Annotated in this window: 115 protein-coding genes and 1 pseudogene (2 of these 116 cut by a window edge); 89 read left to right on the forward strand and 27 right to left on the reverse strand. The window is 36.7% G+C overall.

Translation table 11 applies throughout. The features are described 5' to 3' along the window. From NSQ89_RS24325 to NSQ89_RS24365, 9 genes are all read left to right on the forward strand, one after another. A protein-coding gene (locus NSQ89_RS24325; RefSeq protein ID WP_047940831.1) for a PTS sugar transporter subunit IIB crosses the window boundary here: on the forward strand, positions 1-295 show its 3' portion. It extends 14 nt beyond the left edge of the window; the window shows 295 of its 309 coding nt (coding positions 15-309); its start codon lies off the left edge, out of view; it ends in the stop codon at positions 293-295. A 4-nt stretch (positions 296-299) separates the two neighbouring features. Continuing rightward, positions 300-1658, forward strand: a complete 1359-nt coding sequence (locus NSQ89_RS24330) for a PTS sugar transporter subunit IIC (RefSeq protein ID WP_047940830.1) — start codon at positions 300-302, stop codon at positions 1656-1658. Between the two features lie 19 nt (positions 1659-1677). Continuing rightward, complete coding sequence (locus NSQ89_RS24335; protein WP_341133401.1) at positions 1678-2022, forward strand: PTS lactose/cellobiose transporter subunit IIA; 345 nt, start codon at positions 1678-1680, stop codon at positions 2020-2022. Continuing rightward, positions 2019-3356 (forward strand): 6-phospho-beta-glucosidase, encoded by a 1338-nt coding sequence (locus tag NSQ89_RS24340; protein ID WP_341133402.1) that lies wholly within the window; start codon positions 2019-2021, stop codon positions 3354-3356. Before NSQ89_RS24335 ends, NSQ89_RS24340 begins: the two co-directional genes overlap by 4 nt. A 53-nt stretch (positions 3357-3409) precedes the next feature. Beyond that, positions 3410-4105 carry a chitin disaccharide deacetylase gene (chbG, locus tag NSQ89_RS24345; protein WP_047940827.1) on the forward strand — a complete coding sequence of 232 codons (696 nt, stop codon included), beginning with the start codon at positions 3410-3412 and terminating at the stop codon, positions 4103-4105. 253 nt (positions 4106-4358) lie between these two features. Then, entirely contained in the window at positions 4359-5600 is a 1242-nt protein-coding gene (locus tag NSQ89_RS24350; protein WP_095258254.1) for a PucR family transcriptional regulator, read from the forward strand. 162 nt (positions 5601-5762) lie between these two features. Beyond that, positions 5763-6899, forward strand: coding sequence for an alanine dehydrogenase (gene ald / locus NSQ89_RS24355; RefSeq protein WP_095258253.1), 1137 nt, complete (start codon positions 5763-5765; stop codon positions 6897-6899). Between the two features lie 283 nt (positions 6900-7182). Next, positions 7183-8124 (forward strand): ABC transporter ATP-binding protein, encoded by a 942-nt coding sequence (locus tag NSQ89_RS24360; RefSeq protein ID WP_047941032.1) that lies wholly within the window; start codon positions 7183-7185, stop codon positions 8122-8124. Further along, positions 8121-9107, forward strand: a complete 987-nt coding sequence (locus NSQ89_RS24365; protein ID WP_047940824.1) for an ABC transporter permease — start codon at positions 8121-8123, stop codon at positions 9105-9107. The genes NSQ89_RS24360 and NSQ89_RS24365 overlap by 4 nt, the downstream gene beginning before the upstream one ends. Positions 9108-9379: 272 nt before the next feature. Here NSQ89_RS24365 and NSQ89_RS24370 read toward each other — a convergent pair whose 3' ends face one another. Next, a complete protein-coding gene (locus tag NSQ89_RS24370) occupies positions 9380-9517 on the reverse strand; it encodes a hypothetical protein (protein ID WP_162837571.1) in 138 nt (45 codons plus the stop codon). A gap of 252 nt (positions 9518-9769) precedes the next feature. On the opposite strand from NSQ89_RS24370, the gene NSQ89_RS24375 reads away from it, so the two are divergent. The 5 genes from NSQ89_RS24375 (at position 9770) to NSQ89_RS24395 (ending at position 14264) form a co-directional block, all read left to right on the forward strand. Further along, positions 9770-10096 carry a MerR family transcriptional regulator gene (locus NSQ89_RS24375; protein WP_047940823.1) on the forward strand — a complete coding sequence of 109 codons (327 nt, stop codon included), beginning with the start codon at positions 9770-9772 and terminating at the stop codon, positions 10094-10096. 287 nt (positions 10097-10383) lie between these two features. Then, on the forward strand, positions 10384-11148 hold the full coding sequence (locus tag NSQ89_RS24380) for a threonine/serine exporter family protein (RefSeq protein ID WP_047940822.1): 765 nt from the start codon (positions 10384-10386) through the stop codon (positions 11146-11148). Positions 11149-11163: 15 nt separating this feature from the next. After that, on the forward strand, positions 11164-11622 hold the full coding sequence (locus NSQ89_RS24385; protein WP_047940821.1) for a threonine/serine exporter family protein: 459 nt from the start codon (positions 11164-11166) through the stop codon (positions 11620-11622). Between the two features lie 257 nt (positions 11623-11879). Then, a complete protein-coding gene (locus tag NSQ89_RS24390; RefSeq protein WP_047940820.1) occupies positions 11880-13211 on the forward strand; it encodes a 6-phospho-beta-glucosidase in 1332 nt (443 codons plus the stop codon). 150 nt (positions 13212-13361) lie between these two features. After that, on the forward strand, positions 13362-14264 hold the full coding sequence (locus tag NSQ89_RS24395; RefSeq protein WP_341133403.1) for an NAD(P)/FAD-dependent oxidoreductase: 903 nt from the start codon (positions 13362-13364) through the stop codon (positions 14262-14264). A gap of 55 nt (positions 14265-14319) precedes the next feature. Here NSQ89_RS24395 and NSQ89_RS24400 read toward each other — a convergent pair whose 3' ends face one another. After that, positions 14320-15042, reverse strand: coding sequence for a class I SAM-dependent methyltransferase (locus NSQ89_RS24400; RefSeq protein ID WP_061796924.1), 723 nt, complete (start codon positions 15040-15042; stop codon positions 14320-14322). A gap of 155 nt (positions 15043-15197) precedes the next feature. Between NSQ89_RS24400 and ybaK the strand changes: the two genes are divergently transcribed. Further along, entirely contained in the window at positions 15198-15674 is a 477-nt protein-coding gene (gene ybaK / locus NSQ89_RS24405; RefSeq protein ID WP_341133404.1) for a Cys-tRNA(Pro) deacylase, read from the forward strand. A 147-nt stretch (positions 15675-15821) separates the two neighbouring features. Here ybaK and cydC read toward each other — a convergent pair whose 3' ends face one another. The 4 genes from cydC to NSQ89_RS24425 are packed head-to-tail and all read right to left on the reverse strand — an operon-like array spanning position 15822 to position 21673. Beyond that, positions 15822-17543 carry a thiol reductant ABC exporter subunit CydC gene (cydC, locus tag NSQ89_RS24410; protein WP_144579665.1) on the reverse strand — a complete coding sequence of 574 codons (1722 nt, stop codon included), beginning with the start codon at positions 17541-17543 and terminating at the stop codon, positions 15822-15824. A 17-nt stretch (positions 17544-17560) separates the two neighbouring features. Then, complete coding sequence (cydD, locus tag NSQ89_RS24415) at positions 17561-19261, reverse strand: thiol reductant ABC exporter subunit CydD (RefSeq protein WP_341133405.1); 1701 nt, start codon at positions 19259-19261, stop codon at positions 17561-17563. After that, a complete protein-coding gene (gene cydB, locus NSQ89_RS24420) occupies positions 19261-20277 on the reverse strand; it encodes a cytochrome d ubiquinol oxidase subunit II (protein WP_095322000.1) in 1017 nt (338 codons plus the stop codon). The genes cydD and cydB overlap by 1 nt, the downstream gene beginning before the upstream one ends. Next, on the reverse strand, positions 20270-21673 hold the full coding sequence (locus NSQ89_RS24425; RefSeq protein WP_328282819.1) for a cytochrome ubiquinol oxidase subunit I: 1404 nt from the start codon (positions 21671-21673) through the stop codon (positions 20270-20272). The genes cydB and NSQ89_RS24425 overlap by 8 nt, the downstream gene beginning before the upstream one ends. Positions 21674-22309: 636 nt before the next feature. Here NSQ89_RS24425 and NSQ89_RS24430 point away from each other — a divergent pair. The 3 genes from NSQ89_RS24430 to NSQ89_RS24440 all read left to right on the forward strand — a co-directional run bounded on the left by NSQ89_RS24430 (position 22310) and on the right by NSQ89_RS24440 (position 25025). Further along, entirely contained in the window at positions 22310-23164 is an 855-nt protein-coding gene (locus NSQ89_RS24430) for a Cof-type HAD-IIB family hydrolase (RefSeq protein WP_061796917.1), read from the forward strand. 210 nt (positions 23165-23374) lie between these two features. Next, positions 23375-23824 carry an SRPBCC family protein gene (locus NSQ89_RS24435; RefSeq protein ID WP_047940808.1) on the forward strand — a complete coding sequence of 150 codons (450 nt, stop codon included), beginning with the start codon at positions 23375-23377 and terminating at the stop codon, positions 23822-23824. A gap of 250 nt (positions 23825-24074) precedes the next feature. Further along, positions 24075-25025, forward strand: a complete 951-nt coding sequence (locus tag NSQ89_RS24440; RefSeq protein ID WP_047940806.1) for an alpha/beta hydrolase — start codon at positions 24075-24077, stop codon at positions 25023-25025. A gap of 302 nt (positions 25026-25327) precedes the next feature. Here the strand turns inward: NSQ89_RS24440 and bshB2 are convergent, their stop codons facing one another. From bshB2 to pdxK, 3 genes are all read right to left on the reverse strand, one after another. Then, positions 25328-25993 (reverse strand): bacillithiol biosynthesis deacetylase BshB2, encoded by a 666-nt coding sequence (gene bshB2, locus NSQ89_RS24445; protein WP_047940805.1) that lies wholly within the window; start codon positions 25991-25993, stop codon positions 25328-25330. Positions 25994-26041: 48 nt separating this feature from the next. Further along, positions 26042-26389 carry a YojF family protein gene (locus NSQ89_RS24450; RefSeq protein WP_047940804.1) on the reverse strand — a complete coding sequence of 116 codons (348 nt, stop codon included), beginning with the start codon at positions 26387-26389 and terminating at the stop codon, positions 26042-26044. 107 nt (positions 26390-26496) lie between these two features. Next, a complete protein-coding gene (gene pdxK / locus NSQ89_RS24455; RefSeq protein ID WP_047940803.1) occupies positions 26497-27318 on the reverse strand; it encodes a pyridoxine/pyridoxal/pyridoxamine kinase in 822 nt (273 codons plus the stop codon). Positions 27319-27607: 289 nt separating this feature from the next. Between pdxK and NSQ89_RS24460 the strand changes: the two genes are divergently transcribed. The 3 genes from NSQ89_RS24460 to NSQ89_RS24470 are packed head-to-tail and all read left to right on the forward strand — an operon-like array spanning position 27608 to position 29339. Next, positions 27608-28069 (forward strand): molybdenum cofactor biosynthesis protein MoaE, encoded by a 462-nt coding sequence (locus NSQ89_RS24460; RefSeq protein WP_047940802.1) that lies wholly within the window; start codon positions 27608-27610, stop codon positions 28067-28069. Continuing rightward, entirely contained in the window at positions 28066-28299 is a 234-nt protein-coding gene (gene moaD / locus NSQ89_RS24465; protein WP_047940801.1) for a molybdopterin converting factor subunit 1, read from the forward strand. Before NSQ89_RS24460 ends, moaD begins: the two co-directional genes overlap by 4 nt. Before the next feature lie 17 nt (positions 28300-28316). Next, positions 28317-29339: a MoeB/ThiF family adenylyltransferase gene (locus NSQ89_RS24470; RefSeq protein ID WP_047940800.1), complete on the forward strand. Its 1023-nt coding sequence runs from the start codon at positions 28317-28319 to the stop codon at positions 29337-29339. Between the two features lie 34 nt (positions 29340-29373). Here the strand turns inward: NSQ89_RS24470 and NSQ89_RS24475 are convergent, their stop codons facing one another. Then, entirely contained in the window at positions 29374-29697 is a 324-nt protein-coding gene (locus NSQ89_RS24475) for a general stress protein (RefSeq protein WP_047940799.1), read from the reverse strand. 196 nt (positions 29698-29893) lie between these two features. Between NSQ89_RS24475 and NSQ89_RS24480 the strand changes: the two genes are divergently transcribed. From NSQ89_RS24480 to NSQ89_RS24500, 5 genes are all read left to right on the forward strand, one after another. Next, positions 29894-30643, forward strand: a complete 750-nt coding sequence (locus NSQ89_RS24480) for a DUF4230 domain-containing protein (protein ID WP_061796906.1) — start codon at positions 29894-29896, stop codon at positions 30641-30643. Between the two features lie 13 nt (positions 30644-30656). Further along, on the forward strand, positions 30657-31325 hold the full coding sequence (locus NSQ89_RS24485) for a uracil-DNA glycosylase (protein ID WP_047940797.1): 669 nt from the start codon (positions 30657-30659) through the stop codon (positions 31323-31325). A 107-nt stretch (positions 31326-31432) separates the two neighbouring features. Further along, the gene (locus tag NSQ89_RS24490) at positions 31433-31612 is read left to right on the forward strand and encodes a uracil-DNA glycosylase (protein WP_251687855.1); all 180 of its coding nucleotides are present in this window, start codon (positions 31433-31435) and stop codon (positions 31610-31612) included. Then, positions 31609-31899 (forward strand): YwdI family protein, encoded by a 291-nt coding sequence (locus NSQ89_RS24495; protein ID WP_341133406.1) that lies wholly within the window; start codon positions 31609-31611, stop codon positions 31897-31899. Before NSQ89_RS24490 ends, NSQ89_RS24495 begins: the two co-directional genes overlap by 4 nt. 107 nt (positions 31900-32006) lie before the next feature. After that, positions 32007-32378 carry a DUF423 domain-containing protein gene (locus NSQ89_RS24500; protein ID WP_095258231.1) on the forward strand — a complete coding sequence of 124 codons (372 nt, stop codon included), beginning with the start codon at positions 32007-32009 and terminating at the stop codon, positions 32376-32378. A gap of 150 nt (positions 32379-32528) precedes the next feature. Here NSQ89_RS24500 and gerQ read toward each other — a convergent pair whose 3' ends face one another. Together gerQ and hemQ are read right to left on the reverse strand one after the other, a co-directional pair. Beyond that, positions 32529-32990, reverse strand: coding sequence for a spore coat protein GerQ (gene gerQ, locus NSQ89_RS24505; protein ID WP_082138241.1), 462 nt, complete (start codon positions 32988-32990; stop codon positions 32529-32531). A 269-nt stretch (positions 32991-33259) separates the two neighbouring features. Further along, on the reverse strand, positions 33260-34012 hold the full coding sequence (gene hemQ / locus NSQ89_RS24510) for a hydrogen peroxide-dependent heme synthase (RefSeq protein WP_047940794.1): 753 nt from the start codon (positions 34010-34012) through the stop codon (positions 33260-33262). A 348-nt stretch (positions 34013-34360) separates the two neighbouring features. Here hemQ and pta point away from each other — a divergent pair, with 348 nt between their 5' ends. After that, positions 34361-35338 carry a phosphate acetyltransferase gene (pta, locus tag NSQ89_RS24515; protein ID WP_047940793.1) on the forward strand — a complete coding sequence of 326 codons (978 nt, stop codon included), beginning with the start codon at positions 34361-34363 and terminating at the stop codon, positions 35336-35338. Positions 35339-35686: 348 nt separating this feature from the next. Next, positions 35687-36532, forward strand: coding sequence for a lipoate--protein ligase family protein (locus NSQ89_RS24520; RefSeq protein ID WP_047940792.1), 846 nt, complete (start codon positions 35687-35689; stop codon positions 36530-36532). A 324-nt stretch (positions 36533-36856) separates the two neighbouring features. Here the strand turns inward: NSQ89_RS24520 and NSQ89_RS24525 are convergent, their stop codons facing one another. After that, a complete protein-coding gene (locus tag NSQ89_RS24525) occupies positions 36857-37678 on the reverse strand; it encodes an RsfA family transcriptional regulator (RefSeq protein ID WP_341133407.1) in 822 nt (273 codons plus the stop codon). Positions 37679-37883: 205 nt separating this feature from the next. Then, on the reverse strand, positions 37884-39218 hold the full coding sequence (locus tag NSQ89_RS24530) for an MFS transporter (protein ID WP_061796898.1): 1335 nt from the start codon (positions 39216-39218) through the stop codon (positions 37884-37886). Between the two features lie 278 nt (positions 39219-39496). On the opposite strand from NSQ89_RS24530, the gene NSQ89_RS24535 reads away from it, so the two are divergent. The 3 genes from NSQ89_RS24535 to NSQ89_RS24545 all read left to right on the forward strand — a co-directional run bounded on the left by NSQ89_RS24535 (position 39497) and on the right by NSQ89_RS24545 (position 41803). After that, positions 39497-39721 (forward strand): DUF1450 domain-containing protein, encoded by a 225-nt coding sequence (locus NSQ89_RS24535; protein WP_047940789.1) that lies wholly within the window; start codon positions 39497-39499, stop codon positions 39719-39721. Between the two features lie 232 nt (positions 39722-39953). Further along, positions 39954-41255, forward strand: a complete 1302-nt coding sequence (locus NSQ89_RS24540) for an HD domain-containing protein (RefSeq protein ID WP_047940788.1) — start codon at positions 39954-39956, stop codon at positions 41253-41255. Positions 41256-41296: 41 nt separating this feature from the next. Further along, positions 41297-41803, forward strand: a complete 507-nt coding sequence (locus NSQ89_RS24545; RefSeq protein ID WP_047940787.1) for a YwgA family protein — start codon at positions 41297-41299, stop codon at positions 41801-41803. Between the two features lie 58 nt (positions 41804-41861). Here the strand turns inward: NSQ89_RS24545 and NSQ89_RS24550 are convergent, their stop codons facing one another. After that, positions 41862-42047, reverse strand: a complete 186-nt coding sequence (locus tag NSQ89_RS24550; RefSeq protein ID WP_031540077.1) for a 2-hydroxymuconate tautomerase — start codon at positions 42045-42047, stop codon at positions 41862-41864. A 221-nt stretch (positions 42048-42268) separates the two neighbouring features. Here NSQ89_RS24550 and NSQ89_RS24555 point away from each other — a divergent pair, with 221 nt between their 5' ends. The 3 genes from NSQ89_RS24555 (at position 42269) to NSQ89_RS24565 (ending at position 45885) form a co-directional block, all read left to right on the forward strand. Next, complete coding sequence (locus NSQ89_RS24555; RefSeq protein ID WP_047940786.1) at positions 42269-42907, forward strand: site-2 protease family protein; 639 nt, start codon at positions 42269-42271, stop codon at positions 42905-42907. A gap of 104 nt (positions 42908-43011) precedes the next feature. Beyond that, positions 43012-43524 carry a YwhD family protein gene (locus NSQ89_RS24560; RefSeq protein WP_047940785.1) on the forward strand — a complete coding sequence of 171 codons (513 nt, stop codon included), beginning with the start codon at positions 43012-43014 and terminating at the stop codon, positions 43522-43524. Positions 43525-43956: 432 nt separating this feature from the next. Further along, positions 43957-45885, forward strand: a complete 1929-nt coding sequence (locus NSQ89_RS24565) for an endonuclease MutS2 (RefSeq protein WP_095258229.1) — start codon at positions 43957-43959, stop codon at positions 45883-45885. A 139-nt stretch (positions 45886-46024) separates the two neighbouring features. Here the strand turns inward: NSQ89_RS24565 and NSQ89_RS24570 are convergent, their stop codons facing one another. Beyond that, positions 46025-48088 carry a transglycosylase domain-containing protein gene (locus tag NSQ89_RS24570; RefSeq protein ID WP_047940783.1) on the reverse strand — a complete coding sequence of 688 codons (2064 nt, stop codon included), beginning with the start codon at positions 48086-48088 and terminating at the stop codon, positions 46025-46027. A 287-nt stretch (positions 48089-48375) separates the two neighbouring features. On the opposite strand from NSQ89_RS24570, the gene speE reads away from it, so the two are divergent. The 5 genes from speE to argS all read left to right on the forward strand — a co-directional run bounded on the left by speE (position 48376) and on the right by argS (position 53771). Beyond that, positions 48376-49227, forward strand: coding sequence for a spermidine synthase (gene speE, locus NSQ89_RS24575; RefSeq protein ID WP_095258227.1), 852 nt, complete (start codon positions 48376-48378; stop codon positions 49225-49227). A 35-nt stretch (positions 49228-49262) separates the two neighbouring features. Beyond that, positions 49263-50135: an agmatinase gene (gene speB / locus NSQ89_RS24580; RefSeq protein ID WP_047940781.1), complete on the forward strand. Its 873-nt coding sequence runs from the start codon at positions 49263-49265 to the stop codon at positions 50133-50135. Positions 50136-50401: 266 nt separating this feature from the next. After that, the gene (locus NSQ89_RS24585; RefSeq protein WP_336045047.1) at positions 50402-51502 is read left to right on the forward strand and encodes an SH3 domain-containing protein; all 1101 of its coding nucleotides are present in this window, start codon (positions 50402-50404) and stop codon (positions 51500-51502) included. A gap of 143 nt (positions 51503-51645) precedes the next feature. Then, the gene (locus tag NSQ89_RS24590; RefSeq protein WP_235850433.1) at positions 51646-52098 is read left to right on the forward strand and encodes a DUF1934 domain-containing protein; all 453 of its coding nucleotides are present in this window, start codon (positions 51646-51648) and stop codon (positions 52096-52098) included. Positions 52099-52100: 2 nt separating this feature from the next. Further along, the gene (gene argS, locus NSQ89_RS24595) at positions 52101-53771 is read left to right on the forward strand and encodes an arginine--tRNA ligase (RefSeq protein WP_341133408.1); all 1671 of its coding nucleotides are present in this window, start codon (positions 52101-52103) and stop codon (positions 53769-53771) included. A gap of 300 nt (positions 53772-54071) precedes the next feature. Here argS and NSQ89_RS24600 read toward each other — a convergent pair whose 3' ends face one another. The 6 genes from NSQ89_RS24600 to NSQ89_RS24625 are packed head-to-tail and all read right to left on the reverse strand — an operon-like array spanning position 54072 to position 58771. Next, complete coding sequence (locus NSQ89_RS24600) at positions 54072-55454, reverse strand: HAMP domain-containing histidine kinase (protein WP_047940777.1); 1383 nt, start codon at positions 55452-55454, stop codon at positions 54072-54074. Beyond that, entirely contained in the window at positions 55445-56107 is a 663-nt protein-coding gene (locus NSQ89_RS24605) for a response regulator transcription factor (RefSeq protein ID WP_047940776.1), read from the reverse strand. The genes NSQ89_RS24600 and NSQ89_RS24605 overlap by 10 nt, the downstream gene beginning before the upstream one ends. A 17-nt stretch (positions 56108-56124) precedes the next feature. Further along, a complete protein-coding gene (locus NSQ89_RS24610; protein WP_235850582.1) occupies positions 56125-56877 on the reverse strand; it encodes a lantibiotic immunity ABC transporter MutG family permease subunit in 753 nt (250 codons plus the stop codon). Positions 56878-56890: 13 nt separating this feature from the next. Continuing rightward, positions 56891-57646 carry a lantibiotic immunity ABC transporter MutE/EpiE family permease subunit gene (locus tag NSQ89_RS24615; RefSeq protein ID WP_047940774.1) on the reverse strand — a complete coding sequence of 252 codons (756 nt, stop codon included), beginning with the start codon at positions 57644-57646 and terminating at the stop codon, positions 56891-56893. Further along, positions 57643-58359 (reverse strand): lantibiotic protection ABC transporter ATP-binding protein, encoded by a 717-nt coding sequence (locus NSQ89_RS24620; RefSeq protein WP_047940773.1) that lies wholly within the window; start codon positions 58357-58359, stop codon positions 57643-57645. The genes NSQ89_RS24615 and NSQ89_RS24620 overlap by 4 nt, the downstream gene beginning before the upstream one ends. A 13-nt stretch (positions 58360-58372) precedes the next feature. Beyond that, positions 58373-58771, reverse strand: coding sequence for a NisI/SpaI family lantibiotic immunity lipoprotein (locus NSQ89_RS24625; RefSeq protein ID WP_341133409.1), 399 nt, complete (start codon positions 58769-58771; stop codon positions 58373-58375). A gap of 627 nt (positions 58772-59398) precedes the next feature. On the opposite strand from NSQ89_RS24625, the pseudogene NSQ89_RS24630 reads away from it, so the two are divergent. Next, positions 59399-59513 (forward strand): annotated as a pseudogene (locus tag NSQ89_RS24630) (transcriptional regulator); the annotation flags it as partial. 144 nt (positions 59514-59657) lie between these two features. Here NSQ89_RS24630 and NSQ89_RS24635 read toward each other — a convergent pair. Continuing rightward, a complete protein-coding gene (locus NSQ89_RS24635) occupies positions 59658-60815 on the reverse strand; it encodes an ABC transporter permease (RefSeq protein ID WP_047940770.1) in 1158 nt (385 codons plus the stop codon). Next, positions 60805-61557 (reverse strand): ATP-binding cassette domain-containing protein, encoded by a 753-nt coding sequence (locus NSQ89_RS24640; protein ID WP_047940769.1) that lies wholly within the window; start codon positions 61555-61557, stop codon positions 60805-60807. The genes NSQ89_RS24635 and NSQ89_RS24640 overlap by 11 nt, the downstream gene beginning before the upstream one ends. A gap of 234 nt (positions 61558-61791) precedes the next feature. Here NSQ89_RS24640 and NSQ89_RS24645 point away from each other — a divergent pair, with 234 nt between their 5' ends. Both NSQ89_RS24645 and NSQ89_RS24650 read left to right on the forward strand, forming a co-directional pair. Beyond that, entirely contained in the window at positions 61792-62490 is a 699-nt protein-coding gene (locus tag NSQ89_RS24645) for a LytR/AlgR family response regulator transcription factor (RefSeq protein WP_341133410.1), read from the forward strand. A 10-nt stretch (positions 62491-62500) separates the two neighbouring features. Beyond that, positions 62501-63505, forward strand: a complete 1005-nt coding sequence (locus tag NSQ89_RS24650) for a sensor histidine kinase (RefSeq protein WP_341133411.1) — start codon at positions 62501-62503, stop codon at positions 63503-63505. Positions 63506-63734: 229 nt separating this feature from the next. On the opposite strand, the gene cls is transcribed toward NSQ89_RS24650, so the two are convergent. Further along, positions 63735-64937 (reverse strand): cardiolipin synthase, encoded by a 1203-nt coding sequence (cls, locus tag NSQ89_RS24655; RefSeq protein WP_047940768.1) that lies wholly within the window; start codon positions 64935-64937, stop codon positions 63735-63737. A gap of 209 nt (positions 64938-65146) precedes the next feature. On the opposite strand from cls, the gene NSQ89_RS24660 reads away from it, so the two are divergent. The 3 genes from NSQ89_RS24660 (at position 65147) to NSQ89_RS24670 (ending at position 67978) form a co-directional block, all read left to right on the forward strand. Continuing rightward, entirely contained in the window at positions 65147-65344 is a 198-nt protein-coding gene (locus NSQ89_RS24660; protein ID WP_047940767.1) for a hypothetical protein, read from the forward strand. Between the two features lie 232 nt (positions 65345-65576). Next, on the forward strand, positions 65577-66131 hold the full coding sequence (gene rpoE, locus NSQ89_RS24665) for a DNA-directed RNA polymerase subunit delta (protein WP_341133412.1): 555 nt from the start codon (positions 65577-65579) through the stop codon (positions 66129-66131). 242 nt (positions 66132-66373) lie between these two features. Beyond that, positions 66374-67978, forward strand: coding sequence for a CTP synthase (locus NSQ89_RS24670; RefSeq protein WP_047940764.1), 1605 nt, complete (start codon positions 66374-66376; stop codon positions 67976-67978). Between the two features lie 97 nt (positions 67979-68075). Here NSQ89_RS24670 and NSQ89_RS24675 read toward each other — a convergent pair whose 3' ends face one another. Further along, complete coding sequence (locus NSQ89_RS24675) at positions 68076-68606, reverse strand: DUF2529 domain-containing protein (protein WP_047940763.1); 531 nt, start codon at positions 68604-68606, stop codon at positions 68076-68078. A gap of 194 nt (positions 68607-68800) precedes the next feature. On the opposite strand from NSQ89_RS24675, the gene NSQ89_RS24680 reads away from it, so the two are divergent. The 10 genes from NSQ89_RS24680 (at position 68801) to NSQ89_RS24725 (ending at position 78705) form a co-directional block, all read left to right on the forward strand. Then, positions 68801-69163, forward strand: coding sequence for a response regulator (locus tag NSQ89_RS24680; protein ID WP_047940762.1), 363 nt, complete (start codon positions 68801-68803; stop codon positions 69161-69163). Between the two features lie 414 nt (positions 69164-69577). Beyond that, on the forward strand, positions 69578-70435 hold the full coding sequence (locus tag NSQ89_RS24685) for a class II fructose-bisphosphate aldolase (RefSeq protein ID WP_047940761.1): 858 nt from the start codon (positions 69578-69580) through the stop codon (positions 70433-70435). 121 nt (positions 70436-70556) lie between these two features. Further along, positions 70557-70688, forward strand: a complete 132-nt coding sequence (locus NSQ89_RS24690) for a hypothetical protein (protein WP_268874793.1) — start codon at positions 70557-70559, stop codon at positions 70686-70688. 260 nt (positions 70689-70948) lie between these two features. Continuing rightward, positions 70949-72235 (forward strand): UDP-N-acetylglucosamine 1-carboxyvinyltransferase, encoded by a 1287-nt coding sequence (locus NSQ89_RS24695; RefSeq protein ID WP_047940760.1) that lies wholly within the window; start codon positions 70949-70951, stop codon positions 72233-72235. Between the two features lie 725 nt (positions 72236-72960). Further along, the gene (gene rho / locus NSQ89_RS24700) at positions 72961-74235 is read left to right on the forward strand and encodes a transcription termination factor Rho (RefSeq protein ID WP_016202506.1); all 1275 of its coding nucleotides are present in this window, start codon (positions 72961-72963) and stop codon (positions 74233-74235) included. A gap of 219 nt (positions 74236-74454) precedes the next feature. Beyond that, positions 74455-74655, forward strand: coding sequence for a 50S ribosomal protein L31 (rpmE, locus tag NSQ89_RS24705; protein ID WP_047940758.1), 201 nt, complete (start codon positions 74455-74457; stop codon positions 74653-74655). A 321-nt stretch (positions 74656-74976) separates the two neighbouring features. Further along, complete coding sequence (locus NSQ89_RS24710) at positions 74977-75594, forward strand: thymidine kinase (protein ID WP_047940757.1); 618 nt, start codon at positions 74977-74979, stop codon at positions 75592-75594. A gap of 249 nt (positions 75595-75843) precedes the next feature. After that, positions 75844-76230 (forward strand): MerR family transcriptional regulator, encoded by a 387-nt coding sequence (locus NSQ89_RS24715; protein ID WP_047940756.1) that lies wholly within the window; start codon positions 75844-75846, stop codon positions 76228-76230. 39 nt (positions 76231-76269) lie between these two features. After that, complete coding sequence (locus NSQ89_RS24720; RefSeq protein ID WP_047940755.1) at positions 76270-77583, forward strand: hemolysin family protein; 1314 nt, start codon at positions 76270-76272, stop codon at positions 77581-77583. Between the two features lie 60 nt (positions 77584-77643). After that, complete coding sequence (locus NSQ89_RS24725; protein ID WP_047940754.1) at positions 77644-78705, forward strand: hemolysin family protein; 1062 nt, start codon at positions 77644-77646, stop codon at positions 78703-78705. Positions 78706-78816: 111 nt separating this feature from the next. Here the strand turns inward: NSQ89_RS24725 and NSQ89_RS24730 are convergent, their stop codons facing one another. After that, on the reverse strand, positions 78817-79719 hold the full coding sequence (locus tag NSQ89_RS24730) for an STAS domain-containing protein (protein ID WP_082809998.1): 903 nt from the start codon (positions 79717-79719) through the stop codon (positions 78817-78819). A 219-nt stretch (positions 79720-79938) separates the two neighbouring features. On the opposite strand from NSQ89_RS24730, the gene prfA reads away from it, so the two are divergent. The 34 genes from prfA to spoIIID form a co-directional block, all read left to right on the forward strand. Beyond that, entirely contained in the window at positions 79939-81012 is a 1074-nt protein-coding gene (gene prfA, locus NSQ89_RS24735; RefSeq protein ID WP_047940752.1) for a peptide chain release factor 1, read from the forward strand. Beyond that, positions 81005-81868, forward strand: a complete 864-nt coding sequence (gene prmC / locus NSQ89_RS24740; RefSeq protein WP_095258219.1) for a peptide chain release factor N(5)-glutamine methyltransferase — start codon at positions 81005-81007, stop codon at positions 81866-81868. The genes prfA and prmC overlap by 8 nt, the downstream gene beginning before the upstream one ends. 263 nt (positions 81869-82131) lie before the next feature. After that, positions 82132-82845 (forward strand): stage II sporulation protein R, encoded by a 714-nt coding sequence (spoIIR, locus tag NSQ89_RS24745; protein ID WP_341133413.1) that lies wholly within the window; start codon positions 82132-82134, stop codon positions 82843-82845. 212 nt (positions 82846-83057) lie between these two features. Continuing rightward, entirely contained in the window at positions 83058-83987 is a 930-nt protein-coding gene (locus NSQ89_RS24750) for a metal ABC transporter solute-binding protein, Zn/Mn family (protein ID WP_328282830.1), read from the forward strand. 2 nt (positions 83988-83989) lie between these two features. Beyond that, positions 83990-84724, forward strand: a complete 735-nt coding sequence (locus NSQ89_RS24755) for a metal ABC transporter ATP-binding protein (RefSeq protein WP_061796876.1) — start codon at positions 83990-83992, stop codon at positions 84722-84724. Continuing rightward, complete coding sequence (locus NSQ89_RS24760) at positions 84724-85632, forward strand: metal ABC transporter permease (protein ID WP_095258216.1); 909 nt, start codon at positions 84724-84726, stop codon at positions 85630-85632. The genes NSQ89_RS24755 and NSQ89_RS24760 overlap by 1 nt, the downstream gene beginning before the upstream one ends. Further along, positions 85632-86525: a metal ABC transporter permease gene (locus tag NSQ89_RS24765; RefSeq protein ID WP_341133414.1), complete on the forward strand. Its 894-nt coding sequence runs from the start codon at positions 85632-85634 to the stop codon at positions 86523-86525. The genes NSQ89_RS24760 and NSQ89_RS24765 overlap by 1 nt, the downstream gene beginning before the upstream one ends. Positions 86526-86834: 309 nt before the next feature. Then, positions 86835-87749, forward strand: coding sequence for a proline dehydrogenase family protein (locus NSQ89_RS24770; protein WP_061796870.1), 915 nt, complete (start codon positions 86835-86837; stop codon positions 87747-87749). A gap of 86 nt (positions 87750-87835) precedes the next feature. Next, the gene (gene pruA, locus NSQ89_RS24775) at positions 87836-89410 is read left to right on the forward strand and encodes an L-glutamate gamma-semialdehyde dehydrogenase (protein WP_144544780.1); all 1575 of its coding nucleotides are present in this window, start codon (positions 87836-87838) and stop codon (positions 89408-89410) included. A 270-nt stretch (positions 89411-89680) separates the two neighbouring features. Then, on the forward strand, positions 89681-91354 hold the full coding sequence (locus NSQ89_RS24780; protein WP_144544782.1) for a sigma 54-interacting transcriptional regulator: 1674 nt from the start codon (positions 89681-89683) through the stop codon (positions 91352-91354). A gap of 72 nt (positions 91355-91426) precedes the next feature. Beyond that, on the forward strand, positions 91427-91882 hold the full coding sequence (locus NSQ89_RS24785) for a hypothetical protein (protein ID WP_061800835.1): 456 nt from the start codon (positions 91427-91429) through the stop codon (positions 91880-91882). A 173-nt stretch (positions 91883-92055) separates the two neighbouring features. Continuing rightward, positions 92056-93096, forward strand: a complete 1041-nt coding sequence (locus NSQ89_RS24790) for an L-threonylcarbamoyladenylate synthase (RefSeq protein ID WP_061800834.1) — start codon at positions 92056-92058, stop codon at positions 93094-93096. 103 nt (positions 93097-93199) lie between these two features. Beyond that, positions 93200-93754 carry a manganese efflux pump MntP gene (locus NSQ89_RS24795; RefSeq protein WP_047940740.1) on the forward strand — a complete coding sequence of 185 codons (555 nt, stop codon included), beginning with the start codon at positions 93200-93202 and terminating at the stop codon, positions 93752-93754. A gap of 240 nt (positions 93755-93994) precedes the next feature. Further along, the gene (locus tag NSQ89_RS24800; RefSeq protein WP_061800833.1) at positions 93995-94447 is read left to right on the forward strand and encodes a low molecular weight protein arginine phosphatase; all 453 of its coding nucleotides are present in this window, start codon (positions 93995-93997) and stop codon (positions 94445-94447) included. 30 nt (positions 94448-94477) lie between these two features. Then, positions 94478-95779 carry a methyl-accepting chemotaxis protein gene (locus NSQ89_RS24805; RefSeq protein ID WP_047940738.1) on the forward strand — a complete coding sequence of 434 codons (1302 nt, stop codon included), beginning with the start codon at positions 94478-94480 and terminating at the stop codon, positions 95777-95779. 84 nt (positions 95780-95863) lie between these two features. Further along, positions 95864-96436 carry a TIGR01440 family protein gene (locus tag NSQ89_RS24810; protein ID WP_061800832.1) on the forward strand — a complete coding sequence of 191 codons (573 nt, stop codon included), beginning with the start codon at positions 95864-95866 and terminating at the stop codon, positions 96434-96436. A gap of 461 nt (positions 96437-96897) precedes the next feature. Beyond that, positions 96898-98139, forward strand: a complete 1242-nt coding sequence (glyA, locus tag NSQ89_RS24815) for a serine hydroxymethyltransferase (RefSeq protein ID WP_061800831.1) — start codon at positions 96898-96900, stop codon at positions 98137-98139. 230 nt (positions 98140-98369) lie between these two features. Then, on the forward strand, positions 98370-98999 hold the full coding sequence (gene upp / locus NSQ89_RS24820; RefSeq protein WP_047940735.1) for a uracil phosphoribosyltransferase: 630 nt from the start codon (positions 98370-98372) through the stop codon (positions 98997-98999). Between the two features lie 310 nt (positions 99000-99309). Next, positions 99310-101517 carry a S8 family serine peptidase gene (locus NSQ89_RS24825; protein WP_341133415.1) on the forward strand — a complete coding sequence of 736 codons (2208 nt, stop codon included), beginning with the start codon at positions 99310-99312 and terminating at the stop codon, positions 101515-101517. A 319-nt stretch (positions 101518-101836) separates the two neighbouring features. Next, positions 101837-102232 (forward strand): ATP synthase subunit I, encoded by a 396-nt coding sequence (locus tag NSQ89_RS24830; protein ID WP_047940733.1) that lies wholly within the window; start codon positions 101837-101839, stop codon positions 102230-102232. A gap of 2 nt (positions 102233-102234) precedes the next feature. Further along, complete coding sequence (gene atpB, locus NSQ89_RS24835; protein ID WP_047940732.1) at positions 102235-102948, forward strand: F0F1 ATP synthase subunit A; 714 nt, start codon at positions 102235-102237, stop codon at positions 102946-102948. A gap of 66 nt (positions 102949-103014) precedes the next feature. After that, on the forward strand, positions 103015-103221 hold the full coding sequence (atpE, locus tag NSQ89_RS24840; protein WP_016204791.1) for a F0F1 ATP synthase subunit C: 207 nt from the start codon (positions 103015-103017) through the stop codon (positions 103219-103221). 232 nt (positions 103222-103453) lie between these two features. Next, positions 103454-103972, forward strand: coding sequence for a F0F1 ATP synthase subunit B (gene atpF, locus NSQ89_RS24845; RefSeq protein WP_047940731.1), 519 nt, complete (start codon positions 103454-103456; stop codon positions 103970-103972). Then, positions 103969-104505 carry a F0F1 ATP synthase subunit delta gene (locus tag NSQ89_RS24850; protein ID WP_047940730.1) on the forward strand — a complete coding sequence of 179 codons (537 nt, stop codon included), beginning with the start codon at positions 103969-103971 and terminating at the stop codon, positions 104503-104505. Before atpF ends, NSQ89_RS24850 begins: the two co-directional genes overlap by 4 nt. Positions 104506-104531: 26 nt before the next feature. Beyond that, a complete protein-coding gene (atpA, locus tag NSQ89_RS24855) occupies positions 104532-106040 on the forward strand; it encodes a F0F1 ATP synthase subunit alpha (protein WP_061800830.1) in 1509 nt (502 codons plus the stop codon). 33 nt (positions 106041-106073) lie between these two features. Beyond that, positions 106074-106934, forward strand: a complete 861-nt coding sequence (atpG, locus tag NSQ89_RS24860; protein WP_047940728.1) for an ATP synthase F1 subunit gamma — start codon at positions 106074-106076, stop codon at positions 106932-106934. 72 nt (positions 106935-107006) lie between these two features. Next, positions 107007-108422, forward strand: coding sequence for a F0F1 ATP synthase subunit beta (gene atpD / locus NSQ89_RS24865; RefSeq protein ID WP_047940727.1), 1416 nt, complete (start codon positions 107007-107009; stop codon positions 108420-108422). Between the two features lie 20 nt (positions 108423-108442). Then, positions 108443-108850 carry a F0F1 ATP synthase subunit epsilon gene (locus NSQ89_RS24870; protein ID WP_047940726.1) on the forward strand — a complete coding sequence of 136 codons (408 nt, stop codon included), beginning with the start codon at positions 108443-108445 and terminating at the stop codon, positions 108848-108850. A gap of 295 nt (positions 108851-109145) precedes the next feature. After that, a complete protein-coding gene (locus NSQ89_RS24875) occupies positions 109146-109382 on the forward strand; it encodes a DUF1146 family protein (protein WP_047945077.1) in 237 nt (78 codons plus the stop codon). Positions 109383-109584: 202 nt separating this feature from the next. Then, on the forward strand, positions 109585-110334 hold the full coding sequence (locus NSQ89_RS24880; RefSeq protein ID WP_047945078.1) for a YwmB family TATA-box binding protein: 750 nt from the start codon (positions 109585-109587) through the stop codon (positions 110332-110334). A gap of 33 nt (positions 110335-110367) precedes the next feature. Then, on the forward strand, positions 110368-111675 hold the full coding sequence (gene murA, locus NSQ89_RS24885; RefSeq protein WP_047945079.1) for a UDP-N-acetylglucosamine 1-carboxyvinyltransferase: 1308 nt from the start codon (positions 110368-110370) through the stop codon (positions 111673-111675). 355 nt (positions 111676-112030) lie between these two features. Next, positions 112031-113044 (forward strand): stage II sporulation protein D, encoded by a 1014-nt coding sequence (spoIID, locus tag NSQ89_RS24890; RefSeq protein ID WP_047945080.1) that lies wholly within the window; start codon positions 112031-112033, stop codon positions 113042-113044. Positions 113045-113508: 464 nt separating this feature from the next. Continuing rightward, a complete protein-coding gene (locus NSQ89_RS24895) occupies positions 113509-114354 on the forward strand; it encodes a M23 family metallopeptidase (protein WP_061800828.1) in 846 nt (281 codons plus the stop codon). A gap of 784 nt (positions 114355-115138) precedes the next feature. Continuing rightward, on the forward strand, positions 115139-115343 hold the 5' portion of the coding sequence (spoIIID, locus tag NSQ89_RS24900) for a sporulation transcriptional regulator SpoIIID (RefSeq protein WP_016204804.1). 68 nt of this gene lie beyond the right edge of the window; only the first 205 of its 273 coding nucleotides appear in the window; the start codon lies at positions 115139-115141; the stop codon falls past the right edge of the window.

The following is a 115343-nucleotide window of genomic DNA, read 5'->3' on the forward strand; positions in this document are numbered from 1 at the left end:
ATGTTGTTCAGCCGGAATGTCTACAAGTTTATTAGTTTCAAAGATGGAGCAAAGTGCCAGAAACCAAGGGATAGACTGCAAGATTTGGGCAATAGCAGCCTCAGAAGTGAACAACGAGATAGAGAAAGCTGATGTTATTTTGTTAGGTCCTCAAGTACGATTTCTATTACCACAAGTAAAAAAGGCCGGCGACCAAAGAGGAATTCCAGTTGCAACAATTAATCCACAGGACTATGGATTATGTAATGGTGAAAAAGTGTTAGAACATGCCACAGCTTTAATAAAGGGGGAATAAAGAGATGATGGGATTTATTGAAAAATATATTATGCCTTTTGCATTAAAGCTTGGTAATCAAAGACATTTGCTTGCTATCAGGGATACGTTAATTGGAATGATTGCTATTACCATTGTAGGTTCATTTGCTGTACTTTTTAATAATCTCGGTCAAATTATTCCCCCTTATGGAAAAATGATGGAAGCAATATTCGGAGCTAACTGGTCGACTTTGGGCGGGGACATATGGTTTGGAACATTTGCTTTTCTTTCTGTATTTGCAGTCTTTGGGATTTCCTATAAATTAGCTAGATCCTATGGGGATGAAGGGTTTGAAGCAATGCTTATTTCTGCTGCATGTTTCTTTTTACTTTTGCCCCAAACAGCAAGTGTCACGTTACCAATAGATGAAGCCGCTACTGAAACAGTTGCAGGTGGAGTCTGGGGGCTAGTATCTGTCAATTACTTCAATGCCACTGCCCTTTTTACTGCTATTATCGTAGCGATAATCGCTACAGAAATTTTCTTGCGCTTATCGAAAATCAAGGCTTTAATCATTAAAATGCCAGATGGAGTACCGCCGGCTGTTTCTAAATCCTTTGCTAAATTAGTACCAGGTATGGGAACCATTTTTCTAGTTGGCGTGTTTGGCGTTATCTTCAGAATGATAACAGATGGAAAAGTTCTAAATGATTGGTTAAATACGGTTATTGTCTCTCCATTAACAAATGCAGTTGATTCCCTTCCATTTGCAGTATTAATTGTTTTATTAGTGCATTTATTCTGGATGGTTGGACTTCATGGTCCAAACATATTAGGTGGGATTACGACACCATTATTTGAAAAAACAGGAGCAGAAAACATTGATTTAGCTCAATCAGGAATTCAAGCATTAGGAGAATATCATATTTTAGCTGGATCCTTCCTAGATGCATTTGTTTACTTGGGCGGATCAGGTGCTACTTTAGGATTAATTATTGCGATGATAATTGCAGGGAGAAAACGGTATAAACAAATGATTGGTCTTGGCGGGGCGCCTGGGGTATTCCAAATTAATGAACCAATCCTTTTTGGTTTGCCAATCGTCTTAAACCCTATTTGGTTTATTCCATTTGTAATTGGGCCAGTTATTACAACTGTCATTTCTTATCTTGCTGTGCAGTATGGCATCGTTCCACCGGTAACGGCTAAGATTCCATGGGTTACACCACCGATAATTGGCGGGTACTTAGCGACGGGGGGAAGCTTTTGGGGAGCTGGTTTGGCAGCATTAAATTTACTGATATCAACAGTTGTTTATTTACCATTTGTTTATGCACAAGTAAAAATTGATTCCAAAAATAAAACAGAGCTTACGAAAGATTCGGATTCAGTTAGTCTCTAAAGGAAAGAAGGGTGCAAACATGAATAAGGAAGAATTATACCAACTCTCCTTTCAGCTGATATTACATAGTGGAAATGCGAGAAGCTTTGCGATGGAAGCAATTCAAGACGCGAAAAAAAAGGATTTTGCTGAAGCCAAAAAGAAGATAACAGAGTCGGAAACAGAACTATCGGAGGCTCATAAAATCCAGACCAAATTACTCCATCTTGAAGCCGGCGGAGATCAATTTATGATTCCGATTATTCTTATTCATGCACAGGATCACTTAATGAATGCAATGACATTGAAGGATCTTGCGGTTGAAATAATTGATTTACGGCAGGAGTGTATGCAACAGACAACGAGAAAGGGGTCGGTAGAATGAGTCGCGGTTTAAAAATTGTAACTATTGGAGGTGGCTCAAGCTATACACCGGAACTAATAGAAGGCTTTATTAAATATCATAACGAGTTACCAGTTAAAGAAATTTGGCTGGTAGATATTGAGGAAGGAAAGGAAAAGTTAGAAATTGTTGGGGAGCTTGCGCGTAGAATGGTAAAGAAAGCGGGAGTTTCTATTGATATTCTTCTTACGCTGGATCGAAAAAAGGCTCTGGAGGGAGCGGATTTTGTTACAACACAATTACGAGTCGGTCAGCTCGCTGCAAGAGCACTTGATGAAAAAATTCCTTTGAAGTATGGAGTCATCGGACAGGAAACAAATGGACCTGGGGGGTTATTTAAAGCTTTTCGAACTATTCCGGTTATTTTAGAAATAGCGAAAGAAATGGAGGAGCTTTGTCCGAATGCCTGGCTCATAAATTTTACAAATCCAGCTGGAATGGTAACAGAAGCAGTTCTTCGCCACAGTCGTATCACAAAAGTTGCTGGCTTGTGTAATGTGCCAATCGGGATGGAACGGGGGGTTGCTGATTTACTAGCAGTTGATCCTGCCAGAGTAAGAATTGATTTTGCAGGGTTAAATCATATGGTTTACGGCCTAGACGTTTATATAGATGGTAAAAGTGCAAAGGAACAGGTCATTAAGTTAATCACAGATCCGGAAAAGGCTATTACGATGCAAAATATTCACGCGATGGGCTGGGAACCCTCGTTTTTAAGAGGATTGAATTTATTTCCTTGCCCTTATCACAACTATTATTATAAAACAGGAGATGTGCTCGCCCAGGAATTAAAGGAAGCAGAAAAGGGGAAAACACGAGCAGAGGTTGTACAGAAGTTAGAAGAGGGGTTGTTTGAATTATATAAAGACCCAGAATTAGCGATTAAACCCCCTCAGTTAGAAAAGCGCGGAGGAGCTTACTATAGTGACGCTGCTGTACGTTTAATTTGCTCCATTTATACAGATAAATGTGATATTCAAGCGGTGAATACTGCTAATCATGGTGCCATTACAGGAATTCCATATGAATCAGCGGTAGAAGTAAGCTGTATAATTACCAAGGATGGTCCCAAGCCAATAGCAGTTGGAGAACTTCCAGTAGCAGTTCAAGGATTAGTAACCCAAATCAAGTCCTTTGAAAGGGTAGCGATAGAAGCAGCTATTTCCGGTAACTATGATAAAGCATTGCTTGCTATGACCATTAATCCCCTTGTCCCAAGCGATCGAATTGCTAAACTGATCCTAGATGAGATGCTTGAAGCACATAAGGAATATTTACCACAGTTTTTCACGGAAAAGGAAAGTATTCGTATGTAAAAGCGGAGTTATGCTGAATGAAACACATGACTAGCTTTAAAGGAGACGAATCCATGACAAAAATAATCATTAATGCAGATGATTTTGGTTTTAGCCGAGGAGTCAATTATGGAATTGTTGATTCCCATCTTAAGGGAATTGTTACTTCCACAACCATGATGATGAATGCAAAAGCGACAAAGCATGCCATCACTTTAGCAAAGGATACACCTTCTTTAAAGGTTGGCGTCCATCTTGTATTAACATGGGGAAGGCCACTTTTACATGATGTTCCAACACTTGTAGATGAAGCAGGTAATTTTAAAAAGCAGACATTGGTATATGGTGATCCAGAATCTATAAGCTTAGATGATTTAGAAAGAGAATGGACAGCACAAATTGAAAAATACCTTGCTGCCAATCTTACTCCTTCTCATTTAGATAGTCATCATCATGTGCACGGAATAAAAGAATTCTATCCAGTGATAAAAAGGTTATCAGATAAGTATGAGATACCTGTGAGAAATGCAGGTTCTCATTTTACGGATATTCAAATATTAACCGATATTTTTTTTGATGATTTCTATGGTGATGGAATTACAGAGAATTATTTTGAAAAATTAGGAGAGCGTGTGGAACTTGGAAAAAGCATTGAAGTAATGACACATCCCGCTTATATAGATGAGACATTAATGCAAGAATCATCTTATAATATGCAAAGGATAAAAGAAACAAAGATATTAATGGAAACAAGCCTAATAAACGGCTAATTTAATCCTGCATGACAGACCTTTCAAAGGAGTAAATTCTTTTGAGAGGTTTTTTGTTGGGAGAAAGATAAAAGGGAAACAACCTCTAATGCTTTTTACTAGAGAGAACAAGCAAACGAGAAGTGACACTGTTTTGGCCGAAAGAATATAATCTTCTAAAGATTCTTATTGTTGAAAGCGTTATAAACGAGATAAAATAAAGATATAACAAGATTGAACGATTTTAGTAAGCATTTTGGAGAGGAGTAGATGGATGACAGCTGAGCCGCGAAACCCGTTTAGAAGGGATATGTATGATTCCCTTGAAAGTTTTGTAGATCATGTTAGTGAATTATTAGGATGTCCGATTACGTTGGAGGATCCTCATCATCGTGTGCTAGTATACAGCAGTCATGACGAAGAAACGGATATGGTCAGAATCTCTACCATAATTAGCCGCAGGGTTCCGGAGAGAGTAATCAATCGTTTATGGAAGGATGGAGTGATTCCGCAGCTTCTTCAAAGTAAAAAGCCAATTCGAATTAAAGAGAAAAAGGAAATCGGCCTTGGAAATCGGGTGGCAGTTTCCATTTGGAGAGGGGAGGAGGTAATCGGATATATTTGGGCCATTGAAATGGGTACCCCTCTAACAGAGGAAAAGATGGGGTTTTTAGAGAACGCGGCGTCAGTAGCGCGTCATTTATTGTCACGCTTTGCTGCAAGTAAAACTCCTACTTTACAGGACAATCAAGAATTTTTTTGGAGAATGTTAACTGGGTATGTGAAAGAGACAGATATAGACGAAAAATTAAAGGAAATGGGAATGCCTGCAGCAGCTTGCTTCACGGTGATGATTTTTCCGTTTTCTAAAATGATTACAAAGGAAATAGAAAAGCATATCCTCTATCTATTGAAGGTATCCCAAGATGTAAAAATTTCTTTCTCTACTATTGAAGATAACGAATTAATTATTTTGGCAACTCCCCTTGAGGATAACGGGGATTCTATTGCTTGTTATAAAAAATTTATTAGTAGTTTTCAACAAAACCTAGAAGAAAGATTTTCTATTAAAGAAGTAAGGGGGTCCTTTGGAGGAATTTACAAACAGTATCGAGATATACCAAAGAGTTTCAGAGAAGCGAGGACTGTTTTAGAGGTACGTGAGAAATTCCCTCAGGAAGCAGGGGCATTCGTTCACTACCAAGAGTTAGGTATCTATCAGTTTTTAGATATCCTCTTAGAAAAACGAAGACAAGATGGATCGGAAAATGTTGCCATTCGAAATCTAAAAAAATATGATTCAACCCATCATACAGAATTATTAGCAACCTTAGAAGCTTACTTAGATGAAAGTGAAAATATTCAAAAGACAGCTGCACGTTTGCACATCCATCCTAATACGCTTACTTATCGTTTAAAGCGGATGGTAGAAATCATGGAAGTGGATTTGTCGGTGCCTAGTCAAAAATTTATGATCTACTTAGATTTAAAATTAATGCATTGGCAGAAAGAATAGAAATAGGATTAGAAACCTTTCCTCTTTTCCCTTTGTGTTTTTTCACAAATGAGCGATTTTTGTTTCATTAATTTTAACAAAGATAATTTTCTGAATTCGTCCTATTATAATATTAAGACAACTAACAATTAGTGTTAGTTTTTATAACAAGGGGGAATTCTCATGATTATTGGTATTCCAAAGGAAATTAAAAACAATGAAAATAGGGTCGCAATTACTCCTTCCGGTGTGTCTTATTTAAAGAATAGCGGCCACGAAATTTTAGTAGAACAAAATGCAGGAATCGGCAGTGGCTTTACAGATGAAGAATATGCGGCGGCGGGTGCGCAGATAATTGACTCAGCTGCTCAAGTATGGAATACAGCAGAAATGATTATAAAAGTAAAAGAACCGCTCGCTTCAGAATACCAATATTTCCGCAAAGGACTTATTTTATTTACGTACTTACATTTAGCGGCAGAACAGGAACTAGCAAAGGCGTTAACGGAGAATGGCGTGACTGGAATCGCTTATGAAACAATTGAAGTAAATGGTAAATTACCATTATTGACACCAATGAGTGAGGTTGCAGGAAGAATGGCTGTTCAAATTGGTGCTCAGTTCTTAGAAAAGCCTCATGGAGGAAAGGGAATCTTATTAGCAGGTGTCCCTGGTGTCAAAAAAGGGAATGTAACCATCATTGGCGGTGGAGTTGTGGGAATGAATGCAGCGAAAATCGCCATTGGCTTAGGGGCGAATGTAACGCTGTTAGACTTAAATCCAGAAAGATTAAGAGAGTTAGATAATCAATTTGGTGCAAGCCTAAGTACTGTTATTTCTAACCCAGCAAACATTGAAGAGGCTGTAGTGAATGCAGATTTGGTGATTGGTGCTGTATTAATTCCAGGTGCAAAGGCACCGAAGCTAGTAACAGAAGCGATGGTGAAGAAGATGGCTCCAGGTTCTGTTATTGTGGATGTGGCAATTGATCAAGGTGGGATTTTTGAAACAGTAGATCATATCACTACCCATGATAATCCTACCTATGTGAAGCATGGAGTTGTGCATTATGCTGTAGCAAATATGCCTGGTGCTGTTCCGAGAACATCTACGATTGCCTTAACAAATGTAACAATGCCATATGCACTTCAAATTGCTAATCTAGGCGCAGTAACAGCAATTGAAACGAATTACGCTATTAAACAAGGTGTAAATACTTTTGCTGGACAAATCACCTCTGCTCCAGTAGCGAAAGATCTTGGTTATGAATATAAATCAGTTCAAGAACTTATTAACAATTTATCAACAACCACTGTTTAATAATTCTATAAGAATAGCCACAACCGTTCCCTCTGAATAAATCAAAGGCGAGCGGTTTTTTTATTTGTTTTTCCTAAGAGTTATAGCAAATTTGGCCTGCTCTCACTAGAAAAAACATGTAATCAGCCAGTCTGATGTCATATTGGAGAAAAAAATTTTCAAAAAAGTTTATTTAATTGAAACTTTTTTGGAAAAAAATCGTATTAGTATACGGAAAGTGAAGGAATACATCTTGTGGGTAGAGGGAACTACTTTAGAGCAATTATATAGAAGGGAGAAAAAAATGAGCTTAAATGCATTAGAAGTCACAAATCTCACTAAGAGAATTAAAGGCAGGAACATTGTTGATAATGTTAGTTTTTCTGTGGAAAAAGGGGAGATATTTGGGTTATTAGGTCCAAACGGAGCGGGGAAAACAACGATTATCCGCATGATTGTTAATCTAATAAATAGAACAAATGGAAAAGTGGTCATAGATAGCTATAACGTGGATGAGAATTTTTCAGAAGCGATGAGCAGCTTAGGTGCGATCGTAGAAAATCCTGAGTTCTATAAATATATGAGTGGATATAAGAATTTAAAGCATTATGCAAGAATGGCTAAAGAGCCAATTTCGGAAGAACGCTTTAATGAAGTAATTAAACTAGTAGGATTAGAAAATGCCATTCATCAAAAAGTGAAGACCTATTCACTTGGTATGAGACAGCGCCTTGGGGTTGCGCAGGCGTTATTACATAAACCAGCTCTTCTTATTCTAGATGAACCTACAAATGGTTTAGACCCCCAAGGGATTCGCGAATTTCGTGATTATTTGCATTTGTTAGCGAGCGAAGGGATTTCTGTTTTAGTATCTTCTCACCTTTTATCGGAAATGCAATTAATGTGTCATCGATTTGCGATTATTGAAAAGGGAAAATTAATTCATATCTCCAATATGGATGAAACGGTTTCGGAAGAAGAAGTAAGTGTAAGGGAAGTAACATTTGAATTAGACTCGCCGGAAAAAGCGGTTGAACTCCTTCGTAATAGCGAATATGAAGTCGAAGAAAGCTCCGTAAAAGGCAGCGAGTTGATGGCGAAGCTGCCTAAAGATTCAATTCCTCTTGTTAATAAGCTGTTTGTCGAGAACAATGTTGCCGTATACGGCATTTATGTTGTAAAAGCTACATTAGAGGATCGCTTCTTAGAAATAACCAATCAGAAGAGAGAGGAGGAAACAAAATGATTGGATTAGTACAAAATGAACTTATAAAGATTTGGGAAAAGAAAAACAGCTGGATATTTCCGATCATTCTCCTATTTGCCCTTATTGGCGGAAGTTTCTTGGAAACGAAGATAACTCCCCAATATAAAGGAGATGACTGGCGTGCGAAAGTGCAAGCGGAAATAACCGAGCTGGAACAGAAGCTGCCTACAGCTAAGACAGAGGATAGTTTAATAGAAAGTGGAAAAGATTTTGATTGGGATGATACGAAAGAATCGATTGAAATGAAAATCCAAGATTATCAAAATAATTTAAAGCAGGATGTCAGTCCATATTCAACTACTTGGTCCAATATGAATGGAATGGTTATTGGCATGAAGTCTCTAGTAACTTTATTTGTGGTAATTATATGCGCGGGCAGCGTTTCCTCGGAATTCTCTGATGGAACCATTAAGCAATTGCTGATTCGACCGTATAAACGTTGGGCAATCCTTTTATCTAAATATATTGCTTTATTGATATATACTGCCATTTTAGTTGCATTTTTAATGCTTGTTGGCTATTTAGTAAGTATTGTTTTCTTTGGAGTAGGAAATTTTGAAGATAAAGTGCTTGTTTTTGGGACAGTTGACCAAATTGTAGCAAGTGGTGGACCGTTCTTTTTGAAAAGCATCCTATATTATTTACCGGGATTATTGTTTGTATTAACTTTATCCTTTATGCTATCGACATTATTTAAAAATCAGGCAATTGCAGTGGGTGCTGGGGTATTTATATTGTTTGTATCCTCAACAATTGGCCAAATTATTCAATCATTAGCTGAAAAGTATGCATGGCTAAAACTGTTAGTGTTCCCACATTTAGACCAAACGATTTTCTTGTTTGAAGATAAAATAATCGAAACAGTAACCATGCCGATGTCTTTAGGTATCTTATTTGTTTACTATGCAATAATCATGATCATCACTTTTTGGTTTTTCAAAAAGAAGGATGTTAGTATTTAATGAATCATCACCATCTGTTAGTTCCCCATTTTAATGGGTAACTAACAGATGGTTTTTTTTTATTATAAAAAATAGACAATCACTTGCGATTGTAGGTAAATTCTTATAAAATGATGTTAGTTTTATTAACAATTAAGTGACATGATTTGTTTCTTTGAAAATAAATGAATGATAGAATCGCTGTTTATAAACATAAAGGGGAATCCATCAATCAATTTTGATTGGGAATTCCTCTATATAACAACATGAATTGTAAAGGTTATACAGTTTGTTTAGCTATTCTGAACAATTCGAAGAAGTTCATGGGCGTGTTCACCCGCAACTTCTGCTAAGTGTTCCCAAATCTCGTCTCTCAAAAGATCAAGTTCCACAATCTTTTTAGCTAAATCGACTGCTTCTTTGGTTATCATCTAAGAAGGCTCCTCTCCATTTACAAAAAATAATACCGATTACCTATTCCTTGGCTGAAAATTAAAAAATATCGTTTATACATTTAGCATTTTAACGGAAAATATAGAAAAAATCATTGAAAATGTAAGGAAATCTTACCTATTTTTTTAATTTTGTGTTAGGAAATATAACAAAAGGTATTTTTCTTTATCTGAAAAGTATTATAATTAAGATAAATGAGAATACTACTTTACTTCATGAGGTGAGATGTAATGGATCATGAACCATCCTATAAGAAAAGAAAGGTCATTACTATTGGTGTTGTAAGTGAACTAACTGGATTAACGGAAAGACAAATTCGATATTATGAACAGCGAAAATTAATTTTTCCGGAGAGACCAGAAAGAGGAAATAGAAAATATTCATTCTCTGATGTAGAAAGACTAATTGAGATTGCTAATAAACGAGAAGAAGGCGTTCGAACACATGAAATTAGACAAGAGATTATGAAAAAAAACAAGGAAGAAGAAGAGCGGAAAGTCAAAAAGCAAATGCTCCGTGGTCAAATCAATGCGAGATTTGGCATCCAGAACGATTAATAAAAAACACTATATGTTATTTTTTTAGTCCATTTGATGTCATAATGGACTTTTTATTTTGGAAAAAATTTTTTTCACTCTTCTGTTTTGTTAATAAAAATTCCTCCATTTTATTTTCCCTTCAATTATTGATAAAATAGCCATATTTCATATAAACTGTAATTTGTTGCTTATGATAAAAATAGCTTTTTAAAATGATCAATAAAGAATGCTAAAAGTACTGATGAGATAAAGCGTCTAATGGAGGATCTTAAGAGTACCTATACTGTTTTAGTTGGAGAGATAGTATGACATATATATCAGTGGAAAAAACATATGACATTATGGAGATCTGCATATTAGCAGGAAGTATTATGCTCCAAAATGGAGCGGAGACCCATCGAGTAGAAGATACAATGACAAGAATAGCAACTGCATATGGCGTGACCGATTCTGACTGCTTTGTAACCCCAACAGGCATTATTTTATCGTTAGAAGGGGTAGAACCGACAAAGACGAAATTAAATCGGATTATTGAGCGGACGACTAATTTAGAAAAGGTAGCTCGAGTAAATGATATTTCACGTAAAATAAGCACAGGAACAGTGAGTATGAAGGAAGCGTACCATTTATTGAAAGATGTGGAAGATGAAAAATGTACGTATTCGGATTCCTTTCAAGTCATCGCAGCTGCCATTGCAAGTGGCTGTTTTTTAATTATGTTTGATGGAGTTTGGGGCGATTTTATCCCTGCATTGCTAGCTGGTGGTTTAGGCTTTTTGTGTTCCTTGTATTTTCATAAGGCTTTGCAAATAAAGTTTTTTGCTGAGCTCTCGGCAGCATTTGTTATTGGACTAGTAGCTTTTTTCTCTGTTTCCATTGGTTTTGGTCAAGAGGTAGATAAGATTATTATCGGCTCTGTAATGCCGCTTGTACCAGGTTTGCTTATTACGAACGCGGTGCGGGATCTAATAGCAGGTCATTTAGTATCTGGTATTTCAAAAGGGGCAGAGGCCTTTTTAACAGCTACAGCAATTGGTTCAGGGATTGCCGTTGCATTTTTTGTTTTTTAAGGAGAGGAATAAGTAATGAATGAATTTTTAGCACAGGCAATAACTAGCTTTGTTGCAACGTTTGGCTTTGGAATTATTTTTCATATTCCTCGGAAATTATTAATTCAATGCGGATTTGTAGGAACAATTGGATGGATGGCATATTGGACAATTGTTCATTTTCATCAAAATGAAGTAATTGCGGCCTTGTCAGGCTCCTTTCTTGTCGCCGTCATAAGTCAAGTGTTCGCCCGAATATATAAATCACCAGTTATTATATTTAGTGTCGCAGGAATCATTCCTTTAGTTCCGGGGGGAACTGCTTATAATGCGATGCGTAATTTTGTCGAGAATAATTATTATGTAGCGGTAAGCTTAGCAGCAAAGGTCTGCTTAATTTCAGGATCTATTGCAATGGGTTTAATGTTTTCGGAAGTAATTAATCAATTAATATTTCGGGCAAACGCTCGGAAAAAGTCACTTGATAAAGGGTAAAGCCCCTTTATCAAGTTTTTTTTAAGCAATAAAGCAAAGTAATTCTATTGTTCTTTTCTAAAAGGGAGGCAGAATCCTTGTGAAACAACACGTTTCTCTTTTGGAACACGTTCCATTATGTGTGAAAAAGTCCTAATTCCCAGCATCCTATTTACTCGGGTCTAGTTAGACGTTAAGGTTGTAAGTGAAGAGACATTCATTTATCGGTAATTTTGTAAGGGATTGCAGAAATAAGTAGAAAAGGAAGGCGATCTATTATGGGAAAAGGGATTAAAATTGTTACTATCGGCGGTGGGTCAAGCTACACACCTGAATTAGTGGAAGGGTTTATTAAGAGATATGATTCATTACCTGTGCGGGAACTATGGTTAGTAGATATTCCTGAAGGAGAAGAAAAGCTTAATATTGTTGGAAATCTAGCGAAGAGAATGGTGAAGAAAGCAGGTTTACCAATTGAAATTCACTTAACTCTAGACCGAAGAGAAGCGCTTAAGGATGCAGATTTTGTTACAACTCAATTTCGAGTTGGCCTACTAGCTGCACGTGCTAAAGATGAAAGAATCCCTCTAAAGTATAATGTGATTGGGCAAGAAACGAATGGTCCAGGAGGGCTGTTTAAAGGATTAAGAACCATTCCTATCATTTTAGATATTGTAAAGGATATGGAAGAGCTGTGTCCAAACGCTTGGCTCATTAACTTTACAAACCCAGCTGGAATGGTAACAGAAGCTGTTCTTCGTCATAGTAATTGGAAGAAGATTGTCGGGCTATGTAATGTACCGATTTCTATTCAAATGGGTATCGCTAAGCTGTTAGAAGTAGAATCTAGTCGTGTGCATGTTGACTTTGCTGGCTTGAACCATATGGTATTTGGGTTAAATGTATATTTAGATGGGAAGAACATTACGCCAGACTTTTTAGAGAAAATGTCGAAGCATAAAAGTGATACGATGAGGAATATTGCTGCTATTGACTGGGAGCCAGACTTTATTAAAGCATTAGGAGTTATTCCTTGTGGATATCACCGTTATTATTATAAGCAAGCAGAAATGCTGCAAAATGAGTTGGAGGAAGCAGCAGAACAAGGTACACGTGCTGAAGTCGTTCAGCAATTAGAAAAAGAGCTGTTTGAACTTTATAAGGATGAAAACTTAGATAAAAAACCGCCGCAGCTAGAAAAAAGAGGTGGTGCTTATTATAGTGATGCAGCTTGCAGCTTAATTGATTCTATGTACAATGACAGAAGAGATATTCAGCCTGTCAATACAATAAATAATGGAGCTATTGCAAGCATTCCAAATGAATCAGCTGTAGAAATTAGCAGTATTATCACAAAAGACGGACCAAAACCGATTGCGATCGGTGATCTGCCTGTTGCAGTTCGCGGACTTGTTCAACAAATTAAGTCCTTTGAAAGAGTGGCAGCAGAAGCGGCAGTTACAGGAAGTTATCATACCGCATTATTAGCTATGACGATTAATCCGTTGTTGCCGTCAGACAAAGTGGCAAAACAAATTTTGGATGAAATGCTAGAAGCACATAAAGAGCACTTACCGCAATTTTTCAAAGAAGAAGTAGTATCTTCATAAGATAAGATTAAATGGCTATGTATTCGGGAATCCCGTAATACATAGCCATTTTTTTATTCCGCTATAGCGGATAGTATTTTGGAAGAATAAGAATTGTCTCCTCGTAAAAACTAAAGAAACTGGCTTGACTAAAAGAAAGAAGGGAAAAAGATGACCAAAATTCTTGATTGCATTATTATAGGCGGTGGCATAGCGGGATTGCAGGCAGCGATTCAATTAGGAAGATATAATCATGATGTGCTGATTATTGATGCAGAGGATGGTCGATCTACGATATGTAAAAGCTACCATAATATTTTAGGATATCCTAATGGAATCAGCGGCTCAGAATTGCGGAGTTTAGGAAGGAAACAGGCAGAAAGCCTTGGGGTAGAGTTTCTTAAGAGTACTGTTACTTCTTTAAAAAAGGAAGAGGGGCATTTTACGGCAGCAACTGAAAAGGGTCTGTTTCAATCTCGGAAAATTCTCCTTGCAACAGGTGTTATGGATAATATTCCCCCATTTGCCGAATTGTACCCTTGTCTGGGAATCAGCGTCTACTTATGCCCGGATTGTGATGGATATGAAGTAAAGGATAAAAAAACAATAGTGATTGGAAATGGAAATGTTGGGGCAAATATGGCCCTTACTTTGTTGTATTGGACAAGCGATATTACGTATATTAATCATGGTGGAGAGACTACTTGCGAAAAGCTGGCTAGACAATTAAGTGATAGTGGAATTTCCGTTTATACAGAGAGAATAGATCGAGTATTAGCAGATGATTCCCAAATCAAAGGGTATGTATTGGAAAATGGAAAGATGCTCGAGACAAAGCATAGTTTTATTGCATTTGGCGGGAATAAAGTAAAGTCAGATTTAGCAGTGCCTTTAGGAGTCGAGATAATGGAGAATAATCATATTATCGTGAATGCGCGTACGAAAATGACTAATATAGATGGCGTCTGGGCAGCAGGTGATGTTGTGGCTCATTCGGAACAGGTTACAATCGCAATGGGAGAAGGATCGCAAGCAGCTATATGGATTAATAAAGCTTTACTAAAGGACAGCTGAAAATAATAAAAAGAGGTTTCTCAAATGGAGGCTAATCCACTGAGAGCCTCTTTTTTTACAAACTAGCTCTATATACTCGGTAGCCGATTATATCCCCGTAAGTATAAAGAATATAGGAATGGTCCATCAATTTACCTTCTAATTGGACATTCGTTGGTACCGTTCTATCAATTGCTTCATCTTCCTTTTCCATTCCCGTCATCATATGGGAAAAAACAGAGTGTCCAAGTTTTATTTCTACTTTGGGAAAACCCGCTTCCTTCATTAAATCTATCCATTCTTTTTCTGTATAGACCTTTTCAATGCCATAAACTTCACACATATTCTGATGTTCTATTGCATGGAGACTTCTTTCCGCAGTCATTTCTAATAACAGTAGGATGCCGCCTGGCTTGAGCACTCTTTTAATTTCGGCAAGGGAATTTCTACAATTAGTGAAAATTAGTACAGATTCTATTAAAATGATGTCAAAGCTGTTGGAAGGAAAGGGCATCTTTTCTAGGCTTCCTTGCACTAATTGAATCGACAGATTTTCTTTTTTAAATCGTTCTTTTGCTCTTTGCACCATTGTAGGATGATAGTCAATACTTGTGACAGCACAGGGGTAGTTCTTTTTTATATAAGCTGAAGTTTGGCCAGTGCCGCAGCCGCCATCAAGTAATGTTGTATGGGTCGTAATTTTTTCTTGTTCCAATAAGAACTTTGTTAATGTTAAGCCACCTGGATGTGCACCGCTCACCCCGAAATAGGCAAGGGCATCTTGATAGGTCGGTTTCATTTTATTCCTCCCAGCAAGTCGATTTCTACTTTCCATACTATATGAAGAATATGGGGCTTTGGTTCTGAAATAATTAATATTCATTTTGGGTAACGATATGATATGGTTTAATTAGAGAAAAATTACCAGTGTTAGGAAAGGAAGTGTATATAGCTATGGCTATTACCAAAACAAATGCAATGCGCATTTTGGATGCCAAAAAGATTTCCTACAGTGTACATACCTATGAAAATAAAGATGGGAAAATGGACGGTATATCCGTTGCGGGTAAGATTGGTAAAGAAATCGAAATGGTGTATAAAACACTTGTGGTGAAAGATACGGGGAATGGAATTTATGTATTTGTTATCCCTGTTGAAGCAGAGCTTGATTTAAAAAAGGCAGCAAAAGTAGTCAATGCAAAAAAGCTAGAAATGATTGCCGTAAAGGATATTCAAAAAACAACTGGTTATATTCGGGGTGGGTGTTCACCAATCGGCATGAAGAAAAAGTATGAGACAATCTTGGATGAGAGTGTGAACAAGCAATCCACGATTATTGTTAGTGGAGGGAAGATTGGTGTTCAAATTGAATTGGCAGTTAACAATTTGATCCAAGTTACAGAAGCAAGAGTAGAAGATGTAATTCATTAAATTTTTAAGAGCAGGGCAGGCCGTTCAACATGTCTTAGTAAAGAGGTATCCTCAAAGGCTCTTTTGCGAAAAGGTAACAGAGGAAGAACCGAAACAAATAAAACATTAAGGCGGCCTTCTTTAATGAAGACTCGCCTATTATCGGATTCATTCTGGATGATCTAATGCATATAATTGCTGGTAGCGGCTGCTTGTAGCTAGCAGTTCTTGATGGCTTCCTCTCAGAACGATCTCTCCTTGATCCATAAAGATAATTTCATCCATCTCTTCTACACCTACAAGATGATGGGTAATCCAGATCATTGTTTTTCCTTCCAATGTTGTAAAGATTGTTTTAAGTAATGCTTTTTCTGTTTTTGGGTCAAGACTGGCATTTGGTTCATCCATAATAACAATAGGAGTCTTTTGGAGCAATATTCTGGCTAGTGCTACTCTTTGTCTCTCTCCGCCAGAAAAACGTTGGCCTGTTTCCTCCATAAAAGTATCCAACCCATTTGGCAAGGATGAAACTAACTCCTCTAATTGAGCCGATTTAATCGCTTTTATTAGTTCTTTATCCGATGCTTCTTCTACCCCTAGTAAAATATTATTTCGTAACGTTGTTGCAAAGAGGTGAGGTGTTTGATTGAGCACAGATATAATCGAAGAAGTCTCTGCATGAAACGAAGCCGATGTCTCTCCATTATAGGTGACTCTTCCTGTTGTTGGCTGGATTACTCCTTGAATCAATTTCAGTAAGGTTGATTTACCAGCACCGCTACGACCGATGATGGCAATTTTTTTCCCTTGTGGAATATCTAAACTAACATTAGATAGGGTTGAGGTTTGTTCTTTCTCATACTGATAAGTAATTTGATCAACTTGAATATCGACTATATCGGTGTCTATGATTGGACGAACTCTTTCGTTTTTCTGTTCAGGAACATTCAGTTTGCTAAGTCTATCCAACGAGTCTTGGTAGGCTGGCAGCTTTTCAAATGCATCAGAAACGACTAGAAAAGCGTCCAGGATTGGCAAGGCAACTAGAATAATAGCAGCAATTAATGTAACAGGAATAGCGCCATCGATATATTGCTTACTAGACCAGAAAACGAGAGAAAGGATAATCAATGCCGCAACTGCTTGGGAAGCAAAGTTGCGCCAACGAGTAAATTGAACAAGCTTATAGTTGAGTTGCGCAACAATCGCTTCCTCTTTTTCATATTCCTCTATAAAGCCTTTCGACCGACCGCTGATAACCCAGTCGCTAATGCCTAAAATACTATCCGTTAATTTTTGATATAGCCCGTTTCTTCTTTGTTTAAATTCTCTTTGGTTTTTGCGCATGAGCACTAAAGAAAGAATAGGAAAGACGAATAATAATAGACCTAAATAAATTGCCATGAGAATGGCGAAAGGAATATCCAATATTCCAATAGCACATACCACTATAATATATAAAACAGAGGTTGCAAAGGTTGGGAAAATGGTCCGTAAATATATATTTTGCAGTTTTTCAATGTCATCAGAAAGAATCCCTAGCATATCGCCAACTTTAAATCTGCTTTTTAAAAACAAAGCTTGTGGTTCTAAAATTTGATATAGCTTCATCCGCATTTTCGATAAAATGCGCAGAACTGTATGATGACCAGCTAATTTTTCCAAATAGCTAAATACAGCCCGGCTGATACCAAAGGTTCTTACGCCAACAATTGGTACATAAACCATTAATATATTTTCGACTGGAATGGCTGATTTAGAAATAAGATAGCCAGAAGTAAAGGTAAGCATCGCAGCTGTAAGTAAAGCTAGGACACTCAAGAAAAGAATTAAGACAATTCGGCCACTATTTGCTTTCAGAAATGGAGAAATCCATTTGTTTTCATTCATTTTTAGAGTCATCCTCCTTACTGTTGTAATAGCTTATAATAAAAGCCCTTTGCTGCGACTAGCTCTTCATGTGTGCCTGATTCTACAATAGTGCCTTGATCCATGACGATAATTGAATCCATCTCTTTCATCCAATGAAGACGATGGGTTGCAAAGAATACTAGTTTCTCATTAAATAAAGGTAGCATCGTTTCTTTTAATTCGAACTCTGTTTCAATATCTAAATGAGAGGTTGGCTCATCTAACAGCATGATTTTTCGATTGGTTAAGAATGCTCGTGCCAAAGCAATTCTTTGTTCCTGCCCGCCACTTAAGTTTCTTCCTCCATCTCCTAATAATTCATCTAGACCATTAGGAAAAGTAGTGAAAATGTCGTATAGACCAGTCGCTTTTAATGCTTGGATAATTTCCTCGTCGGCAGCATCTGGCTGGTAAAAGGAGATATTTTCTCGTAATGTCATGCTAAAGATATAAGGAGATTGCGGAATATACGTAGTCAGCTGTCTCCATTCCTCTGTCATAAGGCTAGGTAAAGACACACTATTTACAGAAATGCTCCCCGCACAATGTTGAGAAAAACCGCTTAGGAGGTCAATAAGCGTAGACTTCCCCGCGCCACTTTCACCGACAATGCCAATTTTTTTATAGTCATCAATCATAAAGGAAAGGTCCTTTAAGGTTGCTTTTTCCTCGGGATGATGCTGAAAGGTAACATGGTCAAACGTTAAGGAAGGCTTTGTACCTAAAGAAATAGACTGTCCAGTCATTTTGGCAGATTTTTGGGTTTGGATAATCGTTTGGATTGCATCCCCAGCTTCTTTTCCGTCTAATGTTGCGTGATAATCAGCTCCGACCATTCGAACAGGCAGGAAAAATTCTGGTGCCAAAATAAGAATCATCAAGGCAGGTAATAAAACTAAATCACCATTTATTAAGCGTAATCCTAAGTTTACTGCCACCACTGCAACGGAAAGAGAGGTAAAGAAGTCTAAAGAAAAGGAGGATAAGAAGGCTAATCGCAATGTTTTCATCGTTGCCCCGCGATATTGTTCACTTACCTTTTCGATATTTCCGCTATGCTGTTTGCTTCTACCTAGAAACTTCAGTGTGTCTAGTCCTCTTAAAGAATCCAAAAAGTGATTAGATAAGATTTTGTAGGTGGCAAGCTGTCGATTCATTTGGCTGCTAGCTGCCATGCCCACAAGTATTAGAAATCCGATTAAAATCGGCATTGTAACTGTTAAGATTACACCTGATAGCCAATCATTCCAAAATACATATAGAATAATCATGCCTGGAACTATTCCTGTAGCCAGCATTCTTGGTAGAAAAAGCTCTAAATATGTTCTATATTGACTAATCCCTTCAAGGACAAGTGTAGCAATGTTTCCGCTTCCTTGTTTCTTGGTGTACTTAGGACCTAATTCAAATAGTTTTTGCATTAACTGAAGACGAAGCTCTTTACTCGTTTTTTCAGCAAATGCTGCAGCGATATTTTGTTGGATAGTGTGTAAAAAATGCCTCCCTAAAAAAGCTAATAAGAACAATATGATCTTTACATATTGCTCTTGATAGTTTTCTCCGTTATATAAAGAGGCTATTATTTCTGCAAGCCATTTGGCCTGCAGAATAATAGCAGCTCCTTCCACAATGGTTAATATTCCTATAGTTGCGAGAATCGGCTTGATCCCAGTAAGTTTTAAAAGATTTTTATCCATTAGTATTCTAAATGAGATTTCTCAGTAATACGTTTCCGGAACACAATATAGCTCCAAATCTGATAGCCAAGAACAAATGGCAGAAGCGTTAGGGCTACAATTGTCATCACTTTTAAAGAATAGTGACCGGAAGCTGCATTTTGAATGGTTAAACTATATGCATCACTTATTGAGCTAACCATTACTCTAGGGAATAAGCCGATGAAAATGGAAGCAAAAGATAAGGCGATAACGGCACCAGTCATCCCGAAAGCCCATCCATCCATTTTTCGAGAGATAAAGAATCCCCCAACAACAAAGGCAATAACCCCTAATGAGAAGATAAAGGAAAGGATTAAGCCACGTTCTTGGAAAATATCTGTTTTAATATAAGTTAATGCGGAAAATAACGATAATAAGATACCTAATAAAGGCAAAAGCTTTTGTGCTAAATTTCTTGCTCTTTCTCGTAAGTCTCCAACGGTACGTAAGGTAGTAAATACTAGTCCATGCACAAGGCAAAGGACTAATACTGTAAGCCCGCCGGTTAATGTATAATAGTTTACAACATCAAAGAAGCCAGCCTTTAATTCCATATTTTTATCAATTGGCAGTCCTTGCATAAAACAAGCAAAAACAACGCCAAATAATAAAGGAGGAAGGAAGCTTCCTAAGAAAATACACAGATCCCATGCCTTTTTCCATGCAGGGTGGCTATCTTTTGCACGGAATTCAAATCCTGTTGCCCGAACGATTAACGCTAATAAAACAACTACAAGCGGTGTATAAAATCCGCTGAACATTGTAGCATACCAATGAGGGAAAGCGGCGAACATGGCGCCCCCAGCAGTAATTAACCACACTTCATTTGCATCCCAGTAAGGACCAATAGAATTAATGAGTATTCGTTTTTCCATATCATTTCTTGCTAAAAGCTTTGTTGACATTCCAACTCCAAAATCAAAACCTTCTAAAAAGAAGAATCCAATAAACAAAACAGCGACTAAGATAAACCAAAGAACATTTAACTCAAGCATGGAAACCCTCCTTCGCAAACGGGTCATTCGTTACTTTTGTATCTTCTTTTTCCATCAAATATGGCCCTTTTTTAATAACTTTTACATATAAGTAAACCATGATAGCACCTAATATCGCGTAGATGGTACAAAATGCAATAATAGAGAATAATACTTGCCCAGCTGAAACACTTGGGGAAATACTATCTTCTGTTGTCATTAATCCAAAAACAGTCCATGGCTGTCTGCCAATCTCTGTCATAATCCATCCAGAGGTATTAGCGATAAATGGTAAGGAAATTCCTGCAATCATGAATCGGTAGAACCATTTATTAGGTTTAGCAACTAATTTCTTCTTCCAAGCCAGAAATACGCCATATATTCCAAGGAGAATCATTGCTACTCCTGCTGCAACCATGATGCGGAAACTCCAGAAAGTTGTTTTAACTGGAGGGATATAATTGCCATCCCCATATTTCTGCACATACTCTGCTTGCAGATCATTCATTCCTTTTACGCTGCCATCTAATGTGTTGTAAGATAGGATGCTTAGTAGATAAGGAATTTTTACTTCTCCGCTATTTTGTTTGTTTTCTACATCAATATTGGCAAACACGGTCCATGGTGCTGGATCTTCACTTTCATCCCATAATCCTTCACTAGCAGCCATTTTCATTGGCTGTGTTTCTACTAAAAATTGTGCTTGGGCATGACCGGCAACAAGCGTTAGAAACGTAGCGCTTAATGCAACGGTAATCCCGATTTGAAAGGATTTTTTAAAGAAATCAACATCTTTTTTGCCTAACAATTTAATAGCACTAATTCCACATACTAAAAATGCGCCAGTAGCTAATGCTCCAAACACAGTATGAGGAAACTCAACAAGAACTTGGCCGTTTGTAATAAGTGCAAAGAAATCATTCATTTCAGCGCGGCCATTATTAATTTCAAATCCCACTGGGCGCTGCATAAAGCTGTTTGCTGCTAAAATCCAAAAGGCAGAAATCATTGTTCCAAATGCAGTCAACCAAATACATGCTAAATGTACTTTTTTTGATAAACGGTCCCAGCCGAATATCCAAAGTCCAATAAAGGTGCTTTCCATAAAGAAAGCGAGCAATGCCTCAATTGCAAGTGGTGCTCCGAATACATCACCAACAAAGCGAGAATAGTTAGACCAGTTCATACCAAACTGGAATTCTTGAAGAATTCCTGTAACAATACCAATAACAAAATTGATTAAAAATAATTTGCCCCAAAACTTTGCCATTTTTTTGTATTCTTCATTCCCTGTTTTCACATAAAAAGATTCCATGATTGCGATAATAAATACTAAACCAATAGAAATGGGAACAAATAAAAAGTGGAATATGGTCGTTGAAGCAAATTGCAAACGCGATAGAAAAATCATATCCATGAGTTTCTCCTCCTTTTTGTATTTTGAACAGATTTGTGAATCTTCCAGTTCGATAAAGCGATAAAAATCATTGCATAAGATGAAACTCAATTAGATTTAATTGAGGCAGTAGGATAAAAAAACTTGTTAAAAGTGCTTTTCCGTGATGTTCATCCTATGTAATTTAATGTTGGAAAAAGTCGATAAACATTGATATAAAAGGTTTTTAACAAAGTTGATTTTTCCGATCGTCTCCTTTTGGTAAATGATAGGTATATCATAATGAAATTTCGTCAGTTTGCGGTAAAGTTCACTCATTGTTTGAAAAATGTTCACATATCCGTTCACAGAAAAGACAAAATAGAAGATGGTTTAGAAAGAAGGCAGAGAAGGGAAAGAGGACAGCGAAGATAGTTCATTATGGGTTGGTGAAGGTATTAGATAGAAGAGTTGCAAGTAAAAGTCAAAATCCGTAAGTAAGGGCATTCCTATTTCTAACCTGTGTGCCTGCTTATAAAGCAAACAGATAAAATAATTTACAAAAAGACAAGCATCTCTTAAAGTTCTCTTCCTTTTGCTGCTTGTTCTTTCATGTTATGATGATAAAGGAATTAGAAAATTATTGATAAAGCTGAATAAATTATTGAGGGTGTTTAGATGATTAAATGCATAGCAATTGATATGGATGGGACGTTATTAACATCCACACAAGAAATCACGAAAGAAAATCGAGAAGCAATTAAAGAAGCACAAGATAAAGGAGTAGAGGTAGTAATCGCTACTGGACGTGCTTATGAAGAAGCAGGAGACCTTTTAAAAGAGGCAGGGGTTATTACACCGATGATTTGTGCAAATGGAGCAGAAATTAGGACGAATGAGCATATCATCGTCGATACAAATCCATTAAGTAAAGATCTAGCCAGACAAATGGCTGAAATTTTACATAAATATCAAGTATATTATGAAGTCTATACTAATAGAGGAACGTATACACTTGATAAAACAGTAGCACGATCACTGATTATGGATATTTTTACTGTAAGTGGCCATGCGAAGGATATGGAAGAGATTAAAAAAGCGGCCGAGGAAAGACTGAAGGAAATTCATCAATTAGATAGTTATGAAGAATTATTTCAAGATGACGACCAGGTTATTTATAAATTATTAGCATTCCATTTTGATCCGATCGTTTTAGGTAATGTTAGAGAGGAGTTGACTAAACTGGAAGGAGCAGCAATTAGTGCTTCCGGTAAGGAGAACTTAGAAATTACTTCTATTCATGCTCAAAAAGGGATTGCGCTTGAGAAATTTGTGAAGGATCGCAACATTTCTCTTTCTGACACGATGGCAATTGGAGATAATTATAATGATGTTTCCATGTTTCAAATGGCTGGCAGAGCAGTTGCGATGGGGAATGCGGTGGAAGATATTCAACGTCAATGCCACTTTGTGACAGGAACAAATGAAGAAAGTGGAGTGGCTCAAGCAATTAGAAAAGCATTAGAGGAATAATAAAAAAAGGTAGATGAACGCGAATAAGTTCATCTACCTTTTTTTTATTATTCCCGAGGTTTTAATCCATAAAGAATAAGTTTAATTTCTTCCACTTAATAACTAGGAAAAGGATAAAACAACCTTTAGAAATCAATTATTCAATTTGCTATTTATTCGCTATAATAGAAATGAAAAACCTAAAAAGATAGATTCTATTGAGGTGGAAAAATGGCAGATTTTAATGCGAGTGTTATTATTTGTGAGCCCATTGAAGAAGTTTTTGCTTATTTTGCGGACATGGCAAATGCTTCAGAATATATGAATAAAGTGGTATCAACAGAAAAGTTGACAAATGAGCCGATTGGAGTTGGCACAAAATATAAAGAGATAAGAAATGTTCGTGGAAATACAGTATCTGCAGAAATAGAATATCTCACTTTTGATAAAAATATAGGATTTTTGCGTAGAAGTAGTTCAAATGGATTAATAGTTGATTATGCTTATCGCTTTTCGGAGATTCCTGAAGGCACCCAAGTAGAGTTTGAAGGCACTGTACATGTTAAGGGACTAAAAATGCTGCTTATGCGAAAGTTTCTTGTCAAAATGGTGAAATCTGAAGATAATGATCATGTGCAGAATGCGAAAGAAGTATTAGAAGAAAGAGTAGAAAATTTATAAAATATATCTTTTTGATGAAATGCTGAGGAAAAAGACTTTCCTCAGCATTTTTTAATAAAAAATAAATTGACTTTGAATAGGAAAATTGGTATTGTAAAATTAAATTGTGCGCAATTAAATTTACGAGCAGCAGATAAAACTAACTACTTGTACTCCTTATGTAAAGGAACAGAAAACATAGGAGTAAAAAATTTTAATTCAATAAATTGTGCGCAATTAAATTTTAAGAAATCAAAAGGGGTAATTTGCTATGAATAACAAAAATCACATTGTATTAGAAGAAGCGGCTAAAAAATTTACAGAAGACACAGCTAATCCACCATATTTATTTGATTTGGAGCCAGCAGAAGGTAGAGTAGCAGTAGATGAAGTACAATCTAGTGAGATAGATAAATTACCAGTGGAGGAAAATGAATTTTTTATTAAAGGTGGACCGGCCAATCAAGTATCAATTAAAATTGTTCGTCCAGAGAACAGCTCTACAACTAAATTGCCAGTGATTTTATATACACATGGTGCAGGATGGGTATTCGGTAATGCACATACACATGATCGCTTAATTCGTGAATTAGCAGTAGGTTCCAACGCTGCCGTTGTATTCACCAATTATAGCCTTTCTCCAGAAGCAAGATATCCGGTTGCGATTGAAGAAATATATACGGTGCTAGAATGGATTGCAGCAAAAGGAGAAGAGTATGCCTTTGATATTAATAAAATTTCTGTAGCAGGTGACAGTGTGGGCGGAAATATGTCCGCAGCGATCACATTAATGGCGAAAGAACGCAAAGGCCCTGCTATTCAAAAACAGCTACTATTTTACCCTGTTACAGACGCATCCTTTGAAACAGATTCTTATAACCAATTTGCAGAAGGGTACTTTTTAAGAAGAGATGGCATGAAATGGTTCTGGGATCAATATACTATTAATCCAAAAGAAAGAGCAGAAATTACAGCATCTCCTTTAAGAGCAACAAAAGATCAATTAGTTGGGCTGCCAGAAGCTTTAATCATTACGGCTGAGGCAGATGTGCTAAGAGATGAAGGAGAAGCTTATGCGAATAAACTTCGTGAAGCGGGAGTAAAGGTAACCTCTGCTCGTTTTGGTGGAATCATACATGATTTTGTTATGCTAAATGCATTGGCGCATACTGAGGCAGCAAAAGGAGCGCTTTTACTTGCAAATGCTTGGCTAAAAGCTTAATTTAGGCGATTATTCTTTAAATAAAAACATACAGGGACAAAACAAAATAGATAATGGGAATAGATGAACAATTTCTAATATAGCGATTTAATAACGATTGCTTTCACCACTTTGGGTATTTATGTAAATAAAAGCCCGAGAGGCGAAAGCAATTTGTTCTATTACTCTACAGACAAACAAGGTACTGGGGAAAAAGAAGAGGGCTATGGCATCTCTATTTCTCGCAGAAACAGGTGTTTACCACAAACCTTTTTATAATCGCAAGACGTATGTCTCAATCTTTTTCCCTGTTTTCTCCAAAATTAAAATTTATATGTCCAGTATTTTTCCGTATACAATCGAGCTAGAACTTCTGGGTCCTGATTCTTTATTCCTTCTTGCAGGACTGCTACATATTGTTGTGTTTGAGAAAGGTGGGCTGCGATTGTTTTGATTTTCTGTTCTGCAAAATTTTCCACATCAATTTCAATATCTGGCTGTCCAAGGTCTTCCTCTGTGTTCTTGGAAAATGCTACACAGTAAAGTTTTGGTCGTTTAGAAGCTTCTCTCTTTTCGATGGCCTTTACAACAGCAGCTCCTGTAGCATCGTGGTCCGGATGCACAGAATAACCTGGATAAAAAGTAATCACTAAAGAAGGATTTAATTCATCTAGTAATGCTGTAAACTCATCGACTAATACTTCTTCTTTTAGGAATTCGATTGTTTTATCACGATAGCCGAGCATACGGAGATCTTCTAGACCCATTGCTCTAGCTGCTTCCTTTAATTCATTTCTGCGAATTTCTGGTAAGGATTCTCTTGTTGCAAATGGTGGATTTCCTAAGTTTCTTCCCATTTGTCCAAGGGTTAAGCAAGCGTAAGTAACTGGAACCCCTTCGTGTAAAAATTTTGAAATGGTTCCAGATACACCAAATGCCTCATCATCGGGATGAGGAAAAATAACTAATACTTGTTTTTCTGTTTCCATCTGAGTTCCTCCTTTCATGTAATGAAAAAAGCATGTTCCATTAATTGTTTATTCAAATGGTGTTTCGCTTATTTCTAAGGCTACTGCTAATTTTCCGGTAAAGTCTAAGCCTGCCAATAACAATCTATTTTTATCGTCAATTTCATAGTGGGTGATACCTTCAGCATAAATCCAGCCTATTGCTGTTTTTAAGCCAATTCGATAGGGGCCGTTTCCCGTAATTTTGCCATATTCATAGGCTAGCTGGGCATTGCGGATATAGGCGCCTGAATTGAAGAAGGTTTCATCATTATGGTTGGCATAAGCGCCATTTGTTGTTTCTAAGTGAATATAGATTTTCTTTCCACTAAAACGATCGATTTCGTTTTGCACTTTTTCCATTTGTACAAATTCCACAGAATATCCCTCCTTGCTAATAGTTTATTTAAATAATAAAAAATGGTAAGGGCATACTCTCCTTTTATAATGGCATGGTAAAAGGAGAATATATTGAACTGCTGTTTTTATTTCGCACTAAGCTTTTCTTTTTCGTTACGATATGCTCCATGCATAGTTGGTCCTACATACTCGTTTAATTTAAATCCATTGCTGATAGCTGCTGTAATAAAATCTTTTGCTGTTTGAACAGCTTCTTCTACGGTAGCACCTTTAGCTAGTTCAGCTGTAATAGCAGCAGAGTTTGTGCAGCCTGCCCCATGAGTATACGTTGTATCTATTAGTTCGCTCTCAAAGATAGTAAATTCTTTTCCATCGTATAGAAGATCAATTGCTTTTTCATGTCCTAACTTACTGCCGCCTTTGATGAGAACATATTTAGGTCCAAGTTCGTGAATTTTTGCGGCCGCTTCTTTTAAATCTTCTACTGTTTTAATTGGTTTATCAGTTTGAGCAAGCTGCCAAGCTTCAAAAAGGTTTGGTGTTACCACAGTTGCTCTTGGAACAAGCAATTCACGTAGGGCATCAGCTGTTTCTGGATGAAGAACTTCATCTTCGCCCTTACAAATCATGACAGGATCAATCACAACATTTTTGATATTATTTTCATCAATTAGCTTTGCCGCTGCTTCAATGATTTCGACAGATCCAAGCATTCCTGTTTTCATAGCATCAATTCCCACAGATAACACGGTTTCTAATTGCGCGTTAACTGTATTAATATCCTGGGGAAATACGTTATGGTGCCAATGATTTTTAGGGTCCATTGTTACAATCGTTGTTAAAGCAGTCATACCATAAACACCTAATTCTTGGAATGTCTTTAAATCTGCTTGAATACCTGCACCGCCGCTTGTGTCAGAGCCTGCTAAAGTTAATACTTTCTTCATTTGTTATGCCTCCTATGTAATGGCTATTATTTCAGCGAAAAGTAATTTTGTTTGATTGAATAATTGTAGACCATTTTAATTAATCATACAACTTTTCCGCACCCTTTGCTTAGTCTGCTTTACAAGATGATTTTGCATACCAACGATAAAAAATATGGAAAAGAGCGAAGAGTAGTAAGAGAATTCTGTCTTTGTTTATGGTAACCTTTAAATATAATCTTTACGTTTGAAAGAAAAATGAAAAATCGATATGGAAAAAAGATGAGAGTAGATCGAGAAAGGAATTTATATGAAATTTGAAATAACGGACCGTCCAATTAATTTGCAAGAAGTTATTGATAAGGTTGTAAGAAGAAACGCGGGTGCGATTACTACTTTTATTGGTACGGTAAGGGAAATGACTGCCGGAAAAAAAACATTGTTTTTAACATATGAGGCATATGTGCCAATGGCTGCGAAAAAACTTGCGCAAATAGGGGAAGAGGTAAAGGAGAAGTGGGGAGACATTGATATTGCGATTACCCATCGAATCGGCAAGCTGGAAATCAGTGATGTAGCTGTAGTGATAGCAGTTTCGACTCCACATCGAAAGGATGCCTATACGGCAAATCAATATGCGATAGAAAGAATAAAAGAAATCGTGCCAATTTGGAAGAGGGAACATTGGGAATCTGGTGAAGAGTGGATTGGGAACCAGAAAGGTACGAAAAGGTATGAAGATGGCAGACCAAGTGAGGAGGAATTAAATTGATCCAATTACTATTCTTTGCTGGAGTAAAAGAAACGATAGGAAAAGAGGCAATGGAATTGGAATGGCAAGGGCAGACGATTGCACAGGTTAAGGAATATTTATTAAGTGCCTTCCCTTCGCTGTCTCTTCAAGGAGTAATGGTTGCGGTAAACGAGGAATTTGCAATGGATGAAGATACAGTGGAAGAAAACGATACAATTGCCTTTATTCCACCTGTTAGCGGGGGATGAGGAAGGAGTAGGTACAAATGGATCAAAGCAGATATTCACGCCAAGTTTTGTTTTCCCCCATTGGAGCAGAAGGGCAGAGAATAATTGGCAGGAAGCATGTGTTAATTATTGGTGCAGGTGCATTAGGGTCTTCTGTTGCAGAGATGTTATGCAGAAGCGGTATCGGAAGCTTAACCATTATAGATAGAGATTATGTCGAAAAAAGCAACCTGCAGCGGCAGCAGCTATATACAGAAAAGGATGCTGACGAGAAAATACCAAAAGCATTTGCGGCCGAAAATAGACTAAAGGAAATTAATCGAGGCTGCACAGTGAAAGGGATAATTGGTGAGGCAACCGCAGCGTTATTAGAACAGTTAGTTGAGAATATCGACTTAATAATAGATGCTGCGGATAATATGGAAATAAGAATGATAGTAAATGATATGGCTGTTAAGCATGGAATTCCCTGGATTTACGGGGCCTGTGTCGGGAGTTCCGGGATGAGCTACACGATAATACCAGGTGAGACACCCTGTCTTCATTGCTTATTGAAAACGATGCCCATGACTGGTTTAACTTGTGATACAGTAGGAATTATTGCACCAGCTGTACAAGTGGTCGTTTCTCATCAAGTAACAGAGGCGTTGAAGCTTTTAAGGGGAGATAAAGCTGCTTTGCGCGGATCCTTTTTAACGTTTGATTTATGGAATAATGAATATCACAATGTGAAAGTGAGCCGTGCAAAGAGAAGTGATTGTCCTACATGTGGAGAAAAACGGTCATATCCTTTTCTTGAAAGGGAGAATCAGACAAAGGTAGCTGTTTTATGTGGAAGAGAAACGGTTCAAATTCGTCCATCTAGTCCAAAAAATATTCCTTTTCAACGATTAACAGAAAGCTTGCAAAAGAAAGGATATAAAGTGCGACAAAATCCGTTTCTCCTATCTGTTCAGCTAGAAAGAAACAGAGTAGTCTTTTTTAAAGATGGAAGAGCATTAATCCATGAAACAAATGATGTTGTCTATGCAAAGAAGCTATATGACCAATTATTAGGATAAAAAAATCCCGCATAAAAGAAGGCGGGATTTCTCTTTATTCTTGTGACCCAACAATTACTAATTTACCTGTATCTAATACTTCCTCGTATTTAGCTGCTTCTGCATCTGTTAAGCCTACTGATTGTAATTTAGAACGCAATTCGTCGCCTCTTTTTCGGAAAACGTTGCTGATAGAATCAAGTAAACCTTGCTCCTTCATTGATACATTTCCAGTTTCCGTTGCATTTGTTAAATCCTCAGAACGGTCTTTATCGTGAGCAAAAATGTAAATATTCTCTTTTTTGTAGCCTTGGTTTTCTAATGCATTAATAATATTGGTTGCTTGTACACCGTTTTCTACTACTTCTACTTTATACATAATGATAGCCTCCTATAATAGTGGAATTTATCTATGTTTTTTATATAGCCTCTTAAAATGGTAATCAAACAATTTTTTAGTTGGTAATTTTTTCATCGCCTGCCATTTGGGAAATACTACATAGACAAATATCCCCACAATCGACAAATTTCCCTATATAATAGAAGGAGACAATAATAGGATCAGGAGGAGTTAAATGGTAAGTAAAAAAGAAAAAGAACGAATCAGCCGGGAGTTAGATGCGGGGAAAAGGGAACAGGCAAGTACAGCATTGGAGTTAAATAGCAGAAGGGGAATTCGCTTTCCTTCTTTTGGTTTATATAGACTAATGAATCGGTTAAATAAAAAAATCATGCTTTTTTTTAGTGTGTTAATCGTGATTTTGATAGTCGGAATCGTAGGGTTATGGAAAGTTGCCTTTCCGCAAGAGTCCGTTCTAAAAACAACGGCTTATTTAGAACAGATGAAAGATTTATCCACTTTAGCCACCTCTCAAGCTTTTATAAAAACAATTCTAGAAAAAGAGGATAATGAAATTTTTGGTAAGGAAATTGAGACGGATTTTCCTGGCACAAAAAGAAAAATATTGTTAGTTGTACCAGGGACACTAACAGCTGGAGTAGACTTATCGATAGTTACGGACGAACAATTACAAGTAGATGAGGATGAGAAAAGCATCCATATTGAGTTACCAAAGGCAGATTTTCTTCAGGATCCTTCCATTGATTTTGAAAAAGTAGAAACATATTCTGTTTCAGGCATTTTTAGAGGAGATGTAAAGTGGGAAGAAGCTTATAGTTTAATGGATGAAGCGAAGGAAACGATGAAGAAAGAGGCTGTAAATCAGGGGATTTTAGTGAAAGCAGAGGAAAATGCTCAAAAAACATTGAAGGAATTCTATGGAAGATTAGGCTATACACTTGAAGTAAGCTTTGCCGAAGAATAAAGGAGGAGATAGTATGGCTGCATCATGGGAGCAATTATTGGAACAGGAGCGTCAGAAGGAGTATTTTAGCCAATTGGAAGCCTTCTTAGAAACAGAATACAGAGAATCTACTATTTATCCTAAAAGAGAAGATATTTTTAATAGTTTAACATATACTCCTTATGATAGAGTAAAGGTTGTTATTTTGGGACAGGACCCTTATCATGGTCCGAATCAAGCTCATGGCTTAAGCTTTTCCGTTATGCCAGGAGTAAAAGTTCCACCATCCTTAAAAAACATTTATAAAGAGCTTCATGCTGATCTTGGCTGTCCTATTCCGAATCATGGCTATTTAAAAAACTGGGCAGACCAAGGGGTGCTTCTATTAAATACAGTTTTAACAGTGAGAGCTGGACAAGCGAATTCTCATCGTGGGAAAGGATGGGAAGTATTTACAGACAAAGTAATAAAGATGTTGAATGACAGAGAAGAACCAGTTATTTTTGTGCTATGGGGAAATCCAGCCCAAAAAAAGCTTGCTTTTATTGATCAAGACAAGCATGGCACCATTTTATCGACACATCCAAGTCCACTTTCCGCTCACCGCGGCTTTCTAGGAAGCAGACCATTTTCTACTATAAATAGGATGCTTGAAAATAATGGGCAGTCCCCGATCAATTGGTGTATAGATGATTTTTTGTGAAAAGAAGAATATAATAAAGGAAATACGTATGAGGGGTCATTTCTATTAGATAATAGAAGTATCTACTCATTATGTATTTCCTTCTAAGGGATTAGAAAGGGTAGGGAATGGAAAAGAATAAAGTTAATTGTTATAAATGCAAATTCTACTATGTTACATGGGATAGTCAGTTTCCTAAAGGGTGTAAGGCATTCCAATTTAAAGGCAGAACGATGCCATCTGTTGAAGTAAAAAGAGCTTCTGGACAAGAATGCCTGCGATTCCAGGCAAAAGGAGGGGTGAAGTGAATATATCAATCCAGCAATTATTAGCTAAAATAGAGGATCAGCTGACAGAAGCAAAAACAAGCAATTCTGACGCGAGAATAAGAGAAAGAGTTTATGCAATTAAATCCTTATGTGAATTGGTTTTAGAACAGAAAAGAAAAGAAGGCGTTACTTATCAGCAGCCTGTTCAGCAACCATCCTTCCAAGCTGTTCAAGCACCAATAAGCATTCCACAACAACCCATACAGACACAAACAAATAAAATTAAAATGGACGAAGGAAATGGTGATTCCTTATTCGATTTTTAAGTACATTTGTTTTACGCACATGAATAGCAACTAAGGAAAAGGATTAAGGAATATCATAACTTTTTACATAGATTAGTTAGCAAAAAGCCTTAAAAAAGGAGATAAAAATGAAAGTTTTCATTATTATTGGAGCAATTAATGCATTGCTATCCGTTGCTTTAGGAGCATTTGGCGCACATGGCTTAGAAGGGAAAATTACAAATAAATATCTTGAAATATGGAAAACAGGTGTTACCTATCAAATGTTTCATAGTACTGGTTTAATTCTAATCGGTTTACTCTTAGGTAAGTTTCCAGAAAGCAGTTTGATAAACTGGGCAGGCTGGCTGATGCTAATCGGGATTATCTTATTCGCAGGAAGCCTATACATATTAGCTGTTACCCAAATAAAAGTATTAGGAGCTATTACACCACTTGGCGGAGTAGCGTTTATAGCAGCATGGCTATTAGTGATTATTGCTGCGTGGAAATGGATGTAATAAGAGTATATTAAAAAAGGATAGGTGAGCAGATTATAAAATGTTCAACCTATTCTTTTTTGTTTTCATAAAAAGAGAAACATTATCAATCTTAATAAAGAACAAAAAAAGTACACCACTAAATGAGTGATGCACGGGAAGGCTTTTTGGTTATCTAGGCGGGGATGTTGCTAACCCTGGCATGCCAGCGGCAAAAGGATATTCATACTCTATTTCTTCATCAAATGTAACATAATCGATATAGAGCATTAGAATTAAATAGCGAGTTCCAGATTGTGGGTCACTTAAGATAACATGATCTCGCCCTGCTGCTTCAATAATTCCCTTAAAGATTTTGGCGTTCCATTCTCTGTTGTTTTCGAATGTTGCATAGACAGTAGCAATTTTCCCTTTGTTAAGGCGTAAAATATTCTCGATATAAGATGCTTCTATTGGCAATTGTCCTGGTAATGTAGTAGGTGTTGCAGGTGGCGTAGGTGCAGGTGTGGGCATTCCTTGTTGTATTGGTACTTGTTGTTGAAACCCTTGCTGATTTCCATAGGTAGGAATTTGCCCAGGAAAACTCCTATATCCTTGTGGATAACCATAGTTCCCATAATTTGACTGACTCATTTTCATCCCTCCATTATCTTCTATCCAATCTTCACTACATACTTCCACCATTCGAAGTTGACCACAATTTTAGAAATAAGAAGTAGACGGTGAATGTTGTTTCATTCATAGGTCATCGCTCACTATTTCATCCTATGAGAAAAAGGAATAAGTTATGACAAGGAGAGTTGAATTTATATTTAAATTAATGAGAAAAATTAATAAAAAAATGGAGAAGTTCCCAATCATCTATCATCTAGATTCATTAGAAAATTTTCTCCATCTTTATGTTAGTTTACATGTAAATATTCGGTGATTGCTTCTTGTTTTAGAAGGGTTCCTACAAAGAAAGAACCAAATTCGCCATAACGAGCGCTTACTTCATCAAAACGCATTTCATATACTAACTTTTTGAATTGAAGAACATCATCAGAGAATAAGGTTACTCCCCATTCATAGTCATCGAAACCAACAGATCCTGTTATAATTTGTTTTACTTTCCCTGCATATTGGCGGCCAATCATGCCATGGCTGTGCATTAGGCTTCTACGATCTTCCATAGGAAGCATATACCAGTTATCTTCTCCTTGACGACGTTTATCCATCGGATAGAAGCACACATAGCTGGATTCCGGCAGGATCGGGTATAGTCTAGATTTTACATATGGATTTTCATAAGGATCTTTATCGGAATCGGAAGGCAGGTAATTACTTAATTCTACAACAGAAACATAGGAATGAGCTGGGATCGTAAACTCAGCTAATTTAGTTTTATTAAACTCTGTTTCTAATTTCTGTAATTCTTCCATAGTTGGACGGAGAATCATCATCATGAAGTCTGCTTTTTGCCCAACAATTGTATATAACGCATGGCTGCCGCTATTATTTTCTTGAACAGTATTCCATTTTTCCAATAGACCTAGGAATTCAGTGATGGCTTCTTGTCTTTCCTCGCTAGGTAACATTTTCCATGTAGTCCAATCTACTGTTCGGAAATCATGAAGGCAATACCAGCCATCTAATGTTTTTGCTGCTTCACTCATTTATATGTTCACTCCTTATTAATAACGTTAATACGATTTTAACTATATCATAGTTTCTCCAGATTTTAGTGGAATAACCCTTAGGATAATTGTGAACTTATTGTGACTTCCGGAAAATGGAAGTTTCAGTTTGGGCAAAAGAGTATAAGGAAGATAAATATAGGGAAATATCAGATTGTATAAATAGAACTATAACTAATGTTTTTTGTCTTCATCTTCTTTTGATTGGTAGATGAGTGAATCTTGCTTTATATGGGATGAAAATAGAAGAAAGTAAGGAAAATTTCTTGAAATTTTATGATGGTAGAGTATCCTATTAAGTGTACATAAAAAGGAGGAAGAAAATTAATGAGTGATTTATTTACAGGTTTAAAGGAAAAAGTAACGGGCCAAAACGTAAAAATCGTTTTCCCAGAAGCTTTAGATGAGCGAATTTTAAAAGCTGCTGGTCGTTTAGCGGAAGATAAAGTGTTAATTCCTGTTTTAATTGGTGACATAGAAGAAATTCAAGCAAAAGCAGACAATCTTGGTGTTTCATTAGAGAATGCAGAAATTTATGATCCAAAGAAGTATGCTCAATTTGATGCACTAGTTGCTTCTTTTGTGGAAAGACGTAAAGGAAAAGTAACGGAAGAAGATGCTCGTAAAATTCTTTTAGATGAAAACTATTTTGGAACAATGCTTGTATATGCTAACGAAGCAAATGGTCTAGTAAGTGGTGCGATTCACTCAACAGCAGATACTGTTCGTCCAGCTTTACAAATCATTAAAACAAAACAAGGTGTGAAAAAGACATCTGGTGTATTTATCATGGTTCGTGAAGAGGAGAAATATGTATTTGCAGACTGTGCAATCAATATTACTCCAGACAGCCAAGATCTTGCAGAAATCGCTGTGGAAAGTGCGAAAACAGCAAGAATGTTTGACATTGATCCACGTGTTGCAATGTTAAGCTTCTCTACAAAAGGCTCTGCAAAATCACCAGAAACGGAAAAAGTAGAAGGTGCATTAGCAGAAGCTAAATTAAGAGATCCGTTATTAGTAATCGACGGTGAATTCCAATTTGATGCTGCATTTGTTCCATCTGTAGCAAAACAAAAAGCTCCAGATTCTCCTATTCAAGGTGATGCAAACGTATTTGTATTCCCTAGCCTAGAAGCTGGTAACATTGGCTATAAAATTGCACAAAGACTAGGGAACTTTGAAGCAGTGGGACCAATCCTTCAAGGATTAAATGCTCCTGTAAACGATCTTTCTCGTGGATGTAACGAAGAAGATGTTTATAAATTAGCTTTAATTACAGCTGGTCAAAGCTTAACAAAATAAATTTAAAAGCAGGCGTCTCCTTAGAATGGGAGGCGTCTTTTTTGTTTATGTTATCTATCTTCATCTTACTCCCACATGTACAAGAAGCTTAATGAAAATTCTAAGTTATACAAAGTATGGATAGTCGCTGTCACTGATTAAGTGGTTTTTCTATTTAGGAGATTGGAGCGAACGAACAAAGCAGATTTAAGTTTATCCCTAAGTAAGGATACGAAAAATATATCAAAAAAGAGAAGATTGCTTTTGAAATAGCTCTAAATTCGCTATAATAAATCATTGTGATGAATAAAGAGGGCTAAATCTTTTTATAATAGAATAGATAGTTGGTAAAACAGAAGGAGCTAAGTGATGGTTGGTAGTACTAGTTTATTAAAACAAGAAAAATGGAGAATTATTGATCAGTCCACAACAGGTTTACATGTATCCGCGCTCACATCTTTTGGTATGGATGATACCTTATGTTCTTCCGTGGGAAGCGGGATGGCACCAGCCACGGCCAGAACATGGGTCCATGATCGGACAATTGTATTAGGAATTCAAGATACGAGATTACCACATTTGAAAGAGGCATTAACTTTTTTAAAGGAGCAGGGATACCACTATATTGTTCGTAATTCAGGTGGTCTAGCTGTTGTATTAGATAAGGATGTGTTAAATATATCGCTTATTCTCCCAGAGCAGGAGAAACGAATTGATATTAACAGTGGCTATGATACTATGTTCGAATTGATTAAATATATGTTCCGTGAATATGGAAAAACAATTAAAGCAAAAGAGATTGTTGGTTCGTATTGTCCGGGCAGCTATGACTTAAGTATTGATGGAAAAAAATTCGCTGGAATTTCCCAGAGACGCTTAAGAAGCGGAGTTGCTGTGCAAATTTATCTTTGCGTAAATGGAAGTGGACAGGATAGGGCAGGGATCATCAAACAATTTTATTCTTCTGGTCTACAAGGAGAGACGACAAAGTTTGAGTATCCTGAAATAAACCCTGAAGTAATGGCATCCTTAGCAGAATTGTTAGGAGTTTCTTTAACGGTTGATCAAGTTATGACCAAATTGTTACTCGCTTTAAAGGATCATGCAGAATTTTTATTTGCAGATCAATTACAAGGAGAAGAACTTTCGCTATTTGAATCTTATTATGATCGGGTCGTGGAAAGAAACGATAAAATCATGCAGCCATTTCGCTAAAACCAAAAAGAGGATAAGGAAGGGGACTTCAAGTAGAGAAAATCCCTTTTCTTATCCTCTATTTATAATCGAGAAATGTGCTGCCAACTATTAATACTCTCTCTTTTTAATAAATGTGGACCGCTGCAGTAGCTTTGGCTGATGGGCTTCACAACCTTTCCCTACGAAAAGTCAACATCGACTCACTAGCGTTCGCCGTGTATCCTTTATCTCAGTCGAAGCCCTTCGACGTATAGGATGTACTAGTGTCGACGTCGCCACAGGACGTGGCGATCTTAGTCGACCAGTTTGTACGCTGATAAGCAAGGCGCCTCCGCTTTTTAGTTACTCTGCGACTTTTTCGAGGTTTCCGTTTCGGTCCATTTTAAATTTGGTTGGGCGCTCGTCTTCTTCTAGTAGGACGAGTTTTCTGGCTCTGTTCATAATTTTCATCAGTGTCTCGTAATCTTCTTGCATTGTTTCTGAGTTGTTTTCGATTTGATGGAGCTTGTCTTCTAATTCCTTGTTTCGACTTTTAATGGAAGACATTTCTCTTTTTAATCTTTCATTCTCGCTTTTTAGGATTTCCAACTGGATGGTAGCATTTCGGAAATTTTGTAAGTAGGAAAGAACCATGTCGAAATTTAGTGTGCCAGTTTGGCTATGCTTTACAGATGAATAGGCAGGTGCTTGTTTCGCTTCATATGCTGGTAATGGCTGTGCGTCTTCTTCTGATTGATAGTTTGCAAGCTCTTCTTCTTGTGGACTAGTAACATTTGTTTCTAATGTTTCAGTTGTAATGAATGTTTCCAACGCATCCAAATCCATAGAACCGATTTCTAAATTAGTGGATACGGTAAGTGCTTCAAAATCATCCACTGTTGGCACTGGTGGTGAATATAATAGTTTTTTCTTGCCGCCTTGATCCTTTCCTAACATCCGTTGTCGTTGCTTTCGTTGTTTTTTTGCAAGCTGAAGTGCTTTTTCATATTGATGGCGAACGACTGCGTTCCAGCGGAATCCACAGGCTGCCGAAGTTCTGTTTAGTTTATCCCCAACTTCTTCAAAGGCATTTAACTGTGTGCTCCCTTCTCGCACATGTCTTAAAACTGTTTCTGCTAATAATAGGTCATTTTCTTCTGACCATGCGTCTTGTCTAACTTTCATTGATAACTCAACTCCCAACTTAATCACGATAAATAAATATTTCTAGTCCCATCTTTTCCAGAAACTTGGATGTTTATACAAAAGAAATACAAGGATAGTAGATTTTTTTATAGAATAGAAAAAAGGGAAATTAGCGGATAAAGAGGATGAAAAAAACAGCCGGCGATAAACCGACTGTTTTTAAGATAGATAAGGTGGGAAATCTCTATACGTTTTTTTCGCTTAAAGTTCCTTCGTTTCGAATGAAGAATGCTGAAAGAAAAGCAAATATGCTAACAATAAATCCAAATAGGAAGAGATGGTGAATGCCATCCATAAAGGTTGCGCCACTATTTAGCAAAGATCCCATAATCGTTACGCCAATAGCTGTTCCCATGTTTCGGCAAAACATAAAGAAAGAGGTGGATATACCCTTTTCATGGTTTCCAACTAGTGCCTGGGCACCAATCACACCTACTGTACTTAGTAAGCCGAATGCAAGGCCTTGTACGACCATAAGAATAAATACGTACCAGAAGCCATTTGATTCATTTAATAATACTAATAATATTCCTGAAAGCAGCAATAGTGCATTTCCAATAATTAATAGAATGCGATAGCCATATTTTAATATCCATTTCCCTGCAGGAACAGACATGGCCATCCATCCAACCGATAGGCCAAGGAGAGAAACGCCACTCCATAATACAGACAGCCCTGCCTGATTTTGTAGGAATAATGGAATATAGCTCGATGTTCCAAATAAGGCCAATGTTCCAACAAATCCATTAATAAACATCCAAGTGATCGTCTTATTTTTGAAAATGGATAACGGAACAATAGGAGATGCTTGTCTTTTCTCAAAGAAATAAAAGCTAATTAACAGAAGGACACCTACTATAGCATAAAGATAAAGGTAGTTTTCAAGCACTGTAACTAGTAATAAACAAGTTATTCCGATTCCAAATAGCATTGCTCCGATGTAATCCACCTGTGCCTTTTTCGCCTGATAGACTTCTTTATATGGAATTAAAGTTAGTAGTGCAATAATGCATACTGGTAAATTGATATAAAAAATCCATCTCCAACTCATAAATTCTACAAAGAGAGAACCAAGAGTAGGGGCTAATATGGCGGATAGAGCCCACATGCCAGTAAACAATGCTTGGATTTTCCCTCGCTTCTCAATAGAAAAAAGATCCCCGGCAATGATAGCAGGAAATGGCATCATGAATCCGGCTCCCATCCCTTGCAATGCTCTAAAAATAACTAATTGAGTCATAGTGGATGAGATTCCGCATAGCAGAGAACCAATTAAAAAGACAATAATTCCAAAAGCAAACAGCTTTTTCCGTCCGAATAGATCGGAAAGTCTTCCAGCAATTGGTGATAGAATTGTGCTTGCTATCATATAAGCAGCAAAAGACCAAGCGTACAATTCCGTACCGCCAAGTTCTTCCGCAATAATTGGCATAGTTGTATTCATAATAGTCGTATCAATAGAGGCAATAAGCATTGCAAGAACAATGCTGCACATTACTAATATTCTACTTTTGTTCATTGTAAAACCTCCCTATATTCAAGAGAAAATTATAACGCATATTGATTAATTAATATAGAGAGGCAAGCTAGTTTACAAAAAATATAATGATAGTAGTAAGGGAATGATACTGTAAGGCCAGTGGATTTTCTCCACAAATTCGTCACTATTTTACAATCTTTTGCATCTTGCATTGCTAGTGGAGAAGGGGTAAAATACCATATAGTAATAAGTGAGAATGTTGTCGAATGAATTTTCGATAACGTTATTGGAGAGCAAGTATAGAAAGGGTTGTCCAAATGGCAAACGAATTTCGTGTTTGCGACGATTGTCAGGCAGTGAATTTAAAAACGTTAATACCTCGTTTAAAGCAAATTGATCCAGATGCTAAAATTGATATAGGCTGTCAATCCTATTGTGGGCCTGGTCGTAAAAAAACATTTGCTTTTGTCAATAATCGTCCACTAGCCGCATTAACAGAAGAAGAGTTAATGGATAAAGTCAATGCGAAGCTGAAAAAGTAATGGAAAGCTGTCAATACTTTAATTTTTTGTGTAAAACAACAATGAAAAAGAACAGAGCCTTAGTAAAACAGAGGAGTTTCCACTGGATAGTTATTTTATGGAGAAAGCCATGATTTTTTTCCCTTTTAAAATGCCTACAACGGAACCCTCTTTTTCTATCTTTAGAATATGGAATAACTCTAATTACTAGAATGAATAAAAAATAGCCAATGAACGAAAGAGAGTGAGAAAGATGCCATATTCGACGGATAAGCTAAATGAAGAGAAAGTCTTTAAAGATCCTGTCCATCGCTACATTCATGTTCGCGACAGAGTGATATGGGACTTGATTGGAACAAAAGAATTTCAGCGACTGAGAAGAATTAAACAGCTGGGCACGACCTATCTTACCTTTCATGGTGCAGAACATAGCAGGTTTAATCACTCTCTAGGAGTATATGAAATTGTTAGAAGAATCATTGATGATGTTTTTGAAGGCCGAGAAGAATGGAACAATGACCAAAGGTTGCTTTCTTTATGTGCCGCTCTCCTACATGATTTAGGTCATGGCCCTTTTTCTCATTCTTTTGAAAAAGTGTTTGATCTTGATCATGAAGAATTTACACGCAGAATTATCTTAGGAAAAACAGAAGTCAATAAGGTTTTGACAAAAGTAGAGAAGGACTTTCCTAAAAAGGTTGCAGAAATAATTGCTAAAACCTCCAAGGAAAAACTAGTAGTTAGTTTAATTTCCAGTCAGATAGATGCAGACCGAATGGATTATCTGCTAAGAGATGCATATTTTACAGGGGTTAGCTACGGGAATTTCGATATGGAACGAATTTTGCGTGTAATGCGCCCGCGTGAAGATCAGGCTGTTATTAAAAAAAGCGGAATGCACGCGGTGGAAGACTATATTATGAGCCGTTATCAAATGTACTGGCAGGTCTATTTCCATCCAGTGACAAGAAGTGCGGAAGTAATTCTTACGAAAATTCTACATAGAGCGAAATATTTACACGAGCAATTCTACTCTTTTAAATATCACCCTATTCATTTTTACTCAATTTTTGAAGACGAAACATCGTTAGAAGACTACTTAAAATTGGATGAGGCTATTATTCTCTATTATTTTCAGATGTGGCAAGAAGAAGATGATGCCGTTTTGAAGGATCTCTGCCGCAGGTTTATGAACCGAAATCTTTTTAAATACGTGGAGTTTGATCCAGCTAAAGAGTATAAAAAGCTTCAAGAATTATCTGGTTTATTCCATAAAGTAGGGTTGGATCCGGAGTATTATTTAGTTGTCGATTCTTCGTCAGATCTTCCCTATGATTTTTATCGACCTGGAGAAGAGGAAGAGCGATTACCGATTCATCTATTGATGAAAAACGGAGAAATTAGAGAGCTTTCCAGAGAATCAGAAATTGTTGATAGTATTTCTGGAAAAAGAAGAACCGATCACAAGTTATATTTTCCTAAGGATATTTTAAAGGATGACAGTTCCAAAGGGGAAATAAAAAAACAAATTCGTCAATTGTTGGATATTCAATAGATGTATGTCTTAGGATTAAATGGAGTAGGAGATGACCCAATTTGTTAAAAGATCATGCCAAAGTAATGAAAGCAATTGCTGCTTCGGGCGAAATTATTGGAAGAAAAAAGCTGCAAAAAATGATATATATCGCAAAAAAGCTCGATTTTCCATTTCATGAAAAATATCAGTTTCATTTTTTCGGTCCCTATTCAGAAGAATTAACCTTGCGAATAGAAGAATTATGCAATATGGGTTTTTTGAATGAAGTAAAAGAGAAAAAGGGAGGATATTTCCAATATCGATATACTTTAACCGATAATGGAAAGGAATTTTTGGATCTTAATGAGGTGGAAATGCCTGATTTGTCTCCTTGTCTAGAAGATATGAATGGCCAGAATTCTCGCTTCCTCGAGCTTGTGTCAACCGTTCTTTTCTTTGATAGCCTTCCAAAGGAAGAAGTGAAGGAAAAAGTATTCACATTAAAGGCCAAGCAAAAATATACGGAAGAAGAAATAGAGATTGCATATGCGTATATTGAAAGCCTAAGAGAGAAAAGAAATCATTAAAAAAAGGTCCTGCCATGCAACGATTTGAATTGCTGGACGGGACCTTTTTGAACTCTTTTTACTGATCGCTTAGGCGTTTGCCTGCAACAGCATAATGGTTTGTAGGCATTTCTTCAATAAAGACCACTACTTTTTCCTTTGATGCGCCTGTTGTCTCCACAACTGCTTCTGTTACTTTCTCTACTAAATTTCTCTTTTGATCCTCAGTTCTACCTTCTAACATTTTTACAGTTACATATGGCATTTGTTCAAATCCTCCTTAGTTTTGATTGTAGTTTTTCATATTTCTTGGAAAAGTGCAAGTTTCTAATCAGCGTATATGCATTTAAATAGAGTCTTATGAAGAGGTAACAAAAGAAAATTTTCCTTTCCAATTTAATATCATGTATAATTTTAAAAGGAAACATTACTAGATAGAGAATATTCATTTTCCATAGAAACTGTGTATAGAGGGGAGCTAATCATTTGTTATTTTCGCAAAATTTGGCGGATTTGCCTTATATTATTATTTCCATTGTAGTAGGTTTTACCTTCCATGAATTCGCACATGCATTTGTAGCCTATAAATTTGGAGATCCCACGGCGCAAAAGCAAGGAAGATTAACGCTAAATCCAATCGCTCATATTGATCTCATAGGGGCAATTTTTATCTTAATCGCAGGATTCGGATGGGCGAAGCCAGTACCGGTTAATCGTCATTATTTTAAACGACCAAAATTAGCTGGAGTATTAGTCACTTTAGCAGGTCCTGTCAGTAACTTAATACTAGCTTTTCTTGGCTTTATCATTATTGCAATATTAATAAAGTTACAAGTACCAGCGGGAAGTAATTTTGATTTATATCCGTTTTTTGAAATTTTTGTTTATATGAACTTATTACTTTTTGCTTTTAATTTGCTTCCTTTGCCCCCTTTAGATGGTTATCGAATTATTGAAGATCTCGTTTCCTCGCGGGTAAGAGCAGCGATGTCCAAGTATGAGGTTTATGGATCTATTTTATTTATTGTATTAATTGTTACAGGTTTATCAAGCTATACGATATTCCCTTGGATTGAAGTGATACGATACTTTTTTCTATCGCTGTTTAATCAATTGTTCTTTTGATTTTGCAGAGGATAAAAGTCGGCTTTATATACACGACAAATAAAAAATCGTCAAGCTATACCAATCCGCGATCATTTATAATAAATCGCAAAAGGAGTATGAACATGGAAGAAAAAAAGAAGAAAACAATAGGCTTTAATATTATTAAAAATGACCCAACCGATGGGCATAAAGGCTTTGGAATTGGCAGTCTTAGTTTAGAAAATGTATCTCCTGTTATTATTGATGTAGAAGAGGGAGAAGCCATCGTTGATATCGGCGCCATGCATGCAAGAAGTGCAGTGGAACGTGGCATCAAATTTTTGAAAACAAAAGAAGAGGTTCCTAATGGTAAGCCTTACTGGTTAGTCTGGGTGACAATTGACCGTAAGCCTGAAGGTCCTTATTATGCTGGTGTAACAGCATGTGAAATGACTGTGGATCGTTCTATTCGCAGGGGTTATAAGTCTCTTCCAGAGCATGTGAATAAGATGGATAAAAGTATGAAAAGACATATTATGGTCGATCATATGGATGAGAAGTCTAAAAAGGTGCTGGCAGATTTTTTGAAAAAACATGATCAGCGACTATGGGATAACTCTGTAGAACAGCTGAAACAAGACTTATCCCCTTCTTAACTATTGAGAAATGAAATTTTCTCTTTAGTAAATTAATTTTTTGAAAATGTTGACAAAAGAAAAGAAAAATCGATAAACTAAAAGGGAATAAAAAATAAAAAGCCCTTTTAAAGGAGATTGTTTTATGAGTGTGAGTGTTCTTAACTAACCGTTAATTATATACGGCCTTGAATTTTGTTAAAAAACTGGGAATATACCGGTTTATTTAGCATGTGTATTTCAAGGAAGGTTAAGAATAAGCCTCATAGCAAGCAATAGATGATAAAAAGCTATGGCATATTTGTCATAGTTTTTATTTCTTTATTGCAAAGGATCTCCTAATCCGGCACTTTAAAGCGGATAGGTCTACCCCAAAAAGCTAGTGTGAGCGTTTGTTCACGCTGGCTTTTTCTATTTTTAAGGGCTATTTGAAGAAAAATAGGAGGAATTAAAATGAATCAACAGGCATTTGAAGTATTAGGTTTTTATAAAATTTTAGAAGAGATAGAATCCTATGCCAAAACAAATTTAGCGAAAAAGACAATACGAAAACTGCGGCCGCTGCAGGATAAAGGAAGAATGGAGCAGTCAATCAAGGAAATAGAAGAGGCTATGAAAATCATAGAAATATCTAGTAGTGTGCCGATTCATACACTTGATGAAATGTCTATTTATTTAAGCCAAGCAAAAAAAGGGATTTATATTCGAGCAGATCAATTTCCGTTTGTTATTTCCTTTTTGGAACATTGTACCAAGCTTAAACAATTTATGAAGGATAAGGAATATGCGGCACCAAATGTCTCGCTTTATGTTCAATCCATTCCTGATGTTAGAGAGCTTACAGAGGAAATAGCAAGATGTATTAGACATAGTAATGTGGATGATTATGCTTCTAGTGATTTAGCCTATTTAAGAAGACAGCTGTCCATCCTGACAGATCGAGTAAAAGAAAAAGCGAGTCAATTAGTGAAATCGAAAAAATATACGGGCTATCTTCAGGACAAAATTGTTTCAGAGCGTAACGGTCATTTGACCCTCTCTGTAAAAAGAGAATATCGAACGAAAATCCAAGGTAGTGTACTGGATACATCCGCATCTGGAGCGACGGTATTTATTGAGCCAATTGAACTTGCTGACATGCAAGCAGAAATCGAAACCATGAAGCTAGCAGAAGAATCTGAAGTAGAAAGAATTCTATATGAATTAACGGAGAAGCTCTTGGCTGAGGAAGAGGCCATTAATTTAGCAATAGAAACGATGCACTATTATGATGTTTTATTTGCGAAAGCAAAATATAGCCGAGTAATTGCTGCAAAGCCGCCTTTCTTATCAGAAGATTATACGATTTATTTAAAAGAGGCTCGTCATCCAATGCTTGGAGACAAAGCAGTTCCTTTAACTATTTCATTTGGAGAAGAGCATCGTGCCCTTGTTATTACAGGACCAAATACAGGTGGGAAAACAGTCACATTAAAAACAATTGGTTTATTAACAATGATGGCTCAATCTGGCTTATTAATTCCAGCGAAAGCAGGGAGTAAAATCGCCATTTTTCAACATATATTTGTGGATATAGGCGACGGACAAAGTATTGAACAAAATTTAAGTACATTTAGCTCCAGATTAGTAAATATAATTGATATCTTAAGAACAACCAATGACCGATCCCTTGTATTGCTTGATGAGCTAGGATCAGGGACCGATCCCGGAGAAGGTATGGCTCTTGCTATTGTCATTTTAGAACAACTTTATCAAAAAGGAGCAACCTTATTTGCGACCACTCACTATAGCGAGATGAAAGAATTTGCAGATCAAACAGAAGGCTTTTTAAATGGAACAATGGAATTTGATATCAATACATTGCGACCAACATATAAACTATTACTGGGACAAAGCGGAAGAAGCCAGGCATTTGAAATTGCAAGTAAATTAGGCCTGCACCCTAAGCTCATTGAAAAGGCGCACCAGATAACGTATAAAACATTTCGGAATTTCCATCATGAACAGAATTTAAAGGAGCTGGATTTTCAGCAGCAAATTGTAATCAATAAATACGCGCGAAAGGCAGTAGAGAAAAAAACGACTAATACCCTTCCATCCCGGGAGCCTATTTTTGAGAGAGGAGATAATGTGATTCTTACAGAGACGGATGAAATGGGAATTGTTTATCAAGGTCCTGATGTACAAGGAAGATATATAGTGCAGGTTCGACAGGAAAAAAGAACCGTGAACCAAAAACGATTAAAGCTCTATATAAAAGGAACAGAGCTATATCCGCAAGATTATGATTTCGATATTATTTTTAAATCGAAAGAATATCGGAAAATAAACAAGCAGCAAAAAAGAAAGCATATAGAAGATGTATGGCTTGAGGAGGAATAGGTGATAGAACCGTTGTCTGAGTCCTGTGGGGAGAGGAAGTAAGGGGAAAGGGAGTAGAGGGGAGCTTTACCCTGTTGCACCTAAACAAAAAAGCATACTACACTCAAAAGAGCTGGTAGTATGCTTTATCAAGTTCCTTCTACCACGGTAAAATTCGTTTATACCATGGTACTTTTTCTTTTGCTTTGTCCTTATTTGCTGGTTTTTCCTTAGAGTCTTCTTTTGGTAAATCAGCACAAAATTCTGTTGGTACAGTATCTTTAGTAAAGTACATCATTCTTTTTGTATCACATGCAGCTGATGCGAGTTTGCCGCTCTTAGGATCGATATAAACGCCAACAGTACCTTTAGTTGGTGTAAATCCTTTGATCGGCTCTTTTTTTAAACTATGTTCCATAAACTGAACCCAAACTTTCTTTGCATATGTTTTATCGGCTGCTAACGTTATAGGCTCTCCCTGATCATAGCCTGTCCAAACAGCGGATACTAGCTGTGGAGTATAACCAATCATCCAACTGTCTGATTCAGTGGAGCCAGATTTTCCTGCATAAATTCTTGTGATGTCGTCTTTAATAGTACTTCCTGTTACAGAGGCATAGCCATTAAGAGTAGGGTCAAACATGCCTGTCATCATTTGATTCATCACAAACGTTAAATCCGTATCTAAAATCTTTTCTGGTTTTGTCTTATGTTCATAGAGAATCTGCCCATCATTTGTCTCAATTTTTGTAATGAAAACAGGAGATACCCTATTTCCTCCGTTGGCAAATATACTATAGGCATTTGCCATATCAATCACACGAACATTAGACGTTCCAAGAGCGAGAGATGGAACCTCTTGTAAATCGGTTGTAATGCCGAATTTCTTGCCTGTTTTTACCAATGTATCTTGCCCTAAAAAAAGATGGGTTTTAACCGCATAAACATTATCAGAGACAGCTAGTGCCTGTGCCATGGTAATATTTCCATCGGCATATTGATTGTTAAAATTATGCGGGGTATATGGATCTCTCCCATCATCAAAGCGAAAGGTTGTTTGTTCGCTGCTCATCATCGTAGCCGGTGTAAATCCATGTTCAAGAGCTGCATAATACAATAAAGGCTTGATCGTCGAACCAGGTTGCCGAGTTGCTTGAATTGCTCTGTTAAATGGACTTTCTTCATAATCTTTTCCACCTACCATTGCCTTAACGTGGCCTGTAGCTGGATCCATGGCAACGAAGCCAATTTGTATATTACTATCCTTATTTATCGTCTGGTTAATCGTTTCCTCTGCTATTTTTTGCTGCTCTGTATTCAAGGTTGTATACACTCTTAATCCACCTAATTGAATCGTTTTATCATCTAAATGAAGCTGGTTTTTTAGAATGCTTTTTACAGTATCTTGAAAATAAGGAGCTGTTTCGACACTAGCATTTGGAAATTTTCCTACTAACGACAGTTTTTCCGTTAAAGCTAACTGCTTATCCTCTTCTGTTATATATCCATTTTCAATTAAGGAATTTAGGATGATGCCCTGTCTTTTTTTCGCATTCTCCATCGATGAAAAAGGAGAATATATACTAGGTCCCTTCGGAATACCAGCAAGCATGGTTGCCTCTCCTAATGTTAGTTCGGAGGCCTTTTTTCCAAAGTAGTATTGGCTTGCAGCCTCTGCTCCATATGCTCCATGACCATAATAAATGGTATTGATATAGCCTTCTAGAATTTCATCCTTTGTATAGAATATTTCTAATCGAAGTGTATAAAATGCCTCTGCAATTTTTCGCTTCCACGTCTTTTCATGCTCTAAAAATAAGTTTCGAGCATATTGCTGGGTTATTGTGCTCGCGCCTTGAACTTTTGCCATTGCTCTTATGTCGGCTAAAATAGCACCGCCAATTCGTTTATAGTCAAAGCCGTGATGAGAATAAAAGTTTTTATCTTCAATAGAAACAGTAGAGTCTACTAAATAGGGACTAACATCATCAATGGATACCCAATACCTTTTCTGTCCATTGCTGCTTTCGCCAATAATGCTGCCATCATCTGAATAGTAGATTGTTGACTGAGAAACAGCTAGCGGTGGAGGACCTAGTGTACGAGCATATACATATATACCGATAAAAATCATGCTTGCGGTTATCATGAAAAGAAGTCCTAATATAATCAATAGACGTAAATATTTCCCAGAGTTTTTAAGTTTATTTACAATGACTTCCAAAACATGACACCTCCTAAGTAGAACCTTCTTTGTTCTTTTATCGCATTAATGAAAGATAAATAGATAAAACTAGTATGTGGTAAAGATTGGCGTTTTAAACATTTTTATCATGGAATATAAAAAAAAATCTTTGCTTTTATACGAATATCCACTATACTTTTTTCGTGTTTGTTATTTGTTTGATTGGGAAGTATAAAAAGAAGATTGTACTCACAAGAAATGAAGAAACTAGGAATGTTTAGCATATAAGAAACTTTATACCAATCAAATGAATGGAGGATATGTCAATGGGAATTTGGTTTACAGAGAAGCAGACCGACGATTTTGGAATCACTATGAAAATCAAGCGTACATTACATACAGAACAAACACCGTTTCAAAAGTTAGATATGGTAGAAACAGAAGAATGGGGAAATATGCTATTATTGGACGATATGGTGATGACTTCTGTTAGAGATGAGTTTGTTTACCACGAAATGGTAGCACATATTCCACTGTTTACACATCCCAATCCTGAGTATGTTCTAGTTGTTGGCGGTGGGGACGGCGGGGTTATTCGAGAAGTTTTAAAGCATCCTAGTGTCAAAAAAGCGACGCTTGTTGATATTGATGGTAAAGTAATTGAATATAGTAAGAAGTTTCTACCAGAGATAGCAGGTAAGCTGGATGATCCAAGAGTAGATGTACAAGTAGGCGATGGGTTTATGCATATTGCCAAAAGCGAGAAGAAATACGATGTTATTATGGTTGATTCCACAGAACCAGTGGGTCCAGCTGTTAATCTGTTTACAAAGGGCTTTTATGCAGGAATAGCGAAAGCGTTAAAGGACGATGGACTTTTTGTTGCTCAAAGTGACAATCCTTGGTTTAAAGGAGAGCTCATTCGTTCCGTGCAAAGAGATGTAAAGGAAATATTCCCGATAACCAGATTATATATCGCCAATATTCCGACGTATCCAAGTGGCATGTGGGCATTTACAATTGGATCTAAACAGTATGATCCATTAAATGTTCCAGAAAGTCGCTTCCATTCGATAGAGACAAAGTATTATACGAAAGAGTTACACAAAGCAGCCTTCATCTTACCAAAGTTTGTTCAAGATCTCTGTGAAGGGGATAACAGCAAATCAAGGGAATGATTGGACTGCCTTTGAATAAAAAGGAGAGATGACTAATGCGTTTTGATGAATCGTATTCAGGAAATGTATTTATTAAAAGTTTTCCAAATTATGAAGAAAGCCAAGTAGTATTGTATGGTATGCCAATGGACTGGACCGTTAGCTTCCGTCCTGGCTCCCGTTTTGGCCCAGCAAGAATTCGAGAGGTTTCTGTTGGGTTAGAAGAATACAGCCCTTATTTGGATAGAGAGCTTGAGGAAGTAAAATATTTTGACGCAGGGGATATTCCTTTACCATTTGGAAATCCACAACGCAGCTTAGATATGATTGAAGAATTTGTGGACAAAGTATTAGGTGATAATAAATTTCCGCTTGGAATGGGAGGAGAGCATTTAGTATCGTGGGGCGTGTTCCAAGCAATGTATAAAAAATATCCGGATTTAGCTATCATACATATGGATGCCCATACAGATCTTCGCGATGAATATGAAGGAGAGCCATTGTCTCATTCCACGCCGATCAAAAAAGTAGCCAATTTAATTGGTCCCAAAAATGTATATTCATTTGGGATTCGTTCTGGAATGAAAGAAGAGTTCCAGTGGGCGAAAGAAGTAGGGATGCATATTTCTAAGTTTGAGGTGCTAGAGCCATTAAAAGAAATCTTGCCAACACTTGCAGGCAGACCTGTATATGTAACCATAGATATTGATGTCTTAGATCCAGCGCATGCCCCTGGAACAGGTACGGTGGATGCAGGAGGAATTACTTCAAAAGAATTATTAGCATCCATTCATGAAATAGCGCGCTCTAATGTTCAGGTAGTTGGAGCGGATTTAGTTGAAGTGGCGCCAATTTACGATCCATCTGAGCAAACAGCGAATACAGCAAGTAAATTAATCCGTGAAATGATTTTAGGGTTTGTAAAATAATATAATTTTAATAAGCTGGGACATAGTTTCCAGCTAGAAATAAAGTCAAACAATTGTACGAAAGATTTCATATGGTTGTTTGGCTTTATTATTAGACATTTTAAATTCAACCATTAACTTTAGAAAATGACTAGGAAAATATTGTAGCTTTGTAATGTGGTTATTAAGAAACTGAAATAGTGTTCTGCTAGACTATATATGGAGCATTTGGCGTATGCTTGTCCATGAAAAGGAGGGCATCATATTACATAGGGAGAAGGATGAAAATGGGGAAAAGGATTTTTGTTCTAATAGTAGGGGTAATGGTTTTATTTGCGGGCTTTCATTCAGTAAATACGGTACAAGCTGCTAGTAAAAAAACGAAATATGTGACAGCAAGCACTCTTAATATAAGAAGTGGTCCAGGTACTTCTTATAAAGTAGTGATAACCGTTAAGAAAAATCAGGCTGTAACAGTAACCCAAACAAAAGGGTCTTGGGATAAAGTGACAGTTGGAAAGAAAACAGGCTGGGCTTCTAACAAATATTTAACGACAAAAAAGCCAGCAGCAAAGGCAACGACATCTACAAAAACGATGTATGTTACAGCAAGTACGTTAAATGTGAGAAGTGGTACAGGAACCAACTATAAAGTAGTTGCGACAGTCAAAAAAAATCAATCTTTAAAAGTATCACAAACAAAGGGATCTTGGAGCAAGGTAACGGTGGGCAGCAAAACAGGCTGGGCATCAAGTAAATACCTAACAACCAAAAAACCCGCAGAACCAAAAAATTTAGCAGCTGGCCTAAAAACAGTAGGAAAGAATAAACAATTGATTCTTGTTACTTCAAATGGCTATAATATATCCTCTGCTGAGATTCGCACTTTTGAAAAAAATAAAAAGGGTGAATGGATTCCGGTTTTAACGACAACTGGACATATTGGGAAATATGGCTTTACTTCAAATATGAGTGAAGGCGGCAAAAAATCACCCATTGGGAAGTTTACGATCGGAACAGCGTTTGGTACACAAAAAAATCCTGGGACAAAATTACCTTATCGAAAGATAACCAATGATGATGTCTGGGTAGATGATCCGAAATCTAAGCTATATAACACATGGCAGTCGAAAAAGAAAACAAAAGGTCAATGGAAAAGTGCCGAAAATATGAATGTGCCGGCATACAAATATGGATTTGTTATTGACTACAATACAAAGCGAGTTCCTAATAAAGGAAGCGCAATTTTCTTCCATATTGCAAATAGTTATACGCTAGGCTGTACAGCAACTTCAGAAGCAAACGTTGTGAAGGTTTTAAAATGGCTGGATCCATCTAAAAATCCTGTGATTATCCAAACACCAATCAAGGAACTAAGCAACTATTAAAGCGAAAACCTGCAGATTGTACTGTAGGTTTTTTACATATAGGGTTATGTCAAGAGAGAATATCTTCGTTCTTTTACGAACCATCTTGCACTTCCCCTTTAAAAAATTTATACTTATAAAGTTACACAGTAAATGAAAAGGAAGTGTTGTCGTTGTCTCAACCATCAGGGCAACAAGTGCCTGTAAAATTACACGTTACAACACATATATATAACGGGAAAAATAAAGAAAGTATTGAGTGGATTGGGTTTGGTCAATACTTAGAAAAAGATACTAGTAAATATATAAAATATGAAGAAATCATAGAAGAAGGTACCATCAAAACAATTATTAAAATCACAGAAAAGGAAGGATTAATCCTTCGAAGTGGAGCAGTCAAAATGCGCCTTCCTTTTCTTATTAATAAACAAAAGGTCGGCAGCTACGAAAGTCCTTACGGTGTATTTCAGCTAGTTACCGATACAAAGAGACTGGCGCTAGAAGTGGAACAGCAAGCAACCACAGGTTCATTAGATATTTTATATGATTTAAAGATGCAAGGAAGCAATAATGGAACCTATCATATGACTATTTCATTTAAGGAGGAGACAGAGTAAAAATGAATATTGTAGATCAAATAAAGGACAAGCTAAAGGAAGAAATTAAACAAAGCGTCATAAAAGCTGGATTAGCAGCAGAAGAACAAATTCCCGAAGTAATATTGGAGTTGCCAAAGGATAAAGCCCATGGTGATTATTCTACAAATATGGCGATGCAATTAGCGAGAGTTGCCAAAAAAGCGCCAAGAATGATTGCAGAGGCGATTATTGAGAATTTCGATCAAACGAAAGCTTCTATTAAAAAAGTTGAAATAGCAGGTCCAGGTTTTATCAATTTTTATATGGATAATAGCTATCTAACGGATTTAATTCCAACTATCCTTAAAGCAGGAGAGCAATATGGACAAACTACAGTTGGAAATAATGAAAAAGTACAAGTGGAGTTTGTTTCAGCTAACCCAACTGGCGACCTTCACTTAGGTCATGCGCGTGGGGCGGCTGTAGGAGATTCTCTTTGCAATATCTTAGACAAAGCTGGCTATGATGTTTCAAGAGAATACTATATTAATGATGCTGGTAACCAAATTAATAACTTAGCATTATCGGTAGAAGCGCGTTATTTCCAAGCATTAGGGATGGAAAAAGAAATGCCGCAAGATGGCTATCATGGAGAAGACATTATCGGAATCGGGAAAAAGCTAGCAGAGGAATATGGGGATAAGTATGTCCATGTTTCAGAACAGGAACGTTTTGATTTCTTCCGTGAATACGGTCTGAAGTATGAAATGGCTAAATTAAAACAAGATTTAGAAGATTTCCGTGTGAAATTTGATGTGTGGTTCTCCGAAACATCTCTTTATCAAAATGGAAAGATTGATATAGCGTTAAACAAATTAAAGGAAAATGGCTATATTTTTGAACAGGATGGAGCGACATGGTTACGTTCTACTGATTTTGAAGATGATAAAGACCGTGTGCTTATTAAAAATGACGGCTCTTTTACGTACTTATTGCCAGACATCGCATATCATAAGGATAAATTAGATAGAGGCTTTGAAAAGCTTATTAATATTTGGGGTGCAGACCATCATGGTTACATTCCTCGTATGAAAGCTGCAATCCAAGCATTAGGATATAACAAAGAAGCATTAGAAGTGGAAATTATTCAGCTTGTTCACTTATATAAAAATGGCGAAAAAATGAAGATGAGTAAGCGTACAGGGAAAGCTGTAACAATGAGAGACTTAGTAGAAGAAGTAGGGCTAGATGCAACTCGTTATTTCTTCGCCATGAGAAGTGCGGATACGCATTTAGATTTTGACTTAGATCTCGCTGTATCCCAATCGAATGAAAACCCAGTATATTATGCACAATATGCCCATGCTCGTATTTCAAGTATCTTGAGACAAGGAAAGGAACAAGGAATCGAGCTGACCGATGAGCTGAATGCTGCATTAATTACGGCGGAAAAGGAATTTGACTTATTAAAGAAATTAGGAGAGTTCCCGCAGGCAGTAGGAGAAGCAGCATTAAAGAGAATGCCGCACCGTATTACGAATTATATTTACGATTTGGCATCAACTTTCCATAGCTTCTATAACGCTGAAAAAGTTTTAGATGCAGATAACTTAGAAAGAACAAAAGCACGTTTAGCATTAATCCAAGCAGCGCAAATCACATTAAGAAATGCCTTGGCGCTTATTGGCGTATCTGCACCAGAAAAAATGTAATAAATCAAAAGGAGGAAAGCGAAAATAGATGCTTTCCTCCTTTTAATAGTATTTCTTCAACATTTGCAAGGCATTCGATTTTTTTCTTTTGGTATTAAAAAAGGTAAGGAGAAGAGATTTAACATTTTCCTATTCCTATAATCCTCTTCAGTATTTGTAAGATCATATAAGAAATAAATAACGAGATGATGAAATTGAGTATTATATTAGCATTGCTGGCAGCTTCGATCATCATCAGCATTTTTATTTGGCTTTATACCGCGCGAAGCATTACAACCCACGTCCAGATAGGGCGTGGGGTTAATGATTTCTATATAAGGGTATTTTCACTCGCACTTCTCCGCCGCCCTCTATCGTGTTTCCAAGAGTCAGTTCTCCATTATGGAGATTCACAGCATTTTTTGCGAAGGTCAACCCCATTCCATAATGACCTTTAGACTGACGGGCCTTGTCATCCATGTAAAAAAGTTCTGTTGCTTTTTTTAGCCCGCTTTCCGAAAATCCATTTCCTGTGTCTTTTACCAAAAAGTAAAGAGTATCAGAATCGCATTCCGCATGCACCGAGACAGTCCCATCTTCTGGTGTATAATCAACCGCGTTTGTTAAAATATTCAATAACGCTCTATGTAACAGCTGCCAGTCAATTTCCGCCTCTTTCTTGAGATTTTCTTTTTTAAATGAAATAGTTATTTTCTTATTCCCTTTATAGGCGGATATATCTTTCTGCAGAGTTTCTGTCAGCTTATCTATAAAGGCTTTCTCCAAATGAATAGTTAAGGAATCCTCCGTTCTTGAAAGATAAATAAGCTGAGAAATATATTGTTCAATTTGATTTCCTGCTCCAAGAATATACTTTGTATACTCAGCTTGTTCTTCGTTTTGAATAGATAAGCTGAGTAATTCAGCATTTCCTTTAATAATGGTAATCGGGATTTTGATATCATGTGCCAAAGCACCAATTTGCTCTTTCTTATTTTTTTCTAACCGCCACTGGGCCTCGAGTGATGACCGAAGAGCATCTCTCATTTCAATTAAGGAGTCAATTACATCATCAAATTCCTTAATATGTGTAAATTCGGGGGTGAACTGCAAATTTTGCTCTTTTATATATCGAGTAATTACATTCAGTGTTTCAAAATGTTTTCTTAATCTATTAGCAAAGTACGTTGTTATAATAGAAATGTCTATAATGAGCAAGATTATCAAAATACTGATACTCGTTAATTCATAATTAGGAAGGTATTTTCTTAATAAAGGTGAGCTGAAATCTGCCCGTAATGAATATTGCAAAATACAATACTCATTTTTTCTTTCTATAATCAAATATCCTTTTTGTTTATAATTGACATACGGTTTTTTTTCAAGCTTCTTTTTTACCAGGTTCAGATCTGTTTCTTTAATAGTTCCAGCTGTTTTTTGTTTTGTTTCTTTATCTAGGAGGGCAAATGACATCGTATCAGGAATCACATCAGCAGTTACTTTATCTACATGTTCCAGCTTCGGCGCAAGTTTCTCTGCTTCTTGTTCATTATAATTTGCTGGATGTGAGAAGCCCATATTCATAGCGATGGTATTCATAAATAAATAGAGCAGAGCAAGTACAATCAAACTAATACATAACGCAGCTATATACTTTATCAGTTCTCTAAGAAGTGTTTTTTGGCCATTAAAATTTATTCCCATTTGTACCCGAATCCCCATACCGTTTTGATAGGGTCTGCATTATGCTCTTTACATTTTCTGCGAATCGTTCTGATAAACTCAGTAATTGTTGAATACAAGGCATTCCCCTCTAGTCCATATATCTCCTCGTAAATTTGTTCTCTTGAAAAAGTTCTCCCTTTATGTTGAGCTAAAAATTCAAATATTTTATATTCATTTTTTGTTAAGTTAAGTTTTTGATTATTGATAAATACTTCTTTACTATCAAAATGAAATAAAAAACCAGAGATGACTCTTTTCGATTGATGTTTGTCTCTCCGTTCCCTTCTTAAGTGAGCATTAACTCTAGCACTAAGCTCTCTAACGCCGAACGGCTTTGTAATATAATCATCTCCGCCAGTAATGAGGCCTTTGATTATCGCTTCCTCTTCAGTTTTAGCCGTGAGGAATAATATGGGACAATCCACCAAAGGCCGTATCTGTTTACATAGCTCAAAACCGTCAATGTCCGGCATCATAACATCAAGCAAAATTAAATCATATCCTTGAAATAAATCAGGCGGCTGGCCTTTAACACGATCTAAAGTGTCGACTTTATGCTGATCACGGCGCAAAATATTTTGTATCAGTGCAAGAATATCTTTTTCATCATCGACAGCAAGGATTTTTGCCATTTTCCATCCCCCTCATGCTATTCAAACGTTTTTCTGCCTTCCCATCTGCTAAACCATATTAGACTGGCAATAATTATACATACTGTACCAAAAACAACAATAAATACCGCTGAATTTATTTCATGCATTAATAAAGAATAATTCCCTTTTTCTATAAAATGGAGAACCCCATTTAAACCTGATAATCTAATACTCCAAGCCCAAGGGTTATATTTCCATATCGCATCTCCTAATCCAGTATTCATGAGAGCTGTCAAAAGCAGGCCCGCTCCGCCTATCAGAACAGAAGCACCCATTCCAAACATACAGCTGATAAAAAAATAAATAACATATAGAACGACACTGCCCGCAACCAGCCAGGCAGCACCTGTTATAAAAATATCATAAGGCAAATCCGGCACATTTAAAATAAATGTTAATCCCATTATATAAAGGAAAAGCGCTATGCCAATTGAGCAAAGTTCCATGAGAAGAAGCATTAACATTTTACTAGCATAAGCAATAATTTTCGGAGATGTGCCTCCCAGCAACACTTGGAATTTTCCAGCCTGTTCTTCTAAAGATGCGGTCATGCCGCATAAAACCCCTATGAGCAGCGGTAATGCAATAGCAATAGCTTCCATAAAAGATTTATACAAATGAAATTGGCTTTGGTCTCTTCCATAAAAATACAGGATTAACACACCTGAACAAACTATAGGGATAATGAAATGCAGCCACATAAAGGAGGTGTGCCTGTTTTTTTGAAAATCAGCTTGTAAACACCTCAAAAGCAGTCCCACTTTACATCGCCCCCTGCTTTTTTCTTCTGTAATCAATGGAAGGAGCAAATGAACGGCTGGTTAAAAACGCTATTAACAAAAATAATAGTACAGAAATCAATATAGCGGGAGGGACGACCATCCAACTCAACAAAGGATTATTTTTTTCAAGCAACAGACCGTTAGGGTGAATACCTATTGTTGGACACATCATTCGGATTGGCCAGCTCCACGGAATAAACCACCAAAAAGAGCGAGATGCCGGCATTATTCCCAAAACAAATGTTCCTATGAGATTTAACATTACTGCTATTGTAAGACCCCACTTTTTGGCAACAAATAAACAAAGTGGAATTTGCCAAAGGCTTGTTACCCAAAGCAATAAACTTGCGGCAACTGTAGAAAGCGTAACAATGGCAAAATCAGCTAAAACGAATCCCATAAGTAACATAAACACTAAAAATACAATTTGAGATAATAACGAATAAACCATAATAATGACAATCTTAGAATACCATAATCTCCCCAAATCAATAGGCAATGAATATGTGCCATTATAATTAGAGGCTTTTTTTTCTTTTTGATGAGATAACGAGCAAAGTAAAGCAATCATCACTGGCATAAAAATAATAGACCACCAGTTAAAAGTACCGGAAACAAAAAATTGAATGTTCATTAAAAAAGAAAAACCTATATTAAGGAGCGGTACAAAGATAATCATTTTTCTAGAAAAAGTCCGTTTAAACTTCAGGTTTTCGGCCTTCATATAATTTATCATCTTTTTACACCCTCTTTTTCACGGCTTGCCTTTACAACTTCCATAAACAAATGCTCTAAATCATCAGTCTTATTTATTTCGCCCTGGTATCCAAGGTGACCGCCGATGATAATCCCAATATGATCTGCTATTTGCTCTACTTCTGAAAGGATATGACTAGATAAAATCACGGTTATTCCTTCTTGAGGAAAAGAGCGGATAAGGTCTCGGAGCTCCTGAATACCGATTGGATCTAGCCCGTTCGTAGGCTCATCAAGAATTAATAATTTAGGATGATTTAATAAAGCAATAGCAATCCCCAGCCGCTGCCTCATCCCCATAGAAAACTGGCCTGCTCTTTTCTCACCAGTATGCTGCATATCTACAGTCTTTAGCACACTGTGTATACGCTCTTCAGATAGGCCCAGCAGCGTGGCATGTACTTTTACATTTTCAAATGCTGTTAAATTATCGTAAATGGGCGGAGCTTCTATTAAAGATCCAATATTTTGCAAATCAGAACGATCCCATTTATGTCCGTCGAAGAAAACCTCACCAGAAGTCTTCCGTAAAATTCCTGTCAATATTTTAAGTGTTGTCGATTTCCCAGCTCCATTTGGTCCAAGCAGACCATAAATGCTGTTTTTTTGAACAGTTAGTGAAACATCTGAAACAGCTGTTTCCTTGCCAAACTTTTTTGTAAGACTTTTGGTTTCTAATAGGACTGCACTCATTTCACACTCTCCCTTATTCCTTTTCATTCTTAATCAAAACCGCCCGATAATACTCGTGATTAAACTCAACGATGATTTCATCTTTGGCATCGACGTCTTCGTTTGCACTGTAAACCTTCCCATATCGTAAAGGTTTTTTCTCTCTGATATCATCAGGGTCAAGAGAGATATACGGTTCTTTCAGTTCTTCTTCCGACCATCTCTTTCCGTCGCTATCTACAAAGAAAGTTTTGCCTATTGCCCCTATGACTTTTCCTTTTGTGTCTTCATCAACTTTATCTTTCAGCTGATAAAGTTTTTCGTTGTAGACCACTTGAGCGAATTTTCCCTTAGCAATCAAACTCTCCATTGTTTCAGCTGTTTCGTTTTCGTTACCCTCAGTAAAATGCATTGTTTTTTTTTGTTTCTTCAATGGTTTTATCTTTAAACTTTGTTAATGATTGACATGCAGATAACATAAGTAAAACAATAAAACAGCATGAAATGTTTATACATCTTCTTAAAAACATATACACCACCTCAATCTTATGACTTTTCCCCCTGTGCGTGTCTATGTGGGATGTTGATTATTCTAGAATACTTTTATCAAAATTTAATCAAGATACATTTCTAACTGGAAACTCAAAACATTTGGGCTACTGGCAATACGATCGACTTGTCCAAATAAAAAGGGGGATAGATGAGATTCAAATATATTTTCTTTCTCAAAATTTTTGTGTCTTGATCAATAAAGGTTTTTTAATATCCCAATACTTGTTCAATAAATAATCTTTAAGGTTATACAATTTTAATTCTTTAAAAGAAAAATTATGTGGAGTATATAAATGATATCCAAGATTTTCTTTCTGCACTGCCTGTTTCCAAAGTATAAAAAATTCCTGCTGTCCAATTTTCAAGAAATAAAATAGAGAAATGACTGGAATCACCAATAAGGATAGTTTAGACTTTGGATTCCATGACATAAAAAACGTAATTAAAAGTATAGAAAATAGATTATTCAAGAACGGAAGGGGAGGAAAGTGCCGGTAGAAAGAAATAGATTAGACGTGATTACGTCTTGCAGTATTATGGTCAAAAACGATTATTTCCTTAATCAGCTTGCGCTGGAAATCGGAGTCTTACCCGCCGCATTGAGCCGCTTGCTAAATGGAGAAAGTGAAGTGTATTCAGGCTGCGGCTGATCACCACAGACCCTTTTTCTTAAAAATTAATTAAACCCCGAACAATTATACGAATATTTTTTTTAGTGTGTACGTATAATTATTCGGGGTTATATTTGATTGAAATACTTATTATGCTTAATTAATAACCCACTTATCCTTTAAAAATAGCATTCTGCCAATCAGAAAGGAAATAACGATAAAGACTAAATTTGATCCTAGGGTAAGAAGCAAATGCTGATAAATTATTTCCCCGAATATTAACTCTTTTAGAGTGCTAAATACATTAACAAAAGGAATAATAAAATGGTTAGTAGTTAATTCATTTATTCCAGTAGTTGATAAAAGCATCATTGGAAAAATAGTCAGAAGCAGTATCGGTGTGCTATAGCTTTGAGCCTCTTTAATCGTCTTACCAATAATACTAGTAATCATAAGCAATGAAGCAATTAACATAGAGTAAATAATCGTCATAACCAAAGCGAATAAGATAATTAATGCAAAATTATCATGCACAGGAACAGCATTTTTTAAATTTTCCGTAAAAAAGGCAATTTCAAGCACAACTACCAGCAAAGTGATCAAACCAGTTAAAACCCCAATGGTGGTGATAGTTAACCATTTAGAAATAACTAAAGTTGAACGCTTTACGGGAGTCATTAATAATGCCTCCATTGTTTTCTTTTCTTTTTCTCCTGCAAACAGATCCGCAGCGGCAGGAGAAGCTCCGACTCCTAAAGCTAATGATAGGATTAATGGAATAAGCATAGCGACTAAATTAATGGTTGGGTCCTCTGCAGAAATTTCTTGTTGTTCAATAGAGAAAGGCTGTACAATCGAACTTTCGACACCTGCTTCATTTAATCGTTCTGTTACCACCATCTTTTCGTATTCATTTAATGCATTCATAACAATCGAAAGTAACGTAGAAGATTTTTCACTAAAGGAATCTCCAATGAGAACGATATTGGTATTTTCTCCTTGGCTGAGTTTTTCGCTAAAACCATTCTCTATCAGTATGGCAGCCTGTGCATCTCCGTCTTTTACCATTTTTTCGGGATTATCAGAATCTATTAATTCAATGTTTGTATAAGCAGCTAAATTAGCTTTCATCTCTTCGTTTATATTTGTTGGAATGGCTAATTGGTAGGTGTCTCCTTCATCACTAGATACTAACTTTTCATAAAAGAGGGTTAAGCCTGTCATCATAATAATCGGTAAGAAAACGGAAAGTAGTAATGTGCGTCTATCGCGAAATGAATCCTTTAATTCTTTTAAAAATAATTTAAATAGCATATGTGTTTCCTCCTCTAACTAATTTACTCATAAAGATGTAGTTTAGGTCCTGGCTGCCTTCCGCTTTGTATAAATCTTCAAGCTTTCCATGATAGACAAGCTCTCCTTTGTGTATCATAGCAACGCTATCACAAAGCAACGCTACTTCTTCCATAATGTGGCTGGAAAATAATATGGTTTTTCCTTCTCTTTTTAATTGATGAACAAGCTGGCGGAATACATTTGAAGCAGTAATATCCAAGCCTGTTGTAGGTTCATCAAAAAGAATAATTTCGGGGTCATGAATAATCGCTCGTGCAATCGCCACTTTTTGTCTCATCCCTTTAGAAAAGCCGCCAACCTTGCGATTTAAATAATCTCTCATTCCAAACATCCTAGAAAGCTCATCGATTCTTACCTTTGTTTCATGTTTTCCTAATCCGTATAGATTAGCAAAGTACTCCAAATTCTCTCTTGCAGTTAATCGCTCATAAAGACCAGTTTCTCCACCGAATAGAACACCAATTTTTTGTTTAATTTCATTTGGGTTTTTCTTTGTATCATATTGATCAACCGTTATAGTTCCTTCTGTTGGTTGAATAAGGGTGGCAATGGAACGTAGAAGCGTCGTCTTGCCTGCTCCATTCTCTCCAAGTAAAGCAATTGTTTCTCCTTTTTTTATGGAAAATGACACGTGTTTCAGGGCTGTTACAGAAGTTTTTTTATCTTGGAATTTTTTAGTTACCGTTTGAATTGTTATCATACTCTTTCACCTCGTATTGGTTTCGTTACATTTATCATAATCGGAGAGCCTCTTTTTTTCTGCCATTATGTCACGAAAATGGCTTTTCATGTCGTGAAAAGGGAGGATACCGCATATAGGAATACTTGTGGGGATGGAAAATGCGGTGAAACCCATCCGAACGTAGAGAAATCATGGTAAAATAAAAAGGGTAATTTCTGTCAGTATTTGTGGGGATGAAGGGAGAAAGAAAAGTTGAGAGTTGGTTTAGTTGATGACCGTATGATTGATCTAGATAAATTAATAGGCATTGTTTCCGGTATTCCTGATGTTGAGATTATCTTCTCAACACTTTCTGCGGAAGAGGCTTATACGGAAATAAAAAAAGAAAGCATTGATTTGTTAATTGCGGATATTGAAATGCCAGGTTTATCGGGATTTGAATTAGCGGACATTATTCATTCTCATGCTTTGAATATTTTGGTCATTTTTGTAACAGGTACTAGTGGCTATGCTGTTCATGCCTTTGAACTGAACGTCCATGACTATATTATGAAGCCTTATAATAAGGAGCGGCTTACCCAATCGGTACACCGAGCATTAGAAAAGACAAAGTCTACAGAGATTGCTGGAAGACTTTATATTAAGCAAAAGAGTGAAATTCACATTATCCAAAAGAAGGATATTGTTTTTATTGAACGATCTGGAAGGTCAACAACCATTTATACAAAAGCAGAAGCGATCAAAACATATCAAACGTTAAATGAATTAGAGGGAGAACTGAGAGAAAGAGATTTTATTCGCTCCCATCGATCCTTTATTATAAACATTCATTATGTTAAAAATTTTTCTCTTTATGCAAAGAACTCTTATGCTGTAGCATTCGAAGGATTAGAGGAAAAGGCATTGATTACAAAGGAAAAGGTAGATTTTCTTCAGGAAAATTATTTTTAAAGAGGTATATATGATTAATAATAACCATTTTTATTGGCTGCTTATTGCTGTCTATAGCACCATACATAGCAAAATAGTAATCGACCACGTAAGTTTTTCAGTGCAAGTATATTGGATCTTTGCATTCTTTGTGGGAATATGCTTTGTTTTTTCGAAATATTTACATCAAGATAAAGCTGTTATTACTTCCAGCTTAGAAGTTCTCTTCTGGCTTGTACAATCATTGGTTTTGCTTTTGCATATTCAGGTTACTTTCACATACTGGAATATATTATTCCTGCTGTTGTTTGTACTAATAGAAATAGTGCGGTTTATGATTGGAGGAAAAATCTTTTCACTACAACAGGCAAAAGAGTCCTACGAGAAGGAGATAAGCCAATATAATGAACTTTTTCAAGTAGTGCGCAGCGAAAGACATGATTTTTTAAAGCATATTTCAGCTGTGCATTTTATGCTGGAAAAAGAGGGTTCCTCCCATGCTAAGTGTTATTTAGACGAACTGGTAGAAGGATATGAAGAAACAAATCTATCTATAAAAGGGGAAAGTGGATCTGTAGCCTCTGTCTTGCATAGAGTTTATAAGCAGGCGGTTCAGGAAAATATCGCGCTAAAATATGATTTTGATATACCTTTATCGACGTTGCCGATGAAAGAAAAGGATATCGTCGGTTTAGTAGGAAATTTATTGTCTAATAGCTTAGAAGCAAGTCGAGAATGGCAGCAAGAGTATCAACGAGAGGCCCATATTACTATTCGGCTATCCAAAAGAAGTGGGCTTTATTTACTGACATGCAAAAATGACTGCTTGCCTATTCCAGTTTCCATCTTAGACTCTTTATATAAGAAATTTGGTAAGTCGACGAAGATGGGGAAAGAACGAGGATATGGAACAAGAATCATCCTTGATATCGTGAAGAAGCATTGTGGCTATCTTGATTACACCTATAAGGAAGAATCATTTTTTGTCAAAATAAAAATACCAGTCATAAAAAACAGTAACGATGTTTATGATTGATTGGATATTGGTTGCAAATCCGAAGCAGCTTAGGGGTAGCCCATGGAAAGTGAATGGTATTCCGTCTGCGGAAAATAACTACAAAATAATTCTTTTTTAAAAATAAAGACCCAAACAGTCACAAGAAGTTTTATTTACTTCTTGTGATTGTTTGGGGTTATGTTTAGCTGGAATACTTATATTCCGGGCATGTCTTTACAAAACGTCTAGGGATAGTTCCGTAATGTGTTTATAGAAATGGAGCGAAAAGGCGGGCTATCCATTCTTTTAGCTTACTTCTCATTGTAATGGTATCTAAACCTTCAAGAGATAACTCCTTTGCCTGCTGTAAATCCTCTGTTGTAATCTTGTTCATTCTTTCTATAAAGCCTTGGTCGTAGATACAACAATTTAACTCATGATTTAAAAAGATACTGCGTCTATCAAAATTGGCTGAACCAATAATGATAATTTCATTATCAATATTAATTAATTTACCATGAAAAAAACCATTCATATACTGATAAACACTTGCTCCATGTGCAAGCAATGTACGTAAATAAGGAAAAGAAGCCTCCTTGACCAATAAATGATCAGCCTTATCTGGAATAAGGATAGTAATGGAAATATTTCTATGTAATGCTCTTAGTAACTCGCTTGTTATTTGTTTACTAGGTATAAAATAAGGAGTGGTAATTAAAAGAGAACTTTTGCAGTTTTTTATGACATGACAGACTATTTCTTCTAAGTAAACCCCTTGTGTAGGAATTATTTGATGCCTAGATGCTCCCTTTTTTTGCACAGGAAAATATATTCGATTTTGCAGTAGATTTATCTTTGAAGCTTTTAACCAATCCATTAAAAATTCTCGCTGTAAGTCATCGACCCCTTCGCCAATCAATTTAAGATGATAGTCACGCCACGGGCTCAATTTAATATTGGCATGAATATAATCCTTGCCAATATTAAAGCCGCCCATAAAACCAACTTTACCATCAATAATAGCAATTTTTCTATGGTTTCTAACCTGCAAGGAATAAAATAGATAAGGGAAAGATGGAAGCTGGCAAAAAGCAAACTGAATACCAGCCTTTTTTAATTCTTCCCTAACTTTTCTTCTTATTTTATAACTTCCTAACCAATCTAAAATAAGACGCACTTCCACTCCTTCATGTGCTTTTGATTTTAAAAGATTGAGAAACTCTTTGGAAATACTGTCTGTTTTAATAGTATAAAAAAGAATATGGACATGATCAGTAGCCTCTTCAATTGCTTGAAAGAGGGCTGGAAAAAGCTCCGTTCCGTCCGAGTAAATGTGAAAGTCACTATATCTAAAAGGATGATTTTTTCGATTGATTTTTTGGTGCTGAGCTCTCTTACCTAATTGAAAGTCCAGGTAAAGAAGGAAAATGAGTATGGCAATAATGCTTAGGATAATCAAGAATGTCTTCATTCATAATGCCCTCCTTAGAAGGATAGTATTGCCGATATTCCCTTCCTTTCATACCTTGCTTGGTAATGTCCGTAGAGATTGCTATTCATCAAAATTACAATAAATGATGGGAGAGAAAAGAAAAAATAGAGTATAGACTTGCGCACCCCTTGATAGAATCGTTATCCTAGAAGTAAGAATATTCTACATTTAGTTGGGATGGATTAGCAGTGCGGAAATTATGGATATGGATGGGAATACCTGTATATATGGTGGTGTTTACTTTCCTTTATAAGCATCACTTAGGTTCCATTGGCTTCTTTCTTTTATCCCTTCTGTTTTTTAAACTAGCTAAGAACAAACATTCAAAAATAATGGGAAAAGAGAAGGAAAACTTTTATTTTGAAGAAAAGTTAAATAAACCTTAACTAGAACTAGCATATTCACCTAAAATTTGTTTATAATGGAGAATATGTATTTTTACTATTTTAGTTAAAGCTCTTTTCAAAAGGCATTAAAATAGGTTATAGGATTTATTGCAGAATGATCAACAAAAGCATAGAAAAATAATAAACTCCCGAAAAGTGAAACTTCCACCTGAATTTCAGTCCGAGCTTTCAGGAAAGGGATAAGAGTAGATAAGAAAGGAAGTGCAAAAGAATGAGTGTTGATAAATACACACAAGAAGAACTAAAAGAAATGTCGCTAATTGATGTAGCACATGAAATTATGAATGGTGGTAAAACACCTTATGCGTTTAATGAACTAATGGATGAAGTAGCAAAATTAGTTGGGTTAAGTGAAGAAGAGGTTAATGAAAAAATAGCACAATTATATACAGATGTTAATATTGATGGTCGCTTCTTATCATTAGGAGACAATCGTTGGGGGCTTCGTTTATGGTATCCTGTAGATAAGTCAGAAGAAGATGTCGTAACAGTCACAAAACCGAAGAAGAAGAAAGCGAAAAAAGCTGTCGATGATGACTTCGATGATTTTGATAGCCTAGATGAAGATGACGATTTTGATGACTTTGATGCTGATCTAGATGACGAAGAGCTTCTAGATGAGGATGAGGATTTAGATGAAGAAGATGATGATCTACTAGATGACGATTTGTCAGAAGATGATGATGACTTCGATGAAGATTATGAAATCGATGACGATGACGAGGAAGACGACGACGAATTTGATGACGAGGATGAGGATAAATAATCTCCTAGTCTTGACATTTAGAGTCGTTGCTAGTAAAATCTTTTTTGGGCTCCTTAAAAAGAGGAACGAACTAAAATTCGCTAAATATAGCGCTCCCTTACTTTTAGAAAGTAAGTGGAGCGCTTTTTATTTTTTAGTAAAGAAAGTAAATAGCAATCGTTTCATACCCCTCTAAAAAAATTAGTTAATTCGTCTTAAATAAAGAGGAATTGGAGCAAACTTAAATCAAGGGGGATTATATAATGACAAAATATATTTTTGTAACAGGTGGAGTAGTATCTTCACTAGGAAAAGGTATTACAGCAGCATCACTAGGACGCTTGCTCAAAAATCGTGGTGTAAGTGTAACGATTCAAAAGTTTGACCCGTATATCAATGTGGATCCTGGTACAATGAGTCCATATCAGCATGGAGAAGTGTTTGTAACAGATGATGGTGCAGAAACGGACTTAGACTTAGGACACTATGAGCGTTTTATTGATATCAATTTAACGAAATATAATAATGTGACAACAGGAAAAATCTATTCTACTGTATTAAGAAAAGAACGTAGAGGAGATTATCTTGGCGGTACAGTGCAAGTAATTCCACACATTACCAATGAGATCAAAGAACGAGTATTTAGAGCTGGTCGTGAAACGAATGCAGATGTAGTAATTACAGAAATCGGCGGAACGGTTGGAGACATCGAATCCTTACCATTCTTAGAAGCTATTCGTCAAATTAAAAGTGATATTGGTCGTGACAATGTTATGTATATTCATTGTACATTGGTACCATACATCAAAGCTGCAGGGGAAATGAAAACTAAACCAACACAACATAGTGTAAAAGAGCTGCGCAGCTTAGGAATTCAGCCAAATGTGATTGTAGTAAGAACAGAAAAACCTATTTCTGAAGATATGAAGGATAAAATTGCTTTATTCTGTGATATAGACAATAAATCTGTTATTGAGTGTCGTGATGCAGATACACTTTATACTATTCCATTAGCTCTTCAAGAGCAAAATCTTGATCAAATTGTATGTGATCATTTAAAGCTTAAATGTCAAGAAGCAGATATGACAGAATGGATTGAACTAGTAGATCGCGTTCGTCATCTTTCTAAAACAACAAAAATTGCCCTTGTTGGTAAATATGTTGAATTACAAGATGCTTATATTTCTGTAGTAGAAGCTTTAAAACATGCTGGATATGCATATGATGCTGACATTGAGATCGATTGGATCAATGCAGAGCAGGTAACGAAAGAAAATGTCCAAGAATTATTACAAGATGCAGATGGAATTCTTGTACCAGGAGGATTCGGAGACCGTGGCGTGGAAGGGAAAATCCTTGCAACGCAATATGCACGTGAACAGAAGGTTCCTTTCTTTGGAATTTGCTTAGGTATGCAGGTAGCATCTATCGAATTTGCTCGTAATGTTTTAGGTTGGAATGATGCTCATTCTTCTGAAATTAACGAAGCAACAACGCATCCAGTTATTGACCTTCTGCCAGAACAGAAGGATGTGGAAGATTTAGGTGGAACACTTCGTTTAGGTTTATATCCATGTAAATTAAAAGAAGATACTAGAGCATATGAAGCATATCAAGACGAGGTAATTTATGAGAGACATCGTCATCGTTATGAGTTCAATAATCAATATCGTCAAGAGATGGAAAATGCAGGATTTGTATTCTCAGGAACTAGCCCAGATGGCCGTTTAGTGGAAATTGTTGAATTAAAAGATCATCCTTGGTTTGTTGCTTCTCAATTCCACCCAGAATTTATCTCGAGACCAACTCGCCCGCAACCTCTTTTCCGTGAGTTTGTTGGTGCATCTATCCGCTTAGCAGAAAAATAAAGTTTAGGGCAAACTTAAAAAAGAGGCTATTCCACTTATTTGGAAAAGTCTCTTTTTTGTAATGTTTTCTAACATTTAATGTAATAGTCATTCTTCTTTATAAATCATATTCTTTGAGAATTTCATCGGTTGTAAATTTAATGCCATGATAAATAAAAAGAGCAGCAATTAACGATGGATAGCCATATCGCTTTCCTTCATCGTCAGGCAATAAGCCTTTAGAAAGTCTTAAGTCGATAGAAACATCTGCGAAGTCAATCAGTGATTCGATATCAGGATTGGTAATGGAACAGATGGAAATAAAGGGAACTTGAGCATCGTATAGCTGTTTAGCAAATGTGTTTATTTCTTCCTCTTCATTTGTTCGAGCAAAAAGAATAAACCGATCGTTTGAGGTAATAGATTCAAGCGGTGTATTTGCCCATTCTTCTGTATTTGGCATTGGCTCCATCCCAGTTGTTGCTTCTGCTATTACTCCAGCCATTTCATTTGTGGCATAGAAATAAATCTTCCCGTCACTGACAATGGCTTGTGCTAATAGTCTTGAACTGTCTTCGATTGCTTCCTCTTCTTTCTCATGCAATCTTTTAAATAGCCCACTTAGTTGAGTGGAAAACATTTTAAGCAAGTTTGAAAACCTCCATTTTATTAAATTAAAACAGTAATTTGCTTCATATAGTAGATAATTATAATTAAATTGAAGGAAAAGGTAAAATTTAAGGGGATTAGCAGGAAAAAACGACTAAATAGTAGAAAAAGATAAAGTATGATAAAATCGAGAGAATACATACATATAACTTGACTTAGAAGGGAAGGTTCCTTATGAAAGGGAAAATATTAATTGTTGATGATCAATTCGGCATTAGAATCCTTTTGAATGAAGTTTTTCAAAAGGAAGGCTATAAGACGTTCCAAGCTGCAAATGGGAATCAGGCGTTAGAAATTGTGACAAGAGAATCACCTGATTTAGTGCTGCTTGATATGAAAATTCCAGGAATGGATGGAATTGAAATTTTAAAACGAATGAAAAAGCTTAATCAAGATATTCGTGTGATTATCATGACAGCTTATGGAGAACTTGATATGATTCAAGAAGCGAAGGACCTTGGTGCCTTAACGCATTTTGCTAAACCGTTTGATATTGATGATTTGAGAGAGGCTGTTAAGAAGTACATTAATCATTAATCGCCATATTTTATACATATTTATTAGCCAGATAGTCCTTATATGTTTTCCCTTATCTCTAAAAATGTAGTTTCTGTTTAGAAGCTATTGTTTTTTTGAAATCTAAATCTGTGATGTTTCTTACTAAGCCATTATAGGTCATATTTCCAATGCTTTTTCTATAGTTTATAAGTGGATTTAGAATTAAAGTGCTTTCATTCGTCAAAAAGTATATTAATTTGTGACAAAATAGAAAAAAAAGCTTGAACGATAGCATTTCTTGTTTTATTTTGGTATGATTACAATTGAGTTTTTAAATGGAATGATTCGTTTTATTTTACTTGAGGTATTATATACATATTCAACTTTCCTTTGGGAATTTTAATAAAGATTCTCTTGTAAAAAAGAACGATCATTAAATAAGGAGGAAGAAATATGCCTTTAGTTTCAATGAAAGACATGTTAAACAAAGCAAAAGCAGAAGGCTATGCTGTTGGTCAATTTAACTTAAATAATCTTGAGTTTACTCAAGCAATTCTTCAAGCTGCAGAAGAAGAAAAATCTCCAGTTATTCTTGGGGTTTCTGAAGGTGCTGGCCGTTATATGGGTGGCTTCAAAACTGTTGTTAAAATGGTAGAAGGTTTAATGGAAGACTATAACATCACAGTTCCTGTTGCTATTCATTTAGATCACGGTTCAAGTTTCGAAAAATGTAAAGAAGCTATCGATGCTGGCTTTACATCTGTAATGATCGATGCTTCTCACCATCCATTTGATGAGAACGTTGAGATTACTTCTAAAGTAGTAGAATATGCACATGCTAAAGGTGTTTCTGTAGAAGCAGAACTTGGTACTGTTGGTGGACAAGAAGATGACGTTGTAGCTGAAGGTGTAATTTATGCTGATGCTAACGAATGTGTTGAACTTGTTAAACGTACTGGCATTGACACTTTAGCTCCTGCTTTAGGATCTGTTCACGGTCCTTACAAAGGTGAGCCTAACTTAGGTTTTAAAGAAATGGAAGAAATCGGCAACTTAACTGGTTTACCATTAGTATTACACGGTGGTACTGGTATCCCAACAAAAGATATCACAAAAGCTATTTCTTTAGGAACAGCTAAAATCAACGTTAACACTGAAAACCAAATTGCTTCTGCTAAAGCTGTTCGCGAAACATTAGCTGCTAAACCAGAAGAATATGATCCACGTAAATACTTAGGACCTGCTCGTGATGCGATTAAAGCAACTGTAATCGGCAAAATCAAAGAATTTGGTTCTTCTAATAAAGCATAATTTTATCTAAAGGAAAGAGAGGATATCTTTTAGGGGAAGGCCCTTAAAGGATATCCTCTTTTTTATGGAATATTTCTAAAAAGATGTTTTTGTTAGAGGTAAAAGGAGATACTTGTAAAGAATGGAACAAATAAATACCTCGAAAAATAACTTCCATATTTATATTTCAAAAGGGATACTAGCAAGCAGCTTTCAGTTGATTAGCGAATTACCAAAGATTATCATGACTGGTTTATGGAAAAAGCGTATATGAAAGTTGAAGATTCATAGTACCAGATAAATGCCAATAAATTGGTTCGAGTATCATGATGCCTTATATAGGTAATACTAAAAATGTTTGTACTTTGTTAACACAATAGAATGTAAAGTTCATACATATATACTTTTCCATTGAGTCTTAATATTTGGTATAATAAGTAACAGTAATTCAAACAAGATTCTACATCCAAGCCTCATCTTGATTAACTTATAGCAGAATTCGTACTTTTGCATTGGCTTAGAAGGGAGCTAGAAATGGAAAAACTTATGATTGCAGGTGGATCACCTTTAAAAGGAACGGTTAGAGTTAGTGGTGCAAAAAATAGTGCAGTGGCACTTATACCAGCAACCATTTTAGCTGAATCTCCCGTTACTATTGAGGGACTGCCTGACATTTCAGATGTTCAGATATTAAAAGAGATTATGGAAGAGTTAGGTGGAACGGTATCTATATCAGAGTCTGATATAACAATTGATCCCTCTTCTATGATTTCTATGCCTATGCCGAATGGGAAGGTAAAAAAATTGCGTGCTTCTTATTATTTAATGGGAGCCATGCTAGGACGATTTAAAAAGGCGGTAATTGGCTTACCTGGTGGCTGTCATCTAGGACCAAGACCGATAGATCAGCATATTAAAGGATTTGAAGCACTTGGTGCACAGGTTACAAATGAACAAGGAGCCATTTATCTTCGAGCAGATGAGTTAAGGGGAGCAAGAATTTACTTAGATGTAGTAAGCGTCGGGGCAACAATCAATATTATGCTTGCAGCAGTACGAGCAAAGGGGAAAACCATCATCGAAAATGCTGCTAAAGAACCGGAAATTATTGATGTGGCAACACTTTTAACCAATATGGGAGCGAAAATAAAAGGTGCAGGAACTGATGTAATTCGGATTGAAGGGGTAGATCATCTTCATGGTTGCCGTCACACTATTATTCCGGATCGAATCGAGGCTGGTACTTATATTATAATTGGAGCAGCAGTTGGAGATGGTGTGCTTGTGGATAATGTGATCCCTCAACATTTAGAGTCTCTAATTGCGAAATTAAGAGAGATGGGAGTCTCGATTGAATCAAGTGATGAACAAGTGTTTATCAGCTCCAATAACTCTTTGAAACCAGTAGATATAAAAACACTTGTATATCCTGGGTTTCCAACAGATCTTCAGCAGCCATTCACGTCCCTTTTAACAAAGACAAATGGTACAAGTATGGTTACAGATACAATTTACGGTGCAAGATTTAAACATATTGATGAGCTGCGTCGAATGAATGCCGCAATAAAAGTTGAGGGACGATCTGCCATTATTAATGGCCCTGTTCATTTGCAAGGTGCCAAAGTAAAAGCAAGTGATTTACGTGCTGGTGCATCCTTAGTAATAGCAGGGCTTATGGCAGATGGAGTGACAGAAATTACGGGTCTTGAGCATATTGATAGAGGGTACAGCCATATAGTGGAAAAACTTACTGGTTTAGGCGCGACAATATGGCGAGAAAAGATGACCGAAGAGGAATATGAACAAATAAATAATGGCTAAGCTATAATGAACTAGTAAAGCGCCGTGTTATTCATTAAGAATCAGCCAATATAGGAGAACAGAGGGAGGAAGTTCCCTCTGTTCTAGATTCATTAAAAACTTTTTGGAAAAAGAATTTGAACGGAAATAAGTCTAATAAACCATTCATACGTAAGATTTTCGCTATAAAAGGGGTGTAGGGACCATCCTTTTAAATTTGCTTTGTGAAAAAATAAATGTCCTCCAAAACGGGAATATTCATTAAGCTTCCTCCATACCTTCCTTTTCGAACGACCCTAAAAAAAGAAGGATGAAAACGAAACTTCATCCATATTCCGCTTCCATTATGGAGTGGACAAGTGTTGGTAAAAAAATTCTTGTTGCACATTTTTCGTAGATGGAGGTAAAATAGAGATTGCTTTTAATTGATTCTCGTTGAAGCTAATAGAAACCTGAAGGATAAAATAAAAACTCCTCTTAAGATAAATTTATATTCAAATCAAGGCTCCTTCCGCTTTATTGAAAGAAAGCCATTCTTATGAAAAAAGTTATAAGAAAATGAAAGTATACGATTTATCGATAGCTGGAGAAGAAGCAGGATTCTTCTTTTCCATCCTTCACTTTAATTATTTCTCGCATCAAAATTTCTCTTCACAAAAAGCGTTCGCCTCAAACAGAAGAAAAACCTTCCCACATTTCGAAATAAATGGTAGGGATAACTGAAAATATAAAAGAGTGGTGTAAAAATGGGATTAAATATATCTAGTTTAGAAAATATGAAATTAAAAGAGCTGTATGAATTAGCTCGCGAATATAAAGTTGCCTATTACAGTAAGTTAACAAAAAAAGAACTGATTTTTTCCATCTTAAAGGCAAGAGCAGAGCAAGAAGGCTATTTCTTCATGGAAGGTGTTCTAGAGATTATTCAGTCAGAAGGATTTGGCTTCTTAAGACCGATTAATTACTCTCCAAGTTCACAGGATATTTATATTTCAGCATCTCAGATTAGAAGATTCGATTTGAGAAATGGAGATAAAGTTTCAGGGAAAGTTCGCCCACCTAAAGAAAACGAAAGGTATTTTGGCTTACTTCAAGTAGAAGCTGTTAATGGAGACGATCCAGAGACAGCAAAAGAAAGAGTTCATTTTCCAGCCTTAACGCCTCTATACCCGAATCGTCAAATACATTTAGAAACAACACAGAGAAATGTATCTACTAGAATAATGGATGTGTTAGCTCCTGTTGGCTTTGGACAACGCGGTCTCATTGTAGCTCCTCCTAAAGCAGGTAAGACAATGCTGATCAAGGAAATAGCAAATAGTATTACAACAAATCATCCAGAGGCAGAGTTGATTGTTTTACTCATTGATGAAAGACCTGAAGAAGTAACAGATATTGAAAGATCTGTAAGTGGAGACGTTGTTAGCTCTACATTTGATGAAGTTCCCGAAAACCATATTAAAGTTGCTGAATTAGTACTAGAAAGAGCAATGCGTCTTGTAGAACATAAACGTGATGTTATTATCTTGATGGATAGTATCACAAGATTAGCTCGTGCCTATAACCTAGTCATTCCTCCAAGTGGAAGAACTTTATCGGGAGGAATTGATCCAGGAGCATTCCATAGACCAAAACGTTTCTTTGGTGCTGCACGTAATATCGAAGAAGGCGGTTCTTTAACTATATTGGCTACAGCACTAGTTGATACTGGTTCACGTATGGACGATGTTATTTATGAAGAATTTAAAGGAACAGGTAATATGGAGCTTCATTTAGATCGTGCATTAGCAGAAAGAAGAATATTCCCTGCTATTGATATTAGACGCTCTGGAACACGAAAAGAAGAATTATTGATTCCTAAAGAACATTTAGACAAGCTATGGGCTATTCGTAAGTCAATGTCTGATTCACCAGACTTTGCTGAAAAGTTCTTAAGAAAATTAAGACAAACGAAAAGCAATGAGGATTTCTTTGCCATCCTAGGTGAACAAATGAAAGCAGGAACTGCGAAGCGTTCCTAATCACAGATAAAAGCGATATAAGTGATTTTTAAATTATTTATTTGTATGATTGAAGACTTTCAGTTTTTTCAATATTTGGTAATTAATGCATGGTTAATAGTGTTGCAAAACAAGAATGTACTTGTTATAATATAATCAATGTGTTTTACAATTACAGTGTCTAAGCACTGTTTTAGAACTCTGTTTCGAAAGTTGCAGGGCGGAAGGAGATGAAAAGGAATGAAAACAGGAATTCATCCAACTTATAACGAAATTACGGTGAAATGTGCTTGTGGTAACGAGTTCAAAACTGGTTCTGTTAAAAAAGAAATCAAAGTTGAAACTTGTTCTGAGTGCCATCCGTTCTATACTGGACGTCAAAAATTTGCTGAAGCTGGCGGACGTGTTGATCGCTTCAACAAAAAATACGGTCTTAAGTAATATGGAATATCAAGAACAGGCAAGAAGTTACTTCTCCTTGCCTGTTTTTTATTTGGACTGATAGTAGGATTTTTAAGAATGAAAGTCATGATATAACTTTTATTCTTAAGTATCTTATGTTATTTTTTTGTCTATTTTTCATGCGAGATGCTAGTAAAAATGATATTTGAAGTGAATCTATTATTTCCATTAGCATGGATAGCTGTTAAAGTATGTAAGAGAGAATATGGATAGTGATTTTCATATCTTGACTATTAATTAGGAAAATATAAATAGAGTAATGGAAGAGACAAGTTGTTTTATCTAGGAAGGAGCGGTTTCATGTATGTAATGAAACATCATGGATGGGTAGAAGTTATTTGTGGAAGTATGTTTTCAGGAAAATCAGAAGAACTCATCCGTCGTGTAAGAAGAGCGCAATTTGCTAAGCAGAAGTTTATAGTGTTTAAACCAAGTATCGATAATCGCTATAGTGAGAAATCTGTCGTTTCTCATAATGGAACTGCAACCAATGCGATTCCTATTAGTAAATCAGCAGACATTTTTGAATATGTTACTTCCGATATAGAGATAGTTGCAATAGATGAAGTGCAGTTTTTTGATGATGAAATTATTGGAGTTATTCAACATTTGGCAAATAGTGGCCATCGAGTGATTTGTGCTGGTCTAGATCAAGACTTTAGAGGCGAGCCATTCGGAAAAATGCCAGAATTAATGGCGATCGCAGAATTAGTGACGAAGCTTCAGGCAGTTTGTGCCGTTTGCGGTTCTCCAGCAAGTAGAACACAAAGATTGATTAATGGTGCCCCAGCTAACTATGAAGATCCTGTAATTTTAGTAGGTGCTTCTGAATCTTATGAACCAAGATGTCGCCATCATCATGAAGTACCTAGAAGTACAGAGAAAGCAAATAAAGATAATACCTCAACAGCTTTATAAGAAAAAGCTCTTGTTAGGAATGGTTGATCCTTCTTAACGGGAGCTTTTTTATTGTTTATAGAGAATATCGAAAACAAGTACAAAACCGTAGAATTGATAAAATCCTGGAATTCGTCTGCTATTCTTAGGTAAAATTCATTATCAACATGAACGATAAACCGTAACGTAATACTGTACGGATTTTGTTTTTCATGTTACTATATAATTAACTTATAAACAGAAAGGGGTTTTTTCATTGGGAAGGCGTTATTGCGTATTGGCCAAGTGGCGAAATTAAGCGGATTATCTACAAGAACGATTGATTACTATACAAGTAATAAATTGCTTCCGGTGACGCGATCTGATTCCAATTATCGCCTGTATTCCGAAGATGTTCTCTATACATTGGAACGAATAAAACTTTTGAAAAAACAACGTATGTCGATTGAAGAAATACGAAAAGTCATTCATTCAATGGAAGACCAAGAAATCGAACCAATGATGGATGAGGTACAGGACGAAATTGCCTGTTTGCATAAAAAACTGGCCTCCTTGGAAGAACGATTGAAAGATGCGCCGCAGGAAGAGAAAAAGAAAGTGTATCGTACACTTGAAACAAAATTATTAGACGTAATGAAATTACTGTCTTTAATGTAACTATTCCTGGAGGTGAATCCCTCGAAACGAGGGAAATAATTGGACATAATAACGATAATCAATTTATTTTTACTAGTGCTATTAATAGCGCTAACAGCTTTCTTTGTTGGTGCAGAATTTGCTGTTGTTAAAATTCGTATGTCAAGAATTGATCAGTTAATAGCAGAAGGAAATAAGAAGGCCATTATGGCGAAGAAAGTAGCAAGTGAGTTAGATTACTATCTTTCTGCCTGTCAATTAGGTATTACCGTAACCGCACTTGGTCTTGGTGCCCTAGGAAAACCGGCAATTGAGCAACTATTGTATCCAGTATTTAATTTACTGAATGCTTCTCCATCTGTTGCCTCAGTTGCTTCCTATGCTATTGCTTTTGCATTGGTAACTTTCTTGCATGTGGTGGTAGGAGAAATGGCCCCGAAAACACTTGCTATTCAATTCGCTGAAAAATTAACCTTATTGCTGGCGCCGCCATTATATTGGTTTGGTAAGGTGATGAAACCTTTTATATGGGCATTGAATGGTTCTGCACAAGTAGTACTTCGTTTAATGGGGATCAAACCTGTTAAGCACGAACAGGCCTATTCTGAAGAAGAATTGAAAATAGTAATGACACAGAGTTATCAAGGTGGAGAAATTGATCAAACAGAGCTTGAATATATGGAAAATGTATTTTCCTTTGATGAAAGAGTAGCGAAGGATATTATGGTTCCTAGAACAGAGTTAGTAACACTAAATAAAGATATGTCCTATGAAGAGATTGTAAAGGTCTTGGATGAGCATAATTATACGCGCTATCCTGTAACAGAGGATGGAGATAAAGATCATATTATTGGTGTAGTGAATGTAAAGAAAATGCTCACACAAATGGCTTGGGGAAGAAATCGTCAATTAGAAGAGTTCGTTCGTGACCTTCCGGTTGTGTTAGAAGTAACAAGATTGCAGGATGCTCTTTTAAAAATGCAGCAGGAGCGAGTGCATATGTTATTGGTTATTGATGAGTATGGTGGTACTTCTGGTATCCTGGCAATGGAAGATATACTAGAGGAACTTGTTGGAGAAATCCGTGATGAGTTTGATGCAGATGAAGTGGCGGACATCCGAGAGTCGGGGAAGGATAAATATTTCATTAATGGCCGTGTATTGCTAGATGAATTAGAAGAACGTTTTGGAATCCCGTTTGAAGAAAGGGAAGAACTTGATACTATTGCAGGCTGGATACAATATCAGCTATTAGATACAGCAAAAATTGGGGATCAAGTAGAACAAGGGGACCGATTATGGACTGTGACCGATATGGATAACTATCAGATCAAAGAGGTTAGCCTTACACAAAACGCTTTTAAAACTATCTAGATGTCAAAACTGCTTTATCGATAACTCATGGAGGTGAATCCCTTTAAAAGAGGGAAATAATTGGACAGTATAATACTATTGAATTTGTTTTTAGTAGCAGTATTTATTATGTTAACAGCGTTTTTCGTTGGGGCGGAATTTGCTATTTTAAAAGTAAGAATGTCACGGCTGGATCAGCTTATTGCCGAGGGAAATAAAAAGGCAATTATTGCAAAAAAAGTAGCGCATGACTTAGATTACTATTTATCTGCCTGTCAGCTTGGGATTACCATTACGGCATTCGTTTTAGGAGCTTTAGGAGAACCAACAGTAGAAAAAATCCTTCATCCTTTGTTTGAGAGGTTCGATGTGCCTAATGCTTTATCAACTGTACTCTCCTATGCAATTGCTTTGTCAGTTGTTTCTTTTTTACATGTTGTAGTCGGAGAATTGGCTCCAAAGACATTGGCTATTCAATATGCTGAAAAAATGACGCTGATGTTTGCTCCTGGCTTATATTGGTTTGGGCAGGTTACAAAGCCGATTATCCATGCTCTAAATGGCTCATCTAGAGCGATCCTCGGATGGTTTGGTATAAAACCGACTGGACATGAAATAGCCCATTCGGAAGAGGAATTAAAGTTGATTGTGACTCAAAGTTATGAGAGTGGCGAAATCAATCAAACAGAATTAGCCTATTTAAAGAATATTTTTGCTTTTGATAATCGAATTCTAAAAGAAATTATGATTCCAAGAGAACAAATTGTGAATGTAGAAATAGAAATGTCATTGGAAGAGATGTTGACTGTCTTGGATACACATGAATATACTCGTTACCCTGTTACAAAGGATGGAACAAAGCTAGTAGGGTATGTAAATACAAAAGAAATGCTGACAAATGTGGTAGCAGGAAGAGAAACGAAAATGGAAGAATTTATTCATGAGATGCCTATTTTTTTTCAAACGTCACCAATCAAAAATGTTCTTCTTAAAATGCAGCAAGAAAGAGTGCACATGGCTTTAGTGAAAAATGAAAGAGGCGTAATTGTAGGACTTGTTACAATGGAGGACATTCTAGAAGAAATTGTTGGCGAGATACGTGATGAATTTGTAGGAGAAGAAATTCTGAATAAAGGATTCTAATTTTGAATTTACTAGTTTAATAGAAAAAAGATTAATAACTCTGCTAAATCATTTATTGCTATGCAGGAAATCCATTTCCGATAGTAGTATAAACAATTTAGCAGAGTTTTTTTATGGTTTATGCTTTGCGAAAGGCATAGTACTAATGCTAGAGGCTGCGACATCTAAAGACTTTTCCTGTAAAGATAGCGCTTGTTTTAGCGTACTGAATGTGGAAACTTTCCCCAATTTAATTCCCAAGGCAGCAATCATTTGTGCTGTATCAGGACTAAGTCCAGAAATAGTAGACTCAATACCAATGAAAGAAAGTATTTTTGTTAGTTTCATTAACTCATGCAAAACCATTGTATCAATGGAAGAAATACCTGATAAATCAATGAACAGATGCTCAATGCCTTCCTCTTTGCAGCGTACAGGAACGGTTTCTAATATTAGTTTTGCACGTAAGCTATCAATGTCACCGATTAGGGGAAGAACACCAATCGAATCAGTAATTGGAATAACAGGAACGCTTAATTGCTGGATAAGCTCCTCTTGGGAATGGATTTTTTCTTTGGTAAAAGTATGATACATACTGGTAAATTGATTTGTCAATTGATCAAAAGTAGAGTGATATTTAGTGCTCCATTGTAAAACTAAGGCTGTTGAAACTTCTTTATGCTCAAGGATAAATTGTTCAATTGTATCCCATATTGCCTTTCTTGTAATACTTAATGCCTCTAATACTTCATGAACAGGCGTTGCTAATTCTACCCTGCTTTTAGCAACTTCATTTGCCCATACTTCTAGATTATCAGCAAAGATGCTTTCATCTTCTAGAAATGCACTGATAACAGTCTGAATGGTAAAAGCATGCTGCTTTTTAAGCATTTCTTCAACTGCAGGGGAGGTGTTTTTTGAGTAAATAGACCCTGGTTCTCCATCTTTAATAGCAAACCATGTTTTCGTAATAGAGGGCGCCTTGTCCATCACATATTCGTAAATGGAATGGTTCGTTAGGGACATATTTGTCATTTCCTCTCTTTTTAGTGTTATATCTATTATAATAGATAATGAAAAAATTGGCTCTACATTCTTATGCTTATTTAATTAAGGCGCTATTTTTTAAGTGGAATAATTTTTTTGAAAAAGAAAAGAAGCGATAAAATGCTATTTTTCATAAGAATTGGTTTTGACGAGAAAAATAGCCTATAATATAATGAATACGTTATGGATAAAAACGAGGTGAATAGTGTGTTTGATCGTCTTCAAGCTGTCGAGGATCGTTATGACAAGCTTAATGAATTATTAAGTGATCCTGAAATTGTGAATGATACAAAAAAACTGCGTGACTATTCGAAGGAACAATCGGATATTCAAGAAACAGTAGAAGTTTATCGTGAATATAAAGAAGTAAAAGAACAGCATGTAGAAGCTAAAGCAATGCTGGAAGAAAAGCTAGATCCAGAAATGCGCGAGATGGTAAAAGAGGAATTAGATGAAACAGCAGCACGTATTGAAGAGTTAGAAGCACGTTTGAAAATATTGTTAATCCCTAAAGATCCTAATGACGATAAAAACGTTATTATGGAAATAAGAGGTGCTGCCGGAGGAGATGAAGCTGCATTATTTGCAGGGGATCTTTTCCGTATGTATAGCCGCTTTGCGGAGGCGCAAGGATGGAAGATGGAAGTCATCGATGCGAGCTCAACAGGTGTTGGCGGCTATAAAGAAATCATCTTTATGATTAACGGAAAAGGGGCATACAGCAAATTAAAGTTTGAAAATGGGGCCCACCGTGTACAGCGGGTGCCGGAAACGGAATCTGGTGGTCGTATCCATACGTCTACTGCAACAGTTGCTTGTTTGCCTGAAGCAGAAGAAGTAGAGATTGAAATCCATGAAAAAGATATTCGTGTAGATACATTTGCTTCTAGTGGTCCTGGAGGGCAAAGTGTTAATACAACGATGTCTGCTGTCCGTTTAACGCATCTTCCAACAGGTACAGTCGTTTCCTGTCAGGATGAAAAATCACAGATAAAAAATAAAGAAAAAGCAATGAAAGTATTACGTGCGCGTGTTTATGATAAATTCCAGCAAGAAGCACAAGCAGAATATGATCAACAACGTAAATCTGCGGTTGGAACAGGGGACCGCTCTGAGCGTATTCGTACGTATAATTTCCCGCAAAACCGTGTGACTGACCATCGTATCGGATTAACTATTCAAAAGTTAGACCAAATTCTTCAAGGAAAAATGGATGATATTATCGATGCCCTCATTTTTGAAGAACAATCTAGTCGTTTGGAAAGTGCTTCCGATGTGTAAGGTATTTGAAGCCCTAAAATGGGCTTCTTCTTTTTTAAAGGAGCATAATAGAGAAGAATATGCAGCGGAGTTATTATTAAGGCATTCTTTACAAGTGAGTAGATCTGAAATGCTTATGAAATTTCGTGAAGACATAGGTGATGAACAATTCAAGGATTTCCAAAAGCTAGTCTACTTGCATGCCAAAGGACAACCAGTCCAATATATTATTGGTCAAGAAGACTTTTATGGCAGAGCTTTTAAGGTGAATAAGGAAGTGCTCATTCCTCGACCAGAAACGGAGGAGCTTGTACAATCTGCGCTTGCACGGATAGATAGACTGTTTGGAAAAGATGCAGCGTTAAAGCTAATAGATGTGGGGACAGGAAGCGGGGCAATTGCTGTGACTATGAAGCTAGAATGTCCATCCTTGCAGGTAGTAGCTAGTGATCTTTATGAAGTTTCATTAGCTGTTGCAAAGCAGAATGCTGCGAATTTAGGGGCAGATCCAATAGAATTTGTACAAGGAGATTTATTGCAGCCATTTATTGCCCAAGGGAAAAGCTTTGACGTTGTACTCTCCAATCCTCCCTATATACCAGAAGGGGATGTCATGACGATGTCTGACGTGGTAACCGAGCACGAGCCGCATAGAGCACTGTTTGCCGGAGAAGATGGGCTCCTTTTGTATAAAAGGCTATGTGAAGAACTACCTCAGGTCGTCAAGGAAAAAGCTATTATTGGCTTTGAAGTAGGTGCGGGCCAGAGCAATGCTGTTGCACAGCTTTTAGAAGCCGCTTTCCCTCAGGCAAAAGTAGAAGTTCAATATGATATCAATGGCAAAGATCGCATGGTATTTGCCGAAGTAGGCTTTTGATTAGTAGGAGAAAAGGCATATGCTATACCCGGTTATACGGTGTAATAGCATATGCTTTTTTTATTTGGGAAGAGTCGTTTTATAAGTTGGAGAGGAGGAGCCGCAAGTGTAAGGTGGGAGAACTGCAAGAAAAAGCAGCAAACGGCAAAATAAATGAAGACAAATTCCCATTCTACAAAAAATTACTCCAAAAAAATGAAATTTACTAGTTTAAGATTCTATTAATCTGCCCACACTGTGTTAGTGAAGGGGCGGTGCTAAAGATGAAAAATAAACCGATGGCAACTATTTATTTATTTGTACTTATTTTATCTACAATGATGAGTTTATATATTCCAAAAAATGAAGTGACAGCAAATAATGAAGTAATTATTCCTAATGATGCGATTCGTCTAAGAATTTTAGCAAATAGTGATAAGGAAAATGATCAGGAGTTAAAAAGAAAAGTAAGAGATGCTGTAAATGAGGAAATTACAAACTGGGTTTCCGAATTAACTTCTAAAGAAGCGGCAAAAGACTTATTGAAGAAAAAATTACCAGAGATTAAACAGATTGCGGAAAGAGTAGTAGAAGAAGAAAAAGCCAATCAAGCTGTAAATGTTACGTTTGATAAAGTGGATTTTCCAACTAAGCTTTATGGTGAGTTCTTATATCCAGCTGGACAATATGATGCCATTTTAATTACTTTAGGAGAAGGTGAAGGGGCAAATTGGTGGTGTGTTCTTTTCCCGCCATTATGCTTCTTGGATTTCTCTAACGGAGTTGCGGTAAGTGATGGATTTGAGGAAGAGAAGAAAGAAGAAAAAGAAGATAAAGCAGTAAAGGAAGAAAAGAAAGAAAAGAAAGAAAAGAAAGAAAAGAAAGAACAAACTAAAGCGGAAGAGAAACAAGATCCTGTATTTGTAGAAGGAGAAAAAGAAGAGGAAGTAGAAGTGAAATTCTTTCTTGTGGAGTTATGGGAGAAGATATTTGGATAACAAAATAGTTTTTAAGAGAGATGCTGTTAATAAAGGCATCTTTTTTTATTGAATGTTAGCAAAGTTACTTAAAAAATTTTCCCTAATCACGATTAAATCATTGACATTTTTCGAATAGTTAAGTATTTTGTATATAAACATAAAAGTTTCCTTAGGGAAACAAATTGTCCAAAGGGTATGTTTGTTGCGATAAAGAAAAGGGGGCAGGAATAATGTGGAAATTGGTACTAACAGGATTGCTAATGTCGTTTGTTTTTCTAACAGGATGTTCAGCTGAATCAACGGAATCAAAAGAAGATGGTAAGCTTACGATTGTTACTACAATTGCGCAAATTGCAGAGCCTATGTCGGTTATTGGCGGCGATAAAGTAGAAGTGCAAAGCTTGATGGGACCTGGAGTGGATCCTCATTTGTATACAGCGACACAAGGGGATATCCAGAAAATGGATGGGGCGGATATTGTCTTTTATAGCGGGCTGCATCTAGAGGCAAACATGGTAAAGGTTTTTGCAGAAATCGGCAAAACAAAACCAGTTCTTGCGATTGGGGATGGTATCGCAGAAGAGAAGCTTTTGAAGGATGAGGAAGGCGCAATTGATCCCCATATTTGGTTTGATGTTGATTTGTGGAAAGAGGCACTTGATGCTGCAACGACCGAGTTAAAGAAAGCGTCACCTGATGATAGTGACTATTTTGAAAAAAATAAACAGGAATATTTTGCGAAATTAGATTCATTAAAAGAAGAAGCAAAAACACAAATGGAATCATTACCTGAAGATAAGCGGGTATTGGTTACAGCACATGATGCATTTGGCTATTTTGGAAGAATGCTAGATATAGAGGTTGTTGGTTTACAAGGTTTAAGTACGGAAGCTGAAATTGGGTTAACGGATATAGAGGATACTATTGCATTACTAGTAGAGCATCAAGTTCCAGCAGTTTTTGTTGAAAGCAGCATTAACCCAGCCTCCATCAATGCCGTTCTGGAAGGAGCAAAAAAACAAGGGCTTGATATAGAGCTTGGCGGAGAATTATTCTCTGATGCTATGGGCGATGCGAAATCGAATGAAGGAACATATATCGGGATGTATGAACATAATGTTTCAACCATCTATCAAGCATTGAGCAGAGGAGTGGAATAAAGATGGAGACAGTACTTACAGTGGAAAATGTGTCCGCTGCTTATCGTAAAAATGAAGTACTATCTGATGTTAGTTTTCAAGTGGAGAAGGGAACTCTGACGAGTATCGTCGGACCAAATGGGGCCGGGAAATCTACTTTGTTAAAAGTAATATTAGAGCTTCACCATGCTATTAGTGGAGAGGTGAACTTTTTTGGTGAAACCTATCAAACAGCCAAATCGAGAATTGGGTATGTACCCCAGCGTGGTTCGGTAGACTGGGACTTTCCAACAAATGCTCTTGATGTAGTAACAATGGGTTTATATGGGCAAATAGGGTGGCTCAAGTGGCCGAAGAAAGAGCATAAACAAAAGGCAATGGCAGCCTTAAAAGAAATGAAGATGGAAGACTATGCAGATCGTCAGATTAGTCAGTTATCAGGTGGACAGCAGCAGCGTGTGTTTCTTGCACGCGCGCTGGCGCAAGAGGCTGATCTTTACTTCTTAGATGAACCGCTTGCTGGAGTAGACGCAACAACGGAAAAGGCGATTATGGAAACCTTAAAGATGTTGAAAGAGCGCGGTAAAACTGTTATGGTCGTCCACCATGATTTGCAGACTGTTGAAGAATATTTTGATCATGTTCTCCTGTTAAATAAAACAGTCATTGCCCATGGTCCTACAAGTGAGACTTTCACAAAAGAAAACATTAGGAAAGCATATGGTGGTACCTTGCACTGGATGGGAGAGAAGAGATAATGTTTAGTTTTCTTTCTTATAATGCGCAATCTGTATTATTCAGTACGTTCTTATTAGGAATGGCAGCAGGTGTTATTGGAAGCTTCGCTTATTGGAAGAGACAAAGCTTAATGAGTGATGCCCTTTCTCATGCTGCGTTACCAGGAGTTGTATTAGGGTTTATAGTACTGGGAGAAAAAAATCTATTTGTCATGATAATTGGAGCAGCGATTACCGCTTTATTAGGTGCATTTCTTATTCAGTGGATCAGAAGCTCAAGTCGTGTGAAAGAAGATGCAGCCATGGGAATTGTATTATCTGTTTTCTTCGGCTTAGGGATTATGCTGTTGTCATTTGCTAATCGAATGCCTGGCGGTAATCAAAGTGGACTGGATAGTTTTATTTTTGGGCAAGCGGCATCTATGGTATCAAGAGATGTCTGGACCATGATGATGGTGGCTATTATTGTACTTTTCTTAACAGTAATTCTTTTTAAAGAGTGGAAAATTTTTTTGTTCGATCCAAGCTTTGCGAAAGGATTAGGTATATCCATAACGGGGATGAATGCACTCTATATGGCAATTCTTGTTTTAGTTATTGTGGTTGGCATTCAAGCGGTCGGCGTCATATTAATGGCAGCCTTATTAATAATTCCAAGTGTAAGTGCTAGATATTGGACAGAATCCTTTAAAGTGATGGTGATTCTTTCCGCCTTGTTTGGAGGAGCCTCCGGAATGATTGGAACATTTTTAAGCACAATTGGAAAAGGATGGCCAACTGGTCCGTTTATCGTAGTAACCGCAGCTGCTATTTTCTTTATCTCCTTATTTTTAGGAAGTAAAAAAGGATTGGCTGTTGTCTATTTTCAACAGAAAAGACAAAGGAAGAGCATGGAGTTAGTAAAAATGACGAGGGAGGTAGAACAATAATGAGCTATACAGGTTGGATATTGTTGACTGCCTCATTAGTAGGACTAAGTTGTGGTTTAATTGGCGTTTTGTTGATTTTAAGAAGAATGGCTATGATGGCTGATGCTATTAGCCATACCGTGTTATTGGGGATAGTGTGTGCTTATTTAATAACACGAGAATTAACAGGAATTCATATGTTGATTGGCGCGGTTATTGCTGGCCTTATTACTGCGTTTTTCATTCAGTGGCTGCATTCACGCGGAGTTCAACAAGAAGCTTCGATTGGAATAGTCTTTACTACACTATTTGCGATAGGGGTTATTTTAATTGCAACCAAAGTAGGCAATGCCCATTTAGATGTGAAACATACTTTAATGGGAGAAATTACTTTCATCCCATGGGAAAGAGTAGAAGTCCCCATTCTAGGAAGTGTTCCAGAGGCAGTAGTATTACTTAGCGGCGTGTTATTTGTAATTCTATTGGTCATTATTGCATTCTATAAAGAGTGGAAAATTACTTCATTTGATTCTGCGCTTGCAGCAAGCCTTGGTATTCCGGTTATCTTTATGCATTATTTATTTATGTCTTTGGTTTCCTTAACAACAGTGGCAGCTTTTGATGCTGTTGGCGCAATTATGGTAGTAGCAATGCTTATTACTCCTGCGGCGGCAGCTTATTTATGGACAGATCGATTATCCTTTCTTTTTCTGTTAAGCAGTGGGTTTGGGATTTTATCGGCGTTTATTGGCTATTATATGGCGGTATGGTTAGATACCTCTATTTCAGGGGCGATGGCTTTTTCTACAGGTATCATTTTTATGATAAGCTTCCTTTGCTCTCCGAGATATGGAGTATTAGCAAAAAGAATGACTAGAAGAAAACACAACCAGAGAACATACAAAATTAGTTAAGAGATTGTCTGTGAAGTACTCTTTTAAAAGAGGGGTTAGCACCTTCTTTTAAAGAGAGTACTAGTCGGACAATCTTTTTTTATGTGATTGGCAGCCTCAATCATTAATCATTTCGGATACTCTTCTCTCAAAATTTTAAGCAGCTATCAAAAGAAATAAATTATGCGCTTCCAGTATTTTAATAATAAAAATTAATCAGAAAATTATAGATTTCAAAGCTGGTATTATTGTATAATCGAAGTAAGAATTAAACACAAATGTACAGTGTTAAGATTTTAAACAAAAGTGTTCAAAAAGGGGAGCTTGATGATGGAAGTTGCATTGAGAAATATGTTTCAGTCATTAGCTAAGAATAAGTCCGCCAATAAATTAGCTCGCAAATACGGTTTACGCTTTGGAGCAAAACGATTCGTTTCTGGTGAAACGATAGCAGAGGCAATTTCAAAAGTCAGTGAATTAAACAAATCAGGTAGAGTGGTTACGCTTGATCATTTAGGAGAGTTTGTCTATACGAAAGAAGAAGCAGATGAATCAACGAGAATGTCTTTAAAAACACTAGATGAGATTCATGCATCTAGCGTTCACTCTCATTTATCAGTCAAAATGACATCACTGGGGTTGGATATTGATAAGGAATTATGCTTGAACAACATGCGGAAAATTGTTTCTAGAGCCAACCAATACGGAAACTTTGTCCGTATCGATATGGAAGACTACGCTCATTGTCAAGTAACCATTGATATTTATGAAGAGCTCCGCAAGGAATATGATAATGTTGGTTTGGTCATTCAAGCCTATTTGTATCGAACAGAAGAAGATATGAAACATTTGAATGAATTAAGCGCAAATCTGCGTTTGGTAAAGGGGGCTTATAAAGAGTCACCGGATGTTGCCTTTCCAGAGAAAAAGGACGTAGACGAAAATTATAAAAAAATTATTGAAATGCATATGCTGAATGGAAACTACACAGCTGTTGCCAGCCATGATGAAAAAATAATCCAATTCACTAAAGAGCTTGCCGCAAATCATGGGATTGATAAAGACAAGTTTGAATTTCAAATGCTGTATGGAATATGTGAGGATTTGCAAAATAAGCTAGTGAAAGAAGGGTACAAAGTAAGAGTGTATGTGCCATACGGAAAAGATTGGTTCGGCTATTTTATGAGAAGATTGGCAGAAAGACCAGCAAACGTTTGGTTTATTTTGAAAAACTTATTTAAGTAAGTCGGTAGAATCGAGCTCCCCTTTTTATATATTAAGTTTGCTAGATATCAGGATGAAAAAATATAAACAAAAAGGAGAAATAAAAGATGACGAATATGACAAGTATCCCACCGTATAAAAATGAACCGTTTACCGATTTTACAAAAATCGAGAACCAGCATGCAATGGAAGCCGCTATTCAAAAAGTAAAAGAGGAATTAGGAAAAACCTTCCCCCTTGTAATTGGCAAAGCCAAAATTATGACAAAAGAAAAAACGGTATCGATTAATCCGGCGAATGTAGATGAAGTCATCGGAGAAGTAAGTAAAGGGAATAAAGAGTATGCAGAAAAGGCCATGCAGGAAGCCTTGCAATCGTTTGAGACATGGAAGAAAGTAAAACCAGCTGAGCGTGCTGAATATTTGTTTAAAGCTGCACAATTAATGAGGGAAAGAAAACATGAGTTTTCCGCATACTTAATCTTAGAGTCAGGGAAGAACTGGGTAGAAGCAGATGCAGATACTGCGGAAGCAATTGACTTCCTTGAGTTTTACGGGAGAGAAATGATTCGTTTAAGTGAGACATCGATCCACCAACCGCTATACCCGACAGCTGGTGAAGTAGATAATAAGATTACCTATATTCCGCTTGGGGTAGGGGTTGTTGTTTCTCCATTTAACTTCCCGCTTGCTATTATGGCAGGGACAACAGTTGCTGGAGTCGTATCGGGAAATACCGTTATCTTAAAGCCGTCCGATAATACACCAGTTATTGCTGCTAAGTTTGTAGAATTAATGGAAGAAGTGGGTTTGCCGTCGGGTGTTATTAATTATCTTCCTGGCGATAGTTTGGAAGTAGGAGAATATTTAGTGGAGCATCCTAAAACAAGATTCATTTCCTTCACTGGATCTCGTGCTGTAGGCTGCCGTATCTATGAGCGTGCATCTGTTGTACAGCCTGGCCAAATATGGTTAAAGCGAATTGTAGCCGAAATGGGTGGGAAAGATGGCATTGTAGTCGATGAAACAGCAGATCTTGATGCAGCAGCAGAAGCGATTGTGGCAGCGGCGTTTGGTTTTCAAGGTCAAAAATGTTCTGCTGGATCTAGAGCAATTATTGTGGAATCTGTGTATGATAAAGTCGTAGAAAAGGTAGTAGCACGAACAAAAAATTTAGCTATTGGCCTACCAGAGACGAATGCAGCAGTAGGGCCAGTGATTGATGAAAAAGCATTAAACAAAATACTAGGCTATATTGAAATTGGCAAAAACGAAGGGAACCTCGCAATAGGTGGGTCTCGTGCAGAAGGAAATGGCTACTATATTGAACCAACCATTTTTATAGATGTTCCCGCAGATGCTCGCATTATGAAAGAGGAAATTTTTGGTCCAGTCCTCGCAATCTGTAAGGTGCCTGATTGGAAAACAGGTATTGAAGTATATAACGATACCGAATATGGCTTGACCGGCTCCTTTTTTTCTACTCAAGAAGATCGAATCGAGTATGCATTAGAAAATCAGCATTGCGGCAATTTATATATTAATAAGAAATGTACAGGTGCATTAGTAGGAGTGCACCCATTCGGAGGCTTTAACATGTCTGGAACGGACTCCAAAGCAGGAGGATTCGACTATCTGTTACTTTTCACACAAGCTAAACTAAGCACAAAAAAAGTACTGTAATCAGTGTAATTGCTAGCTGTCTTTTGGGGAAATGATGGCAGGCAGAGTAAATCCATAGTCAAAAATAAACCAACTTAATCAAGCTGACTCTATTAGGAACACAAGAATATTACTAGAAAGAAGTAGTAACCTTCTGCATTTTAATCATTCGAGTGGATTCCTTTTAGTGCCAGCTTTTTTCTATAGAATAAATTGCATCCATTTTCCCTTATTGGAAAAACGGTTATTTAGTGATAAATTAACAATAATAAGGAAAGAAAGGATAAAGATATGTTTACAGATTCGCAAATGAAGATTGAAACTTCATTTACCATCCTCTCAGACGACGAAAAAATTAGTACGCTAACAGAGGTGTTAGCAGATTATTCCTACGTTATTATTGAAAGTGAGCAGTTATTTACGATTGGAAATGCTGAGCAGTACCTATTAGCAGCTGTAAGGAATAGTCAAACAATAAAAGACTGGCTGCAAGTAAGTAATATATTACCTTCAGAGGTAATTACTATACAGGATATAAAAAAGGACAATCTAAGTTGGTTAAGACCAGTCATTATAAAGAAACAAAATGAATTTCAAGGGATTGTGACTGCGGCAGCAAGAATCCAAGCTTTACAAAAGGAAAATAAATATATCGCTACTTATTTTGAAACACTTGCTGAGACTATGAATGATGCCGTAACAGCAGTAGATAGTCACGGAACCGTTTTTTACTGGAATAGTGTAGCAGAAGATACCTATCAAATTACAAAAGAAGCAATTATCGGTAAAAAAATCGGCGAGCATTTTGAAACAGACTCGATTCAATTACATCGTATCCTAAAGGAAGGAAATCCGATTAGAGGTACGTATCACCGCCCAAATGAACATACACATGTGTTAATTAATGCTTCACCTGTTCTTGTAGATAATAAAATAATTGGTGGCATTTCAACAGAACATGATATTACGAAGCTAATACACCTAAATCAAGAATTAGATTCGACTACCTCTATATATGTGCAAAAGGATGAGCCTTTTTCCTCTATTTTATCAAGCAGCAAAGAAGTGAAAAGAGCGGTTGAAATGGCACAAAAGGTAGCCTCGGCGGAAATACCGGTTCTTATATCTGGAGAAACAGGTACAGGAAAAGAACAGCTTGCACAAGCGATTCATTATGGGGGATCGAAAAAAAAGAATCCGTTTTTATCGTTAAATTGTTCCACTGTTCCAAAAGATTTAATGGAGATGGAACTGTTTGGATATCAGAAAATGACTTTTAATGCGGGAGATCCAGTAGAAATAGAAGGAAAGATAGAGCAGGCTGAGTCAGGGACACTATTTATCGAAGAAGTGGATAAAATGCCTTTAACTGTTCAGGAAAAACTTTTGCACTATATGACAGAGCGATCCTTTACTAGGGTTGGCGGAGAACAGCAGAAAAAGCCAGCAACAAGACTTATTTTGTCATCTACCCAGCCTTTAGGAGAGTTAGTAAGAAAAGGGGAATTTAATGAAAGGCTTTATTACCAAATTAGCGTTATTCATATTGAAATTCCTCCACTCCGCAAACGAAAAGAAGATATACCGCGTTTAGTTAATAGTTTTCTAAAAATGTACAATGAAAAATATCAGAAAAACGTAACAAAAATAAATGAACAAGCAATGCATATTGTATGTTCATACGATTGGCCAGGTAATATAAAAGAGTTGAAGAATGTAATAGAACATAGTCTATTAGTATGTGAGGGAAATAGGGAATTAACTCTTGAACATATCCCGGCAGAAATTGTAGAGAAGTATAAGGTTTCTATTCGGGGTGAAAAAGGGAATAGGGAAGATAACGAAATGGAACGAATAAAAGAAGCGCTCAAAAAAACATATGGAAATAAGAGTGCTGCAGCAACATTGCTAGGAATATCAAGAGGAACTTTATATAACAAAATAAAAGAATTTGGCCTTAAATAAGAAATCTCGCATTTTTTCCTCCATCATTTCATAGTAATAGATTAAATACTAGATGGTGGGGGGATTAGAAAGATGCATATCATTCGACAAGCAGAAATAGGGGATTTAGAAAGGATTGCTGCTTTTTTAACAAAAGCAGAAGTGACAGTAGAAAGATTGCAAGAATGGCTGGACTGCTTTTTGCTTATGGAAGCGGAAACTGATCAAACTCTGATAGGCACCATTGGAATAGAACCTTTTGGGAAAATAGGATTGCTTCGTTCGATGGTTCTTTCTAAAGGAACGGTGGAAGATATATTGTTTTTAATACACCAAGCGTTAAAATTAGCGAAGGATAAAGACCTAGATGCCATCTATTGTAAGGTTCATAATCCGCATTCCATGCAATTATTTCATTTATTAGGGTTTCAAGCGATAGAAGAAGAAAACATTCCAGCAGCATTGAAAGAGTCGAATACTGTAAAAAGCGTTTTCACTGTTGATAAGTCGCATTTTATGTATATTCCGATGAATATTGTGGATAAATAGCAAAAGTTATCCACTTTTCAGGGGTGTTTATTCACAATTTGGGGACAAGTCAGATTTTTATCCCCATTTAAGGAGAAACTTGTCCTTTTCCACAAATGGTGGTATTGTCGAAAAATGAGGAATAAGAAGCGATTTAGCGTAATTGATATCAAAATGGAAAAAGGTGGATTTTAATGAAGACAAATTATTGGTCAGTGGATAAAAATGTGGATAAAGAGGAAAGTTATTCACAAATACAACAAGCTGCTGATCTTTTAAGAAAAAATGAGGTCGTTGCGTTTCCGACAGAAACGGTTTATGGCCTTGGTGGAAATGCAAAAGAAGATTCCGCCATTTCAAAAATATTTGCGGCTAAAGGAAGACCGTCTGACAATCCGCTTATCATACATATTGCAAAACGAGAGCAATTAGATGAGTTAGTAGAAAAAGTACCGGCAACAGCAGAGAAATTAATGGATGCTTTTTGGCCGGGACCACTTACGATTATTTTTGAAAAGAAAAATGGGGTGTTATCGGAGTTAGCGACTGCTGGTCTTTCTACAGTGGGAATTCGAATGCCTAATCACCCTGTCGCATTACAGATTATTGAACAATCATCCCTGCCAATCGCAGCTCCAAGTGCTAACCGTTCCGGGAAACCGAGTCCCACGAAAGCGATTCATGTGAAAGAAGATTTAGATACATATATTGCCGGAATAGTGGATGGTGGTTCCACAGGAGTAGGTGTTGAGTCTACTGTTGTTGATTGTACGGATGAGAAAGTAATGGTTCTCCGCCCAGGAGGCATTACGAAAGAACAACTAGAAAGTGTTGTCGGTGAAGTGAAAGTTGATCAGGCGCTGACTGATACGGAAATAAAACCAAAGTCACCTGGGATGAAATACACTCATTACGCTCCAAATGCTCCATTGTTTTTAGTGGACGGTTCTAAGGAGAAAATTCAATTACTAATAGAAGAAGAAAAACAAAAGGGACATAGAGTTGGTGTTTTAACTACAAAGGAAAATAAAGCATTCTATCGAGCTGATTTTGTTTATGCTTGTGGTAAACGGCTGGATCTATCTACGGTAGCTGCTGAGCTATATGATGGTTTGCGAAGCTTTGATCATCAGCAAGTCGATATTATCTTCGGAGAGATGTTTCCGACAGAGGGCGTTGGACAAGCTGTTATGAACAGATTGATGAAAGCTGCTTCTCACCAAGTAATAAAATAGTGTTTAATGAGAAGTCATCTCTTAAAAATATTTGCGGATATTTAATTCTAAAAGAACTTGGACGTGCATAATCTCTAATGAGCAAGTCCAAGGGGGCCAAAGAATGTCTGCAGTTGTGGGAGAACTTTTTACACTTATTTTAATGGCATTTGCTTTAGGAATGGATGCATTTTCGGTTGGGCTAGGAATGGGGATGTTTCAACTAAGATTAAAGCAAATCGCAAAAATCGGCTTTATAATTGGAATCTTTCATGTAATAATGCCTTTACTGGGGATGATTACAGGGAAGTTTCTTTCGGAAAATTTCAGTGAAATAGCCGGATATATAGGTGGAGCACTTCTAGTTTTATTAGGAATTCAAATGATTTGGACTGGGTTTAAAGAAGTGGAGACAAGTCGAATTACGCCGGTTGGTTTCGGCTTGCTTCTATTTGCGGTTAGTGTAAGTTTGGACAGCTTCTCCGTTGGCTTAAGTCTAGGAATATACCAGGCAAGAACAGTAGTAGTTCTGCTTTGCTTTGGAATTAGTGCGATGGTACTGACGTGGTTAGGCCTACTAATTGGAAGAAAAGTACAGGGCTGGTTAGGCTCTTATGGAGAAATGCTTGGGGGAGGAATCCTTCTTATTTTTGGAATCAAGCTGCTTATTAGTTTATAGTAGTATTAGATACGGAGAAGTGGCTTTCATCATTGGGTGAAAGCCATTTCTCATTTCCTTGTTTAGAAAATGATAGAGTGAAAAGATAATTTGAAGGTAATGTAACATACTCCAATTAGTAAATGCTGAAAATGTCCTAGCTTTAACCGATAATAAACGAGTATTTGCACTATCTTCTTTGTAGATAAAATAGAATTATTAGGTAAAATGGTCTATAATAGAACCATATAAAGGAGGATAATGATGATTCGCATATTGTTTGTTTGTACAGGTAACACGTGCAGAAGTCCAATGGCAGAGGCTATTTTAAAGCATAAATTTGCTTCTGAAGTCGAAGTCAAATCCGCTGGAGTCTATGCGGTAGATGGTAGTGCTGCATCTTTGCAGGCACAGGAGATTCTTTCTGAAAAGGGAATCCAGCATAACCATTCTTCCACAATGGTCACAAAAGAGTTAATAGACTGGGCAAATTATATATTCACAATGACAAAAGGGCATAAAAATATGCTTGTATCAGCATATCCATCCTCCATTGAGAAAACGTTTACGATAAAAGAATATGCAGAGGATGACCCAGATGGGGATGTGAGTGATCCTTTTGGAGGACCAGTTTCAATTTATCGAGACACATATGAAGAATTAGAAATATTGATAGATAAAATAATGGAAAAAATAACAAAAAGTGAATGGTAAGGTGCTACTTATTCACAAGGGGGAAAAAGAGTGGGAACGAAGGTGCAGTATAAGTTTAGTTTACGAAAGAAATTGGCGCTATTTATTACAATTCTTGCAATTATTACGTATTCAACGAGTGCTTTTTTTATGTATATTCTCTATCCAGCCATTGAAAGCAAAATCGCCATTAGTTCCGTTATTTTTAATATTGTCACCTTAGCATTAGGCGTATTTTGGTCTGGTTTTTTAGGCTTTTTGGCGGCAGGGCTTATTATTAAACCGTTAAAGCGATTGGAACAAAGTGCATTAAAAGCCGCACACGGAGATATAAGCAGGGATGCAGAAGTGTCCAAATCAGATGATGAAATCAAATCCTTAGGCTTAGCTTTTAATCATATGCTGTTTAATTTACGCGACATGGTTCAAAGTATTGAAAATAATTTTAACAAAACAAACGAAACAGTAAAACGGATCTCTGCTGAATCGGATAATGCGCTAGAGCAAACATTAGCAATTTCTAATTCGGTTGGTGAAATTGCTGGGGGTGCTGAAATGTCTGCACAAAGTGTCCAAGCCTCAGCAGAGTCTGTAGAAGAATCAATGAATATCGCTCTTGTCGTGGAAGAAAAAGCGAATATGTCCAAAGCTATTTCCGAACAAATGTCTGAAAAGTTAGTAGAGACAAATAAAGTAGTTCATTCCTTAGTGGATGGAATGATGGAATTGGCAGTAGAGAATACGCATTCCCTAAAGTCTGTACAAAATTTAGAGATTCATTCTAAAGAAATTGAAGAAGTGTTAAAGCTTGTTGGAGAAATTGCCTCACAGACAAATTTATTAGCATTAAATGCTTCTATAGAAGCGGCGCGAGCTGGAGAACATGGTGCTGGCTTTAGTGTGGTAGCCGAAGAAGTAAGAAGACTTGCTGATGAGAGTGGTAAAGCGGTAGAAGGAATTGCGGAGATTATCCGCAATATGCAGACAGAAGTTAGAAATGTCGTTGAACAAATTACAAACCAAGTCGAGAATGCTCAAGAAAAAGCGGAAACAGGGAAGAAAACGAATTTAATTTTTAATGAAATGAATGAAACTACAAATAAAATGGTAGATGCAACAGCTGATATAACCGAATTGATTCATAAGCAAAAACAACAAATTTATGAAACAACCCAGCAGTCACAAGAAGTTGCAGCGATTGCGGAAGAAACGGCTGCAGGAGCACAACAGGTAACGAATATTGCGGATAATCAAACGGCACTTATACGCAAGGTGGATGGATTGGCATTGGAATTACAAGCGCATGCAGAAGAACTGCAGCAAACCATTTGTCGCTTTCATATTAAAGAATAGATAGTTTACTTGTACTCCCTATATCTTTGTGCCATGATGATTATAGTATAAGAAATGTAGGTAACTTGAAGAGGGGTGTTTTAAATGAATGAGGAAACACTTAAGCTAAGGGAGCAGCTACGAACGATTCTAACGGAATATCAAGAACAGGCACAGCTGAAAGAACAGCAATTATTTGTGATTGGCTGCAGTACAAGTGAAGTCATCGGTCAAAAGATTGGTACCGCGGGAACGGTAGATGTCGCTTCCTTAATTTTTGAAGAATGCCAAAAATATCAGCAGCAAGCAGGAATTTCGCTTGCTTTTCAATGCTGTGAACATTTAAATCGGGCTTTAGTAGTCGAAAGAAAAGTGATGTTAGCAAGGAACTTACCGGAAGTTTCTGTTGTACCGGTGCGTCATGCGGGTGGAGCGATGGCCACTTTTGCCTTTCAGCAGATGGAAGATCCAGTGGTCGTAGAGTTTATTCAGGCAGATGGTGGAATCGATATTGGCGATACCTTTATTGGCATGCACTTAAAGCATGTTGCTGTACCAATCAGAACCTCACTGAAGGAACTAGGAAATGCTCATGTCACACTAGCAAAATCCCGTCCTAAATTAATTGGTGGTCCAAGAGCTGTATATGAGAACACAAAAGAAAATCTTTCTTGTTAATGAATAACCAATGAAATTCCTGCATGTTTTTTAGGGATTTTGTTGGTTTCTTGTTTTTATGGACTGGAGCTGAAGGAAGAGAAGCTAAGGTGTATTGAGAAGGAGGAAGGACGAAGTTAAGTAGAGTAAGAGAAAAAAGATATTAGAGACTACGACACTTCCACTCTCCTATCCCATTCCCATGAGTACTATCGTTAAATAATAATTCTTTGCTAAGAAAACCACCCAATAATAATGAAAAAATTATTTTTTAACACAGGTTCATTTTATTGAAATAGTAGAAAAATAAATATTTTTGTATCTTTCTAAAAAAATAACGAAAATACTTTGGAAAAACCGAACGAAAAGTGTATAAATCATTTGATAATTCGTAAATTAGCTCTTTCTTTTTAAAATATATACATGATAGAATAGAGGCAGATTTACGGTGGAAAAGAGAGAATAGTCGGGAGGAAATACATATGAAGCATTTAGCGGAGCAAGATGAACTGGTTTTTAAAGCAATACAACAAGAATTAGGACGCCAAAGAGCGAAGATTGAATTGATTGCATCAGAAAACTTTGTTAGTGAAGCGGTAATGGAAGCACAAGGATCTGTATTAACTAATAAATATGCAGAAGGTTATCCTGCTAAACGTTATTACGGTGGATGTGAATATGTAGATATTGTAGAAGATATTGCGCGTGATCGTGCGAAGGAAATCTTCGGTGCAGAACATGTAAACGTACAGCCGCATTCAGGTGCGCAAGCAAATATGGCTGTTTATTTTACCATTTTAGAGCATGGAGATACCGTGTTAGGAATGAATTTGTCTCACGGTGGGCATTTAACACATGGTAGTCCAGTTAACTTTAGTGGTGTTCAATATAATTTTGTGGAGTATGGTGTGGATAAAGAAACACATTATATTAATTACGAAGATGTTCGTGAAAAAGCGTTGGCTCATAAGCCAAAGTTAATCGTAGCTGGAGCAAGTGCGTATCCACGTGAAATTGATTTTGCGAAATTCCGTGAAATTGCTGATGAAGTTGGAGCATACTTAATGGTCGATATGGCTCATATAGCTGGTTTAGTTGCTGCGGGCTTACATCAAAATCCAGTTCCATATGCTGATTTTGTTACTACTACAACGCATAAAACGTTACGTGGACCTCGTGGAGGAATGATTCTATGTAAAGAGGAATTTGCCAAGAAAATTGATAAATCTATTTTCCCGGGAATTCAAGGTGGTCCGCTGATGCATGTAATTGCAGCAAAGGCTGTTGCATTCGGGGAAGCACTGCAAGCTGATTTTAAAGATTATGCAGTGAATATTATTGCAAATGCAAAGAGATTAGCAAGTGGTCTGCAAAAAGAAGGATTAAACTTAGTATCGAACGGTACGGATAATCATTTATTATTAGTTGACCTCCAATCATTGGGTTTATCTGGAAAGACAGCAGAGCATGTATTAGATGAAGTGGGGATTACTGTAAATAAAAACACTATTCCTTATGATCCAGCAAGTCCTTTTGTGACAAGTGGAATCCGCATTGGAACAGCAGCGGTAACATCTCGTGGATTTGGTTTAGAGGAGATGGATGAAATAGCTTCTATTATTGGTTTTACACTTAAAAACCATGAAGACGCTGAGAAGTTAGCGGAAGCTGCTAAAAGAGTAACAGCATTAACGAGTAAATTTGAATTGTACAAGGAACTATAAGAGGAAGAGAACAGTTGATAAGGCGTATAGCGGCTTATCAATTGTTCTCTTTTTTTAAAACGATTTTTTTCTAGGTTTTCGGAAAAACTATCAGAGAAAATTCAAATTTAGAAAAGAATTTCAGTTGATTCAGTAATACTTTTTCTGTAGAATAAATAGAAGTGTGTTAACGAAGTATCCTGTCGAAAAAAGAGGATATTTATACTAATGAAGGAACGGAGTGAATAGTTGTGGCAAAAGTATATGTATTTGATCACCCATTAATTCAGCATAAACTTACATACATCAGAGAAAAACAAACAGGTACGAAGGAATTTAGGGAGTTAGTAGACGAAGTTGCTACTTTAATGGCTTTTGAAATTACTCGTGATATGCCATTAGAAGAAATTGAAATTGATACACCGGTCGCAAGAACAAAATCAAAAGTTCTTTCAGGTAAAAAAATTGGTATCGTTCCTATCCTGCGTGCTGGTATTGGAATGGTGGACGGGGTTCTAAAATTAATTCCTGCTGCGAAAGTTGGACATATTGGATTATATCGTGATCCTAAAACATTAAAGCCAGTGGAATACTATGTTAAGTTACCTTCTGATGTCGAAGAAAGAGATTTTATTGTTGTAGACCCAATGCTTGCTACTGGTGGTTCTGCAATTGAAGCAATTCACTCTTTAAAAAATCGAGGCGGAAAAAATATTAAATTTATGTGCTTAATCGCAGCTCCTGAAGGGGTGGAAGCGTTAAAAGAGGCACACCCAGATGTAGATATCTACATTGCGGCATTAGATGAAAAACTAAATGAAAAAGGTTATATTATCCCAGGTCTAGGAGACGCTGGAGACCGATTGTTTGGTACAAAATAATATCGTTCCAAAAAGGCCCAAAGCAGCTTAGCTTTGGGCCTTTTTTATTCCGCTCATCTCCTAGGGAAAAGAAACTTTATATCATTTCATTATAAGCTTTTCCTGCTTCCTTTGTGCTAACAGAACTGCAAATCTCATTGCTTCTTTATAACCTTATTAAATTAGAGAGAGTTTTTTGCTTTTAACAATAATGAAATAAATATTTGTGAGAAAAGTCACATTCGGATTGTGATGTGTATTTTTGGCAATACATAAAAACACAACTTGCGGTCAAAATAAAAAGCATAAAGATTTGCAGGGGGCGGTAATAATGCTACAAAAAACACTCAGAATTCTCCTCTTTATACCACTATTACTATCACATTTAACAATGGCAGCATCTTTAAAAACTCCAAATCTTCCCTCGCAAAATTTCAATGAAGTTCAAATTGCTATTGTGCATACAAAGAAGAATTATGCCGAACAAGAAATCGATCGGCTTCTTAGTCGATATCCAGATTTAAAAAGAAGATATATTTTTACAGAAGTATTCAGTGGTTTTTCTGTTGAAGGACCGGTATATGAACTTGAAAAATTAAAACAAAGCGAAAGCGTGAATCAAGTCTCAAAGGTTCAGACTTATATGGCAGAAACAGAAGACCCGGTTGAAATAATTGGAGCAGATGAAATTAGGAATTACTTAGGCAAGTCATTAGAACATATTAGTGGCAAAGGAATAAAAATAGGGGTCATCGATACAGGGATAGATTACCAACATCCTGATTTAGCCAAAAATTATCGGGGTGGCTATGATTTCGTGGATAAGGACAAGGACCCGATGGAAACAAAAGGGTTAGGGAATAAAGATACTTTTCATGGAACTCATGTTGCTGGAATTATTGCAGCAAACGGAAAAATCAAAGGAGTTGCTCCGAACGCAACAATTTATGCCTATAGAGCATTAGGTCCAGGTGGTTCTGGAACAACAGAACAAATATTAGCAGCAATCGATAGAGCTGTCAGAGATAAAGTTGATATTATCAATTTATCATTAGGCAGTGATGTGAACGGCCCTGATTTGCCAATTAGTCTTGCTTTAAACGAAGTCGTTAAGAAGGGGATAATTGCAGTTGCAGCAGCTGGAAACGCTGGTCCGGCTGAATGGACAGTTGGTTCTCCAGGAACCGCAGCTAAGGCTATTTCAGTAGGCGCTACCACGCCCAATATCCATACTCCTTTTTTTACCATAGATGATAAGAAAATTGCCTTAACAAATATGGAGAACAGTAAGGAATGGACGGGGATGGCATCTATTCCATTAGCAAGCGGTGGGATAGGAAAGAAGCAGCAACTGACGAACGTAAAAGGAAAGTTAGTATTAATAGAAAGAGGAGAATTGACATTTACAGAAAAAGTGCAGAATGCCTATGAGGCTGGGGCGGTGGGCGTATTAATATTTAATAACTTGCCCGGAGCATTTCAAGGAATGCTAGAAAAAGAAGTACCTTTACCAGTAGCAGGAATTACAAAGGAGGAAGGAGAATTTATAAAGAAGACTATTCAAAAAAAGAAAATATATGTAACCATCGATAAGAAGTGGGAAAAGGATATACTGGCAGATTTTAGCTCGCGGGGACCTGTTACAAGTACATGGGAAATTAAACCAGATGTTCTCGCGCCTGGAGTTGTGATAAATAGCACAGTCCCTGATGGATATATGGCTTTACAGGGAACAAGTATGGCAGCTCCTTTTGTTGCTGGAGCGTGTGCGTTATTGTTGGAAGTGCATCCTGACTGGGGACCAGAAGAAGTAAAAGCGGCTTTAATGAATACCGCAAAGTCAGTCAAAAATAGACAAAATGTGACATATAAAGTATACGAGCAAGGGGCGGGTCGAATTCAAGTTGACCAAGCCATAAATGCCAATGTTTTAATCATGCCAGGAAGTATTCGTTTCGGAAAATATAAATTAGTAAAAGAAAAGAATCAATATAAAGCGTATATCACCATTAAAAATGTGGGGAAAAGAAGAGAAGAAATTTCCTTTGATTTTCCTAAAGGAAAGCGCGGGATTAGTTGGAAACTTCCCCTTTCTTTTACACTAAAACCAAGAGAAGAGAAAAATGTTCCAATAATAATGAATATTGATGATAACCTTTTCAATAAGAAACTGCAAGATGGTATAATTAAAGTGAGAGCAGGCGGAAAATTAATTGAATTACCCTATTTATATGTATTGGAAGAACCAGATTATCCAAGAATTATGGGGTTCGATTTTCATAAGAAGAATGGAGAAAGTTGTTATGAGTATGAGACCTATCTGCCAACTGGCGCCGAGGAATTTGGAATTGCACTTTTTAGAGAAGATACATTACAATTTGTCCGGTTTCTAGATTGGAAAAAAGAAGTGAAAAGAGGTCGATTAAAAGGTGAATTTGCCTTAACGAAAGTAGAGGAGGCAGGGACATATCGAATGAAAATATTCGCCAAAAAAACTGGGAAAGAGGACATGCTTGAAAAAATTCTAAAAATAAAATAAGCTATAACAAAGAGATTGTTAAATGGTGAGCAATGAATTTTTTTTTTGTATTTAAATGCATTGACATTGACAATACCCTATTGTATGCTTACAAGGGGTGTGAATAGGTTTTCACCCGCGGAGTATCAAGATTTTAACACTAGTATAGTGTTAATAGAGTTAAGGGGCAAGCGATATAATCGCTTCGTTTATCGGATGAAAAGGAAGGATAAACATATGGTATAATGCCCGAATGATACAAAAGGAATGTGCTTTTTCTCTGCTTCGCTTTATTTTCGCGGGTTTAGAGTGATGCCCTGAAAATAAGGAGGATAGAGAATTGGAACAATTGTTTGAGATTTATATGAGGGTTAAGAAATACCTTTATTTCTTTTTATCATTTTGTGCATTTGCTTGGGCGTTCACCCCCTATCAATCTGTTTTTCTTGGTCTATTTGTCGGGACAAGTGCCAGTGTATTCAATCTCACCTTACTGGTTAGAAGAGCAAAGGTCTTTGATAAAGCCATTGAAGAGGAAGGGAAGGTTTATGGCTTAGGAACCATTTCCCGAATGGCTACAGCAGTAATAGTTTGCTTAATTGCCGTAGAATATCCACAAAAAGTTCACTTAATAAGTGTTGTAATTGGATTGATGACAGCTTATATTGTCATTATGGCAGATTATTTAGTGCGTTATTTTATTTTACATAAGAATGGTGAGAAAAGAGGTGAGTAATATTGCATCATGAAGCACCTACCAAAGTGTTTTTAGGATTAACTTTTAACCTATCTAATGTTTTAATGATTGTTGTATCAAGTATAATTGTATTTTTAATCGCATTTTTTCTCACTCGGAATCTTCAAATGAAGCCGACAGGCAGACAAAATTTGATGGAGTGGATTATGGACTTTGTCCGTAATATTATTAAAAATAACATGGATTGGAAAGACGGAGGAAGGTTTCATGTTTTAGGAATCACGCTTCTAATGTATATCTTTATTTCCAATATGTTAGGTTTACCTTTTGCTATTACAGTGCATCATGAGCTTTGGTGGAAATCGCCAACTGCAGATCCAGGTGTCACATTAACACTAGCAATTATGGTTGTGGGTTTAACTCATTACTACGGTGTCAAAATGCGTGGTACAAAAGGATACTTTAAAGAGTTTGTCCAACCAGTAGGATTTTTATTACCATTGAAAATAGTTGAGGAATTTTCTAACACACTCACACTGGGTCTTCGTTTATACGGAAATATTTATGCAGGTGAGGTACTACTAAACTTACTAGTAAATGGTTTAGCGAAAGCCAATTATATTGGAACAGTAGCGGCCTTCCCATTAACAATGGTATGGCAGGGATTCTCCATTTTTATCGGAAGTATCCAAGCATTTATTTTCACTTTATTAACAATGGTTTATATGGCTCATAAAGTAAGTCAAGACCATTAATATATATACCCAGTTCAGAATATGGACAAACTTTATAATAATTACAATTTAGGGAGGATTTTAATAATGGGTTCATTAGCAGCAGCAATTGCAATTGGTTTAGCAGCACTAGGTGCAGGTTTAGGTAACGGATTAATCGTTTCTCGTACAGTAGAAGGGATTGCTCGTCAGCCAGAAGCAAGAGGTATGCTTCAATCAACAATGTTCATCGGGGTTGCATTCGTAGAGGCGATTCCTATCATGGCGGTTGTTATCGCGTTTATGGTTCTTTAATAGAATACGAATATATTTATTCCAGTTATGGCGAAGATCATTCGATAAGAACCTTCGCCATTCCTTTATTTAAAATCAACAATTCACATAAAAAACACGCAAAAAAGCGTATTATGATAGCTTAAAAATTGTTCCTATTAATTTATAAATAAGCATATTCACCTTTTTTCCATAAGCGAATAAAGGTTTCCAGTATGTGATACAAACACTATCTGAAAGGAGTGAATCAAGCGTGTTCACAAATGGATTAGTATTAGGTGCCGTAATGAATTTTGCGGGCGGTGATGTAATCGTTCAATTACTATCTTTCTTATTATTACTGTGGGCAATCAAAAAGTTTGCATGGGGTCCTTTAATGAAAATGATGAAGGATCGTGAGGAATTTGTTGCAAATGAAATAGATAATGCAGAGAAAAGCAGACAAGAAGCTGCCAAACTATTAGAAGAGCAAAGAGTATTATTAAAAGAAGCGCGCAATGACGCACAAGAGTTAATTGATAGAGCAAAACAACAAGCAGATGCTCAAAGAGAAACTATCATTGACGATGCCAGAAAAGATGCAGAGCGAATCAAAAACTCTGCTTTAGTAGAAATTGAACAGCAAAAAGAAAAAGCTGTTGCAACAATTCGCGATCAAGTCACTTCTCTTTCTGTTTTAATCGCTTCTAAAGTGATCGAAAAAGAATTAAATGAGCAGGATCAAGAAAAGTTAATTCATGATTACATTCAAGAGGTAGGCGAGAAACGATGATGGATACAGGTGTTGCAAAGCGTTATGCTTTAGCCCTTTTCCAAATCGCCAAAGAAAACGGACAGATTGATCAACTAGATGAAGAAGTACGAGTAGTAAGGACATTAGTCACTTCTTCGCCTGATATTCATACATTTCTACAATCTCCTAATATTGCATTAGAAAAGAAAAAAGAAATGGTGAAAGTGGCATTTGCCTCTGCGAGTGAGTATATTCAAAACCTTTTAATGCTATTGATTGATCGTCATCGAGAAGAGATGATTACTAGTATATGTGATCAATTTATTGCACTAGTTAATGAAGCAAAAGGGATTGCAGATGCAAAAGTATATTCCATCAAACCGTTAACAGACGATGAGAAAAGAGCTATTTCAGCTACATTCGCTGCAAAAGTTGGGAAAATATCGCTAAATATTGAAAATATCATTGATTCTAACCTATTAGGCGGAATTAAGGTAAGAATCGGTAATCAAATATATGATGGTAGTCTTCAAGGGAAGCTGAACCGTCTACAACGACAATTATTAGGATAGTAATTCTTTAGATAGGGGTGAAACGCATGAGCATCAAAGCGGAAGAAATCAGTGCTCTTATAAAAAAGCAAATTGAAAGTTACCAATCAGAAGTTCAAGTAAGTGAAGTTGGTACAGTAATTAATATTGGTGATGGTATTGCTCGTGTACATGGCCTGGATAATTGTATGGCTGGAGAGCTTGTTGAATTTTCTAATGGGGTAATGGGCTTAGCTCAAAACCTAGAAGAAAGCAATGTAGGTATCATTATCCTTGGTCCTTATACAGATATTCGTGAAGGTGATGAAGTTCGCCGTACGGGAAGAATCATGGAGGTTCCAGTAGGAGATGCGCTGATTGGACGCGTAGTAAACCCTCTTGGTCAACCAGTTGATGGACTGGGTGCAATCAACACTACGAAGACTCGTCCAATTGAATATTTAGCTCCTGGTGTAATGGATCGTAAATCGGTAAGTGAGCCACTACAGACAGGAATTAAGGCTATTGATGCGTTAGTGCCGATTGGTCGTGGACAACGTGAGTTAATCATCGGTGACCGTCAGACAGGTAAAACATCTGTAGCGATCGATACGATTCTTAACCAAGCAGACCAAGATATGGTTTGTATTTATGTTGCAATCGGACAAAAGGAATCAACAGTACGTAACGCTGTAGAAACATTACGTAAAAATGGTGCATTAGATTATACAATCGTTGTAACAGCATCTGCATCTCAACCAGCACCACTTCTATACCTAGCTCCATATGCAGGTGTAGCAATGGGTGAAGAGTTTATGTATAACGGTAAACACGTTTTAATCGTATATGATGATTTAACAAAACAAGCATCTGCTTATCGTGAACTGTCCCTGTTACTTCGTCGTCCTCCAGGTCGTGAAGCATATCCAGGGGATGTCTTCTACTTGCATTCACGTCTTCTTGAGCGTGCCGCTAAATTGAGTGATGCAAAAGGTGGAGGATCTATTACGGCGCTGCCATTTATTGAAACACAGGCAGGAGATGTTTCTGCTTATATTCCAACAAACGTAATTTCGATTACCGATGGACAAATTTTCTTACAATCTGATCTCTTCTTCTCTGGCGTACGTCCAGCGATCAATGCAGGTTTATCTGTTTCTCGTGTTGGTGGTTCTGCCCAAATCAAAGCGATGAAAAAGGTTGCTGGAACATTACGTCTTGACCTTGCATCATACCGTGAGTTAGAGTCATTCGCTCAGTTTGGATCTGATTTAGATAAAGCGACACAAGATAAATTAAATCGTGGTGCTCGTACAGTAGAAGTATTGAAACAAGATCTTAATAAACCATTAAAAGTAGAAAAACAAGTTGCGATTCTATATGCACTTACACGTGGTCATTTAGATGATATTCCTGTAGTGGATATTAAACGTTTCGAAGAAGAATTCTTAAATTGGTTAGATCATAATCATACAAATGTGGTAGAACATATTGTTACAACAAAGGATCTTCCATCTGATGATGATATGAACGCAGCAATTAACGATTTCAAAAAAACGTTTGTAGCTTCTGAATAAGAAGGCAAACTTATAGATTGGTGGTGAGAATCTTTGGCATCTTTACGTGATATAAAAGCTCGTATTGACTCAACAAAAAAGACTAGCCAGATTACGAAAGCCATGCAGATGGTGTATTCGGCTAAAATGAATAGAGCGGTTATTAATGTAAAAGCATTTATTCCGTATATGTCTAAAATGGAAGAAGTAACACATTCTGTGGCTCTAGGCAGCTCAGGTGTTAGCCATCCAATGCTTCAAACACGACCTGTTAAAAAAACAGGATATCTGGTTATTACTTCTGAACGTGGATTAGCAGGAGCATACAACAGTAACGTACTAAGAAAGCTAAATCAAACAATTAAAGAACGTCATCAATCAAAAGACGAATATGCCATAATTGTGATTGGTAGAATCGGGAGAGACTTTCTATTAAAACAAGGACATAATGTCATTTTGGATGTAGTGGGTATTCCTGATTTACCAGATTTCCTAGATATTAGAGATGTAACAAGCAAAGCAGTAGGTATGTATGATGATGGTACTTTTGATGAACTTTATGTTTACTATAGTCATTATGTAAGTGCTATTCAGCAGGATGTGGTAGAGAAGAAGGTTCTTCCGTTAACGGAAATGGATGCTTCTAATAAAACATTAACATCCTATGAATTTGAGCCATCAGCAGAAGAAATTCTCGATGTTCTATTACCACAGTATGCAGAAAGTCTATTATATGGTGCTCTGCTTGATAGTAAAGCAAGTGAGCATTCTGCACGTATGACAGCGATGAAGAATTCTACTGATAATGCGAAAGAATTAATAGACAATTTAAGTTTACAGTATAACCGTGCAAGACAAGCAGCGATTACACAAGAGATTACGGAAATCGTTGGTGGAGCTGCAGCGTTAGAATAATGATACAAATAAGTTCTGCTAAACTTAACGTTTTAGCAGAACCTGATTTAAGAAAGTTTAGGAGGGAAATTAATGAGCACAGGACGAGTTCTTCAAGTTATGGGACCAGTTGTTGACGTGAAGTTCGATGGAGGAAGTCTACCTGACCTTAACAACGCATTACGTGTTGTTCAAGATCCAAGTAGTTCTTCTAACATAGAATTAACCCTTGAAGTGGCCCTTCATTTAGGTGATAACACAGTTCGAGCTATTGCGATGTCTTCTACAGATGGTGTTACAAGAGGCGCAGAGGTAATAGATACTGGAAAATCTATTTCCGTACCTGTTGGGGATGTTACACTAGGTCGTGTATTTAATGTATTAGGAGAAACAATCGATTTAGATCCAGAAATTCCAGCAAGTGCAAGACGTGATTCTATTCACAGAGAAGCTCCTAAGTTTGAGCAATTATCAACCCAAGTAGAAATTTTAGAAACTGGTATTAAAGTAGTAGACTTATTAGCGCCATATATTAAAGGTGGGAAAATTGGTCTATTCGGTGGAGCTGGTGTAGGTAAAACAGTTTTAATTCAGGAATTAATCAACAATATCGCGCAAGAACATGGTGGTATTTCTGTTTTTGCTGGTGTTGGGGAACGTACTCGTGAAGGAAATGACCTTTACCATGAAATGACGGATTCAGGCGTTATTAAGAAAACAGCGATGGTATTCGGACAAATGAATGAGCCGCCAGGTGCTCGTATGCGTGTTGCCTTAACAGGTTTAACGATGGCTGAATATTTCCGTGATGAACAAGGACAAGACGTACTTTTCTTCATCGATAATATTTTCCGCTTTACTCAAGCTGGTTCTGAGGTTTCCGCGCTGCTTGGCCGTATGCCGTCAGCAGTTGGTTACCAGCCGACATTAGCAACTGAAATGGGTAAATTACAAGAACGTATCACATCAACAAATGTAGGTTCTGTAACTTCTATCCAAGCAATCTATGTACCAGCGGATGACTACACAGATCCAGCACCAGCTACAACGTTTGCTCACTTGGATGCAACAACAAACCTTGAGCGTAAATTAACAGAGATGGGTATTTATCCAGCGGTAGATCCACTTGCTTCTACTTCTCGTGCCCTTTCTCCTGAAATAGTTGGAGAAGAGCATTACAATGTAGCGAGAAATGTACAATCTACATTACAGCGTTATAGAGAGCTTCAAGATATCATCAGTATCCTTGGAATGGATGAGCTAAGCGATGAAGATAAATTAGTTGTTCACCGTGCAAGAAGAATTCAATTCTTCTTATCACAAAACTTCCATGTTGCCGAACAATTTACAGGTCAAAAAGGTTCTTATGTACCTGTAAAAGAAACGGTAAAAGGATTTAAAGATATTCTTGAAGGTAAATATGATCACCTTCCAGAAGATGCATTCCGTTTAGTTGGTCGTATTGAAGAAGCAATCGAAAAAGCTAAATCTATGGGTGTAGAAGTATAAAATAATCAGGAGGGGTAGTAATGAAGACGATTAAAGTCAATGTAGTAACTCCTGATGGCCCGGTGCATGAATCAGATGTAGAAATGGTGATCGCAAAAGCAGAAAGTGGAGAACTTGGAATTTTAGCAGGCCATATTCCGATGGTTGCTCCACTTAAAATAGGAGCTGTTCATTTGAAAAATGGTTCAGATTCTGAATATATAGCGGTGAATGGTGGAATATTAGAAGTTCGCCCAGATCAGGTGACAGTACTTGCTCAATCTGCTGAATTAGCGGAAGAAATTGATTATGATCGTGCCTTACGTGCTAAGGAGCGCGCAGAACAAAGATTACATGCTCAAAAATCAGAACATGTGGACTTTAGACGTGCAGAACTTGCTCTTCAACGTGCAATGAATCGTATATCCATTGTTGAGAAAAAATACTAAAAAAGTCCCTAAGGGGGCTTTTTTTAGTGGGGTAGATTTAAAGTGAGGATTAAGACAGCAAAGTAGATTTCCTATTTTTTAAATAGATAATGGCAAGTAAATAATGGAAAAACACTCTGAATGGGGCTTAAAAGTGTACCGAACAATCAGTAGGGAAGAGAGATAATTACTTCGGATAAATATTTACGATTTTAAGGATGGAAAAAATAAAAAAATAATTACACAAATTGAAACCTTTTTATAAGTCAATACGTCAAATAAGAGTTGAAACAGAAGGGATAGATGGGAGGAAAAAATGGTAGAAGCTTTTGGACAACAGGCGTTACTGAGTATTTTGATACATATCGTTTTTATCGCTCTTTCATGGTGGGCATTACAGTCACTAAATTTTGAGAAATTCCTTCGAAAAAACAGAGTTTTTCAAGCACGAGTATTATATGTATTATTAGCAATTATAATGGGATCGATTGTCAGCAATTTCTTACTCGACTATTTAGTTTGGTCACAACAATTGCCATTAATATTGAAGTAATTACCAAAATAAGAAATAATTAATTACAAAGATAGGTCTTCATACATGTTTTCATTCCTTTGTTTTTTAAGTAAAATTCATTTTGTGTGCTTAAATAGTTTGTTCATTGATTAACGTTTTATTCATGTCAAAAAGTGACGATTAATCATTAGTATGCAATTCTTCTCCTTGGAAACAATGGTAGTATGGGGGAGGAATAACAATGAAGATAAATAAAACGTTAATTATAATAACAATATTAATTGGTTTGGCTTGTCTTACAATTGGGAATAACATCACTATCGCGAGAACGAAGTCTGACTTAATAACTATAAATGAAATTTTACAAAAACAAGAAAATGTAACGATTAATGAATGGTCTCTGCATGCAAGAGAAAGGCTGGAAAATGTTACAAGCATTGAAGATGCAAAAGCATATCAGTCAGAGTTAAAAAGAGTTTTCCCAAATGGTGATTGGGTGGAAACGAAAAATCATCAGAGCTGGCAAGCAAAGATGGTCTTGAAATCCAGTGGCCAAATAGAAGAAAGTATAATCTTAACCACTTCTTTAACAACTGATAACGTCCAATCATATATTATGTATGAGGTGAGAGGAAAGAAGTTAGCGAACAAAGAAATGAAAAGGTTAGATATGGAAATTAATAAAAAAATTTCTGACATATTTCGAGGAAAACCAACAATTTTCTCTTGTATTAAAGGCGAATTCAGTGATAAGATGAATGAGACTTTGCCTTATAAAGTTAACCATTTGCTAGATGCATTTCAAGCAAAAAAAGTAGAGGCGTTGGAAGAGGATGATTTTATATCCACCTCCGCATATACGCCGATATTTGAAGAACGAATTGATAATAGCGAAAAGGAAATGAACGTACAAATAGGACTAAGAACACAAGATATGGGAGGAAAAACTACGTTCGTAGTTGGCACACCCATCATAACGATTGAATATTAATATAGAGATATTGGACGCGGAGGGGAATAGACTTTGGATAAAATCATCGTCCGCGGCGGAAAAAGGTTGAATGGAACGGTTAAAGTAGAAGGCGCAAAAAATGCCGTTTTGCCTGTGATCGCCGCTACATTATTAGCAAGTGATGGAAAAAGTATAATTAAATCAGTTCCGACTCTTTCAGATGTATATACGATTAATGAAGTATTGCGATATTTAAATGCAGAAGTACATTTTGAAAACGGAGAAGTAACTGTAGATGCATCAAATGATTTAAGCGTTGAAGCGCCATTTGAGTACGTAAGAAAAATGCGCGCATCTGTTTTAGTAATGGGATCTTTGTTAGCAAGAAATGGCCATGCAAGAGTAGCATTACCTGGTGGTTGTGCAATTGGTTCAAGACCAATTGATCAACATCTAAAAGGTTTCGAAGCAATGGGAGCAAAGGTTCAGGTTGGTAATGGATTTATCGAAGCTTCCGTAGATGGACGTTTAAAAGGTGCGAAAATCTATCTTGATTTCCCAAGTGTTGGTGCGACGGAAAATATTATGATGGCTGCTTCTTTAGCAGAAGGTACGACTATTATTGAAAACGTAGCAAAAGAACCTGAAATTGTTGATTTGGCGAACTTCCTAAATAAAATGGGCGCAACAGTAAGAGGAGCAGGTACAGGAACTATTCGCATTGAAGGTGTAGAAGTGCTACATGGTACAGAACATACGATTATTCCGGATAGAATTGAAGCAGGGACATTTTTAATCGCTGCTGCTATTACTAATGGAAATGTCCTTGTACAGGGTGCGGTTCCAGAACATTTATCATCCTTGATTGCCAAAATGGAAGAGATGGGTGTTGTTTTCAAAGAAGAAGAAGACGGTATCCGTGTGATTAGTGCAGAAAATTTAAAAGCTGTAGATATCAAAACAATGCCTCATCCAGGATTTCCAACAGATATGCAATCTCAAATGATGGCATTACTTCTTCGTGCAAAGGGAACAAGTATGATTACAGAAACTGTTTTTGAAAACCGTTTTATGCATGTAGAAGAATTTAGACGTATGAATGGCGATGTGAAAATTGAAGGTCGTTCTGTTGTTATGAATGGACCAACTAATCTGCAAGGTGCAGAAGTAGCTGCTACTGATTTACGTGCTGCTGCTGCCTTAATATTGTCTGGACTTGTAGCAGACGGTATTACACGCGTTACAGAGCTTAAACACTTAGATCGTGGTTATGTTAATTTCCACGAAAAATTAGCTGCGTTAGGCGCTGATATTGAAAGAATTACCGAAGAAAGTGAATTAACGTTAACGGCAAGCTATGTTGCAGATTTAAATGCATAAATATAATTGGCAAACTTTATTTATCGATTTCATTCCGATAGATAAAGTTTGTTTTTTTATGGGCAAAATTATACATAATATGAAAAATATCTTAGAATAACCGAGAAGTTCAATAGAGGCTTCTATATGTGTTTCAGTTCCTACTTCTGTTAATATCTGTTATATAATAGAGGGGATTACCGGAGTTGTTTAAAACACAGGATTGCTAAAATAGTATGCAAAACGGATATGTTTAGAACCATAAATTAAGGATATTTCTCTAGAAAAAAGAAGGAATAAAAGCTTGTCCATCTCCATAAGAATGTTTTAGAGACAGTTAAAAAGGTCTTATTTCTATCTTATGGAGGCTTTATTCATGATTAAAATCAAACCTTTCATCGTACTAGGAGTTATTCTGTTTGCTATTACTATACTTATTCCGACCATCCTTGTTCTGCCCTCTATTCAGGATAAAAAGGAAGAGGTAAAGAGTAATATACCACCTGCAGAAACGCCAGAGCCTGCTATTGAAGTAGCTGTATATCGTGAAAATAAACAAGAAGTAGAGAAATTAGACTTAGAAGAATATGTAGTTGGGGTTGTTGCATCAGAAATGCCAGCGAAATTTGAAAAAGAAGCATTAAAAGCACAAGCCTTAACAGCGAGAACATATATTGTAAAAAGAATGATGCATCAAGAGAAAACAGATCTTCCAAAGGGAGCATTAGTTGGGGATACAATAAACTACCAAGTGTATAATAACCGCGAAGAATTAAAGAAAATTTGGGAAAATGATGGGTTAGACTGGAAGAAAAATATGGCTAAAATAGAAGAGGCTGTAGCGGCTACAAAGGGGCAAATTTTAACGTATGAAGGTACTCCTATTGATGCCACGTTTTTCTCCACAAGCAATGGATACACGGAAAATTCAGATGATGTCTGGGCTAATTCAATCTCCTATTTACAAAGTGTGGAAAGCCCATGGGATGTCAATTCGCCAAAGTTTAAAGGGGAAGTGACAATGCCTGTTAAAGACTTCGAGAAGAGCTTAGGCGTTAAGCTTACAGCAGACAGGAAAGTATTAGAAGACGTTAAATATACAAAAGGAAAACGAATTGCAAGTGCCAAGATTAATGGAAAACAATTATCAGGAACAGATATTAGAGAAAAGTTGAGCTTAAAATCAACGGACTTTACAATGGAACGAAAGGGAAATAACGTTTATATTGCTACAAAAGGATACGGTCATGGTGTCGGCATGAGCCAATATGGGGCAAACGGAATGGCCGCAAATGGGAAAAACTATGAAGAAATCGTAAAATACTATTATAAAGGGGTAGATGTAACAGCATCTGATGATATGCTAGCGAAATACACAGCTCAGAAATAAGGGAATCAGCCAAAGCAGGGGTGAAATCAGCCAAAGTGTTGGGTGAATCAGCCAAAGTAGAGAAATATCAGCCAAAACAGCGGATGAATCAGCCAAAGTAGAGAAATATCAGCCAAAGCAGCGGGTGAATCAGCCAAAGTAGAGAAATATCAGCCAAAACAGCGGGTGAATCAGCCAAAGTAAAGAAGTATCAGCCAAAGCAGCGGATGAATCAGCCAAAGTAGAGAAATATCAGCCAAAGCAGCGGTGAAATCAGCCAAAGCACTAATTACAAGCCTAAAAAGCAAGTCTTCCTCAAGAAGGCTTGCTTTATTTATTGTGACTTCATCCCATTAATAATTAAAATTTTCGTTTCTATGTATAAACTCAAGAACTTTGTCGAAAAATAAGTCTAAAAAATTTTTTAGCATGTAGGTATATATTTATCATTATCTGTTCAGAATGATTGCTGAGGTGATGATAAAATGAGAGAGGAAGAAAACAAACGTACTTCTCCAAAGTCAAAAGTAAAAAGCTTTTTTAAAAAGCGTTGGGCATTTCCAGCCATTTATATCGCAAGTGCAGCTATTATTCTAACAGGGGTCCTATGGTATCAAAATAGCGCATCAGAAACAGATAAGTATAAATATGATAACGCTGATATGCCAACAAAACAAACAGATGAACCTGCAGAACCAGTAGCAAAGGAATTTGAGAACTTTGCATGGCCAGTAGTCGATGAAGATTCTTTCATTACACAAAAAGAGTTCTATGATAATACGGCTAGTAAAGAAAAGCAAGCTGAATCTTTAGTATTCTATAATAATCAATATCAGCCAAACACAGGTATTGACTTAAAAATGGAAGATGACAGCGAATTTGAAGTAGTAGCAGCTCTAAGTGGAACCGTTACAAAAGTTGCGGAAGATTCTCTATTAGGGAATACAATTGAAATTGATCATGACAATGGGATTAAAACATATTATCAATCTGTGAAGGATTTCCAAGTGGAAGAAGGGGCTGAAGTAAAGAAAGGCCAACCATTAGCAACTGCTGGAAAAAGTAAGTTGAATCAAGAAGCAGGAGTTCATGTCCACTTTGAAGTAAGAAAAGACAATGTAGCTGTGAACCCTATTGATTATTTTGGTAAACCGGTAAGTGCTTTACAAAGTGATGATACTTCTGGTGCTACTTCTGGAAATGATTCAGCAGTAGAAAAATCAAGTAATTCCGATGAAGAAATGCCGACAGATAACAAATTAGAAAATGGAACAGACGCTAAACAGGATGAAGATTCAGAAGGGTCTACAACTACAGATCCGAACGCTTAATAACTAGAGGTTGCTATAAGTAGTTTTTACAAAGCATAAAATAAAGATTATGCGAGTGATAGCTACTTTATGGCAACCTTTATGTATTCTCGAAAGAAGTATTTTATGGATGGGAAATGTCGAAGAAAATATGTAAATACAAAGAATTCTCATCTAGACATCTAGCTTTATATCCTCGAATAGTCCACTAAAAGGCAAGACATCTAATAACTCCAGAATATTTATAAGTGAAAAGTAGTAGTATAATTTAACTATAAGTGGAAGACATAAATGGAAAATAGTCATTTACGAGCGGAAAATGACAAATTTCTCGGGAAATATTAAACCTCTGACGATGAAAACAACAGATATTTTTCTAATAATAACAGATATAAAACCACACATCGGCAATTTCCTCTTTTTAAAAATATCATTCCTGTTTTTCAAGCCAATCAATTGTTTCGCATAAAACATAGCTATTTAATTCCTCAAAAACAAGTAAATATAGAAAAAAACAGATAAACCTTGTCCCTATTCATATTTTTCTGCATAAAGTCTTACCCAAGCTAATAAAATGTTACAAACCTTACAAAGCGGAAGTTTGGAGTGAGGGGTCGTTTGAAGATAATGGATATGTAGTTGAGGACATGTTTAATCCCTATAAGAACAGAAAGCTTTTGACTTTCTGCCGCATGAAGAAAAGTATTATGCAGGAAAGGAAACGTGCGGGATGAAGAATTTCAATGAAGCGAAAAGCGAGTCTCATTTCACACTTCTCACATCCAATTTAGGGAGGGCGAGTGGTGTGCACGATTACATCAAAGAGAGAACTATCAAGATTGGAAAGTATATCGTGGAGACGAGAAAAACGGTTCGCGTAATAGCGAAGGAGTTTGGCGTATCCAAAAGTACAGTCCATAAAGATTTAACAGAAAGACTTCCTGAAATTAACCCAGATTTAGCAAATGAAGTGAAAGAGATCCTTGATTATCATAAATCAATACGACATC

The organism is Niallia sp. FSL R7-0648 (assembly GCF_038007005.1).
In the GTDB taxonomy this organism is placed as follows: Bacteria; Bacillota; Bacilli; order Bacillales; family Cytobacillaceae; genus Niallia; species Niallia circulans.

Coding starts and splice junctions, on each gene's coding strand:
- NSQ89_RS24330 (WP_047940830.1), top strand. CDS start 300: ATGATGGGATTTATTGAAAAATATATTATGCCTTTTGCATTAAAGCTT.
- NSQ89_RS24335 (WP_341133401.1), top strand. CDS start 1,678: ATGAATAAGGAAGAATTATACCAACTCTCCTTTCAGCTGATATTACAT.
- NSQ89_RS24340 (WP_341133402.1), top strand. CDS start 2,019: ATGAGTCGCGGTTTAAAAATTGTAACTATTGGAGGTGGCTCAAGCTAT.
- chbG (WP_047940827.1), top strand. CDS start 3,410: ATGACAAAAATAATCATTAATGCAGATGATTTTGGTTTTAGCCGAGGA.
- NSQ89_RS24350 (WP_095258254.1), top strand. CDS start 4,359: ATGACAGCTGAGCCGCGAAACCCGTTTAGAAGGGATATGTATGATTCC.
- ald (WP_095258253.1), top strand. CDS start 5,763: ATGATTATTGGTATTCCAAAGGAAATTAAAAACAATGAAAATAGGGTC.
- NSQ89_RS24360 (WP_047941032.1), top strand. CDS start 7,183: ATGAGCTTAAATGCATTAGAAGTCACAAATCTCACTAAGAGAATTAAA.
- NSQ89_RS24365 (WP_047940824.1), top strand. CDS start 8,121: ATGATTGGATTAGTACAAAATGAACTTATAAAGATTTGGGAAAAGAAA.
- NSQ89_RS24370 (WP_162837571.1), bottom strand. CDS start 9,517: ATGATAACCAAAGAAGCAGTCGATTTAGCTAAAAAGATTGTGGAACTT.
- NSQ89_RS24375 (WP_047940823.1), top strand. CDS start 9,770: ATGGATCATGAACCATCCTATAAGAAAAGAAAGGTCATTACTATTGGT.
- NSQ89_RS24380 (WP_047940822.1), top strand. CDS start 10,384: ATGACATATATATCAGTGGAAAAAACATATGACATTATGGAGATCTGC.
- NSQ89_RS24385 (WP_047940821.1), top strand. CDS start 11,164: ATGAATGAATTTTTAGCACAGGCAATAACTAGCTTTGTTGCAACGTTT.
- NSQ89_RS24390 (WP_047940820.1), top strand. CDS start 11,880: ATGGGAAAAGGGATTAAAATTGTTACTATCGGCGGTGGGTCAAGCTAC.
- NSQ89_RS24395 (WP_341133403.1), top strand. CDS start 13,362: ATGACCAAAATTCTTGATTGCATTATTATAGGCGGTGGCATAGCGGGA.
- NSQ89_RS24400 (WP_061796924.1), bottom strand. CDS start 15,042: ATGAAACCGACCTATCAAGATGCCCTTGCCTATTTCGGGGTGAGCGGT.
- ybaK (WP_341133404.1), top strand. CDS start 15,198: ATGGCTATTACCAAAACAAATGCAATGCGCATTTTGGATGCCAAAAAG.
- cydC (WP_144579665.1), bottom strand. CDS start 17,543: ATGAATGAAAACAAATGGATTTCTCCATTTCTGAAAGCAAATAGTGGC.
- cydD (WP_341133405.1), bottom strand. CDS start 19,261: ATGGATAAAAATCTTTTAAAACTTACTGGGATCAAGCCGATTCTCGCA.
- cydB (WP_095322000.1), bottom strand. CDS start 20,277: ATGCTTGAGTTAAATGTTCTTTGGTTTATCTTAGTCGCTGTTTTGTTT.
- NSQ89_RS24425 (WP_328282819.1), bottom strand. CDS start 21,673: ATGGATATGATTTTTCTATCGCGTTTGCAATTTGCTTCAACGACCATA.
- NSQ89_RS24430 (WP_061796917.1), top strand. CDS start 22,310: ATGATTAAATGCATAGCAATTGATATGGATGGGACGTTATTAACATCC.
- NSQ89_RS24435 (WP_047940808.1), top strand. CDS start 23,375: ATGGCAGATTTTAATGCGAGTGTTATTATTTGTGAGCCCATTGAAGAA.
- NSQ89_RS24440 (WP_047940806.1), top strand. CDS start 24,075: ATGAATAACAAAAATCACATTGTATTAGAAGAAGCGGCTAAAAAATTT.
- bshB2 (WP_047940805.1), bottom strand. CDS start 25,993: ATGGAAACAGAAAAACAAGTATTAGTTATTTTTCCTCATCCCGATGAT.
- pdxK (WP_047940803.1), bottom strand. CDS start 27,318: ATGAAGAAAGTATTAACTTTAGCAGGCTCTGACACAAGCGGCGGTGCA.
- NSQ89_RS24460 (WP_047940802.1), top strand. CDS start 27,608: ATGAAATTTGAAATAACGGACCGTCCAATTAATTTGCAAGAAGTTATT.
- NSQ89_RS24470 (WP_047940800.1), top strand. CDS start 28,317: ATGGATCAAAGCAGATATTCACGCCAAGTTTTGTTTTCCCCCATTGGA.
- NSQ89_RS24475 (WP_047940799.1), bottom strand. CDS start 29,697: ATGTATAAAGTAGAAGTAGTAGAAAACGGTGTACAAGCAACCAATATT.
- NSQ89_RS24480 (WP_061796906.1), top strand. CDS start 29,894: ATGGTAAGTAAAAAAGAAAAAGAACGAATCAGCCGGGAGTTAGATGCG.
- NSQ89_RS24485 (WP_047940797.1), top strand. CDS start 30,657: ATGGCTGCATCATGGGAGCAATTATTGGAACAGGAGCGTCAGAAGGAG.
- NSQ89_RS24490 (WP_251687855.1), top strand. CDS start 31,433: ATGGAAAAGAATAAAGTTAATTGTTATAAATGCAAATTCTACTATGTT.
- NSQ89_RS24500 (WP_095258231.1), top strand. CDS start 32,007: ATGAAAGTTTTCATTATTATTGGAGCAATTAATGCATTGCTATCCGTT.
- gerQ (WP_082138241.1), bottom strand. CDS start 32,990: ATGAGTCAGTCAAATTATGGGAACTATGGTTATCCACAAGGATATAGG.
- hemQ (WP_047940794.1), bottom strand. CDS start 34,012: ATGAGTGAAGCAGCAAAAACATTAGATGGCTGGTATTGCCTTCATGAT.
- pta (WP_047940793.1), top strand. CDS start 34,361: ATGAGTGATTTATTTACAGGTTTAAAGGAAAAAGTAACGGGCCAAAAC.
- NSQ89_RS24520 (WP_047940792.1), top strand. CDS start 35,687: ATGGTTGGTAGTACTAGTTTATTAAAACAAGAAAAATGGAGAATTATT.
- NSQ89_RS24525 (WP_341133407.1), bottom strand. CDS start 37,678: ATGAAAGTTAGACAAGACGCATGGTCAGAAGAAAATGACCTATTATTA.
- NSQ89_RS24530 (WP_061796898.1), bottom strand. CDS start 39,218: ATGAACAAAAGTAGAATATTAGTAATGTGCAGCATTGTTCTTGCAATG.
- NSQ89_RS24535 (WP_047940789.1), top strand. CDS start 39,497: ATGGCAAACGAATTTCGTGTTTGCGACGATTGTCAGGCAGTGAATTTA.
- NSQ89_RS24540 (WP_047940788.1), top strand. CDS start 39,954: ATGCCATATTCGACGGATAAGCTAAATGAAGAGAAAGTCTTTAAAGAT.
- NSQ89_RS24550 (WP_031540077.1), bottom strand. CDS start 42,047: ATGCCATATGTAACTGTAAAAATGTTAGAAGGTAGAACTGAGGATCAA.
- NSQ89_RS24560 (WP_047940785.1), top strand. CDS start 43,012: ATGGAAGAAAAAAAGAAGAAAACAATAGGCTTTAATATTATTAAAAAT.
- NSQ89_RS24565 (WP_095258229.1), top strand. CDS start 43,957: ATGAATCAACAGGCATTTGAAGTATTAGGTTTTTATAAAATTTTAGAA.
- speE (WP_095258227.1), top strand. CDS start 48,376: ATGGGAATTTGGTTTACAGAGAAGCAGACCGACGATTTTGGAATCACT.
- speB (WP_047940781.1), top strand. CDS start 49,263: ATGCGTTTTGATGAATCGTATTCAGGAAATGTATTTATTAAAAGTTTT.
- NSQ89_RS24585 (WP_336045047.1), top strand. CDS start 50,402: ATGGGGAAAAGGATTTTTGTTCTAATAGTAGGGGTAATGGTTTTATTT.
- argS (WP_341133408.1), top strand. CDS start 52,101: ATGAATATTGTAGATCAAATAAAGGACAAGCTAAAGGAAGAAATTAAA.
- NSQ89_RS24600 (WP_047940777.1), bottom strand. CDS start 55,454: ATGGGAATAAATTTTAATGGCCAAAAAACACTTCTTAGAGAACTGATA.
- NSQ89_RS24605 (WP_047940776.1), bottom strand. CDS start 56,107: ATGGCAAAAATCCTTGCTGTCGATGATGAAAAAGATATTCTTGCACTG.
- NSQ89_RS24615 (WP_047940774.1), bottom strand. CDS start 57,646: ATGATAAATTATATGAAGGCCGAAAACCTGAAGTTTAAACGGACTTTT.
- NSQ89_RS24620 (WP_047940773.1), bottom strand. CDS start 58,359: ATGAGTGCAGTCCTATTAGAAACCAAAAGTCTTACAAAAAAGTTTGGC.
- NSQ89_RS24635 (WP_047940770.1), bottom strand. CDS start 60,815: ATGCTATTTAAATTATTTTTAAAAGAATTAAAGGATTCATTTCGCGAT.
- NSQ89_RS24640 (WP_047940769.1), bottom strand. CDS start 61,557: ATGATAACAATTCAAACGGTAACTAAAAAATTCCAAGATAAAAAAACT.
- NSQ89_RS24650 (WP_341133411.1), top strand. CDS start 62,501: ATGATTAATAATAACCATTTTTATTGGCTGCTTATTGCTGTCTATAGC.
- cls (WP_047940768.1), bottom strand. CDS start 64,937: ATGAAGACATTCTTGATTATCCTAAGCATTATTGCCATACTCATTTTC.
- rpoE (WP_341133412.1), top strand. CDS start 65,577: ATGAGTGTTGATAAATACACACAAGAAGAACTAAAAGAAATGTCGCTA.
- NSQ89_RS24670 (WP_047940764.1), top strand. CDS start 66,374: ATGACAAAATATATTTTTGTAACAGGTGGAGTAGTATCTTCACTAGGA.
- NSQ89_RS24680 (WP_047940762.1), top strand. CDS start 68,801: ATGAAAGGGAAAATATTAATTGTTGATGATCAATTCGGCATTAGAATC.
- NSQ89_RS24685 (WP_047940761.1), top strand. CDS start 69,578: ATGCCTTTAGTTTCAATGAAAGACATGTTAAACAAAGCAAAAGCAGAA.
- NSQ89_RS24690 (WP_268874793.1), top strand. CDS start 70,557: ATGGAACAAATAAATACCTCGAAAAATAACTTCCATATTTATATTTCA.
- NSQ89_RS24695 (WP_047940760.1), top strand. CDS start 70,949: ATGGAAAAACTTATGATTGCAGGTGGATCACCTTTAAAAGGAACGGTT.
- rho (WP_016202506.1), top strand. CDS start 72,961: ATGGGATTAAATATATCTAGTTTAGAAAATATGAAATTAAAAGAGCTG.
- rpmE (WP_047940758.1), top strand. CDS start 74,455: ATGAAAACAGGAATTCATCCAACTTATAACGAAATTACGGTGAAATGT.
- NSQ89_RS24710 (WP_047940757.1), top strand. CDS start 74,977: ATGTATGTAATGAAACATCATGGATGGGTAGAAGTTATTTGTGGAAGT.
- NSQ89_RS24730 (WP_082809998.1), bottom strand. CDS start 79,719: ATGACAAATATGTCCCTAACGAACCATTCCATTTACGAATATGTGATG.
- prmC (WP_095258219.1), top strand. CDS start 81,005: ATGTGTAAGGTATTTGAAGCCCTAAAATGGGCTTCTTCTTTTTTAAAG.
- spoIIR (WP_341133413.1), top strand. CDS start 82,132: ATGAAAAATAAACCGATGGCAACTATTTATTTATTTGTACTTATTTTA.
- NSQ89_RS24750 (WP_328282830.1), top strand. CDS start 83,058: ATGTGGAAATTGGTACTAACAGGATTGCTAATGTCGTTTGTTTTTCTA.
- NSQ89_RS24755 (WP_061796876.1), top strand. CDS start 83,990: ATGGAGACAGTACTTACAGTGGAAAATGTGTCCGCTGCTTATCGTAAA.
- NSQ89_RS24760 (WP_095258216.1), top strand. CDS start 84,724: ATGTTTAGTTTTCTTTCTTATAATGCGCAATCTGTATTATTCAGTACG.
- NSQ89_RS24765 (WP_341133414.1), top strand. CDS start 85,632: ATGAGCTATACAGGTTGGATATTGTTGACTGCCTCATTAGTAGGACTA.
- NSQ89_RS24770 (WP_061796870.1), top strand. CDS start 86,835: ATGGAAGTTGCATTGAGAAATATGTTTCAGTCATTAGCTAAGAATAAG.
- pruA (WP_144544780.1), top strand. CDS start 87,836: ATGACGAATATGACAAGTATCCCACCGTATAAAAATGAACCGTTTACC.
- NSQ89_RS24780 (WP_144544782.1), top strand. CDS start 89,681: ATGTTTACAGATTCGCAAATGAAGATTGAAACTTCATTTACCATCCTC.
- NSQ89_RS24785 (WP_061800835.1), top strand. CDS start 91,427: ATGCATATCATTCGACAAGCAGAAATAGGGGATTTAGAAAGGATTGCT.
- NSQ89_RS24790 (WP_061800834.1), top strand. CDS start 92,056: ATGAAGACAAATTATTGGTCAGTGGATAAAAATGTGGATAAAGAGGAA.
- NSQ89_RS24795 (WP_047940740.1), top strand. CDS start 93,200: ATGTCTGCAGTTGTGGGAGAACTTTTTACACTTATTTTAATGGCATTT.
- NSQ89_RS24800 (WP_061800833.1), top strand. CDS start 93,995: ATGATGATTCGCATATTGTTTGTTTGTACAGGTAACACGTGCAGAAGT.
- NSQ89_RS24810 (WP_061800832.1), top strand. CDS start 95,864: ATGAATGAGGAAACACTTAAGCTAAGGGAGCAGCTACGAACGATTCTA.
- glyA (WP_061800831.1), top strand. CDS start 96,898: ATGAAGCATTTAGCGGAGCAAGATGAACTGGTTTTTAAAGCAATACAA.
- NSQ89_RS24825 (WP_341133415.1), top strand. CDS start 99,310: ATGCTACAAAAAACACTCAGAATTCTCCTCTTTATACCACTATTACTA.
- atpE (WP_016204791.1), top strand. CDS start 103,015: ATGGGTTCATTAGCAGCAGCAATTGCAATTGGTTTAGCAGCACTAGGT.
- NSQ89_RS24850 (WP_047940730.1), top strand. CDS start 103,969: ATGATGGATACAGGTGTTGCAAAGCGTTATGCTTTAGCCCTTTTCCAA.
- atpA (WP_061800830.1), top strand. CDS start 104,532: ATGAGCATCAAAGCGGAAGAAATCAGTGCTCTTATAAAAAAGCAAATT.
- atpD (WP_047940727.1), top strand. CDS start 107,007: ATGAGCACAGGACGAGTTCTTCAAGTTATGGGACCAGTTGTTGACGTG.
- NSQ89_RS24870 (WP_047940726.1), top strand. CDS start 108,443: ATGAAGACGATTAAAGTCAATGTAGTAACTCCTGATGGCCCGGTGCAT.
- NSQ89_RS24875 (WP_047945077.1), top strand. CDS start 109,146: ATGGTAGAAGCTTTTGGACAACAGGCGTTACTGAGTATTTTGATACAT.
- NSQ89_RS24880 (WP_047945078.1), top strand. CDS start 109,585: ATGAAGATAAATAAAACGTTAATTATAATAACAATATTAATTGGTTTG.
- spoIID (WP_047945080.1), top strand. CDS start 112,031: ATGATTAAAATCAAACCTTTCATCGTACTAGGAGTTATTCTGTTTGCT.
- NSQ89_RS24895 (WP_061800828.1), top strand. CDS start 113,509: ATGAGAGAGGAAGAAAACAAACGTACTTCTCCAAAGTCAAAAGTAAAA.